This is a genomic window from Roseovarius atlanticus, assembly GCF_001441615.1.
GTDB lineage: Bacteria > Pseudomonadota > Alphaproteobacteria > Rhodobacterales > Rhodobacteraceae > Roseovarius > Roseovarius atlanticus.
This window is the reverse complement of record NZ_LAXJ01000026.1, coordinates 1-115343: the sequence shown is the minus strand read 5'-3', so window position 1 is coordinate 115343 and position 115343 is coordinate 1. Positions and strand designations below refer to the sequence as shown.

Below are 115343 nucleotides of genomic sequence, written 5' to 3'. Positions count from 1 at the left end.
CGGGAATGACCGCTCCGATGAAGAGCTCGCCCACCGATTGCTCGGCCACCACCGCGTAGATAATCGCAAGGATCGACGGCGGGATCAGGATGCCCAATGTGCCGCCGGCCATGATCGAGCCCATAGCGATCTTGGGGTCGTAGTGACGTTTCAACATGGCGGGCAGGGCGATGATGCCCATGGTGACGACCGCCGCGCCAATGACGCCGACCATGGCCGCCAGGATCGTGGAGGCGATGATGGTGGCCGCGGCCAGCCCGCCCTTGAGCCCGCCCATGACCTTGTAGATCACGTCGAACATGTCGTTGATGATGCCTGCCCTTTCCAGCATCGCCGCCATGAAGATGAAGAGCGGGATCGCCGAAAGCTGATAGTTGGTCATCAGCGGGAAGATGCGGCTTGGCACGATGTTGAGTGCGCGTTCATCGCCCAGAATGAACAGGAACACACAAGCCAGACCGCCGGTGACGAAGGCCAGTGGCAGGCCCGCCATCAAGAGCGCCAGAAGGCTGCCGAACATGATGAGCGTGAGCCACGCGATGTCGATTTCAATACCCATGAGCCTCAGTTCCCCCGTGCGATTTCACGGATGTCTTTCGACAGTTTCGAGATGCCTTGCAGGACGAGCAGCAGCCCGCCCATCACCATGACCCACTTCATCGGCCAGAGCGGCACTTCCCATTCGTTGAAGCTGATCTCGCCCCAGCGGATGTTGGGGTTGGTCCATTGGTCGAGGCCGAAGCCCGAGACCATCTCGCCAAAGGTGATCTGGCCGCGCGCCCAGTCCGAGACGACCGCGTTGCCCGACGGCACCGCGATGGCGTCCATGGCGAAGATCCACGAGGTGACCAGCAGGGTACCCGCGAAGATGAAGAAGAAGACCGAGGTCAGCAGGTCGACCCACGCCTTGTTCTTCTTGCGCATCGGGGCATAGAAGATGTCCACGCGGACATGGGTTTCCGTCAGCATCGCGTAGGCGCCCGAGATCAGGTACTGCATCCCGAACATCAGGTACATCGCCTCATGCGCCCAGTTGGTGGGCGAGCCGAAGACGTAGCGGGCCAGCACCTCATAGTAATAGACGAAAACGGCGATGACGGCCCAATAGGCCACGAATTCACCGCAGAAGAGCGACAGGCGGTCGATCCAGTTCTCGGCATAGTCGCTGTCGCGCTTGGGGCTTTCCTCTGCCTCGTGTGCGGCCAGGGCCTTTTCGGTCTCGGAGACCTCGTCGGGCGGGATCTGTTCATTCGCGCGGCGCACCAGCCTTGGCATCAGCACAAGGTCGATCGCCATAAGGGCCAGAAGCGCATAGAAAGCGTAACCCGCGGCGTTGTCCCACCAGGCGCGGGTGCGGAACGCCTCGACCTGTTGCGGGCGGATCTCTTCCAGCGTGGCCTGGGCCTCTTCAAGGCGGGCGGCACCGCTGTCGAGCGTTTCCTTCGCCCTGTTCAGGCGGCGCTCGGCGGCGCGCTGGGTAAAGCTGCCCTCCTCGGCCTCGTCATAGGCGGCCTGAAGGTCGGGCAGGTCGGCGCGGGCCTCTTCGACGCGGCCCTGTTCGCGGTCGATCACCCGCTGGGCCACGCGCAGGTCGTTGTCGAAGCCCGACAGGATGGTGCGGGCGTCCTGCGTCTGCGCGTTGGCGTAGAGGATGAACAGGAAGATCGGAATGAAGACCAGGCCCCACAGGCTTTTGAGGTAAAAGCGGTGCAGGCCGAGGATGCCGCCGGTGACGGCGATCATGTAGGCCAGCGGCAGGGTATAGCGTTTCTCTTCGGGCTGTGGTCGGCGCGACAGGATCATCGCGATGATGGGGAAGACGATCAGTCCCACCCAGTACAGCCAATGCGGCAGCGTGAAGCTGAGCCCCGGCATTGCGGTCCTCACTCGTTTAAGGCGTTGAAAATGCCGCCCGGGCGTATGCGACACCCGGGCGGCGGATCGGTCGAGAGATCAGAGCTTGAGCTCGAGTCCGTCGGTCAGGGCCGGGTCCACGTAACCAAGCGAGCCGGACTGCATGTAATCAAGCTGAATCTTGAAGACACGCGCGGCCTGCGGGTCGCGGTTGGCGTAGTCGAACCAGATCGGTACGGCGACCTCGGTCATCAGGGCCACGTCGTCTTGGCTGAGGCGGGTGACCTCGGTGCCGTCGGCCTCGAACTTTTCCCAGGCTTCCTGGTCGGCGGCCTGGATCGCGGCGTGGTGCATGTCGGAATAGACGTGGGTTTCCATCTCGACGAATTGCTTCATCTCGGGGGACAGGGCCTCCCACGCGTCCATGCCCACGGTGATGTCCATGGTGTCGACCGGCTGGTACAGCGACATGAAGCCCGGAGGGCCCATGACGATATAGTCGGTGACCTGGCTGAAGCCGAGCGCGTAGTTGACCGCCGGGCCCACATAGTCGGCCACGTCGATAGTACCTTTTTCCAGCGCCGGGAAGATTTCCGAGCCGGGCAGAACCGTGGTTTCTGCGCCGATCTCGTTGAAGATCTCGGCGACCATGCCGCCGGGCAGGCGCATCTTGCGGCCCGCGAAGTCGTCGATCGAGCGGATCGGAACCTTGGAGTGGATGATGTTCGGTCCATGGTGGACGGGGCCGACGAAATAGAGGCCCTGCGCCGCGTAAAGTTCGCGCGCGATGTCGAGGCCGCCCAGGCCGTAATAGAACACGTCGAATTCATGCGGGTTGCGCATCCCCAGCGGGATGGACGTCAGGAACGTGGCCGCCGGGATGATGCCCTGGGCGTAGATGGTGAAGGGGTTCACGGCTTCCAGAACGCCGTTCTTCACCGCGTCGTAAAGCTGGAAGTCGCCGACGACGTCGTTGGCGCCGAAGGGCTGGAACGTCAGTTCGCCGCCGGTCTTTTCGGCGATGGTGCCGCACCAGTCCTTGAAGATTTGCAGGCCGGCGCCGCCGGGCCAGCTTGTCTGGATTTTCCAGGTGGTGCCGTTGGCCTGCGCCCCGGCGATATGCGGTGCGGCCAGCGTGGCGGCCCCTGCACCGGCAATGGTGCGCAGCGCATTACGCCGCGTGGTCAGTTTGTTGGTCATGTGATTCCTCCCAGTTCGTGGGCCGGCCCCATTTTTGCCAAGGGTCCAGCCTGGCCGAGCGTACTGGAAAACCGTCAAATTGGTAAAGTGATTTTTCCAATATGTGGTAAAGTCGAGCTGGTCGCCTGGCGCGGACCTGCGGACCGCGCGTTTTGGCCCGGCCTTCTGGAGCCGCGCCTGACTCAGAATTCGCCCGGGCTGTCGCGTGATAAGCGGGAAAGTCGTGCTGTGTTATTCTGCCCGGTGGCACGCCACGCGGGTCTGGCCCAGCTGGCGCATCTGGGGGCGTTCCTTGCTGCACCTGTCGATGGCGATGGGACAGCGCGGGTGAAACGCACAGCCGGGCGGCGGGTTGATCGCGTCGGGGATCTCGCCCTTGGGGGGATCGACCTCGCGCCCGAAGGCATCCATGCGGGGCGCGGCGTCGAACAGCATCTGGGTATAGGGATGCTTGGGATCGGTGAAAAGCGCGTCGCGCGGCGCTTCCTCGACCAGCCGGCCGAGGTAGAGCACGCCGATGCGGTCGGCCATGTGGCGCACCACGGTCAGGTCGTGGCTGATGAAAAGATAGGTCAGCCCGAACTCCTCGCGCAGGTCGGACATGAGGTTCAGGACCTGGCTTTGCACCGAGACGTCGAGCGCGGATGTCGGCTCGTCGCAGACGATGATCTTGGGCTCGGACGCCAGCGCGCGGGCGATGCAGATCCGCTGGCGCTGACCGCCGGAGAACTCGTGCGGGTACTTGGAGGCGTCTGCGGCCGAAAGCCCCACCTGTTCCAGCAGGCGTTCGGCCAGCCCCGAAGTGTCGCCGCCCTTGGCCGCGACAGGTTCGGCGATGATGTCGCGCACCCGCCAGCGCGGGTTGAGCGAGGCGTAGGGATCCTGAAAGATCATCTGGATCTCGTCGCGCACCGCCTCGATCTTGGCCGCATCGGTTTCGGTCGCCAGATCGGTTCCGTTGATCTGGACGCTGCCCTCGGAGGGCGGGGTAAGGCCCACGACGATCTTGCCGATGGTGGACTTGCCAGAGCCGCTTTCGCCCACCAGCGCGTAGACGCTGTTTTCCTCGATATCGAAGGACACGTCTGAAACGGCGGTGAGATAGGCCTTCGACAGCCGCTCGATCACGCGGTTGAGCCACGGTTTCGAGACGTCGAAGCGGCGGGTGAGGTTGCGGATGGAGATCAGGGCGCTCATGCGACGGTGTCCTCCTTTTGCGTGGTGCCGAGCGGGAACCAGCAGGCGGCGCGGCCATCGCAGGCCTGCAGGCTGGGGCCGGGATCGCGGCGGCATTTGTCCTGCGCGTATTCACAGCGGGGATGAAAGGCGCAGCCGTCGGGCAGGGCGCCCAGGCGCGGCATGGCGCCGGGGATCTGTTTCAGGCGCTTTTGGCCCACGCTGGCCAGCGGGGTCGAGGCCATGAGGCCCGCGGTATAGGGATGGTGGGCGTTGGTGATGACTTCGCGCACCGGGCCAAGCTCGGCCAGGCGGCCGGCATACATGACGGCGACGCGGTCGGCGGCCTCGGCGATCACGCCCATGTCGTGGGTGACCAGCATGACGGCCACGCCGCGCTCGCGGCAAAGGCGTTTCAGAAGCGCCACGATCTGGGCCTGGACCGAGACGTCGAGCGCGGTGGTGGGCTCGTCCGCGATGACCAGCTCCGGCTCGGCGCAGAGGGCGAGGGCGATGACCACGCGCTGGCGCATCCCGCCGGAAAACTCGTGCGGGTAGCTGCCGATGCGCGCGGATGCAGCGGGGATGCCGACCTCGTCCAGCGCCGCGATGGCGCGTTTGCGGGCCTCGTCCTGGCCCACGTTCAGGTGCTCGGTGATGGTCTCGGTCAGCTGGTCGCCGATGGTCAGAAGCGGATTGAGCGACGTGAGCGGGTCCTGAAAGATCATGCCCATATGCTTGCCCCGCAGGCGGCGCAGCCTGGCGCGGGGGATGTCGTGAATGGGCTCGCCTTTCAGCAGGACCTCGCCGCCGGTGATCCGGGCGGGCGGGTCCAGAAGGCCGATCACGGCGTTGCCGGTCATGGATTTGCCCGCGCCGGATTCGCCCACCACGCCCAGGATCTCGCCCGCGCGGATGTCATAGCTGACCTGATCCACGGGGCGCAGGATGCCGTGGCGCGTGGGGATTTCCACGGTCAGGTCGCGAACGGAAAGGACGGGCGTTTCGGTCATGCAGTTGCGTCTTTCGTCTGTCTCACGGGCTTGTGTCCACCTTTTTCGGGACAGGGAGGGAGCGTGCTGTATCTTAAGAATTGGTCATGCGGCGCGCCGGCATGATGGTGAAGCGCCACGGAACGACGCCGGGATGGGCCGCGCGAGGCCCGTGCCGGAGCGGGCAAACACGCACACAAAGGAGAGCGTCCATGTGTCTGACCAGCGAAGCCTTCGCCCTGTTCCTGACGATGATCGGGCCCGAAGCGGTGACCTCGGAAGAGGCGAAAGTGACCATCCACGCGACCGATGGTGACGTCGAATGGCACATCGTCGAGGACCGCTGGTGCACCGACGCGCGCGACACGGGCCGCACCGAGGGCTGACGACGCATTGGTGCCGGGGATGAGTGTAAGCCCGGTCATCTTAGCCTCGGGTTCAATGCGTCGCGCAGCCAGTCGCCCAGAAGGTTGATCGAGAGCGCCAGCGCCAACAGCGTTCCGGCGGGGAAAAGCAGGATCCACCATTCGCCGGAGAACATGAACTCCTGCCCGATGCGGATGAGCGTGCCGAGCGAAGGTTTGGTGGGCGGGGCGCCGACGCCGAGGAAGCTGAGCGTCGCCTCCGCGATGATGGCCAGCGCCAGCGAAATCGTGGCGATGACCAGCACCGGGTTCAGCACGTTGGGCAGGATGTGCTTGAGCATGATGATGAAAGGCGAGCGCCCGATCAGGCGGGCCGCCTGCACGTATTCCTTGTTCTTTTCCACCAGCGTGGTGCCGCGCACCACGCGGGCGAACTGCACCCAGTCCGAAAGGCCGATGGCGAGGATCAGCACCCACAGCGCCATCTGGTCGCGATAGGCGGGGGGCGTGATGCCCTTGGCGATGCCGAAGATCAGCATGGCCACGAGGATCGCCGGGAAAGTGAGTTGCACATCGGCGATGCGCATGATGATGGTCTCGGTCCAGCCGCCCACATAGCCCGCGATGAGGCCGAGCGTGACGCCGATCAGCATGGCGAGGAACACCGCCGCGAATCCCACGAAGAGCGAGATGCGCATCCCGTAAAGGATGGTCGAGAACACGTCGCGCCCCTGGTCGTCGGTGCCCAGAATGAACGTGTCGCCGGTAAAGGCGTTGGCCTCGCCCGGCGGGGTGAAGCCGTTCATCAGGTTCAGCGAGGCCGGGTTGAACGGATCGAAGGGCGCGATAAGCGGCGCGAAGACGGCCGAGAGGATCAGGATCAGCACCACCGCGAAGGAGGCGATGGCCACCGGCGCGTGCCGGAAGGACCACATGAAATCGCTTTCCCAGATGCGGCGGAAGCGGCTGTCGCGGACTTTCGGCGCCGGGGGTGTGACGGGGGTATCGGTCATCAGTGGCCTCCTGCCGCGGACCGGTCGACGCGCAGGCGCGGGTCGATGGCGAAATAGAGCATGTCGACGATCAGGTTGATGCCCACGAACATGACCGAGATCATCATCAGGTAGGCGGCCATGACGGGGATATCGACGAACTGGATCGCGTTGATGAACAAGAGGCCCACGCCGGGCCACTGGAACACTGTTTCAGTGATGATGGCGAAGGCGATGATGCTGCCCAACTGAAGCCCGGTGATGGTTATAACAGGCACAAGCGTGTTCTTCAGCGCGTGGCGGAAGTTGATCGCGCGTTCACGGATGCCGCGGGCGCGGGCAAAGCGGATATAATCCATGCGCAGCACCTCAAGCATTTCGGTCCGCACCAGCCGCATGATCAGGGTCATCTGGTAAAGGCCCAGCGTGATGGCGGGCAGGATCAGCGCCTGCAGGCCGGATTTGGTCAGAAACCCGGTGGACCAGCCGTTGACCCAGGTGACCTCGCCGCGCCCGAAGCTGGGCAGCCAGCCAAGCTCGACCGAAAAGACATAGATCAGCAGGATGCCGATCAGGAAGGTCGGCAGCGAGACCCCGATCAGCGACAGCGTCATGATGACATTGGCCGAGATCCCGCGCCTTCGGATCGCGGTATAGATGCCAAGCCCGATCCCGCCGATCAGCGCCAGCAGGCCCGACACGAAGGCCAGTTCCAGCGTGGCGGGCAGGCGTTCGATCAGGATGTCGGCCACTGGCCGCCCCTGGCGGTAGCTGAGGCCGAAATTGCCCTGAACGGCATTGGTCAGGAATTTGTAGTACTGGACGACGAAATTCTGATCGAGGCCGAGCTCGGAGCGCAGGCGCTCGATATCGGCGACGGTGCGTTCCTGTCCCAGCATGTTGTCGACCGGATCGCCGACGAAGCGGAACATGGCGAAGGCCACGAGGCCCACCACGAGAAGCACAAGCGCGGACTGGGCCACGCGCCGGATGATGTAAGCTAGCATGTTTCGTCCCCGAAGCGGTCGTCACGCACTGTTATTCTTCTGGCTGTGACGGCAGGCGGGCGGCCCCGGAAGGCCGCCCGCGATTGGCTTAGTTCATCTCGAAGAACTTGAACTTGGGATCGTCCTCGGGGCTGACCTCGGTGCCGACCGCATCGGTCATGCCCCAGTTCAGCACCTGGTGGTGGATCGGAATGTACAGCTGTTCTTCCTGAACCACCTGCCAGATCTCGTTGATCGTGGCGTTGCGCGCCTCCAGATCGGTTTCCGAGGCAAGGCTGACGATCTTGGCGTCAAGATCGGGGTTGGAATAGCCCGTGCCGTTCCAGCTGCCGCGTTCGTCGCCGCGGGTGTGCACCAGGAAGTTGAAGATGTATTCCGAATCGTAGGTCGGAACGCCCCAGCCCAGCATGTAGAAATCCGTCTCGCCGTTCTCGATCAGCGGGAAGTGCTGCGCCTTGGGCTTGGCATCCAGGTTCACGGTGACGCCGATCTGCGCCAGCATCCCGACGGCGGCCTGGCAGATCGCCTCGTCGTTGACGTAGCGGTCGTTCGGGCAGTCGAGCTGGATGCTGAAGCCATCGCCATAGCCGGCCTCTTCCATCAGGGCCTTGGCGCCTTCGATGTCGGTGGTGGCGCTGCTGTCCATCTCTTCGTTCCAGCCGTTGACGAAGGGCGGGGCGATCATGCCCGCGGGCTGCGACTGGTCGCGCATGACGACCTGCTTGATGGCGTCGCGGTTGATGGCCATGGACATGGCCTTGCGCACCTTGGCGTCGGCCAGCGGGTTCGCGCCCTCGACGTCGTCATTGGCGATATCGTCGGCGCCCATGTTCATGCCAAAGAAGATCACCCGGTTCTGCGGCGCGGTCTTGACCACAAGGCCCTCGGTGTCGCCGACGCGGCCCAGATCCTGCACGGGCACATCCTGGATGAAGTCGACCTCTCCCGACAGAAGGGCGGCCACGCGGGTGGCGGCGTTCTGGATCGGGGTATAGACGATCTCGGTCACGTCGAGCGGGAAGTCATCCTTGCCCCAGTAATTCTCGTTGGCTTCCAGCACGGTCCGCACGTCGGGCTCGCGGCTGACGAGGGTGAAGGCGCCGGTGCCGTTGGTGTTGGACGAGGCAAAGGTGGTTTCCCCTCCGGCCACGTCCTGCACGGCGACGGCGTCGTTCGATTCTGCCCAGCCCTTGTCCATCATGAAGAGGTTGGTGAGGTTCGCGGGCAGGATCGGGTTGGGGCCGTCGGTGACGAATTCCACGGTGTGGTCGTCAACGGCGCGCACCTCGGTGATCGAGGTCAAGAGTTCCTTCATCGCCGACGTTTCCGACTTGGCGCGGTTGATCGAGAACACCACGTCCTCGGCGGTGAAGTCGGCGCCGTCGTGATAGGTGACGCCCTGGCGCAGGTTGAAGACCCAGACGTTCGGATCGCCTTCCTTGGGCGCCCAGTCGGTTGCCAGAGCGGCCTGGAACTCGCCCGAGTGGTCGCGGATGATCAGCGGTTCGTAGATCTGGTGCGACAGGGTATGCGTCGGACCTTCGTTCTGCGCATGGGGGTCAAGCGTAAGCGAGTCGCCCGCGCGGGCCCATCGCAGCGTTTCGGCCGAGGCGCCGGTCATCGCCGTGGTGGCGAGCAAAGCGGCGGCAAGGACTGTCTTGGTTTTCATGAATATCTCCCTGGATATCGCCCGGGTTGATCCTCGGGCTGATCGGCGAATGATAACCGAGTGTTCCGGCGCTGCAAGCAAACGAATGGGAAGATGCCTTCACGTCACGTGAAAAACGGAAGGTGAAAAGGCCATGACGGGCGCGTCGGGGCGTGATTGTGTCCGACGCCGCGCTATGTAGGTATGACGGACAGGATTGGGGAAGGGCGGGCGAACGCCATGAAAATGCGTCGAAAATCGGACTTTCCCACGAAGGTCTGCGCGGCCTGCGGGCGGCCTTTCACCTGGCGCAAGAAGTGGGAAAAGGTCTGGGACGAGGTGCGCTATTGCTCGGAACGCTGCAAGCGGGCGCGACCCAGGAATTAAGCGAACCGCGCCAGAATTGGGTCCAGATCGACCCTGGCGCTCAGACGTTCGGCCAGCAGGTAACAGCCCAGAACCTTGCGTTGCAGCAAAAGCGTGTCGGTGGGCGGCGCGTGGATGTCGACCTGTTCGTCGGCCAGAAGCAGGCCCTCGCGGCGCAGGCGGGCCAAGAGACCGCAGGTGGCAAAATCGAGCGTGCCGCCCTGGCGCAAAGGCTCGGCGGCGATCCCGAAAAGACGCAGGATGTGGGCGCGGTCCGTCGCATAGGTATCGGCGCCCACAAGGCCGATGGCGATCATCGCGTCCCAGGCCGCATCGTCGTCACCGCTGAGCGCGGCGTTGAACAGAGCGCGGTAGCTCTTCACGCGGTCGGGCGCGAATTCCAGCGTCGCGCCGAAATCCAGCAGCACGATCCGGCCCGTGTCGGGCTGATAGCGGTAGTTGGCGAAATTGGGGTCGGTCTGCATGTCGTGCAGTTCGAACAGTTCGCGCAGGGTTAGCGTGACAAGCGCGGTGGCGATGCGGTCGCGCGTGGGTTGGTCCATGTCGGCGGCGGTGTCGATGCCGTGGCCCTCGACAAAGCTCATGGCAAGGATGTCGCGCGTGCGGAGGTCGTCATGCACTTCGGGCAGGACGAAATCGGGGTCACCCGCCAGATGCGCGCGGAACCGATTGAGCGCGGCGGCCTCGCGCGTGTAATCGGTTTCCTCGTGCAGTTGCGCGGCGGCGTCGGTCAGCATCCGGTCCGTGTCGAAGCTGGCGGGCATCATGCCGGACCGGCGCAGGATCAAGCCAAGGTTGCGCATGTCGCTGTCGATGCTGTCACGGATGCCGGGATACTGCACCTTGATCGCAAGGTCGCGGCCATCGCGGGTCTGCGCCCGGTGCACCTGTCCGATGGAGGCGGCTGCGATGGGATGCACGTCGAACCGTTTGAAATGGCGCAGGAAATCGCGGCCCCAATTGGCGGCCAGCACCTTTTTCAGCTGCGCGGGCGGCATGAACTGGGCGTCGGCGCGCAGGCGGGCAAGGATCTCGGCCAGCTCGGGCGGCAGCATGTCGGCGGTTTCCATCGACAGAAGCTGCCCCGCCTTCATCGCCGCGCCACGCATGTTCGCCAGGTGATCGGCCACGCGGGTGACGTTTCCGGGGGTCATCAGCAGGTCTTGCAGGCGCGGTTTGCGGCCGCGCAGCAATTCCCATCCGCCGCGCGTGGCGACATTGCCGGCCAGCGCCGTCGCCATGCCGCCGGTGCGGGCCATGCGCGTAAACCGCCCCGTGGGCACGCGCGCGGCGCGTTTGCGGTCGGGTGGGTTCTGGTCGTTCACCGCGTGCTCTCGGCGCGGTTTTCCAGCCGTGGGCCAAGGTGACGGACCAGCGTCGGCCTCAGGTGTAGGAAGGCGCGATAGGCCAGTTCGGCCACCGGCAAGACGCCCGGGATGCGAGACAGCTTGGCAAGGTGCCGCCAGCCAGGCAGACGCTTCCAGACCTCGAAGAAACCGGCGGCGCCGGATACCAGCGTGCCGTCGGGGCGGCGGGTGTGGAACCGGCCCATCGCCGCCTCTCGGTCGAGGTCCGGTGCCGGGTCGCCACCGCTGCGCGAGATGTCGGTAAAGTCGATTCGGCCCGCATCGTCACGCTTTTGGTAAAAGCCGATCTCGGCCCGGCAGAGCGGGCAGGACCCGTCGTAGTAGACCGTCAGTTTGTCCGCCTTGTCGGGCATGTCAGCCCGGGTCCTTGCCCAGTTCGGGCTCGCGCTTGAGGATCCGCTGAAGCGTGCGGCGATGCATGTTCAGCAATTGCGCCGTCTTGGTGATGTTGCCGTCCGTGCGCTCCAGGAAGCGTTCGATATGAACGCGCTTGGCCTCCTCCGGCGAGATGGGATTTTCCGGGGCAGGCGGCTGCACCCCTTCGGCGGCCAGCAGGGCATCGACGATCTCGTCGCCATCGGCAGGCTTGGCCAGGTAGTCGACCGCGCCCAGCTTCACGGCGGCGACGGCAGTGGGCGTGTTGCCATAGCCGGTCAGCACCAGCGCGCGGGCCGATTTGCGCTGTTTCTTCAGCATGTCGATCACTTCCAGGCCCGAGCCCTCGCCGAGATGCAGGTCGATGATGGCAAAGGCCGGCGGGCGCGCCTCGATCGCGGCGGCGGCCTCGGCCACGGTGCCAGCCGGAATCGGGTCAAAGCCGCGGCTGGCCATGACCTTGGACAATTGCTCGCGGAACACGTCGTCATTCTCGACGATCAGGAGCGTGGTGTCTTTGGGTAGCTTTCTCATATCATCCTCTCTTACACGGGATACGTGCGGGACGCGGGGTTGGATGACCGCCGGGGCCGGGGTGCGACAGTTTGCGCAAGGCGTGGCCCCGAAATGCCGACGGCGCCCCGGAATGACCCGAGGCGCCGCCTGAATTTCTGCAAAATGCCAGTGATTTAGCCCGGCTGCACCCGGTCGGCATCCATCACCTTGGCCCATGCCTTGACGAAGTCCTTGACGAACTTGCCGCCATTGTCGGCCTGGGCATAGACCTCGGCTTGCGCCCGCAGTTGCGAGTTCGAGCCGAAGACCAGGTCGCAGCGGGTCGCATCCCACTTCTTGTCGCCGGTCTTGCGGTCCTTGCCGACAAAGGTCATGCCCTTGTCGTCGGTCGCTTCCCAGACCGTGCCCATGTCCATCAGGTTGACGAAGAAGTCGTTGCTGAGCGTGCCGACACGGTCGGTAAAGACACCATGCGTCGTGCCGCCATAGTTCGCGCCCAGCGACCGCAACCCGCCGATCAGAACCGTCATCTGCGGCGCCGACAGGCCCAGCAGGTGCGCGCGGTCGACCATCAGCTCCTCCGACGAGACTGTGAAGTCGCCCGACAGATAGTTACGGAACCCGTCGGCCTGCGGCTCCATGATCTCGAAGGACTCGGCATCGGTCATCTCGTCGGTGGCGTCGGTCCGGCCCGGGGTGAAGGGCACGGTCACCTCGTGACCGCCGGCATTGGCCGCGGCCTCGACCGCCGCGTTGCCGGCCAGCACGATCAGGTCGGCCATCGAGATCTTCTTGCCACCCGAGGCCGACGCGTCAAAGTCGGCCTTGATGCCTTCGAGCACCTTCAGGACCTTCGCCAGCTGCTCGGGCTGGTTGACCTCCCAGTCCTTTTGCGGGGCCAGACGGATGCGCGCGCCGTTGGCACCGCCGCGCATGTCCGAGCCGCGGAAGGTCGAGGCCGAGGACCACGCCGTGTAGGCCAGTTCCGACACCGACAGACCGGAATCGCGCACCTTGGCCTTGAGCGTCTTGACGTCCGCCTCGTCGACCAGCGGGTGATCGACCTCGGGGACAGGATCCTGCCAGATCAGCACCTCGTCCGGCACCTCGTTGCCCAGATACATGTTGCGCGGGCCCATGTCGCGGTGGGTCAGCTTGAACCACGCGCGGGCGAAGGCGTCCGCGAACTCGTCGGGATTGGCATGGAAGTGGCGCGAGATCTTCTCGTACTCGGGGTCCATGCGCATCGCCATGTCGGCCGTGGTCATCATGATGTGCTGGTTGCGGGTCGAGGGGTCCTCGGGATCGGGGGCCATATCCTCGGGCTTCTGGTCCTTGGGCTGCCATTGCCAGGCACCGGCGGGGCTTTTGACCAGTTCCCACTCGTAGCCGAACAGCACGTCGAAATAGCCCATGTCCCACTTGGTGGGGTTGGGCGTCCAGGCGCCCTCGATGCCCGAGGTAATGGCGTCGCGGCCCTTGCCCGAGCCGTAGGTGGACAGCCAACCGAAGCCCTGCGCCTCCATCGCGCCGCCTTCGGGCTCGTTGCCCACATGCGACGGGTCGCCCGCGCCATGCGCCTTGCCAAAGGTATGCCCGCCGGCGGTCAGCGCGACGGTTTCATAGTCGTTCATGGCCATACGCGCGAAGGTTTCGCGGATGTCGCGGGCCGAGGCCAGCGGATCGGGCTGGCCATCGGGGCCTTCGGGGTTGACGTAAATCAGGCCCATCTGCACGGCGGCCAGCGGGTCTTCCAGCTTGCGCTCGCCGGAATAGCGGCTGTTGGGCTTGTCCGAGGTTGCAAGCCACTCGGTTTCCGAGCCCCAATAGACGTCTTCCTCGGGCTCGAACACGTCCTTGCGCCCGCCGCCGAAGCCGAAGATCGGGCCGCCCATATCCTCGATCGCCACGTTGCCGGCCAGGATCATCAGGTCGGCCCAGGAAATGGCGTTGCCGTATTTCTGCTTGATCGGCCACAGCAGGCGGCGGGCCTTGTCGAGGTTGCCGTTGTCCGGCCAGCTGTTGAGCGGCGCAAACCGCTGGGTGCCCGAGCGCGAGCCGCCGCGCCCGTCGGAGGTGCGGTAGGTGCCCGCCGAGTGCCACGCCATGCGGATGAAGAAGCCGCCATAATGGCCATAGTCGGCGGGCCACCACTCCTGGCTGTCGGTCATCAGCGCCTTCAAGTCTTTTTTCAGCGCCTCCATGTCGAGGCCTTTGAAGGCTTCGGCATAGCTGAAATCCGGGCCCATCGGGTCGGATTCAGGGGTGTTCTGATGCAGGATCTTGAGGTTCAGCTGGTTCGGCCACCAATCGCGGTTGGACCGGACGCTGAACCGGGTCGCACCATGCATGACCGGGCATTTGCCGGAGTTTTCGAGATCGTTGCCGTCCATTGAGTTTCTCCCAGATTTAGCTGTCTGACTGTGCCCGGATGCGTGCGATCCGGGGCCGATTGCTTCGTTAGAAGACGTAAGCATTCCCGCGCGCGATGCAACGCGGGAATCGCCTTTGCTTCGCGACCATAGCAAGGCAGTTCGATGAGAATAAGTTGCATTTATTGATCGGATTGATAATTTTATCTTATGAAAAACCTGTCTCTGAAACAGTTGCGCTATTTCGAGGTGCTGGCCCGGGTGGGGCATTTCGGGCAGGCCGCCGAGATTTGCGCGGTGACCCAGCCCGCGCTGTCGGTGCAGATCAAGGCGCTGGAGGCGGCGGCGGGCGCGGCGCTCTTCGAGCGCACCACGCGCGAGGTGCGGCTGACCGGCTTCGGCGTGGAATTCGCCGAGCGGGTGCGCGAAATACTGCGGTCGATAGACGAGTTGTCGGATTTGGCGCGCAAGGCGCAGGAGGGGCTGAGCGGACGTCTGCGGTTGGGGGTCATCCCGACGATCGCGCCGTACCTGCTGCCGCGCTTCCTGACGCGGCTGGGCGCGGCGTTCCCCGACCTTGACGTGCAGGTGCGCGAAAGCATCACGCCGCGCCTGATCGCCGAGCTGGGCGAGGGCGGGCTGGACCTTGCGCTGGTCGCGCTGCCGGTGTCGGAGCGGTCGCTGGAAGAATACCCGATCTTCGAAGAGCCCATGATGCTGGTCCGCCCCGAGGCCGAGGCGGACGCGCCGGTGCCGGAGGTGACAGAGCTGCACACGCGGCGGCTGTTGCTGCTGGAGGAAGGGCATTGCTTTCGCGACCAGGCATTGGCGTTCTGCAATATTCCCGGCGGCGGGCCGCGCGACGGGCTGGAAGGCACATCGCTGTCGACATTGGTGCAGATGGTGGGCGCGGGCATGGGGATCACGCTGATCCCCGAAATGGCCGTCCCGGTGGAAACCCGGTCGGCGCCTGTGTCGGTGGCGCGGTTCCGCGCGCCCCAACCCAAGCGTCAGGTCGGCATGGTCTGGCGCAGGACCAGCCCGCTGGCCGACCGGTTCCGGGCCATCGCGGACCTTCTGACGCCGGACGCGGCTCAGTAGTCCTTTTCGAAAAAGATACCGACGCCGGTATTGCCGGTGGTGCTGGTCGAGCCCTTGACCGTCAGGTTCCGGCCGATGTCGAGGTTCAGGTTGATCTCCTGGTTGCCTTCGCTGTCGGCGGTCACCTCGGAATAAAGGTTTTCCGACAGATACGCCCCTGCAGTGACCTGCGTCGCGCCGTCCTCCGAGGTCGACACGTCCAGATCGCTGAGGCCGAGCGCGCCGCGAATGTCCAGCCCGCCCGAGCGTTGACCCGAGAGGGTGGCGGCGGCGGCGACAAGCTGCGCCGCCTGGAAGGCCGAGATATCTTCCAGCCCGCGTCCGAACAGCAGCCGCGCGACGGCCTCGTCCTGGGGCAGGTCTGGTACGGACTCGAAGGAAACCGACGGCGAGCTTGCCAGTCCCTCGATGATGGTGCGCACCAGGATGCCGTCGTTCTCCGTCTCGGCCACGAAGCGCAGGTAGGGGTCAAGCGCACCGCGCAGGTCGATCACCCCCTCGGTCAGCTCGATCCGGCGGCCAAGGATATCGAGCCGCCCCCGGATCAACTCGAAAAGACCGCTGGGCACGACATCGGCGGTGGTCCCCTGAAGCCGGACGCGCCCTCCCAGCTCGGCGTCAAGGCCGCGGCCCCGCACGAAGATCCGGTTCGGCGCGTTGATCGTCAGGTCCAGTGGGAAGGCGACGGGAGTGCCGCCGCTGTCCTGCCCGATGATGCCGGCGCGCGCACGGGTCCGGCGCACGTCGGCGGGTTCGCCGATATGGGTGATCTCGGGGATGTCGCCGGGGGTGCGGCTGCCGCTGCCCGATGGCACGCGCAGCTCGGTCCGGCCCAGGTTGACGGTGCCGCCGATGGTGGCGCCGCCGGTCAGCGGACCGTTGATGCCGACCTGGCCCGACAGGGTGGTCGTGTAAAGGTCGGGGTCGGTGACAACCAGATCGTTCAGCACGGCCTCCAGATTGGCGTTGAACGGCGCCGACAGCGTGATCGGCCCGCGCACCCGGAAATTGCCGCCGGTGCCCATCGAGGCGGTGATGTCGGTTTCGGCCCGGCCCGAGGCCAGGCGGACAGCACCGGTGATGCCCGTGATCGCGGTCGAAAGGGACGGCAGGGCGAAGCGCCCGTTCGAGACGTTGATCACGCCCGACAGCGAATTCAGCGCCGGCGGGCCGTTGACGCTGAGGTCGAAATTGGCAAGGCCGACGATGGAGCGCGGCGCGAGGAACGGGTTGGCCAGGGCCAGCGGCGCAGAGCCGTTCACGTCAAGATCGAGGCTGTTGCCGTAGCCGTTGATCGACCCGTTCACGCGGGCATTGATGCCGCCGGGGCCCGTGGCATCGAGCGACAGGCGGATCTGTTCGCCGGCCCGGTCGACGATGGTGACGGTGCCATTGGCCGAAACCGCGCCGGGAAAGGCCGGCACGAAGATGCCAAGGTCGGCCAGCCGCGCCGACAGGTTGACCGGCGCGCCGGGACCGCTGCCTTGGGCGTCGACGGTCACGCGGGGCGTTTGGATATCGATATAGCGAATGCCGGGCGCGTCCTCGCCCAGCGCAACAGAGGCGCGGGCGTCGATGCTGCCCGCGATCAGTTGATCGACCTGCGCGATCCCTGTGCGCAGGTTCGAGCCGTCGATATCCGTCGTGATGTCGAGCGTGCGGCCGCGCACTTGCCCCCGGCCTTCGAGCGTCATGTCGATCGTGCCGGTCAGCGGACGGTTCAGGAGCGGCGCGAGGCGCGACAGGTCGCTGGCATTCAGTGTCATCTGACCTTCGACCGGCAAGAGCGCATCCTCGGGGAAGGCGGCGCCGGTGGCCGACAGGGTCGTGCCCGCGCCCGAGGCTTCGAGCCGCGAGATGGTGACCGCGCCGCCCTTTTCCCAGGTGGCGGCAGTGTCGAGTGTGGCGGGGCCGGACATGCGCGGCTCGATCCGGGCAAGGTCGGCGATGGCGGCCTTCAGCGTCACTTCGCCATCGTTTGAATCGAGCCGGCCCGAGGCGTCGGCCTCAAGCGCCGGGGTGCGCACCGAGAAGCGTTCCAGCACGGTGCCGTCGGTGTCGCGCTGCGCGGCGATGGACACTGTGCCTGCGCCGTCCATCAGTGCGTCGACCCGCGGCTCGCCGATTTCCACGTCGTTCGTCTCGGCGTCGAGCACGATGTCGAACGCGCCGCCCCGGATGCGCCCGGAACCTTCGAGCACGACGGTGGCCGCGCCGGCCAGATCACGGCCCGCCAGCTGGGCAAAGCGCGACAGGTCTTGCGCGGCGAGGGTCACCTTGCCTTCGGCGGGCAGGTTGGGATCCTCGGGGAAAACCGCGCCGCTGCCGGTCAGCGTGGCCTCGGCCAGCGTGGCTTCGAGCGCCGAGATGTTCAGCGCGTCGCCCGTGCTCCAGTCGATCGACGTGGTCAGGGTGGCCGGGCCCGACAGGGTGGGTTCGACCTGGCTCACGTTCTGCAGCCGCGCCTCGATATCCAACTGACCGTCATCCGAATCCAGCCGACCCGAGGCGTTGGCGGCAAGCGCCTGCGTCTGGATCGTCAGCCGTTCCAGCACCGTGCCAGTGGTGTCGCGCCGGGCCGCCAGCGACAGGGTGCCCTGTCCGGTCATCAGCGGATCGAGACGCGGCTGGCCGATGGCCAGATCGTTGGTTTCCGCCTGCAACTCGATATCGAACGACCCGCCTAGCAGCGTGCCGGTGCCTTCCAGCGTGGCGTTGGCAGCGCCCGAGATGTCCTGGTTTGAAATGGCCGCGAAGCGCGAAAGGTCCGCGGCATTCAGCGTCGCGCTGCCGGTGAAAGGAAAGCCGTCTTCGAGGTTTTCAAGTTCACCGTTGGCCGTGAGGGTGACGTTGCCGCTTTCGACGTCGAGCGCCTCGATCACAAGGGGCTGATCCTGTTGCCATGCAATTGTGACACTGCCCGCAGCGTCGGTGCCGATGGCTTCGGCGAGGGCGGGGTCGGAATGCTCCAGGCCTTCGGCATCGAAGGTCAGGTCGCCGGAAAAGGATCTTCCGGGCGCGTCCGTGATCTGGCCTGTGCCAGAAAGCGTGGCGCGATCCAGCTGAAGTCCGTTCTCCTGAACGAGATCGACGATCTGAACATCGGCCTGCCAGGCGTCGTCCTGCGCGGCGTCGAAGCTGGCCGTCAGCCGCGCATTCTGAAGCGTTGTCGGCGCGCCCGAGATGGGCAGGCGTACAAGCTCGCCGTCATCGCTGCCGATGCGGCCCTGCAATTGCAGCGTTTCGGGCCAGCCCGAGGCGGACAGCGCCAGGTTGCCCTGAAGCTCCAGCGCCTCGGATTCGATGGCCAGTTCGTCGAGCACCAGCCGCCCGGTGGCCTCGGTCTGGCCCGAGACGGCAAGGCTGGTGGCCTCGCCGAAGAACGGCTGGAACTGTTCCTCGAAGAGCGGGCGCAGGTCGCCGTCAAGGTCGGCGGCAAAGGTGTAGCCCTGCGTGTCGTCGCCGTCGATGGCGCCGACATTCACCGTGCCGCCGAACCGCTCCTGACCGTCGGAACTCAGCACGATGCGCGCCTGGTAATCCGACAGCGGCGCCTCGCCCGTCACTTGCAGACGCAGGGCAGGCGTCTCTGGAATGCCGAGCAGGGTCGAGACGATGCCTTCGGGGCCTTCCTGGAAATCGAGATCGAGTGCGAGCACCCGGCTTTCGTTGGCGAAAGAGCCTTCGAACGTCAGGCTGTCTTCGCGGTCCAGCCGCTGGATGGAGAGGTTGGCGGCACCCTGACCGTCGGCCAGGTTGACGCTGCCTTCCAGCGACAGCCGCGCCGGTTCGCCAAGGACGGACTCCCCAAGCTCCACATTCTCGATCTGGACCAGTTCGACATTCACCGACACGGGCAATTCGGGCAAAGAGAACTGCGTCGCCTCGGCGTCGTCGGTGCTGAAGGTGTCGCCGCCCGCGGGCAGGCGTTCAAGGATGACTTCCGCGGCGGTCAGCTCATCAACCTCCAGCCGGCCGCGCAAAAGGGCGGACCGGGACCACACCAGCGACGCGTCGCGCAGGGTCAGCCACACGCCGTTTTCGTCGGCGATGGTCATCTGTTCGAGCGTGGCATTGGACGAAAGCGCACCGCGAAAGCCGGTGACGGTCACATCGCGGCCCGCACCGGAGAGGTTCTCCTGCAGCCAGTCCTCGATGAAAGACTTGTCCTCTTCCTCCTGATCCTGGGCCAGCAGGGGCGTCGAGACCGTGAAGGTGAGAACGAGAAGAAGAGAAAGCAGTAGGCGCATCAGAATGCCTGTCCGATACCGATGTAGAACTCGTAATCCTGGCCCGCGTCACCGTCGAGCGGGGTGGCCACGTCGAACCGGACCGGGCCGATGCCGGTGTCATAGCGGATGCCGAAGCCCGCGCCGGAATGCCAGTCGCCGGTCCCGCTGCCAAAGCTGTCGCGCCCGACATAGCCGGTGTCGGCGAAACCCACCACCTGCCAGGCGTCGGCCACACGGGCGCGCACCTCGCCCGAGAACGCAAGGAAAGAGCGCCCGCCGCTGGTGTTGCCGCCGCCAAGGTCGACACCGAGCGACTGGTAGGGCTGACCGCGCACGGTGTTGGAGCCGCCCGAGAAGAACAGCATGTCGGGCGGTACGTCCAGCAGGGACGCGCCGCTGACCGACCCGATCTGGGTGCGCCCGGCCAGCACGATGGTGTCCTCTTCGCCGAACCCCACATAGGTCCGCGCGTCGGCATAAAGGCGAAAGGCCGGGTCGCCCGCGTCGAGCGCCAGGAACGGCGTGGCCTCCAGCCCGACATAGAAGCCTTCGGTGGCGTCCAGAGGGTCGTCGCGATTGTCGAAGGTCAGCTTGGCGGGCAGCAGCAAGAGTTCGTTGGTGCGCGACCCGAGGTCGTCATCGATATCGGCGTATTGGTACGAGATCCCGATCTCGCCTTCCAGTTCGTCGGAAAAGATATGCGACACGCCGCCGCCGATTTCGAAGGTACGCTGGCGGTACTCTTCTTCGTCCAGTTCCTCGGCCCTGGCCTCGAGAAAAGCGGTCGTGTCGGGGGTAAAGGTGGCGGGGCGCTCGAACCGTGCCGACAGGCGATAGTCGATGCCGCCCGAGTCGCCGCCGATGCCGCCAACCTCTCCCTCGATCCGCAGCCGTTCGGCGCCGCCCAGAAGGTTGCGGTGCAGCCAGAAGCCGCTCAGCGTCAGCCCTTCGAGCGAGGCGATCTCGGCGCCGAACCCGATGCGGCGCGGCTTGGCGTCCAGCACTTCGGCCTGGATATCAAGCGTGCCGTCGGGGTTGGGCACCTCGGCCTCGTTCAGCACGACCGAGCGAAAGGCGCCGGTGCGGCGCAGCCGCTGGCTGGCATCTTCCAGTTCCTCGGGCGAGAACACCTTGCCCGACGGCAGCCCGGCGATGGCCTGGATGCGGCTGGCGCGCACGGCGCTGGGGCGGGTGATGATCAGATCGCCGAAGCGCAGGCGCGGTCCGGGCGACAGCCGGATCTCGGACGCGAGCGTGGAATTGCGGTGATCGGCGGTGATCGACTGCCCGTCAAGTTCGACCTTGGCGTGGCCGGCCTCGCGCCAGCCGGTCACCCCGGCCTCTGCCGCCCGGCGGATGACGCCGGCGCCGGCGCGCTGACCACGGGCATAGCCTTCGGGCAGCTCGGTTTCCGGGGCGACCGGGCCGATGGCGGCGCGCGAAAAGGTGAAGGGCGAGCCGGGCTGCACGATGACGACGACGCGGTTCACCCGGCTGGGCCCGGCGATGGGCGAGATATCGGCCGCCTCGCGCCCGTCGACACGGATGCTGACCACGCCGCCGTAATAGCCGGCGTCATAAAGCGCGCCAACCATCCGGGCGTAATCGGCGCGCGCGGCGGCCAGGATATCCTGGGCGGTCGCGTCTTCTGACTCGGCGGTTTCGACGCTGAGGGAGGACCTGCTGAGGAACTCGCCCAGATCCTCCGATGCGCCTTGGACCTGAACCGTGGCCTCGACCGCCATCACAGGGCGGACCGACAGCAGGGCAAAGATGACAAACCAGGGCGCGACTCGACGACACTTCAACAACAGGCAGCTCCGTTTCCGGGGCCCGCAGCGGGCCCAAGGCGTGACGATGGACAGAATGCGTCATGCGCCGGTTCCGCGCCGCGCGTCTCCCCACCCGCGAACAAACTAGAACGGGGACGGCGGCATTCCCAGCAGGAAAGTTCATTTTCAAGGCGATCGGGCGCAAACTCTTCCGTGATCGGCAAGATTTCTCCGAAGCGATGTTGACGCGCCTGCGTCCGAATGTCCCTGCTGTTTCCCGGGAAACGCAGGGCGGCAATTGCCGCAGTGCCCGGCATCGACACCGCATCTTTGCCACCGCCTGTTGGTCCCACCGGACCGGACGCGCAGGGCCAGGCGATTGCCCATCGCCGCGAGAGGGAATATGACGTCAGGGAAGATAAGAGAACTCGATCCGTTGAAAGGGCACTTGGGGGACTCGCAGAAATATTCTCAGGTCCGGACGGTGGCGTTGGTTATCATCGCCTTCGCCGTGGTGCTGTTCCTGCTGGTGCAGGCGCGGTTCATCCTGATTTCGCTGGCGGTGGCGGTGATCCTGTTCACGCTGACCTCGGACGTGATCCATCTGATCGCGCGGCAAAGCATCGGACGGTTCCGTATTCCCAACTGGCTGGCGTCCATCGTGGCGCTTCTGCTGATCTCGACAGCGCTGCTTATCCTGTCGTCGATCCTTCTGGCACAGCTGAACACGGTGCTGGGCACGACGCTGTCCTATGCCGAGCGCGCGCCCTCGGCGATGGCGTCGCTGTTCGCCTGGATGGGCGAGGACGTGGAACGCGCGGTGCTGAACTCGCTCAACAGTGTCGAGGTTTCGGGGTACGTGCGTGCCGTGGCGGGGCAGGCGGGCAGCCTGATGCAGGGCACCGTGCTGGTCATCCTGTTCTTTGGCTTCCTTTTTGCGGAGCGGATCTGGTTCGGCACCAAGATGTCGAACTTCTTCGACGATCCGGCGCAGGCCGAGCGGGCGAACCGGATCTTCAACTCGATCATCCACAGGGTGAATTATTACCTGCTGATCAAGACGCTGGTCAGCGTGATCACCGGGGCGATGGTCTATGTGGTGGCGATGCTTTTCGGCATCGAGCTGGCGCTGTCGCTGGGCATCCTGACCTTCATCCTGAACTACATTCCCAACATCGGCTCGATCGTGGCCACGGGCATGGTGGCGCTGGTGGGCTATGTCGAGACCGGCGAGGCGTCGGTGACGGCGGGACTGTTCGTGATCACCGGGATCATCCAGTTCGTCAACGGCAACGTGATCGATCCCTGGCTGATGGGGCGGGCGCTGCGGTTGTCGTCCTTCGGGATCATCATCAGCCTGGCGTTCTGGGGCGCGGTGTGGGGCATTCCGGGCATGTTCCTGTCGGTGCCGATCATGGTGATGCTGCTGGTGATCTGCAGCCACGTGCCCGACCTGCGGAAGGTGGCGGTGCTGCTGTCGCGCGAGGGCCTGCCAGAAGACGACCGTGAACTGGACCGGCTGAACGAGGAAATCGAGAGCCGGAGAGCGTCCTGAGGCCGGAAGTGGCCCGCGTCAGTAGACGAAGGTTTCGTGGGCGCCACCCTCGACCGACTGGCCGCGATACATGCCCTCGCAGTTGAAGGGCATGGTGACGGTCCCGTCCGCGCCGATCGCAATCAGGCCGCCAGAGCCACCTATCGCCACCAGGTCCTTCATCACCACCTGCGCCGCCGCGTCGGTGACGCTCTGGCCGGCCAGACGGATGCGGGCGTCGATTTCATGGGCGACCGACAGGCGGATGAACGCCTCGCCATCGCCGGTGGCAGAGACCGCGCAGCTTTCGTTGGCGGCAAAGGTGCCCGCGCCGATCAGGGGGCTGTCGCCGATGCGTCCGGCGCTTTTGGCCGTCATGCCGCCGGTGGATGTGGCGGCGGCCAGGTTTCCGGCCCGGTCGCGGGCCACGGCGCCGACGGTGCCGTGACGGCGCGACGGATCGTCGTCAAGCGTGCCGTCGGCCTCCATCCGCAGGGTCTCTTGCAGCGTGTCCCAGCGTTCCTGCGTGAAGAAGTGGCTCACCTCCTCGAAGGGCAGGCCGGCCTCGCGGGCAACATCGTGCGCGCCTTCGCCGGCCATCAGCACATGCGACGTGCGCTCCATCACCGCGCGGGCGGCATCGACCGGATGGCGCGGGCCGCAGATGCCCGCCACGGCCCCCGCCCGGCGGTCGCGCCCGTCCATGATGGCGGCGTCCATCTCGTGCGTGCCCGCACGGGTAAAGACGGCACCGCGCCCGGCATTGAACAACGGCTCGTCCTCCAGCGCGCGCACCGCGGCGGTGACGGCGTCGAGCGCGGTGCCGTCGGCGGCCAGCACCGACTCACCCGCCGCCAGCACGCGGGCCAGTGCTGCGTGACAGGCCGCTTCGCGGTCTTCGCTCATCTCCGAGCGGAGCAGAACTCCTGCGCCGCCGTGAATTGCCAGTGCGAATCCGTCGCTCATGTGACTCTCCTGCCTGTTTTTGCCGTTTTGCCGGGCGATGGTTGCCGAGAATCCCACATATCGCGGGATTCGTGACGTTGCGACCGCTTTTCCAGTTGCGAGCGGTGGGTTGCGTGACATTCTTGTGAACAGGATGGTAACATCCACAAGATATAGATATCAGTCCAGTGATGAATGGAGTTATTCTATGGACATGTCGGTGAAACCCAGGCCCCGAGGGAAACTCGTCGCAATAGGCGGCGCCGAGGATAAATCCGCAAAGGCGGCGATCCTGGGACGCGTGCTGAAACTCTCGAACAGCGAGACACCGGTGGTCGGTGTGATCACCACCGCCAGCAGCATCCCCGACGAGGTCTATCCGGCCTACGAAGAGGCGTTCGACGCGCTGGGCGCGGGCGAAGTGCTGGATGTGCGCATCCGCGAACGGCGCGATGCCGACGACCCCAAGATGGTGGAGATGATCCGCCGGTGCGATGTGCTGTTCATTTCGGGCGGCGACCAGATGCGCCTGACCAGCATCTTCGGCGCGTCCAAGTCGCTGGAGGCGATTCGGTCCATCTATCACGAAGGCGCGGTCATCGCGGGCACCAGCGCGGGCGCGGCCTGCCAGTCCACCACGATGGTGTATGGCGGCAGCGCGATCGACAGCCTGCGAAAAGGCGCGGTCAAGATGAGCGCGGGTTTCGGCCTGATCGAAGGGGTCATCATCGACACCCATTTCCTGGAGCGGGGGCGCTTCTCGCGCCTGATGGAAGTGGGCGCGACGAACCCCGAATACCTCGGGATAGGCCTTGGCGAAGATGCCGCCGTATTGTTCGAGGGCGGTATAATAAAGGCCTTCGGGCCCGGTCACGTAATCCTCGTTGACAGTTCAAGGATAACCAGTTGCAATGTATTCGATCTATCAGACGGTGAGGCGGTGAGCGTCCACAACGTCGTGATGCATGCGCTGGTCGAGGGTGATGGATACAACCTGGCGGACCGGCAGGTCCTGAGTGCCAAACAGCTTGGGGCCGAGAGCCTGGAGCTGAAGGATGCGTATACTTGAACACCGTGCGCTGCGCGGACCGAACTATTACAGCCGCTATCAATCGATCTACATGCGGCTGGACATCGAGGAGCTGGAAGACCGGCCAAGCGACAAGGTCGACGGCATTGCCGACAAGCTTCAATCCCTGATCCCCACGATATACGAGCATCGGTGCTCGGTGGGAGAGGCCGGTGGGTTCCTGTCCCGTGTGAAAGAAGGCACCTGGGCCGGCCACATGGTCGAGCATGTGGCGATCGAATTGCAGAACATGATCGGCTTCTCGGTGGGCTACGGCAAGACCGTCGACAGCTATGACAAGGGGGTCTATCACGTCGTCTATCGCTATCGCGACGAGGCCACGGGTCTGGCCTGCGGCGAAGAGGCGGTGGAGATCGTCCAGGCGCTCTACGACGGCAAGGATGTCGACCTCGAGCCGGTGATCGACCGCCTCAAGGAAGTGCGCGACGCCAACGCGCTTGGGCCGTCGACCGGCTCGATCGTGAACGCGGCCAAGGCGCGCAACATCCCGTGGTACAACCTGACCGAGGGCACGAGCTATACCCAGCTGGGGCACGGCGTGAAGCAGCGCAAGTTCCAGGCCACGGTGACAGATGCGTCGGGCATCATCGGCCACTCGATTGCCGACGACAAGGAGTGGACCAAGCAGGTGCTGGACGACGCCGGCGTGGCCGTTCCCAAGGGCTATATCGGATATAGCTGGGAAGAGGTCAAAGACGCCGCCGAGTGGATCGGCTGGCCGGTCGTCACCAAGCCTTTGTCGGGCAACCACGGGCGCGGCGTGACCACCGATATCACCAACGAGGAAGAGCTGAAATCGGGCTACGAGGCCGCGCTGGCGCGGTGCCGCGACGATTACGGCGCGGTCATCGTGGAAAGCTACATCAAGGGCGAGGATCACCGCATTCTCGTGGTGGGCGGCAAGATGATCGCCGCCGCGCGCCGCCGTCCGGCCCATGTGGAAGGCGACGGCACATCCACCATCCAGCAATTGATCGACGAGGAAAACAAGGACCCGCGCCGGGGCGTGGGCCACGAGAACCTGCTGACGCAGATCCATGTGGACGAACAGACCATGCGCCTGCTGGAGCAGGCCGAGCTGACGCTCGACTCGGTGCCGGAAAAGGGCGAGATCGTCTATCTGAAATCCACCGCCAACATCTCGACCGGCGGGACGGCGACGGACCTGACGGACGAGGTGCATCCCGAGATCAAGTTCGCGATGGAGCGGATCGGCCGGATTGTCGGTCTGGATATCATCGGGATCGACCTTCTGGCCGAAACCCTGACCAAGCCGCTGGATCAGCAATCGGCGGGCGTGGTCGAGGTCAATGCCGGGCCGGGCTTTCGGATGCACATGGCGCCGACCCATGGCAAGCCGCGCGCGGTGGGCGAGGCGGTCGTCAACATGCTGTTCCCCGATCCCACCGATGACGGGCGCATCCCGATCACCGCGATCACCGGCACCAACGGCAAGACCACCACGACACGCCTGATCACGCATATCCTGCGGCAGGCGGGCAACTCGGTGGGCATGGGCTGTACCGGCACCATCGAGATCGACAACCACGTGATATTGCGGGGCGACTATTCCGGCCCCGCCGCCGCCCATGCGGTGCTGCGCGAACCCACGGTGGAACACGCCGTGCTGGAGGTGGCGCGCGGCGGGATCATGCGCCGGGGTCTGGGCTTTGACGAATGCGATGTGGGCGTCCTGCTGAACATCGCGTCGGACCATCTGGGCGAGCGCGACATCCACACGCTCGAGGAACTGGCACGGTGCAAGACCGTGGTGGTCGACGCGGTCAAGAAGATCGGCGGGTTCTGCGTGCTGAATGCCGACGATCCGCTGGTGATGGACCAGGGCACCTACTGGGCGCGGGGCGAGATCATCTATTTCACGATGAACCCCGAAAATCCGGACCTCAAGCAGCACCTTGCCGACCACAAGATGGTCATCACTGTGCGGCAGGGCCGGATCGTGCTGCTGCGCGGCCAGGTCGAGGTCGAGGTGGCGGCGGTCAACGACGTGCCGATTTCGTTCGAGGGGCACGCCCCCTTCAACGTGCAGAACGCCATGGCGGCCACCGCCGCCGCGCTGGCGCATGGGATCGAGATCGACGACATCCGCGCGGGCCTGCTCAGCTTCCACCCGACACCGGCGCAGATGCCGGGGCGTACCAACTATTTCGAGGCCGACGGCGTCAAATGCCTGATCGACTATGGCCACAACGTTCCCGCGCTCGAGGCGCTGGAGCCGCTGGTCAACGGCCTTGGCCAACAGCGCAAGATCGCCGTGGCCACGGCACCCGGCAACCGCCGGGACGAAGACCTCGCGGCGCTGGGCGCGCAACTGGCGAAGATGTGCGATGCGGTCTATGTCTATGAGACCGATGCGCGCGGACGCAGCGAAGGCGAGACCGCGGGGCTGATCGAGAAGGGCGCAAGCGACGCCGGATCCGCCGGAACGGTCGAGATCATCATGGACGAGCAAGCCGCGATCGATCGCGCCATTGGCGAGGCGAAACCGGGTGATTTCCTGTTGCTTCTGGTCGACGACATCGAAGGTGCCACAGAGCGCCTGAAAGGCCGCAGCTACGGGGCGCAGTCGGACTTGGGTCAGACCTGAGCCAGCTTTGCGCAATTGACAGGGAACAACGCCGTCGCAACGGCGTTGAAAACCGAGGGAGTGACATGACAAAAAACGTTTTCGTCGTTGGAATGAACGAACTGAATGCGGCGCGGTTGAAGCGCCTTCGCGGCGTTGAGGACGTCACTTTCCATCCGCTTCTGACCTCTGCCGAAGTGTCGGACACCCAGATTTTCGACATCCCCGACATGCTGCGCCGGGCCGAGGAAACGCTGGACGCCTTCGACGGGTCGATCGACGCCATCGTGGGCTATATCGACTTTCCGGTATCCACCATGCTGCCGCTTTTGTGCAAGAAGTATGGGGTGCGGAACGCGTCGCTGGAATCGCTGCTGAAATGCGAGCACAAGTACTGGTCCCGCAAGGTAATGGCCGAGGTCATTCCCGATCACGTGCCGAACTTCACCGCCTTCGACCCGTTCGACGACGAGGCCTTGTCCAAGATCGGCGAGGCCGGCCTGCGGTTTCCGTTCTTCGTGAAGCCGATCAAGTCGTCCGGGTCGCGCCTGGGCTTTCGCATCGACAGCCCCGAGGATTTCGCTTATGCGACCGAAGCCTTCCGCGCCGAGATCAACGAGATCTCCGAGCCGTTTAACTATGTCCTGAACCAGGCCAACCTGCCCGATGACGTGAAAGCGGTCGAGGGGCATTACTGCATGGCCGAGCGAGTGATCGGCGGGCGCCAATGCACCGTCGAGGGCTATGTGCATGATGGCGAGGTCGTACCCTACGGCGTGGTCGACTCGATCCGTTATCCACAGGTTCTGAGCTTTTTCTACTACCTTTACCCGTCCACCCTGCCGCCGCGTATCCAGGAGCAGATGGCCGAGATCACCAAAAAGGTGATGAAGCATATCGGCTATGACAATGCCGGGTTCAACATCGAATATTACTGGGACGAGGTGCAGAACCAGATCTGGCTGCTGGAGATCAACACCCGCATCGCGCAATCGCATTGCGACCTGTTCGAGATGGTCGACGGGGTCAGTCACCAGCAGGTGACGGTCGATCTTGGCCTGGGCCGCAAGCCGGACATGCCGCAAGGCGAAGGGCCGGAAACCGTCGCAGCGGAATTCTTCTACCGGGTGTTCTTCAACGACGCGACGGTGGCCCGCGCGCCATCGCGGGCCGAGGTGGAGGTCGCCGCCGAGCAGGTCGAGGGCACGCGCATCACCTCATACGTCAGCAAGGGGTCGAAACTGTCGGAACTGCCCGAGCAGGACGCCTACAGCTATGCGGTGGCGTCGGTCTGGATGGGCGCGCAGAAACAGTCGAAGCTGCTTTGGAATTACGAGCAGGTGATGAAGAGGCTGAACTACGAGTTCACGGATATCGTGGAGTAGCGCGACCGACGCCGCCGATTTGCCGACAGCGAAGCGATGGTCATCCGCACGGTCCGTTAATTTGGCGGCCCTGTCGCGGACACTGGCGCGACACCGACTGAATACCGAAAGGGTACCGACGTTCGTTTCGCGTTTCGCGCTGCATTAACCTTTGAGTCGTGAAACTCGGACCGGCGGACACCATCGCCGGGCCGCGCGCGTCTGGACATCCCCCCGCCCGGACGATACCGCAGCCCCGAACCTGCCCTGCCGATCGTTAGAGAGTGCCATGAAAATCGACCATCCCTTGCCGCAGACCATCCACGAAATCGAGCATCTGGAAATTCCGATGCCGGATGGCACCAGGCTGGCCGCGCGGATCTGGATGCCCGAAGGATCCGAGACACGCCCCGTGCCCGCGATCCTGGAATTCATCCCCTATCGCAAGAACGACAAGACGCTGGAGCGCGACCATGCGCGCGCGCCATGGATGGCGGCGCAGGGCTACGCCTATGTGCGCGTCGACCTGCGCGGCACGGGCGAGTCCGAAGGGTTGATGACCGACGAATACACCGAAGAAGAGTTGCAGGACGGCTGCGACGTGATTGCCTGGATCGCGGCGCAGGACTGGTGCGACGGCGGGGTCGGGATCGTCGGCATTTCCTGGGGCGGATTCAACGGCTTGCAGCTTGCAGCCCTGCGGCCCCCGGCGCTGAAGGCGGTGGTCACGATCTGCTCGACCGACGACCGCTATGCCGATGACATCCACTATATGGGCGGCACCGTGCTGGGCGATCACCTGTCTTGGGCCTCGGTCATGTTCGGCATCAACTCCCTGCCGCCGGACCCCACGCATGTGGGTGATCGGTGGCGCGCGATGTGGGAAGAGCGGCTGGACGGCTCTGGCCTGTGGCTGGAAAACTGGATGCAGCACCAGACGCGCGACGACTTCTGGAAGCACGGATCGGTCTGCGAGAATTTCGCGGATATCGAGGTGCCCGTCTATGCCGTCAGCGGCTGGGCCGATGGGTATTGCCGGTCGGTGTTCCGGCTGGTGGAAAACCTGAAAGGTCCGGTCAAGGGGCTGGTGGGCCCTTGGGCGCACCGCTATCCCTACCTGGGCGAGCCCGGGCCGGCCATCGACTGGCTGACCGAAGAGGCGCGCTGGTGGGACCAGTGGATGAAGGGCCGCGACACCGGAATCGCGGATGAGCCGCCGTTGCGCGTGTTCCTTCAGGACCATGCCAAGCCGCAGACGCACTACGACAGCCGCGAGGGCAGGTGGATCGACGTGCCGTCCTGGCCGTCGCCCGGGATCACGCGCGAGGCTTTCGCTCTGGACGTAGAGGGCGGGCTTGGAATCGGGGGAGCGGACGGCGTGCTGGAAATATCCTCGCCGCTGTGGGTCGGCCGGCACGGAGGCAAGTGGTGTTCCTACGGGCATCCCGGCGACCAGCCCGGCGACCAGCGGCGCGACGATGCCGGAAGCCTGACCTTCGAGACCGCACCCTTGACCGAAGACCGCCACATGGTCGGGGATGCAAACCTGATTCTGACCTTCTCGGTTGACCGGTCCGTCGCGCAGGTCGCGGTCCGGCTGATGGACGTGGCGCCGTGCGGCGCGGCAACGCGGGTAAGCTATGGCCTGCTGAACCTGACGCATCGCGACAGCCATGAACATCCCGAAACGCTGGTGCCGGGAGAAACCTATACGGTCACCGTTCCGCTGAAGCACGTGGCACAGACCTTTCGCGCCGGGCACCGCATCCGGCTGGGGCTGTCCACCAGCTATTTCCCCATCGCCTGGCCTGCGCCCGAGCCGGTCACGCTGCGCGTGGTAACAGAGCAAAGCCGGCTTGAGCTGCCCATGTGCACCGCGGCGCCTGACGTGGTGGAGGTGGCATTCGGGCCGCCGCGCGCGGCCCAACCGCTGGAACTGGACGTGGCGCGGGCGCCGAATGCGACCTGGCATCTGGTCGAGGATGTCGACACCGGGCGGCTGGGCATCGAAGTGACCGACGACGAGGGTGCCGCGACGATTGTCCGGCAGGGGTTCTTTCACGCCGCCCGGGGGCGGGAGCGGTATTCGATCCTTCCGGACGATCCGACATCTGCGGAAGGCGAGACAAGCTGGACCCACGAAATGAAACGCGAGGACTGGAGCGTGAAGACGGTGACACGCACGCGCATGACCTCTACCGCCACCGAATACCATCTCACGGCGCGACTGGAGGCGTTTCTGAATGACGAATGCGTCCGCGATCTTGACTGGGATGTCCGGATTCCACGCGATCATAACTGACGGCGGAGCAGGCGCCCGCTTCTGATAAACTTCAAACTCAAGTGTAGGTAGTCAGCACTATGACTACTGTGGCACCTTGCTCGCGCAGGTATTCTTGCGAGGCAGGTGGATTCACGTTGGATTCTGTCGGAATCCCGTAATCCACCACCAGACCGGGAAAGTAGTATCGCAGCGGGCAACAAGGCGTCGGTTCAGTGAGTTTGGTCGCATCGCGCGGCTGGGGGGTGTCTTGGACCGTTTGCACCGCGGGTGGTGGTTGAGAGCACGGAGGGAGGGAAGTCATGTCTGGCGCGAAAACAGGCGAAACACGCCGTAAAAGCATACAAGAGTGCGTCATCGCACGGGATATGCTTCGATCGTTTGACGTGAAATCGGGCATTGTCTGATGCCGTCCGTGCTGCTGAACGCCGCGTGCGACATCACCGACAGCGAAGAATCCTATGCCGCCGACCTGCGCAAGGAGCTTTTCGACCTTTGGGGCAACGTCCTGAAGCGCCGTGCACCGCATGTGGCGGACTGGGCACACAGCGACGCGGAGCACGTCATTCCGGCGGGGCCCGGGGCCGTGCCCTATCTTCAGGCGCTGAATATCTGGTTCCAGCTTTTGCGCATCGTCGAGGAAAACGCCGCAATCCGCGATCGGCGCCAGGTTGAGACGCGAAGCGGGGCAGAGACGGTTCCGAGCAGTTTCGCGCAGGCGCTGGCGCGCGAGGATCTGACGCGGGACCGCTTTGCCGAGATATCGCAAAGCCTTTCGGTCGGTCCCACGCTGACGGCGCATCCGACCGAGGCCAAGCGGGTAACGGTTTTGGAGATCCACCGCCGGATCTATCGCAACCTGGTATCGCTGGAGGCGCAACGCTGGACCAGCCGAGAACGCGCAGCGATCCTGACGGATATCGAGGGCGAGATAGATCTGTTGTGGATGACGGGTGAGCTGCGGCTGGAACGGCCCGATCTGAGCGACGAGATCGAGTGGGGACTGCAATTTTTCCGTGACGGGATCTTCGATGCCGTGCCTCAGGTGTTTGAGCAGTTCGAACTGGCCGCCAAGAACAGGTTCGGCACGTGCGACGCGGTATCCCCCTGCATCCGCTTTCATTCCTGGATCGGCGGCGACCGGGACGGCAACCCGAACGTGACCGACGACAGCACGGCCCATGCACTGAAACGGGCGCGCGACGTGGTGATGGACATGTACAAGGAGCATCTGCGCATTGCGGCCGAACGCCTGAGCATCAGCAACAGGATCGTACCGCTCGATCCGGAGGTGCAGGGCGAGTTGGAACGGCTCGCCTCGGTGTCGCCGACGCGCGACCGCAACCCGAACGAGCTGTTCCGGCAGGCGATCTCGGCGATCCTCCACCGGCTGGAAACATATCGGCATATCAGCCACTTCACGGCTGATCTTGAGGTTATCGAAAAGGCGCTTGCGTCGGTCGACGCGGTGTCGCTGGCACGGCGCTACATCCGCCCGATCCGCTGGCGCGCGTCGGTGTTCGGGTTCAGCATCTACACGCTGGATATTCGCCAGAACTCGACTGTGACGACGGACACGATCGCCGAAATCTGGCGGAGCCGGGACGATGGCGAGGTGCCGGAATATGGCGATCCGGCATGGTCGAAGCGGCTGCGGGCGGAACTGGCCGAGCCACAGCTGCCCGAGCCCGACCAGAGCGCGTTGTCGGATCAGGCCGTTGAGCTTCTCAAGCTGCTGAACCTGATGTCGAAGCGGCGGTATGGCCCGGATCCTGCCGCGATCGGCCCGTTCATCCTGTCGATGACCCGTTCGTCAGACGACCTTTTGGGCGTGTTCCTGCTGGCGCGGTACGCGGGCTTTGGCGCCGAGACGCTGGAGCTCAAGGTCGTGCCGCTGTTCGAGACGATCGGCGACCTGCGCGCGGCGCCGGATATCCTTGTCGACCTGCTGAAGGTTCCGCTGGCGAAACGCAGCCTTACGCGGGACGGATCCGCGATCGAGGTCATGCTTGGGTACTCGGACAGCAACAAAGACGGCGGCTTTGTCTGCTCCACCTGTGAACTGGACCAGGCGCAGCGCAAGATCACGCGGGTTCTGGCATCGCAGGGCCTGACCCCGGTCTTCTTTCACGGGCGCGGCGGATCGGTCAGCCGGGGCGGCGCGCCGATGGACCGCGCCATCGCGGCGCAGCCGACGGATACCGTGAACGGACGAATGCGCCTGACGGAGCAGGGCGAGGTCGTGTCGGCCAATTATGCCAACCGCGGAACCGCGGCGGCGCATCTTGAGCTTCTGGCCTCGAGCGTCCTGAAGCACACGGCGGATGCGAACGATCCGCCCCGGGCGCCGGAATTCAACGATGCGCTGGACGCGCTGTCGGGCCTGTCGCAGACCGCCTATTCCACGCTGCTGCACATGCCCGGCTTCATCGATTATTTCCAGCAGGCCAGCCCGGTGGAGGAGCTGGCCATGCTGAAGATCGGCTCGCGCCCCGCGCGCCGGTTCGGCGCGGCGTCGCTGGATGACCTGCGGGCCATTCCGTGGGTGTTCGCCTGGTCGCAGAACCGGCACCTGATCACGGGCTGGTATGGCTTCGGCTCTGCCATCGAGTCCTTTCGGAAATTCCAGGGCACGCGCGGCGAGGAGACGCTGCGCGCGATGTTCGAGAAGACCAAGCTGTTCCGGCTGATCGTGGATGAGGTCGAAAAATCTCTTTTCCAGAGCGATCTCGACATCGCGGCGGAGTATGCGTCACTTGTGACAGACGACGATACCCGGCAGCGTGTTACCGAGGCCGTCCGCAAGGAATATGCGCTGGCCTGCGAGGGGATCACGTTCCTGACCAGCCAGACTACCATTGCCGAGCGTTTCCCGCGCATGAGGGCCAGGTTTGACCGTATTCGCCCGGGGCTGGACCGGATCAATGCGCTTCAGGTTGCCTTGCTGCGCGATGTGCGGTCGCGGGATGAACCGAAACGGGTGTCGATCCCGCTGTTGCAATCCATGAATTCGATTTCTTCGGGCCTGGGCTGGACCGGATAGGCGGGAAGGGGGCGACTGGTTCGCCGGCTGAGAGGGTTATTTCAAAAGCCACTCGCGAAACGCCTCGGCCTGCCATTTGTCACTGGAAACCGACAGGTGATAGCCTTCCTGGCTGGGGATTGAGGCGGAATGCGCGCGGGTGACAAGCGCGTTTTCCAGGGCATATTGCGCCAGCCATTTGTTCGCCAGGACCACGCCGTTGCCGTGCGCCGCGAGGTGGAGGGCCATGCCATAGGTGTCGGTATAGATGGACGGGTCCGGGACGGGTTCGATCTGTCTGGACCAAGCCTGCCAGCCGCTGGATGTGCCGACCGTTTCGATCAGCGGCAGGTCTGCCACATCGCCTTTCAGGGTCGGCGCCTTCAGCGCGATGAGGTCATTGGGCAGGATCGCCTCTGCCTCGGGGCCGGCCTGCTGCGCGGAGCCGAACCGTATCTCGACATCCGCGCGGGTCGAGTGAAAGTCATCCGGCCAGATCGCGCTGAGAATTCTGACTTCCAGCTGCGGGAAGCGTTCTCTGAACTCTGTCAGGCGAGGCGCAATTTTCCAATGCGCGACGCTGATCGAGGAGGCGATGGTAAGCAGGTTGCGGGACGGGCGCGTGTCCATCCCGACCATGGCACGCGACAGGGCCTGAAGCGGGGCGTCGACCTCGGGCAGCAGGCGACGGCCCGCATCCGTCAGCGCCAGTCCCCGCGCGTGCCGGATGAAAAGCTGCACGCCAAGCCGCGACTCGAGCGACTTGACCTGCTGGCTGACCGCCGATTGCGTCAGGCCGATTTCCTCGGCTGCGGTGGTGAAGCTGAGGTTGCGCGCCGCGGCCTCGAAAGACCGCAGCCAGCTAAGAGGAGGAAGGGATTTCGCCATGCACTTAGGTAGCCATTAGTGTTGTTAATGGCTATGGGCATAATCCCTTTGTTTGTCAAAATTTTCTCGGATTTCTAAGTTCGGGCAACGGCAAAAGGATGATGCGATGACCCCCGAAATCCGTAAGATCGTGACGTTCGACGAAGAGGTGCTGATCGAAGGATACCGTGCGGCCAGCACGCCGTGGCGCATGTTCGCGGTCGCGGTCGTGCTGCGCAATCCGTGGGCGGGCCGCTTTGTCGAGGACCTGAGCCCGGAAATTCGCGCCTATGGACCCGCTCTTGGCAAGATGATGACCGACCGGATGATCGGCCTTGCCGGCAGCGGCGCGGCGATCGAAGCCTACGGAAAGGCGGCTGTCGTTGGCCTTGACGGCGAGATCGAGCACGCGTCGGGCCTGATCCACACGCTGCGGTTCGGCAATTTCTACCGCGAGGCGGTCGAGGCCAAATCCTATCTTGCGTTCACCAACACACGCGGTCCTGCCAATGCGCCGATCATGGTGCCGCTGATGGACAAGAACGATGCCGGGCGGCGCTCGCATTACCTGACCATTCAATTCGCGATCCCCGATGCGCCGCGCGATGACGAGGTTGTCGTCGTGCTGGGGGCCGCCTTGTCCGGGCGGCCGCACCATCGGATCGGGGACCGGTATCAGGATCTGAAGGATCTGGGCCATGACGTCGACAACCCTGCATCGGTCTGAGGTTGCGGGCCTGTCCGTTCTTGATGCGGGCAAGGGCCGGCCCATCGTGCTGTTGCACGGTGTGGGCTTGAATGCCTTGGCTTGGGGCGCACAGGCCGATGGACTGAGCCGTGACCATCGCGTGATTGCGCCCGACATGCCCGGCCATGGGCAAAGCGCGCGCCTGAGCGCCCCGGTCACGTTATCGAATTATGTCGAGGCTGTTCTGCCGCTGATCGAGGGTTTGCCGGAGCCCGCAGTGGTCGCGGGCCATTCGATGGGGGCGCTGATCGCGCTGGAGATCGCGGGTCGTGCGCCGTCCAAGGTTTGCGCGGTTGCGGCGCTGAACGGGGTGTTTGAGCGCGCGCCGGAGGCGGCCGCGGCGGTGCAGGCACGCGCTGGCAGTCTGGACGGTGTGCGCAACCCGGACCCGACCCCGACGCTTGAACGGTGGTTCGGCACGCAAGGCTCGCCCGAGCGGACGGCCTGCGATGCGTGGCTGCGCGCGGTGGACCCCAAAGGCTACAAGATGGCCTATACCGCCTTTGCCTGCGCAGAGGGGCCGAGCCGCCGGGCAATCAGCACGCTGGCCTGTCCGGCGCTATTCGCCACGGGCGGGCGTGATCCGAACTCGACGCCGGCGATGTCGCGGGCGATGGCGAATCTTGCGCGGGATGGCCGTGTGCTGGTCATCGAAGATGCCGCGCACATGATGCCGATGACACATGCCGAAGACGTAACGGCGGTGCTGGCCGATCTTGCGCGGGAGGTGTGGTCATGAGCCGTCTGGACAGTCGTGCGCTGCGCCGCGCCTTCGGCAGTTTCATGACCGGTGTGACCGTGGTGACAACCCGAAACGCGGCGGGAGAGCCCGTGGGGTTCACGGCCAATTCCTTTGCGTCGGTGTCGCTCGATCCGCCGTTGTTGCTGGTGTGTCCGGGCAGGTTCCTGTCGTCCTATGACAGCTTCGCCGCCTGCCGGCATTTCGCCGTGAACGTGCTTGCCGAGGGTCAGGAAGAGGTGGCGAACACCTTTGCCAGCTTCAAGGGCGACCGGTTCGCGCGGGTGACTCATCGCGAGGACGCGATTGGCAATGTCCTGGTCGATGGTGCGGTGGCGCAGTTTTCGTGCCGGACGTATCAGGTTGTCGATGCCGGGGACCATGCGATCCTGATCGGCGAGGTACAGGCGTTCAGCCATGAAGCAGGACGCGGCCTTGGCTATGCGGCCGGACAGTTCTTCAGCCTGGGCCTGGAGCGCGCGGCGCTGGAGCCATCGGGCCGTTCGGCGCTTTACGGTGCGATCATCGGCGTGGGCGATGACGTGCTGCTGGAAGCGACAGATCGCGGGTTTCGACCGCCGCAGGTCGTTGCGGAAGATCGTGAGAACACGCGCCAGCGTCTGGCGCAGGACCTTGCAGGACGGGGACAGCCCGTGACGCTTGGGCCCGCCTATTCGGTGTTCGACGACGACAAGACGCAATGCTCGTACTTCCTGGCGACGGCAACGGGCGCGGGCAGCGCCGGTTTTACCCGGTGCCCGGTCGCTGACATTCCCAATCTGAAATTCGCGTCACCGGCGATCCGCGACATGATGATGCGATACGCGGTCGAGACGCGGACACGCAGCTTTGGCCTTTACATCGGGGATGCGCGACGTGGCGACGTGCACCTGTCACAGGAAAGGACATGAAAATGGACTTCTCGCTTTTCGTGCATATGGAACGGCTGACGGAAGATCAGTCGCACAAGCAGCTTCATGACGAGTTGATCGAGCTGTGCAAAATGGCGGATGACGCGGGGATGCGCGCAGTCTGGACGGGCGAGCATCATGGCATGGAATTCACGATTGCCCCCAACCCCCTGATGTCGCTGGTGCATATTGCCCATCACACCAAGAACGTGAAGCTGGGCACGGGGACCGTCATCGCGCCGTTCTGGCATCCGATCAAGCTGGCAGGCGAGGCCGCGGCGGCGGACCTGATGACCGATGGCCGCATCGAGCTGGGGATCGCGCGCGGGGCCTATTCCTATGAATACGAACGCCTCATGCCCGGCCTGGATGCATGGCAGGCCGGCCAGCGGATGCGCGAGTTGGCACCGCTGCTGCCGCAATTATGGGCTGGTGACTGCGCCCACGAAGGCGCATTCTTCCGCTTTCCTGCGACAACCGCCACACCCAAGCCCGTTCAGGCCGGCGGCCCGCCGATCTGGATCGCGGCGCGCGACCCCAACAGCCATGAATTCGGTGTGCATAACGGGTTCAACATACAGGTGACTCCGCTCTGGCAGGGGCTTGACGAGATCACCACGCTGAAGCAGCGGTTCGACGCGGCCTGCGACAGCCACGATGGCCCGCGCCCCAAAATCATGCTTCTGCATCATACCTATGTCGGGTCCGACGCGGAGGACGTGGCGCTGGCGGCGCGCGAGTTGTCGCGGTTCTACTGCTATTTCGGTGCCTGGTTCCAGAACAAGCGTCCGGTGGAAAAGGGCTTGCTTGCGCCTCTGACAGAGGAGGAGATGGCAGGCAACACGATGATGAGCGCCGAGAACATGGCGCGTGACCTGACGATCGGAACGTCGGATGATGTGATTGAGAAGATCAGGAAATACGAAGAGTTGGGGTATGACGAATACTCGTTCTGGATCGACAGCGGCATGAGTTTCGAGCGCAAGCGCGCTTCGCTTGAGCGGTTCATCGAACACGTCATGCCAGCATTCAGGTGAGGTGCAAAATGCCAAGCAAGCCACATTTCCAGCTGTTCATTGACGGGGCGTGGACCGAAGGGTCGGACGGCCAGACCATGGCATCGCAAAACCCCGCCACCGGGCAGGATTGGGCCACGTTTGCCTGTGCCTCTGCCGCGGATGTCAACCGCGCCGTCGTGGCCGCGCGCCGGGCGCTTGACGATCCGGCATGGCGCGACATGACCCAGACGCAGCGGGGCAAGCTGCTTTACCGGTTGGCGGACCTGATCGAAGAACACGCGCCAGAGCTGGGACGGATCGAGACCACCGATAGCGGCAAGCTGCTTGCAGAGACCGCCAGCCAGTCCGCCTATGTGGGCGACTATTATCGCTATTACGCCGGATTGGCGGACAAGATCGAAGGCGCGGTCCTGCCGATCGACAAGCCCGACATGCATGTTTTCACCCGTCGCGAGCCGATCGGTGTCGTCGCGGCGATCGTGCCGTGGAATGCGCAGATGTTCCTGACGGCGACAAAGCTTGGGCCTGCACTTGCGGCCGGGTGCAGCGTCGTTCTGAAGGCGTCCGAAATCGCGCCTGCCCCGATGCTTGAATTTGCCCGCCTGATCGAGAAGGCCGGGTTTCCCAAGGGGGTCGTCTCGGTCATTACCGGCGATGCGGAGAACTGCGCCATTCCGCTGACGCGCCATCCGGACGTGGACCGTATCGCGTTTACCGGTGGGCCGGAGACGGCGCGGCATGTGGTGCGCAACTCGGCCGAGAATTTCGCCGTCACCACGCTGGAACTTGGGGGGAAATCGCCCATCATCGTGTTCGAGGATGCCGACCTGGAAGGCGCGGCGAACGGGCTGATTGCGGGCAATTTCGGGGCTTCGGGCCAAAGCTGCGTGGCGGGAACACGTGGGCTGGTGCACCGGTCGATACTGGATGATCTGGCCGCAAGGATCGAGAAAAAGATGCAGGGCGTGATCGTCGGCGATCCGCTGGAGCCCGAGACGCAGATCGGCCCGCTTTGCACCGGCGAGCAGATACGCAAGATCGAGACAACGCTGGCCGCCGCGGTTGCGGGCGGCGCTAAGATCCGCTTTGGCGGTGCGCCGCTGGACCGTCCGGGGAATTACATGGCACCGACCCTGGTCGAGTGTGCTGACGCCGACGCGGAAACCCTGAAGGTCGAGATGTTCGGCCCTGTGATGTCTTTGTTGCCATTCGATACCGAGGAAGAGGCCATCGCGCTGGCCAATGGCACGCCCTACGGCCTTGGCTCTGGGATATTCACGGAGAACGTGGCGCGGGCGCATCGGGTGTCGTCGCGCCTGCGCGCCGGGATCTGCTGGGTGAACACGTACCGGGCGGTGTCGCCCATCGCTCCATTCGGGGGCTTCAACCAGTCGGGGTACGGCCGCGAAGCCGGGCTTGATGCGATCCGCGATTATACCTGCACGAAAACCGTCTGGATCAATACGTCGGACCGTCCGATGGCCAATCCGTTCGTGATGCGGTGACGTATTTGCCGTAGCTCATCCGGGCTGACAGTGTGTGCGCCTAGGCCCGGCCTTTGCAGTTTTGATCGCGCACGTTTGTGTCCGAGCCGTTTATTTCGATGTTTCCGGCCGGGCGGCGGAACAGAAGGTATTCTGGGCAGTTATGTGTTCTGATGACCTGTGGATGTGAATCCCGGGAAATGGAACCGACCAACACGCGCGAAAGCCTGCATGTCTTATGTAGTTATTCTCAATACCGAGTCCGGGAAAGGTGACGACAACCCCGGCGCAGACACGCTTGAACGCTTGTTCGAGGCGCGCGGCGTGCAGGTAAGCATCGTGCCTGTAAAAGGCGGTGACGATATAGCGGCGAAGGTGGCGACGGCGATCGACGAGCCTGGAGTCGAATGCGTTGTCGCGGCGGGCGGAGACGGAACCATCTGCGCCGTTGCCGGGGCGCTGTCGGAAAGCGGGGTCGACCTTGGTGTCCTTCCGTTCGGCACGTTCAACTATTTCGCGCGGCGCTTTGGCATCCCCGAGGACGTCGAAGAGGCGGTCGAGGCGATCTGTGGAGAGCGCAAGGAGCCGATCGACCTTGGCTGTGTGAATGGACACATCTTTATCAACAACGCCAGTATCGGACTTTATCCTGCCATTCTGAAGCAGCGAGAGAGCATCTATCAGCGCTGGGGACGATCACGGCTTGCGGCCTATTGGTCGGTGCTTGTGGCGATGGTGACCGTTTATCGCCCGCTGACCATGCGCATCGAGGTCGACGGCAGGTTGCAAAGCGCAAAGGCGCCGACGATGTTCGTCGCGATGAGTGCCTATCAAATGGATGAATTCGAGATCGAGGGCGCCGACGCGGTCAGGAACGGCAAGTTCGCGATATTGCTGGCGCCGGATGTCGGCCGCTTCATGCTGATCTGGAAGGCATTGCTGGTCGCGCTGCACGACGTGCGCAAAGGTCGGGACTTTACCTTGCTGACCGGCGAACGCGCAACTGTGGAGACCAGGAGGTCTGCCCGAGATGTCGCGCTGGACGGAGAGCGCAGGCGGATGAAAGGGCCGTTCGAGTTCAGTATTCTGAAGAACGCCATTTTCGTACGCCTGCCCGAGGCCACCAGCCAGGCGGACGCGGCGGAATGATCCGCCTGGTACAGATCAGCGACCTGCATTTCGGCAGGGAAGACCCGGACCTTCTGGATCCGCTCAGGACGGCGATAGAAACAGCGGCGCCCGATCTGGTTATCATGGCCGGTGATTTCGTTCAGCGCGCGCGTGCGTCGCAGTTTCGACCCGCCGCCGACTTCATGAATTCGCTGGGTCGGCCGTGGCTGGGTGTGCCGGGCAATCACGACATTCCGCTTTACAACCTGCTTTTGAGGGCTTTGGACCCGTTTCGGCGCTACAGGCGCTGGATTTGTCCAGAGCTTGAACCCTGCGTCGATTTGGGCGACGTCAAGGTCGTTGGCCTGAACACGACAGACCCGTGGGCACACCAGCGGGGGCGCGTGGGTGAAAACGATGTGCACAGAGTGGGAGAGGCAATCTCGTCGCATCAGGGCGGTCTGACCGTGATCGCCGCACATCATCCGTTTCACCATGCCCCGGATGTGGAAAAGGATCTGATGATTGGTGCCTCGGAGGCGCTGGAACACTGGGCCCGTTGCGGGCCTCACGTCATCATGTCGGGGCATCTTCACCAGTGGCTGGTTGAACCTTTCGTGCGTCGAAAGGGCGCGAACATGACCTTGCAGCTGCATTGTGGTACCGGTCTTTCCACCCGCCGGCGCGGCCATCCGAACGATTTTGCTGTGCTGGATTGCAGTGGCGAAGACGTGACCGTGACGCGGATGGTGGCCGAGAATGGCACCTTCCACGATTCCGGACGCACCCGGTACAAGATCGGCGGTCACGGCTGGGAAAGACAGGGCGCGCAAATAGAGCGATGAGGGGCGCGAGTGCATCCTTGCGCCCGTGCCAAAAGTGTTTCGCGGCAAACCTGAATCACAGCTTATCGCGAGACACTTTAGTTGCCGGATTTGGGTTTGAAGGACGCCGCGGATTGGTTGAACAGGATTGTGTTGTTGTCGACCCGGTGTCGCCCGCCATTCTGTTCGGACTTGTGCAGGTCGATGGCGCGTTGCACTGCCGGCCTTTCCTTGATCCGTGCGCGCCAGTCTGCCACGCGTGGGAAATCGTCAAGCGAAGCGCCGAGTGGCTTGGCGATGAAGGCCCAGGGGAATGCCAGCATGTCCGCGATGGAATAGTCGCCGAGGATGTAGTCTCGTGTTTCCAGCCGCGCTTCGAGCACGCCGAGGTTGCGGTCGTATTCGCCCAAGTACCGCTTGAAGCCGTAGTCGCGTTCGTCCTGCGGAGCGTAATTACGGAAATGGCTGAGCTGCCCGCCCATCGGGCCCTGATTGCCGACCTGCCAAAAGAGCCACTCCATCAGTTCCTTGCGGCCTCTGCGATCATTTTCCGGCGGGGCGAACCGGCGCGTCTTGTCGGCAAGATACAGCAAGATCGCGCCTGACTCGAAGATGGATACGGGTCCGTCGCCCCACTCCTCCGCTGGGGCGTGATCGACAATGGCCGGCATCTTCGCGTTGGGGCTGATCTTCATGAATTCGGGGGTGAACTGGTCCCCTTCGCTGAGGCGCATAAGGATCGGGCGATATTCTAGGCCTGTCTCCTCGAGCATGATGGCCGCCTTCCATCCATTGGGCGTGGGGGCGTAGTAAAGATCAATCATTCTTTGCTGTCCTGTGTATCCGTCGCGGCGCCGGACGCGATCAACTCGTCGATCTCGGCCGCTTCAAAGCCGGCCTCTGCCAGCACGGCGCGCGTGTCTTCGCCAAGCCGCCGGGCGGGCGAGGGGGTGTCGGTGGGGGTGCCGGAAAAGCGCGCGGGTGTCCTTGCCTGCCGCAGAGGGCCGGCCTGAGGATGGTTCTGTTCCACAACGATGCCGTTGGCGACGACCTGCGGGTGCGCGTAGACTTCGGCGCGGGTCAGGACCGGCGCGCAAGGCACGTCTTGGGCGCCGAGCCGCTGCATCCAGCTGTCTGTCGTGTCCTGCAACAAAGCTTCCTGCGTCAGTTCCAGACGGGCAGGTTTGTTTTCTTCACGCGCGGCAACGGTCGCGAAACGCGGGTCGTCCAGCCAGTCCGGCCTTTCAACGGCGGCGGCCAGGCCTGCCCAGGTGCTGTCCGTATGGGCCGAAACGGCCATCCAGCCATCGGCAGTCTGGTAGATCAACTCGACGAAGGTCTGCGCGGTGCCACTCTGGTCCGGCGTCACCTCGTCGCCGACAAATGTGTAGCCTGCCATGTCCGAACTCCACAGAAAGGCAAGAACCGTATCCAGCATGGAGATCTGGACGTGGCTGCCCTGGCCGGTGCGGGCGCGGGCGAGCAGGGCCGCGGTGATGCTTTGGGCCGCCTGGATTGCGGTCAGTTTGTCGGGCAGGATCGTGCGCACAAGCCGAGGTCGCGCGTCATCGGCGCCGCCTTGGACGCTGGCCAGCCCGGAGAGCGCCTGGATGAGCGGGTCATAGACAGGTTTGCCGGCCCAGTCGCCCTCGAACCCGAACCCCGATATGGAGGTGTATATGATATCGGGGCATACGGCCCGCACGGCTGCTTCGCCCAGGCCGATCCTCTCGGCGACGCCGGGTCTGAAGTTCTGAACGAAGACGTCCGCCGTTTCGCACAGCCTTAGGGCGGCGTCGACGCCGCGCTTGTCCTTGAGGTTCAGCGTCACCGACTTCTTGCCTCGGTTATTGTTCAGGAACGAGGCCGAAAACCCGCCGCGCCGACCGGTGACCTGGCGGCTGTGATCGCCACCTGCGGGATGCTCTATCTTGATCACATCAGCGCCCTGGTCCGCGAGGGTCATGGTGGCCAGCGGGCCGGAGATCATGGTTGTCAGGTCGATCACCCGAAACCCTTTGAGCGGTCCTGGCATGTGGTCGGCCTCCGTTACTTGATTGTTGACCTGTGGACATAGCGCGAAGTGATACCGCGCCTACATCGACATTTACAGCGACAAGGCAGACGCACCATGCCGCAATCGTGTCTCGGGTACGGGTGCGGCATGACTGCTGGTCGTGACCTGTCTCGCACGCTTTGCCATACGAACCTGCAAATACAGGTCGGTCGCGGATGCGCGTAAGGCGTGGCCGTGCGTGCTTCAGCAGGTGCGCAAGAGCCTGAGGGCATCGAAAACCGCCGCATGGATATTGCGCGAGGCCACGGCGTCGCCGATCCTGAAGAGCGAGAACCCGGCCTGCGCGTTGCGGATGATGGTCTGGGGGTGCCCGGCCAGCAGCGCGTCGCGGTCGACCTCGCCCAGATTGCGCGACAGGGGTTTCAGGTCGAAATAGACATCGTCGAGCGGAACCGTGCCATTGTTGACCACCACCTGGTCCACCTCGCGACTGGACTGCGCACCGCTGTAGTCGCTGCCGAGCCTTGCCACGAGTTGGTTGCCGGCACGCTCTATCGCATTCAGGCGCCAGGTGACGGTGAAGGTCACGTCGCGCCCCTGCATTTCGCGCAGGAAGGGCGTCAGGGTCATCGGCATCACTTCGGCGGACAGCGCGCGCTCGGGGCTGACGATCTCGACCCGGGCGCCGGTGGCCGCGATCATTTCGGCTGCCTGAAGACCTGCCGCGTCGCCCGCGTTGTCGAATACGAGCACGTTCCGGCCCGGCTGGGCGTCGCCTGAGAGAATGTCCCAGCTGGACACGGTCAGGTCCTGACCAGAGGTCAGCGGCGCATCGTGCGGCAGGCCGCCGGTGGCGACAATCACCAGATCCGCGCCTGCGTCGGTCACGGTGCCCGCCTCGGCATAGCTGTTGAAGTGGAACCGCACGCCCAAGCGTTCGCATTCGGTCATGCGCCAGCCGATCAGCGACAGGATCTCGCGCCGTCGCGGCGACTGGGCCAGAAGGCGCACCTGTCCGCCGGGATCGTTGGCGGCTTCGTGCAATTCGACCTGGTGGCCGCGCAGCGCGGCGACGCGCGCCGCCTCCAGTCCGGCGGGGCCGGCGCCGATCACAAGTACGCGGCGGGATGTTTCGGCCCGTTCGATCCGGTTGGGCTGTTCGCTTTCGCGCCCGGTCGAGGGGTTGTGGGCGCAGAGCGCGGCGGCCCCCTGAAACCGGCGGTCGAGACAGAAATTGGCCCCGACGCACGGACGAATGCGGTCCTCTTGGCCGGCCGCGATCAACCGACCGATATCCGGCTCCGCGAGATGTGCGCGGGTCATGCCGATCATGTCGACCATGCCGGAGGCGATGGCGTGCCGGGCGGTGGCCACATCGGCCACTTTGGCGGCGTGAAAGACGGGCATTCCGGTCGCCTTGCGCAGGCTGGCCGCGGCGTCGAGATGCGGCGCGCTGCGCATTCCGTGCACCGGGATCATGTCGGTCAGCCCGCCATCGGTGTCGATATGGCCGCGGGTCACGTTGAGAAAGTCCACGAGGCCGCTGTCGCGCAGCCGGCGAGATATCTCCATCCCTTCTTCGGCATCGACCCCGTCGGCGCGCATTTCGTCCCCGGCATAGCGCAGCCCCAGAAGGAAGTCCGGACCGACGCGGCGGCGGGTCTCTGTCAGGACCTCCATCGCGAGCCTCATGCGGTTTTCGAGCGAACCGCCGTAGGGCGCGTCGAGATGGTTGGAGCGCGGCGACCAGAACTGATCCAGCAGGTGGCCGGTGGCGAGAAATTCGAGCCCGTCGAGGCCGGCGTCGCGCATCCGTTCCGCGGCGGTGGCATAGTCGTCGATGATGCGGGCGATATCCCAATCCTCGGCCAGCTTGGCGGCGTGTCGATGCGCGACCTCGCGATCGTGCGTGGAAGATACGGTCGGCAGCCAGTCGCCACGATCCCAGCGGGTGCGCCGGCCGTGATGCGTTAGCTGGATCATGACAGCGCAGCCATGATCGTGGCATTCGTCGGCCAGTGCGCGCATATGCGGCACGATCTCGTCGCGATAGGCCTGCACGCCGCCGGAGCTAGGGGCGCTGTCGGGCGCGACCGCGGCAGAGCCGATCGTCATCGTCAGCGCCACCCCGCCGCGGGCGCGCGCGACGTGATAGGCGCGGTAGCGGTCCTTGGGCAGCCCGTCCTCGGAATAGCCGGGCTCGTGTCCGGTTATCAGTAGGCGATTCCTGAGCTTCAGGGGGCCAATCTGAAAGGGCTGCATCAGGGGATCGTCACGCATCGGTACTGGTTTCCTTCGATTGGCAGTCGCTTCGTACCGGCGCGGTCCGGGTCGCCGGGTCGGGGCTCGTGGGCAGCTTTGCAAATTACAAAGCGCATATGCTGTGGTATCCGAGGCGGAAACCGCAGAAAAAACCGTGACGATTGGTCGATACTATGTAGGAAGAGGTATCCGACCTGGTGCGGCAGAATCCGACGGCCCTTGCCGCGGCAGAAAAGGGATGTGCGAACGCATGGTGAAACAGCTAGGCAAGCCCGGAAATGGCGCGGTGTCCGCGGGGACCATGACTGTGGAGGACAGCTTTCGCGTGGACAAGTTCGTGGCGACCGCGCATCGGATCGGGCTGGCCGACCGTGCGCTTTTGCATGAGCTGACGGTGGGGGTCTTCTGGCCCCATCGCTGGCGGGACCTGGATGTCTTCATCTCGCTGGGCGAGGGATATCTGGCCGTGGACGAGATCGGCCGCGCGATGGGATCTGCCATGTGTTTTCGCGCGGAGCCAGATTTTGCCATGCTGGGCATGATGGTCACCGCGCCGCGGCTTCAGACGATGGGCACGGGGCGCTGGCTGTTGCGCCGGGTGATGAACGAATGCCCGAAGATGGATTTGCGACTGAGCGCCACGCGCCAGGGGTACAGGCTCTACAAGGAGGCGGGCTTTGTCCCGCTGACGACAATCTGGCAGCACCAGGGCATTACGCGTCGGGTGCAGGTGCCCGATGCTGTGCCGGGCGTCACGGCGCGTGCGCTGGAGTCGGAGGATACCGCAGCAATCACGGCATTGGATACGCATGCGTATGGTGCTGCGCGGGACAAAACCCTGCGGGAGATGCTGCGCCTTTCCGACGGCATGGTCGTCGAGCGCGACGGCACGATCTGTGGTTTCGCGCTGCGCCGCCGTTTCGGGCGTGGCTGGGTTGTCGGACCTGTGGTCGCCGAGACCGAGGACATCGCGATGATGCTGGCCGCCCCGCTTATCAAACGCAGTGAGGGCGAATTCGTGCGGCTGGACACGCCGGAGGACAGCGAGAAATTCAATGCCTTCCTGTCGGCCATCGGTATGGGCGTCTACGACACGGTCACCGAAATGTATCTGGGGCGCCAGCGCCGTCCGCTGGACGGACCGCGCATGTTCGGGCTGGCCGCCCATTCGTTGGGCTGAGCGCGGTCCGCGATCAGGTCAGGCGATCCTTGAGAGAAAACCACATGCCGACCAAAGGCAGGAACCACGGTCGGCCCGAATAGCCCGGTACGGTCGGCCAGTCGAGTCCCGCCAGCGGGTTCATACCCTCGCGCCCCATGGCAAGGTCTGCGAGCGATGCGCCCACAAGGGTGGACATCTGCGCGCCGTGGCCTGAATAGCCCATGCCGTAGATCATGCCGTCCATCTCGCCGGCGCGGGGCAGCCTGTCCTTGGTCATGCCCACGAGCCCGCCCCAGCAGTAGTCGATCGGCACATCGGCGATATGCGGAAAGATCTGCGCCATGCCGGCGCGCAGGATGGCGCCGGACCTGGCGTCGGACCGCTGGTCGGACGTGGCCGAGAACCGCGCCCGCCCGCCGAAGATCAGGCGGTTGTCGGGCGACAGGCGAAAGTAATTGCCGATGTTCATGGAGGTCACGCAAGTGCGGTTTCCCGGCATGGTTGCCGCGACTTCCGCGTCGTCGAGCGGGCGCGTGGCCACGATGAATGAGCCGACCGCGATAATACGTTTGCGGAAGGGTGCGAGCGGGGCGCCGCGGTGGACACCGGAATAGGCGTCGGTCGCGGCGATGACCCGCTCCGCCCGAAGGGCACCGCGCGGTGTATCAAGCCGCCAGCTTCCATTTACCTTGCGCCGGTCTGTCACCGGCGCGCCTTCCCAGATACGTGCGCCATGGCCGGAGGCGGCGCGGGCCAGGCCGGCGACATAGCGGCCCATATGCATCATCGCCGATTTCGGCTGAAGCGTGGCGCCGTGGAAGGCGCGTGAGCCGATCTCGCCCTTCAGGTCCGAAGGTTCGAGCCAGCGCGCCTCGGGGTCGACCTCGCGAGCGATGAGCTCGCAATTGGCGCGCAGGCCGGCGACGTGGCCGGGTTTCGAGGCAAGCTTGAGCTTGCCCGAGCGGCGGAAATCGCAGGCGATGCGTTCCTCGGCGATGATATCCTCGATCATGTCGATCGACTGGTCATAGGCCTTGTAAAGCGCGTGGGCGCGGGTTGCGCCCAGATGCGCCTTGGCAGCGGCATAGCCATGCGAGAGGCCGTTGTTAAGATGCCCGCCGTTGCGGCCCGAGCCGCCCGCGCCCACATGCACCGCCTCGAGCAGGGCCACCGACACGCCCGCGCGCGCCAAGCGCAGCGCGGCGCTGAGACCGGTGAAGCCGCCACCGATGATGGCGACGTCGAACTGGCCTTCGACCGGGCCTTCGCAACCACCATCGAAGGGCGGGGCGGTGTCGAGCCAGTAGGAGGTGTATTTCATATCGTTCACCGCGTGCGTCAAAGCCCGACCAGTGCGGGCAGTTTCGAGATGTCCGGAATCTCGGTGTAGCCATAATAGGGATTGGCCGGTTCGTGGCCACGATTGACCCAGGCTTTGTGCGTGATGCCAAGATCATGTGCCGTCATCAGGTCGTAGCGGAAACTTGAGGAGACGTGCAGAACATCCTCGGGGCCGCAGCCCAGCTGGTCGAACATGTACTCGAAGGCCTGCATCCGGGGTTTGTAGGCCTGCGCATCCTCGGCGGTGAACACATGCGTGATGGGCACGCCGAGATTGGCGATGTTGTGCGGGATCTGGCTGTTCATCGCGTTGGTCAGAGCAACGAGGGGGATCTTGCCGGCGATTTTGGAAAGCCCGGCGGTGACGTCGGGATGCGGGCCCCAGGTGGGCACGCGCTCGTAGATTTCGGCGGCGACAGCGGGATCGAACGCTACGTTGTTGCGTTTGCAGGTGCGTTCGAGCGAATTGTGCACGACCTCGGCATAGGGTTTCCAGGCGCCCAGCACCTCGTCGAGGCGGTAGGCGCTGAAATCGCGGATGAAGATCTCCATACCTTCGGGCGAGAGCACCTTTTCGTAGTGGTCGCGTGCGGCCTGGCCCATGTCGAAGAAGATCATGGTGCCGTGGCAGTCGAAAGTGATAAATTTGGGGGTGACGGGCATAGGGGTCTCCAAGGGTTCCGGTTTTCGTTATCCTCGCCGCATCCGGACGGAATGGATTGCCGGGTTTCCGGCGCGCGCCGCAGGATATCGCGTTGATCGGGCGGGAGGCGGCAAAAGGTGCCGTGGTGCCGCGGCGATGCGATGACAGGCACCGGTCTTTTCGTGGCAGGATGGGCTATGCAGGATTGAAGACAGGAACAAGGGGTTTGATACGCAATGCCATTTTCGGACGTACCCGAAGAGATGTTGGATGAACTCGTTGGTCACGAGACAGTCGTAGGGCGTCCGAATCTGTCGCTGATCCATGCCGTAGCGGATTGGTTGGACGGTCACGGTATATCCTGCCGCGTTCTGGTGGGGCCGGAGGGCGACAGGGCCAATCTTTTCGCCACGATAGGAGACTCGGAGCAACCGGGATACGTTCTGTCGGGACACGTGGATGTGGTGCCGGCGGGTGAGCCGGAATGGCAGGCCGATCCGTTCACCTTGCGCCGTCAGGATGACCGGCTGATTGGACGGGGTGCGTGCGACATGAAAGGGTTCGTGGCGGCGGTCTTGGCGGCCGCGCCGGATCTGGCCAAAATGACGCCTGCCGTTCCGATCCACATTGCACTGTCCTATGACGAGGAGGCCGGGTGCAAGGGCGTGCCGCACATGATCGCGACAATGCCCGAGCTTTGCGCGCCGCCGCTTGGCTGCATCGTGGGTGAGCCCACCGGGTTGGTGCCCGTGTTGGCGCACAAGGGCAAGGCCGCGCTACGCCTGCGGTCGAGAGGCGTCGCGGGTCACAGTTCGCGGCCAGATCTTGGAACGAACGCGATCCACGCGCTGCTGCCGGTGCTGGCCGCGGCTCAGGCGCAGGCGCAGGCGCTTGAAGCCGGCGGGCCGCGGGACGACCGCTTTGCACCGCCGTGGTCCAGCCTTCAGATCGGCACCGTGGCAGGCGGTCAGGCGCTCAATATCATTCCGGAGCGGGCGGAAGCCGAAATCGAGGCCCGTGCCATCGCCGGCACCGAACCCAGGACGCTGCTGGCCCCAGTGATAGAAGCGGCGGAAAGGGAGTGTGTCGCCACCGAATGGCTGTCGAGCTATCCGCCGCTTGCGCTGGATGAGGATGACCCGCTGGCAGCTCTGATGGCGGAGATGTCGGGCTTTGCGCCCATCGGGGCCGTCAGTTTCGGGACCGAGGCCGGCCTGTTTCAGCAGGCAGGCATTCCAGCAATTATATGTGGACCGGGCGACATCGCGCGCGCGCACCGGCCAGAGGAATATCTGACACTGCCCGAGCTGCACGCCTGCCACGAGATGATTCTGGCGCTGGGCCGCCGCTGCGCCGCTTAGCGGCGGCATTTCATGCGGCGAAGCCTGCGACAGGCGACAGAAAACAGCCGGTCGTATTTCGCATCAGGCGAAACATGCCGGTACGCGCGGCCTAGGGTGCAGGGAAATCAGCAAGAGTAAGCCCATGTCCCAGGCATCCGCGCCAACGCAACCCGCAGAAAAACTCGAAATCCGGTCGCTTGGCGCGGAGCATGTAGCCGGTGCGCTGGCCCTTTCGCGCCAGGTCGGCTGGCCGCACCGGAAGGAGGATTGGGACCTTGCCCTGACCGTCTCGGAAGGGGTTGTCGCGACCCGAGGGGACGTGGTCAGGGGAACCGCCTGTTGCAGCCGGTTCGGAACGGTCTCGCTGATCAACATGATCATCGTCGACGAGGCGATGCGCGGGCGTGGCCTTGGCCGGCGGCTCATGGACGCCGTCATGGCACTTGGGGCGGGCGGCGAAATGCGTCTGGTGGCAACGCGCGACGGTCTGCCGCTGTACGAAAAGCTTGGCTTTGTATCCACGCATGAAATCCGGCAGCACCAGGGCATAGCGCGCACGGCCGCGCCGGAACGTGAAGTTTGCGATGGCACAGTGGACGATATCGGCCGTCTTGCGGACATGGATCGTGAAGCCTGCGGGCTTGAGCGGCAGGGCCTGCTGGAGCGGATCGCGGCGCAGGGGCAGGTGCTTTTGGCCGAGGGCGGCTTTGCGTTTTTGCGCGAGTTCGGGCGCGGTCACGTCGTCGGACCCGTGGTGGCGAACGATCCGGCCGTAGCGCGCGCGCTGATCGCCGCGGCCGCGCACAGGTGTGCGGGCCAGTTTCTGCGCATCGACCTGCCCGAGAGCGCCGGACTGTCGGAATTCGTCGAGGCGCTGGGGCTTGCGCATGTTGGCGGAGGGACCGCGATGGTTCTCGACCCTGAGCCGGCCAAGTCCGGAAGCTATACGACATACGCGCTTGTATCCCAGGCGCTTGGATAATCGGAGAAGATCATGCTTACAAATTCCCTTGTCGAACTCGACCGCCGGCACCTTGTGCACCCCCTTTCCTCGTTTCACGGGCACGAGGCGCGCGGTGTGCGCGTCATGCGATCCGCGCAAGGGGCGCGGGTGACCGACAACGAAGGTCATGAACTGATCGACGGCTTTGCCGGTCTGTGGTGCGTCAATGCCGGCTATGGGCAGGAAAGCGTGGTCGAGGCCGCCATGGCGCAGATGCGGGAACTGCCCTATGCCACAGGGTATTTCGGTTTGGGCGCCGAGGCGCCGATCCGGCTGGCCGCAGAACTGGCCGAACGCGCGCCGGGAGATCTGGACCATGTCTATTTTACCCTTGGCGGATCCGACGCGGTGGACAGCGCCGTGCGGTTCATACGCTATTACTGGCACTCGAAAGGCCAGCCGGAGCGGGATCAGTTCATCTCGGTCGCGCAGGGGTTTCACGGTTCGACATCGGCGGGTGCGGGGCTGACGGCGCTGCCGGTCTTTCACGAGGGCTTCGGCGTGCCCTATGACTGGCAGCACAAGATTCCGTCGCATTATGCTTATCGCAATCCGGTTGGGTCGGACGAGGCCGGGATCATCGCGGCGTCGACGGCGGCCCTGCGTGCCAAGGCCGAGGAGCTTGGCCCCGAGCGCGTCGCCGCGTTTTTCGTCGAGCCGATCCAGGGGTCGGGCGGGGTCCTGGTGCCGCCCAAGGGCTGGATCAAGGCGATGCGCGAGGTCTGCACCGAGCTTGGCATCCTGTTCGTGGCGGACGAGGTGATTACCGGATTCGGCCGGACCGGACCACTTTTCGCCAGCGAAGAGGAAGGGATCGTGCCTGACCTGATGACGGTCGCCAAGGGGCTGACCTCGGGCTACGCGCCCATGGGGGCGGTGTTCATGCGCGATCACGTCTACCAAACGATCGGCGAAGGCGCGGGCCAGAAGCTGATCGGGCACGGGTTTACCTACTCGGGTCATCCTGTGTCGGCGGCGGTCGGGCTGGAGGTGCTGAAGCTTTACGAGGGCGGGTTGCTGGACAACGGTCGTCGCCAGGGCGCGCGCCTGCAGGCGGGGCTGGCAGGCCTATCGGACCATCCGCTTGTGGGCGATGTCCGCGGTCGCGGGATGCTCGCGGCGGTGGAACTTGTCACCGACGAGGACAAGAAGACACCGCTGCCCGCAGCGGCGCTGGAGGGTGGTACGCGGCTGTTCGACCGCGCCTACGAGAACGGTTTGATCGTGCGTGCGTTTGCGCAGGGCATCCTGGGTTTTGCCCCGCCACTGTGCTGTACCGACGCCGAGATCGACGAGATCATCGACCGTACGCGCCGGGTGCTGGACCTGACGTTGGAAGATCCCGAGATCCGCGAGGCGCTGCGCGTATGACCTTGTTGTTGATCGGGCCGACAGAGCGGGGACGGGTCTGGAGCCAAGTTTTCGAAGAGGCGGGGGAGCGCATGGTGTTCGGCGAAGACGCCGTGGCGGACCCCGACGCCATCGTGCATATCGCCTGCTGGAACCCGCCCGAAGACCTTGGGCGCTATCCCAACCTGAAAACCGTCATCAGCACCGGCGCAGGTGTCGACCAGATGCCGGCGCTGCCGCAGGGCGTGAGCCTTGTGCGCACTTTTGCGTCCAGCGTCGACGAGATGGTGCGCGACTGGGTCCTGATGGCGAGCCTGATGCTCTTCCGGGACATGCCGCGCTATCTTACGCAAGCGGCCGACGGAGACTGGTGCGCCCATCCGCCCAAGGCCGCCAGCAGCGGCCGTGTCGGTATCATGGGGCTGGGGCGGATCGGCCGCGCGGTTGCGGACGTCATGACGCCGCTTGGCTTTGACGTCGCGGGGTGGAGCAGGTCGGGCGCGCCCGTGCCTGGCATCGAGGTTTATGGCGAGGATGATCTGGAGCCGTTCCTGGCGCGGACCGACATGCTGATCTGTCTGCTGCCGCTGACCGATGAAACGCGGGGGCTTTTATCGGGGCGTGTATTCGGGATGCTGCCCCGAGGCGCGTCGCTTGTCCAGGCGGGGCGCGGTGCGCAACTGGATATGGAGGCGATGCGCGGCGCTTTGGATAGCGGGCAATTGCGGGGGGCGATGCTTGACGTGACTGAGCCCGAGCCGCTGCCGAATGACCATTGGGCGTGGCGCGATCCGAGGGTCATCGTCACACCGCACATCGCCGGGCAAACGGATGCCGAAGAAGGAGCGCACCACGCACTGGCGGTCATTCGCGCTTGTCGGGATGGCCAGCCTCTGCCCGGTCTGGTTCACCAAAAGAAGGGATACTGAGCGCATGAAAGGCACGGCATTTCGCACTGCGCACTCGGGCAGAACGAAAGATTCTGCTGCATCTTCGGCAAATTTCGATGTCACAGTCTTTGCCGGTCCGGCGAATATCGAATGATAGGGTGCGCCGTGCCTTCAAGTTGCGGCGCGGCAAGGAAAGAAAAGGTTCCCATGACCCAGACCACAGCGACAAAGCCCTTGAGCGCCTTCAGCTACGTCAGCTTCGACGTGGTCGGCACCTTGATCGACTTTGAATCGGCGATCATCGGAGCGATCGAGAGTATCGCGTCCGAGGCTGGCGTTCAGCTTGATCGCGAAGAGGTTCTGTCGCTGTACGGGGCGGCGCGGCGCGCCCCCGAGGCGGGACTGTTCCCGGATGACCTGGGCCGTTGCTATGCCGGTATTGCCGCCAAATTCGGTCTGCCCGACACGCCCGAATTGCGCAGCCGCGTGATCGAGGCGGTGGGCGAGGCAGAGCCATTCGCCGACAGTGTCGAGGCGCTTGAAAGTCTGGCCGCGCGCTTTCGGCTGATCGCCATGACAAACGCCCGGCGCTGGGCCTTCGAGAAATACGAGGCGAAGCTGGGGCATCCGTTTTGGGCCAGTTTCACCACCGACGACACCGGCACCGAAAAGCCCGATCCCGCCTTCTTTCACAAGGTCTTTGCCTTCGTGGAAGAAAAAGGCGGCACGACGGGCGGTATCCTGCATACGGCGCAAAGCCAATATCACGATATCGGCGTTTCGCGTCAGCTTGGCATGACGAATGCATGGATCGAGCGGCGGCACGGCCAGGCGGGATATGGCGGCACGATCGCGCCCGAGTCCTTTACCGAACCCGATTACCATTTCAAGTCGCTTGGCGAGCTGGCCGATGCGGTCGCCCGCGACGCCGGACCCTAGGCCCGGCTTCCTGCTCCGAACCGGTCGAGAGAGCCGGGCAGGGGCTTCACTGAACCAGAAACCGATAAAACAACAGGGAAGACAGAACATGACCCACTCCAAACCTACCAACTGGACCGCGCGCGACGACGCGATGGTCGAGAGTGCCATCCGCCGTGGTGCATCGCGCCGTGATTTGCTGAAGATGCTCATGGGCTCGGGTATCGCCGTTGGCGCCGGCGGCAGTCTGCTGATGAGTGCAAGCCGCGCCGTGGCCCAGACGCCCAAGACCGGTGGCCACCTCAAGGCCGCGGGCTGGTCGGCTTCGACCGCCGATACGCTTGATCCGGCGAAAGCGTCGTTGTCCACCGACTACACGCGCTGCTGCGCGATCTACAATCGCCTGACGTTCCTGAACGAGGCGGGCGAGGTCGAGATGGAACTGGCCGAGGCGGTCGACTCGGACGACGCCAAGACCTGGAACGTCAAGCTGCGGCCTGGCGTCACCTTCCACGACGGCAAGACGCTGAGCTCTGCCGATGTGGTCTTTACGCTGAAGCGCCATCTGGATCCCGATGTGGGCTCCAAGGTGAACTCGATCGCGTCGCAGATGGCCGAGATCGAGGCGGTGGACGATCTGAACGTGAAAATCGTTCTGTCGGAACCCAACGCCGACCTGCCCACAATCCTGTCGCTGCACCACTTCATGATCGTGGCAGACGGCACCACGGATTTCGCCAAGGGCAACGGCACCGGCGCGTTCAAGGTAGAGGAATTCGAGCCGGGTGTCCGGTCGATCCTGGTAAAGAACCCGGATTACTTCAAGGAAAGCGGGCCCTACCTGGACAGCTTTGAATACTTCGCCATTCCCGACAACAATGCCCGCGTCAACGCGCTTTTGTCCGGGGACATCCACCTGGCCGCGGCGGTCAACGCGCGGTCCTTGCGGATGATGGAAGGCCAGCCGAACGTCGAAACGATGATCAGCACCTCCGGTAACTATACCAACCTCAACATCCGTCTGGACCTGGACCCGGGTGCGAAGGCCGGGTTCATCGAAGGCATGAAGCACCTTGTGCGCCGCGAGCAGATCCAGAAATCGGTTCTGCGTGGCATGGCCGAGATCGGCAACGACCAGCCGGTTTCGCCCGCCAACCGCTATCACAACAGCGAGTTGCAGCCCAAAGCATACGATCCCGAAAAGGCCAAGGCGCTGTTCGAAAAAGCCGGACTGCTGGGGCAGACCATTCCGATTGTGGCATCCGACGCCGCCAACGCGTCGATCGACATGGCGACCGTGGTGCAACAGGCCGGGGCAGAAATCGGCATGACCTTTGACGTGCAGCGTGTGCCCTCAGACGGCTATTGGTCGAACTACTGGCTGAAGTCGCCGGTCCATTTCGGCAACATCAACCCGCGACCGACGCCGGACATCCTGTTCTCGCTGCTGTATCACTCCGAGGCGCCGTGGAACGAAAGCCAGTACAAGTCCGACAAGTTCGACAGCATGTTGGTCGAGGCGCGCGGGCTGCTGGACGAGACCAAGCGGACCGACATGTATTGGGAGATGCAGGAGATGGTGGCCAACGAGGCCGGTACGATCATCCCGACCTACATCTCGAACGTCGATGGCATGGCCAAGGAGCTGAAGGGAATGCGTCCGAACCCGCTGGGCGGGCAGATGGGCTATGCCTTTGCTGAATACGTCTGGCTGGACGCCTGAGGCCCCGGCTGAACCAAACGCCCGCGCGTGGTATCATGCGCGGGCCACTTTCATTTTTGATACGCGAGGCGTCTGATGCTCCGCTCGACCACAACATGGATCCTTGTCGGCAAACGGCTGGGTATTGCGTTTCTGACGCTGATCATCGTGTCTTTTGCGGTGTTCTTTGCCACGGAAATGCTGCCGGGTGACGTGGCGCAAATCCTGCTGGGCCAGGCGGCGACCCCGGAGGCGGTGGCAGGCCTGCGCGAGGCGATGGGGCTTGACGAGCCGGCGCTGCAGAGGTTCCTGGGCTGGTTGGCGGGGCTTGCCACCGGCGACATGGGACGTTCTTACGTCAATGGCATCGACGTGGCCGAGCTGTTGGGCGGGCGTTTGCAGAATTCGCTGCGGCTGGCCGGGATCGTGACGGCGATCTGCGTGCCGGTGGCGCTGACCCTGGGGATCGTCGCCGCGATGTATCGCGGCTCTTGGCTGGACCGGGCGGTTTCGGTCGCCACGATTTCGGTCATCTCGGTGCCCGAGTTCATGGTGGCGACGCTGGCCGTTCTGGTCTTTGCCGTCTGGCTCGACTGGCTGCCGGCGCTGAGCTATGGCGTAAATGTCGACAGCATCGGCGCGATGTTGCGGGCCTATGCGATGCCGGTGATCACCCTGAGTTTCGTCGTGTCGGCGCAAATGATCCGCATGACCCGGGCTGCCGTGATCGAGACGATCGAGACGCCGTATGTCGAGATGGCGCTGCTGAAAGGCGCCTCGCGCCAGCGCATGGTGCTTGTCCATGCCCTGCCGAACGCGCTGGGTCCCATTGCCAACGCGGTGGCGCTGTCGCTCTCGTATCTCGTGGGTGGGGTGATCATCGTCGAGACCGTCTTCAACTATCCCGGAGTTGCCAAGCTGATGGTAGATGCCGTCTCGACCCGGGACCTGCCACTGATCCAGTCCTGCGCGATGGTCTTTTGCGTCAGCTACCTGACGCTGATCACGCTGGCGGACATGGTCGCAATCCTCTCGAACCCAAGGCTACGCCAGTGATGACGACAACCAACGGCTCTTCCCGCAAATTCCGCCTGCCGACGCCCGCAAACATGGGCTACAGCTTTGGCTGGGTGGGCAGGATCGGCGCCGCGATCATCCTGTTCTGGGCGATCGTCGCGCTGGTCGGCAATTGGATCACCCCTTACCCGGTGGGTGAGATCGTCGACTGGGACTATTTCAGCGGCGTTAGCGCGGCGCATTGGATGGGCACGGATTATCTGGGACGGGACATCTTCTCGCGCGTTCTGATGGGCGCACGCTACACGGTGGGGATTGCATTGGCGGCGGTGACGCTGGCCTGTTCGATCGGTGTGATTTTGGGCATGATCGCGGCGGTCATCGGTGGCTGGTTCGACACGCTGCTGTCGCGGCTGCTGGATGCGTTCAACGGCATCCCCTCGCTGCTTTTCGGCCTTGTTGTCGTAGCTGCTGTGGGCTCCTCGATTCCGGTTCTGATCCTGACGCTGGCGGCGATCTACATGCCCGGTTCGTACCGGTTTGCGCGGGCGCTGGCGGTCAATATCAACACGATGGATTTCGTCACCGTGGCGCGGGCAAGGGGCGAAGGCACGCCCTACATGATCGCGCGCGAGATCTTTCCCAACATCCTGGGGCCGGTGCTGGCGGACCTGGGCCTTCGGTTCGTCTTTATCGTTCTGGTCCTGTCCGGTCTGTCGTTCCTTGGCCTGGGCGTTCAGCCGCCCTATGCCGACTGGGGCGCACTGGTGCGCGAGAATATCGAGGGGCTGAGCCTTGGGGCGCCGGCGGTGATCTTTCCCTGCATCGCCATCGCGTCGCTGACCATCTCGGTGAACATGTTCATCGACAACCTTCCCACCAAGATCAGAGACAGGGCAGACTGATGACAGATACTCCACTTGTTTCCGTCCGCGACCTGCATATCGGCGCGGTGACCGACTCGGGCCGGAATGTCGAGATCATCCGCGGCGTGGATTTCGACATTGCGCCGGGTGAGATGCTGGCGCTGATCGGCGAATCCGGGTCGGGCAAGACGACGATTGCGCTGTCGCTGATGGGCCATACGCGCCGCGGCTGCGACATCAAGGGCGGCACCATTCGCGTGGGCCAGCACGACATCACCGGCATGAGCGAACGCAAACGGGCGCGGCTGCGCGGATCGGACGTATCGTATGTTCCTCAATCCGCGGCGGCGGCGTTCAACCCGTCAAAGCGGATCATGGATCAGGTGGTGGAGGCGGCCCGCATCCACGACATGATGCCGCTCGAAAAGGCGCGGGAGCGCGCGCGGTCGCTCTTTCGTGCGCTGGCCCTGCCCGATCCCGACACGATTGGTGACCGGTATCCGCACCAGGTGTCGGGGGGGCAGCTTCAACGTCTGTCGGCGGCCATGGCCCTGATCGGCGATCCGGAACTGGTCATTTTCGACGAACCGACGACGGCGCTAGATGTCACCACGCAGATCGAGGTGCTTCGCGCGTTCAAACGGGTGATGAAAGACGGCGGGATGGCCGGTGTCTATGTAAGCCATGACCTTGCCGTTGTGGCGCAGATCGCGGACCGGATCGTGGTACTGAAAAACGGCGAGATCCAGGAGCAGGGCACGACCGAGCAGATTCTGAAAGCGCCGAAGCACCCCTATACCAAGGAATTGCTGGCGGCCTTCGACCCGGTACCGCACGAGCCCGTCGCCCAGGTCGAACCCGAGAAGGAGACCCCGATCCTGGAAGTTCGGAACCTGTGCGCAGGGTACGGCCCGATGAAGGATGGTGAGCCTCTGGCCAAGGTGATGCGCGACGTGAATTTCGAGTTGTATCGCGGCCGGAATCTGGGCGTGATCGGCGAGTCCGGCTCTGGCAAGTCAACGCTGGCTCGAGCCGTCGCCGGAATTCTGCCGGCCTATCGCGGCGAGGTGCTGTTGGACGGGAAGGTGCTGGACCCGTCGCTGGGCAAGCGCAGCAAGCAGGAATTGCGCCGTGCGCAGATCGTCTTTCAATTGGCCGATACGGCGCTCAATCCGGCGCATTCTGTCGGCGCGATCATCGCGCGGCCTCTGAAGTTCTACAAGGGCCTGCGCGGCGAGGCCTGCGAGAAGCGCGTGATCGAACTCTTGAACATGGTCCACTTGCCTCCGGCTCTGCGGCATCGCCTGCCGTCGGAACTGTCGGGCGGGCAGAAACAGCGTGTAAACCTGGCGCGCGCGCTGGCGGCCGAGCCTGAACTGATCCTGTGTGACGAGATCACCTCGGCGCTGGACACGGTCGTTGCCGCCGCGATTCTGGACCTGCTGAAGGAACTGCAACAGGAGTTGGGCCTTAGCTACATGTTCATCAGCCACGACCTGTCGACGGTCGAGGCGATCTGCGATGACGTTCTGGTGATGTACAAGGGCGAGGTCGTCGAGGCGCTGCCGGCGGCGCGCATGTCAGACGAGGCCACACATGCCTATTCGCGTCTGCTGGTCTCTTCGGTTCCGCAGCTGGATACCGGATGGCTGGCCGGGCTGGAGCAGGACCCGGAACTGCTGGCGGCATTTTCGGACCGATAGCGCGGGTTCGGGGTATCACTGGGTGTCGGCAAAGAGCCGGGTCAGGGGCAGTTGCCGCTTGACGAAGGGTGTCTTCATCACGACGAAGCTGAAATATTTGTCGATCACTTCGCTGCGGTCGATGAGGTCCTCGATGATCTCTTGATAGTCGCTGATTCCCGACGTGACGAACTTTGCCAGATAATCGTAGCCGCCCGAAATCAGGTGGCATTCGACACAATTGTCAATTTTCTCAAGCGCCTCCTGGAAGCGGGCGAAATCGATCTGCCGATGGTTCTTCAGGGTGAATTCGGTGAAGACGGTCAGTGTCTCACCTAGCTTGGCCACGTTAATCAGCGCAGAATACCCGGTGATGTATCCGGATTTCTGAAGCTTCTTGACGCGGGTCAGGCACGGCGAGGGCGACAGATGGACGAGATCGGCCAGTTCGACATTCGTGATCCGGCCGTTGCGCTGCAACTCGGCCAGGATTCTGACGTCGATGCGGTCCAGCTTTTGCGAATTGCTCATCCGTCCTGTCCTTGCATGAATTGGCCCTCCACGCCATGCCGTGGTTTGCCCGCCCACGAGCGCCAGCGAATACGCAACGATCTGCCGGTCATCTTCCCATATGCGGCACAAAGCACCGAAACTCTACAGCTATGTTTCGGGAAACACGTGGAATAATCATGCCTGCACCCTTGCTCGATATCGAAACACATACCGAAGTTCCGGAGCACGCCGATTGCGTGGTCATCGGCGGCGGAATCGTGGGCGTCAGCGCCGCCTACTGGCTGGCCCGCGCCGGGCAACGCGTCGTCCTGCTGGAAAAAGGCCGGATCGGCGCGGAACAATCGAGCCGCAACTGGGGGTGGTGCCGCCAGCAGAATCGCGATGCGCGCGAGTTGCCGCTGTCCACGCGGAGCCTTGGATTGTGGGAAGAGATGACTGCCGATATCGGCGCGGACCTGGGTTTTCGGCGCTGCGGGTTGTTGTACCTGTCGAACGATGCGGCGGAACTGGACGGCTGGGCGCGCTGGGGAAAGTTTGCCCGCGGCGAGGGTGTGGACACGCGGATGCTGAGCGCAGACGAAGCAACCGAGCGCGGATCGGCCACGGGCAAGGACTGGCAGGGCGGTGTCTGGTCGCCCAGTGACGGGGTTGCGGACCCGTCGCGGGCCGCACCGTTGATCGCGACGGGGATCATCCAGCACGGCGGTACGGTCGTTCAGGGCTGCGCGGCGCGCGGGCTGGAAACCGAAGGCGGGGCGGTCTCTGCCGTTATTACCGAGCGCGGGACGATCCGCACCCGTGTGGCCGTGATGGCCGGCGGGGCATGGGCCGGCAGCTTCATGCACCGGCACGGCATTAGGTTTCCGCAGGCTGCGGCGCGCAGTTCGATCCTGTCGGTGGCGCCGGGCGCGACGGGCATTCCGGATGCGCTGCACACCGCCAAGGTGTCCGCAACGCGGCGCCGCGACGGTGCTTATACCCTTGCGGTCTCGGGCCTGGCCAATATTGATCCCACACCCGGAGCCATCGCAGAAGCGCGCCATTTCCTGCCGATGTTCGCACGGCGCTGGCGCGTGCTGCGCCCGGGCGGATTGCAGGCCTGGCGCGCCGGGTTCGAGACGCGCAAGCTCTGGGCGTTTGACCGCGAGACTCCGATGGAGCGTGAGCGCATCCTTGACCCCGTGCCCAGCAAGGCGCTGGTCGACCTGACGCTGAAACGTGCCCGCACCCTGTTGCCTGCGCTGAGCGGACTGCCCGTGCAGGCGAAATGGGCCGGCTACATCGACAGCACGCCCGATGGCGTGCCGGTCATCGATGCCGATGTCGGAACGCCGGGTGTGGTACTGGCCGCGGGTCTGTCTGGACATGGGTTCGGCATAGGTCCCGGCGTCGGGCATCTGGTGGCCGACATGGTGTTGGGGCGCGCGCCGATCACCGAGACACGGCAATACCGGCTTGATCGGTTCGGCAAGGGACAATGGGGCAAGGTGGCGGACTTCTGATCTCATGCGGCGAACCGCGTGATGGCGAATTCTTTCAGCGGAGTCTCGCACTGCCCTGTTGCGATCAGTTCTGCCATGGCCGCGCCGACGCCGGGCCCCAGCTGAAACCCGTGCCCGCAGAACCCGAACGCGTGGAAGAGACCGGGTGTCGTGCCCGAAGGCCCCATGATGGGCAGCGCGTCGGCCACATAGCCTTCGCAACCGGACCATTGACGTATGATGGCCACGTCGGCCAGGGCAGGAACCAGCTTGAGCACCGCGGCGACCTGGGCGGGCAGGCGGGCGGGATCGGGACGCGCAAACCCCGGCTCGGACTCGATGCGCACGCGGTCGACCGCCCCGCCGAAGACGACATTGCCACGTTCGACCTGCCGCAGATAGGCACCGTGCGTCTGGGACCAGACCCCGACGACCGGCGCAATGCGATAGGGCAGGGGTTCGGTCACCGCCATTTGCGGCCCCCAGGTTTCCAGGGGCACATCTTCGTCGAATTGCGCAGCGACGGAACGGCCCCAGGCACCTGCGCAGTTGAGCAAATTCGCGGCGCGAAAGGTGCCTTTGGCCGTCTTGACCTCGAAGCCGGCGTCACTGGTTCGGATCTCCGAGACAAGAGCCTCGTCGACCACGCGTGCCCCTGCGCGCGCGGCGGCGTCTGCGAATGCCGGGCCAACCAATCGGGGGTTTGCGGATCCGTCGTTTGGCGAGAAGGAGGCGGCAATGGCTGTTGGACCGAGACCCGGAAACCGGGTGCGCAGCTGGGCGGGGTCGAGTTCATCGAGGATCAGGCCCTCGGCCTGAGCCGACTGGGCGAAGGCGCGCATGTCATCCAGGCTTTCGGAATCGAAAATCAGGCGCAAGTGCCCGGTCGGTCGAAATTCCACATCGCGGCCAAGGAGCGTCTCCGCCTCGTTCCAGATCGACAGTGAACGCGCTGCCAGCGGCAGTTGCGACAGGTGACGCCCGCTGCGCCGGATGTTGCCGAAAGAGGCCACGGTTGCCCCGGCACCGATCCGACCGCGCTCGATCAGGGTCACGCGGACGCCGCGTCGCGCCAGAAAGAAGGCCGATGCCGTTCCCATCAGGCCGCCACCGAGTACGATCACATCCATGCAGCATTGTCCCTTTGGCCCAGGAATTTGCGCAATGAGACGCGTTACAACGGCTTGAGTCAAAGACCGGATCCGTGGCACGCTATAAGCTGCACCTATGGGGTATGAACGATGCGCGCGCGTCAGCTTGAAGTCTTCACCGCCGTGATGCGGGCCGGAACCGTTACCGGGGCCGCGCGCCTGCTCAATATTTCCCAGCCCGCGCTGAGCCAGATTCTGATCCACACCGAGGCGCAGCTGGGCTTCGACCTTTTCGACCGCGAGAAAGGCCGTTTGCGGCCGACGCCCGAAGCGTTTGAAATTTATCCCGAGGCCGAACGCCTGTTTGCGGGGCTTGAAGGATTAAGGCGCAAGACATCCGATTTGCGGTTGGGCCGGGCGGGACTGGTGCGCATTGCCGCCTCGCCGCCGCCCGGAATGTCGCTGCTGCCGCGCGCCCTGAGTGCGTTCCGCGCGAATCACCCCGATGTGGTGCTGCGGACACATGTCGCGCCCTTGGCGGCTATGGTGGACCTGCTGCGCAAGGGCGATGCCGCGATGGCACTGGCGCTGGATGACAACCTTCCGCCCGACATCACGGTCGAGCAAATCGGAAAGACGCATTTCTGCTGTCTTCTGCCGGTGGATCATCCTTTGGCCATTCAGGACACGCTCGATTATGCAGATCTGAAGGACGAGACACTTATCTCCTATCGCAGTCAGACCCGGCCGCATGACGAATTGGACATGGCCATGCGCAGGCGCGGAATCAGTTTTTCGCCGCAGATCGAGATCGACAGTTCAATTTCGGCAGCGGGATTCGTGCGGGCCGGCTTGGGTGTCGCGCTGGTCGATGCGCTTTTGCCGTGGGAGCAGTTTCCGGGCATCCTCACGCGACCTCTGAGCGATACGCCAAGCCTTCCGGTTTCCCTGCTGGTGTCCCGGGACCGAAGCCTGTCGCGCGCCGAAGTGGCGATGCGCAAGCTGTTGCACGCCACGCCCGTGACCGAGGCATAAGCTCTTCTTATGCGCTGCCGCGCGATCAGTCTTGGACGGCGTGTAACTAATCTGGTCCCTTTGCGGCAAATGACCGAAAGGACCACGCAAGATGGATGGCACTCTCGCCCCGGCGAATTGGAAAGTCGGCGTCGATATTGGCGGAACCTTCATGGATTTCTGCGCGCTGGACACGACCAGCGGGCGCATCGCGTCACTCAAGGTACTGACCACGCCCGATGAGCCGGGCGCCGAATTGCTGACCGGGCTGGACCTTCTGGCCGAGCGTGTGGGGCTGGATCCGGCCTGCGTGTCGCGGTTCGTGCACGGCACCACGGTGGGCGTCAACACAATCTTGCAGCGCAAGGGCGCGCGGTTGGCGATGATCACCAATGCAGGGTTCGAGGATGTGATCGAACTGGCGCGGCTGGCCATGCCGGACATGTACTCGCTGTTTTGTCACCGCGCCAATCCTTTGGTGCCGCGCGACCGCATCTTCGGCGTTCCGGCGCGGCTGCGTGCGGATGGCAGCGAACCGCTGGCGCCGACGGCCGAGGCGGTGCGTGACGCTGTCGCGCAGGCGCGCGATGTCGGAGCGGACGGGATCATCGTCTCGTTCCTGCACAGCTGGCGTAACGGCGCCCAGGAAGCCAAGGTCAAGTCAATGATCGAGGCAGAGGCGCCTGATCTTTTCGTTTTCACCTCGTCAGAGGTCTGGCCGGTCATCCGGGAATACGAGCGCAGTTCGACCGCCATCCTCAACGGGTATGTGCACCCGCGCGTGGCTGGGTATCTTTCGGCGCTGGAAGACCGGCTTGCGTCGCGTGGCGTGCCGGCCAAGGCATTGCTGACCAAGTCAAACGGCGGGCTGATGAGTGCTTCCGAGGGGCGTCGGGGCTGTGTCTCGATGCTGCTTTCGGGCACTGCGTCGGGCGTGATGGGCGCCGCGTTCCTGGCACGGCAAGCTGGGGAGTCGCAGGTTCTGACGCTGGATATCGGTGGCACGTCTGCTGATTTCGCGCTGATTGTAGATGGAGAGGTCCAGTACGGTTCGGACGAGCGGATCGGCGACTTTCCTCTTCACATTCCTTCGGTATCGGTAAGCTCCATCGCCATCGGCGGTGGCTCCATCGCCAGCGTCGACAACCATGGCGTGCTGCGCGTCGGGCCGGACTCGGCCGGCTCTACGCCAGGGCCAGCCTGTTACGGGCGAGGTGGAACGGCGCCGACAGTGACCGATGCGATGGCCGTCTGCGGTTGGCTGGGGCAGGTCGAGATGGCCTATGGGCAGTTGAAAATCGATCGTGATCTGGCCCGCGCGGCTGTGGCCGGACTCGCCGAGCCGATTGGGCGAAGCGTCGAAGAGACCGCGCAGGCGATACTGGATATCGCGGTGTCCGAGATGTTCGTCGAGGTCGAGAAGCTGGGCTCGCGTGCGGGGGTCGACCTGCGAGACTTTACGCTGATGCCATTTGGCGGCGGCGGGCCGATGCTGGGTGCCTTTCTGGCAAGAGAACTGGGCATGGAGCGGGTGCTGGCGCCGCGACGGCCGGGCGTGGTGTCCGCGTTGGGAGGACTGGTGGCCGACATGCGGGGTGATTTCCTGCGGACGGTGTTCAGGGACCTTGACGCAGCCGCCGTGTCAACGTTGCGCGCCGCGTTCGAAGCGCTGCGGGACGAGGGACAGGCATGGCTGACGGCGCAAGGCCATGACGGTCCGGCTCAGATCCGGCTTTCGGCCGATATGCGCTACGCCGGACAGAGCTATGAGATTGAAACGCCGCTGGAGCCGGACTGGCTGTCAGACCCCGCTCGCATGGCGGCCGCTTTTCACGAAACGCACCGTCAGATCTATGATTTCAATGATGATGACGGGGCGATCGAGATCGTGAACCTGAGGCTGGCGGCAATCGGGCTGACGCCCAAGCTTGACATGGCAGCAGAGCCATCGGATGGCGCGTCCCAAGCCACGCCCGAGCGGTACGTGCAAGTGCATTTGAACGGCGCGCGGGACATCCCGCTGTTCCAACGGTCCGATCTGGTCTCGGGTACGGAATTCCACGGCCCCGCCGTGGTGTGTCAGGAGGACACGACGCTGGCCATCCCCGGTGGTGCGACGGCGCAAGTAGACCGGCATCTCAACATCCATCTGATATTCGCGGAGTGATCCCATGACCGAAAAGATGACCCTTCAGGTTTTGGCCAACCACGCCCGCGCAGCGGCCGAGAACATGGCGTATACCCTGCAACGCACGGCCCATTCCGCCTTCGTGAAAGAGACGCAGGATTTCACCGTCATGATCATGGACCGTGCCGGCGACACCTTTGCCGTGCCCATGAGCCTTGGTGCCACGTGGTACCCCGGCCTGACCTACGGACGCGCCATCGACATGATCGACGGCTACCGTCCCGGTGACGTGGCATTTACCAACGATCCTTATTCCGGGCATGTCGCAACCCACGCCCCCGATACGCATTTGTGGAAGCCGGTCTTTCACGAGGACGAGATCGTGGCCTGGACCGGGGGGCATATCCACAACACCGATATGGGCGGTGCGGTGCCGGCGTCACTGTCGCGTTCACTGACCGAGATCCATCAGGAAGGTGTGCGGTTCCCGCCGATGAAGCTGGTGAACGAAGGGGTCTTCGACGCGCAGATCCTTCGGATCATGGAGACGAACGTGCGCAAGCCGGGTCTAAATGTCGGCGATATCAAGGCGCTGGTGGGCGCACTCAACACCGGCGAGCGCAAGGTGCACGGGATGCTGGCGCGGTTCGGGCGGCACGGATTCGTGTCGGGTGTGGCCGCGCTCAAGGACCAGGCCGAGGCGCAGGCGCGAGAAATCCTGAGGGCGATCCCTGATGGTGACTATTCCTTCGCCGACTACGCGGACGAGGATAGCGATTTCGCCAATCCATGCCGCCTGAACCTTACGCTACGTATACGTGGCGACAGCGCGGAGCTGGATTTTACCGGATCGGATCCGCAGCTGGGCTCGTCGCTTAACGTGCCATCGGGGGGCGACCCACGTCACACGATCCTGATGGTGGGGGTCTACTATGTGCTATACACGCTCAATCCGCGGCTGTTGCTGAACACCGGACTGACACGGCCCTTTACCTGCATCGCGCCCGAGGGGAGCGTGTTGAATCCCGTGGCGCCAGCGGCTGTGGGAATGCGATCGCTAACCTGTGCGCGGCTGCGCTCGGTCATTTTCGGCGCGTTCAGCCAAGCCGTTCCGGACCGGATGCCCGCCGCGCCCGCCGGCAACAACTGCATCGTCAACGTTATGACACACGACGAGCGCACCGGGCAGAAAATCATCGCGGCGGTGAACCCGGTGGTCGGAGGCGGAGGCGGAATGCCCGACCGCGACGGCACCAACGGGTCTGGCGCGGATGCGGCCTATCTGCGCAATACGCCGATCGAGATCACCGAAACCGAGGTGCCGATCGAGTTCGTCAAATACGGTCTGGCCCGCGACACCGGCGGGGCGGGGCGCTGGCGCGGCGGGCTGGCCACGGAAATGGCGTTTCGCGTTTTCACACCCGATACGCGTATCACGGCCCGCAATCGCGACCGTTCGCGGTTCCGGCCTTGGGGCGTACTGGGCGGGCGCGCGGCGGGGCTGGCCGAGATGGCGGTCAATCCCGACACGCCCGAGGCACGCCGGATGGGCAGTGCCGACACAGCCATATTGCAACCGGGCGACGTTCTGTCGCTGAGGTCTGCAGGAGGAGGCGGGCGAGGTGATCCGATGGAACGCGAGGCCTGGCGCGTCGCCCTCGACGTGCGGCGCGGCCATGTCTCGGACGAGGCGGCGCGATCCGAGTATGGTGTGGTCCTGCTGGACGACGGAGAGGTGGACGAGGCGGCCACGGCCGCACTGAGGTCCGCCTCAGGCGCGCATGAGAATCATTTCCATTTCGGACCCGAACGCGAGGCATACGAGGCACAGTGGACGGCCCCGGCCTATGCGCGCCTGACCGACATCCTGGCGGCGCTGCCCGTCCATTGGCGATTTTTCGTCAAGACGGAGGTTTTCCGCCGTATGGACGGGCGCGCGGGCGCCGAAGGAGTCAGCGCCGCTTTCGACGAGACCTGCGTGCGGTTTCCCGACATCCCGCAAAGTCAGGCCACGGCAGAGGCCGCGGAATGAGCCGTTCGGGCGCGATGCACACGGGGCGTCTCCAACGTCTGGCCGAAGCGGATCGTCCTACAGTGACCTTTACCTTCGATGGGCGTGCGCTGTCAGGGCTGAAGGGCGATACGCTCCTGACCGCCATTCTGGCGTCGGAACCCTCGCTGCGGGACGCGGAGTTCGGGCCAGAGCGGCGCGCGGGCTTCTGCCTGATGGGCGCGTGCCAGGATTGCTGGCTGTGGCAGGAAGACGGCCCGCGTCTGCGCGCCTGTTCGACATTGCTGCAAGAGGGGATGCGGTTGCGCGCGGCCCCGCCCGACCGCTGGCCCGGGCCATGACGCGCGTGCTGATTGTTGGGGCGGGGCCGGCGGGCATCCGCGCGGCGGAAACGCTCGTCGCCGCCGGTCTGTGCCCGGTTGTCGTGGACGAGGGTGCACGCGCCGGAGGCCAGATCTATCGTCGTCCCCCCGAAGGCTTCCTGCGCCCGCCGCGTACCCTGTACGGATCCGAGGCCGGGAAGGCCATGAGTTTACACGAGACGTTCGATGGCCTCGTGCGTGAACGGCAGATCGATTATCACCCTCGGTGCAGTGTCCTGGGTCTGCAGGACGGGAGCGCTCAGGTGCTCTCTCCTGACGGTGTCCTGTCGCTGACATACGATTGCCTGCTGCTCGCGCCCGGTGCGACCGATCGGCTGGCGCCGGTGCCGGGATGGCAGATGGCGGGTGTCTATTCGCTGGGTGCCGCGCAGATAGCGCTGAAGTCCCAGGGCGTGGCACTCGGACGGCGGATCGTGCTGGCGGGATCTGGGCCACTTTTGACGCTGGTGGCCTCGCAGCTGATTGCCGCGGGGGCGACGGTGGCTGCGGTGCTGGACACCGCGCCATGGCGTGCTCAGATTCGTGGCGGAATCGGTATGGCGCTGGCCCGGCCGGGGGTCACGCTGCGCGGTCTGCGGTTGCGGGCCGGGCTGGGCCGGCGGTACTCGGCCGGTGTCAACCTGACGGAGATCGAGGGTGATGGGAGCGGCCCTGCCGCGATCACCTGGCGGGACGCGGGGGGCCGGCATCACCGCACGGCCTGCGATACCGTGGCGCTTGGGTGGCACCTGCGCGCCGAGACGGCGCTGGCCGATCTGGCGTGGGCAGAGTTCGCGTGGTCGGATACATGGGCGCAGTGGCTGCCCCGGACGGACATGGCAGGACGGGTCCGGGACGGGCTGTACCTGGCGGGGGACGGGCTGTGTCTTTTGGGAGCCGACGGAGCGGAGATCGCCGGGCGGCTGGCCGCGCGTGCCTGCCTTGCCGATCTGGGGCATCCCGTGGACACGGGGGAGCAGGATGGCGATATTCGAAGGATGCGGCGCATGGCCCGTTTCGCCAAGGCGGTCGCCGCCGCGTTTCCCTGGCCTGCGGAGATGGTCCGGGCCGTGCCGGACGAAGCGGTCCTTTGCCGGTGCGAAGGCATCACCGCGGGCGAGCTGCGCCGGAGCCTGAGCCTGTCCGGAAAGGATGCGAACCGGGCCAAGTCGCTCAGCCGTGTCGGTATGGGGCGCTGCCAGGGCCGGTACTGCCAGATTGCGGGGGCCGAGGTGATGGCGGGGCAGGCAGGGTGCGATCCCGCCTCCGTGGGCCGTCTGCGGTCACAGCCGCCCGTGCGTCCTGCGCCGCTTGGCCTGTTGGCCTCCCGCGCCGATGCGCCCGAATGAGCTACACAATCTTCTGCGTCCCATGATGGCGATGGCGGCGAAAAATGCCGCCATCCGAACGCTTTCGGCAAGTGTTGCCAATCCGATCACGTCAGACTGTGGACAACCAACGAGAGGTGACCATGACACTTGCCTTCGATCCTGCGGAGCTGACGCTGCCCCGCGGGCATTACATCGGTGGACGCTATGTGACCGCCCGCGACCAAATCACAGTGACGGCCCCGTCGAACGGTGCCACGCTGGGCGCAGTGCCCCAAGCCGACATGGCAGTGGTGGACCGCGCGGTCGAGGCCGCGCGCACCGCACTGCGCACATCCGGCTGGGGGCGTGCGTCCCCGCGCGAACGGTTGCGCGCGCTGCATCGGTGGGCCGACCTGATGGAAGAGGAGGCCCCCGTACTGGCCCGGCTGGAAGCGGTCTGTTCGAGCCGCCCCGTGGCCGACACGGTGGCCGGGGACATCCCCGTGACCGCCGAGCAGATCCGGTTCTTCGCCGAGTTCGCCGACAAGGAATGCGACGCGCTGGCGCCCACGGCAGAGGGAAGCCTGGGTATGGTCACCTCGGAGCCGCATGGTGTGGTGGGGGCCATCACTCCGTGGAATTTCCCGATCTCGATGGCGGGTTGGAAACTGGGCCCTGCGCTCGCCGCGGGGAATGCGGTGGTCCTGAAACCGTCAGAGATGACGCCCTGGTCGGCGCTTTACATGGCCGAGCTTTCGGTGCGCGCGGGCCTGCCCGAAGGGCTGTTCAACGTGGTTCTGGGCGATGGTCCGGAAACCGGCGCAGCGATCACGGGCCATCCGGGCATCGACAAGATCTCGTTCACCGGCTCGACCCGCGCCGGTGCCGCGATCATGGAGAATGTCGCCAGGTGCGGGATCAAGCCGATGACGCTGGAGCTTGGTGGAAAGAGCCCGATGGTCGTGTTCGAGGATGCCGACCTCGATCTTGCGGCGGAGTGCCTTGAACGTGGTATCCTGCCCAATGCCGGCCAATTCTGTGTCGCGGGTTCGCGGATGATCGTGGCCCGGGGGATTGCGGAGGAATTGGCACAGCGTCTGACCGAAAGGTTCGACCGGCACACGCCGGCCAGCACCTGGGACGCCCAATCGGGCTTTTGCCCGATCATATCCGAAGCGCAGCTTGGCCGGATCGACAGCCTCGTGCGCGCGGCGTGCGACCAGGGGGCTGAGGCGTTGTGTGGCGGGGCGCGGTTCGACCACGAGGGTAGTTATTACCGACCCACGCTGCTGGCGGGGCCGTCACCCGATAATCCTGCCGTGACCGAAGAGATCTTCGGTCCCGTCGCCACATTTCAAACATTCGAGACCGAGGACGAGGCCATTTCGATGGCGGCGCATCCGACGTACGGGTTGTGCGCGGGCGTCTTCACCCGTGATTTGGGCCGCGCGCTGCGCGTGTCGCGCCGGATCGAGGCGGGGACAGTCTGGATCAATCGCTATGGCCGCTCGCGCGACCACATCCTGCCCACCGGCGGATGGAAAGCCAGCGGGCTGGGCAAGGATCTCGGGCGCGAAGCCTATACCGCAAACCGCCGCACAAAAGCCGTGCTGGCCGCATTTTGAACAACGTATCCGAAGGACCATCCATGACCGAACACCAAATTGCGTTGATTCCCGGGGACGGGATCGGAGTTGATGTGACCCAGGCCGCCATGAAGGTATTGCAGGCCGTCGCCGGGATGGAGAGTTTCACTCTGCACACCGGAACGTTCCCGTGGTCCTGCGCCTATTACCACGAGACGGGTGCGATGATACCGCAGGACGGGATCGAAACGCTGCGTGGTTTCGACGCGATCTTTCTGGGGGCCGTCGGCTGGCCCGAGTCGGTGCCGGACGCGGTGTCGCTGCACGGTCTGCTGCTGCCGATCCGCAAGGCGTTCGACCAGTATGCAAATATCCGCCCGCACCGTCTCTTGCCGGGTGTCGAAGGCCCGTTGAAGTCGGGCGCGTTCGACATTCTGTGCATCCGCGAAAACACCGAAGGCGAATATGCCGGTGCGGGCGGACGCGTGCATCAAGGGCGTGATAACGAGGTCGCGGTGCAGACCTCGATCTTTACCCGGCAGGGGGTGGAGCGCATCCTGCGTTTCGGGTTCGAACAGGCGCAAGCGCGGCGGGGGCACCTGACCTCGGTCACCAAGTCGAATGCGCAGCAATACTCGATGGTCTTCTGGGACGAGATGACGCGCGCGCTGGCCGCGGAGTACCCCGATGTGACTGTCAGCCATGTCCATATCGACGCCATGGCCGCCAAGATGGTGATGAACCCCGAGAACCTCGACGTGATCGTGGCGTCTAACCTTTTCGGTGACATCCTGACGGATCTGGGCGCGGCCATTCAGGGCGGGCTTGGGTTTGCCGCGTCTGCCAATATTTGCCCCGACCGGTCCGCGCCATCGATGTTCGAGCCGGTGCATGGCTCGGCCCCGGATATCGCCGGCAAGGGGATTGCAAACCCCATAGCGGCGATCTGGTCGGGGGCGATGATGTTGCGCCACCTGGGCGAGGACAGAGCTGCAGACAGGGTGGAAAAGGCGATTGCCGAGACCACGGGTCAAGGGATCGGGATTCGCCCCGGCAGTCACGGCACGGACGAGATTACCGATGCGGTGATTGCCGCGATGAAAGGGTGAATGATGAAGCTTTGTGATTCTGATCTTTTCCGCCAGGCCGCGTTGATCGACGGTGACTGGATTGAGCGTGCAGACATGCAGGTGATAAACCCAGCGACCGGCCAGGTGATGGGCACCATGCCCGACATGACCGCCGAGGAGACAGAGCGCGCCATCCTGGCGGCGGAGACGGCGATGCGGGACTGGCGGACGCGGACCCATGCCGCACGGGCCGACCTTCTGATGCGATGGCATGACCTGGTGCTGGAGCATACCGAGGATCTGGCGCAAATCCTGACCGCCGAGCAGGGAAAGCCGCTAGCCGAGTCGCGTGGCGAGGTGGCCTATGGCGCATCCTTCATCCGCTGGTTTGCCGAAGAGGCACGCCGCATTGACGGGGCGATCATCCCGTCGCCGGTGCCGAGCAAGAAGATCCTTGCAATGAAGGAGCCGGTGGGCGTGTGCGCAATCATCACCCCGTGGAACTTTCCGATCGCGATGATCACCCGCAAGGTGGCGCCCGGTCTGGCGGCGGGATGTACCATGGTGATTAAGCCGTCAGACTTTACGCCTTACTCGGCGCTTGCGCTGGCCGTGCTGTCCGAGCGGGCCGGAATTCCAAAGGGCGTGCTGAACATCCTGACCGGGCGGCCGGAGGAGATTGGCAAGACGCTGACTGCCTCGCCGGTGGTGCGCAAGCTGTCCTTCACCGGCTCTACGCGCGTCGGCGCGCTGCTGGCCGAGCAATGCGCGCCCACGCTCAAGAAGCTGTCGCTGGAACTGGGCGGCAACGCACCGTTCATCGTGTTCGACGATGCCGACCTGGAGGCCGCGGTCGAAGGGGCGATGCTGTCAAAATTCCGCAATGGTGGGCAGACCTGCGTCTGCGCGAACCGCATTCTGGTGCAGGCGGGGATACATGACGCATTTGTGGCGGCGCTGTCAGAGCGCGTGGATGCCTTGAAGGTCGGACCGGGCGACGCGGAGGGAAGCGACATCGGCCCGATGATCAACGCGGCCGCAATCAAGAAGATCACTACCCATGTTGAGGATGCCCTGTCTAAGGGGGCGCGGCGCAGCACTGCCGCGCGCGAGCTGGCAGCGCACTATGCCGATCCGATGGTTTTGACCGACGCCACGTCCGATATGCAGTTGGCCAGTGAAGAGACTTTCGGCCCTGTTGCGCCAATCTTCCGTTTTGAAACCGAGGACGAGGCGATTGCCTTTGCCAATGGCACGCCCTATGGGCTCGCAGCCTATTTCTACACCCGCGACCTAGCGCGGGCGTTCCGCGTGGGCGAGGAGCTGGAGTTCGGGATCGTGGCCTTGAATACCGGGGTGGTCAGCCATGCCGAAAGCCCGTTCGGCGGCGTCAAGGCCTCGGGCCTTGGCCGGGAAGGGGCGCGGGAAGGCATCGAGGAATATCTCGAGACCAAGGCGTTTCACATGGGCGGGCTTTACGACTCCTGATCAGCACGCGCGACGCCGCGGGTGTCATAGGCCCGCGGCGTCGAGCATTTCGTAGCAGAATGTCGTGGCACGTACCGCGATGGCGCGCATAGGATAGAACGGGATCTTCGGGATACCTTCGCGGGCGATCAGGCCCAGGTCGTGTGGCTGGCCTGTCATGCGGCGCCCCATCTGATCGCCGACATAGCCCGACATGGCGACGCCAGCACCATTGAACCCAGCCGCATAGGCCACGCGGTCCGACAGAAAGCCCGCCTGCGGCAGGCCATCGAAGGTCAGCGCGACCTGGCCGGACCAGCGGTAGGCGATCGGTATGTCCGCCAGTTCGGGGAAAATCTTGACCATGGCGCGTTCTAGCCGGCGGAACGCAGCAGGGGATTCGACGGCGCCCAGCGCGCCACGACCGCCAAACACCACGCGACCGTCGACCTTGCGGAACCAGCGCATCATGCGTCGGGTCTCGTTATAGCTGCGGGATTTGTGCAGCAGGCGTGTGTTTAGCTCATCCGGCAGCGGTTCGGTCGCGATCATCGCGCTACGGAAAGGCACGAGACTGCGCGCGACGGGCTTTGCCGCCGACGTCAGCCAGGAATAGGCATTGGTCGCCAGTAGCACGCGGTCGGCAAGCACGGATGCGGACGGTGTCGCAAGGCGGACCTTTCGACCCTCCGCCGTGACCGATTGGACGGGCGTATTGGCATAGAGATCTATGCCCCGCGATTGCGCTGTGCGCCAAAGGGCGCGCAGATAGGCCAGCGGCTGGATGGTGCCCGCACCGTCTTGCAGGACGCCACCGACAAAACTGCGGGTTCCCGTTTCCTCGGCGACGGCGTCGGCCTCCAGGATATGTACGCCGGTGTCGCCCATCGTGTTGCGCAGCCAGTCGGCCTCGGCCCGGGCGTGATCGAACGCTTTGCGGGAATGCGCGCATTTCAACGTGCCCGATTTGCGAAAGCCCGCATCAGTCAGATCGTACCTGTCGACGGTTTCGCAGACGTGGTCGAAACTGCCCGTGGCGAGGGCGTGCATCCGCTTTGCCATGTCCAGCCCATGAGACCGTGCGATGTCGCCGAAGCCGCGGCGAAACTTGGCATTGACCACGCCGCCGTTCCGCCCGCTGCCGCCGATACCGGGCTCGCCGGCCTCGAGTACGGCGACGGACAGGCCCGCCTCGGCAAAGGTCAGGGCGGCGTGCAGGCCGGTATAGCCGCCGCCCACGATTGCTATGTCACAGGCGGTGTCCTGTGCCAGAGCCGGAAAATCGGCGAGGGGCGGGGCCTCGCTGCGCCACAGCGACGGCGCGGGAGCCGGGAGGCGCGTCATGCGGTCCCAAAAACCTTATCGGCCAACGCGCCGAGGCTGGGCAGGCGCAGATCCGGTTCGGTGAAGGTCTCCGGTTCCGGCGAGGCGCCGTAGCCGTCCTGATCATGCCGCCGTTCGATCCAGCAGGTGGCGTAACGCAGGGATTTCGCCACGCCGATGTCGTGGTGCTGGCTTTGTGCGACGTGCAGGATCTCGCTTTGTTTGTAACCGTGCGCAGAGAGCCGCCCGCGGGTGTAGGCAAAGAACCGGGGGTCCGGCTTGGGGAACTGCGCCTCGTCCACAGTCACCGAGTCGTGGAACGGAAGACCAAGCCGGTGCGCATAGGCGGAATAGGCCGTGCGGTCGGCAATTGTCATGGCGACGAGATGAAAGCGCGTGCGCAGCCGGGCCAGGGCCTGGGCCGAATCGGCGAAGGCGGGCCATTCCAGCACGGACAGCTGAAAGTCGCGGGCGGCGTCTTGGGTCGCGGGCAGGCCCAGTTCCTGCGCGAGGTGCATGTAGACACCGGCATAGGATTCGCTCGACCGGCCCTTGTTGCGGGCGCGGCCCGCCATGTAGGGCCCGAAGATGTCGTCGTCGGACAGGTTGGCGGCGGCGTCGCCACCGATTCGGCGCACGGCGTCCAGAACGCCTTTTTCAAAGTCGATGCAGGTGCCGACAATGTCGAATGTCAGGACCTTGAAGGGGGAAAAATCCATGAAAAGCCTCGTGGTGATGGCCCGTCCGGGCGTTTGTGTCCGATACGACCATGAGGCAGATGGGCCCAATTGGGCAATTGCCAAATCCTGAGGCTTTCCATAACGTCAAATCATGGAAGGACTGCGACGCAAACTGCCCTCTGCCAATGCGCTCTTCGTTTTCGAGGCGGCCGCGCGGCATGAGAATTTCACACGGGCGGCGGAAGAGTTGAATGTGACGCAGCCTGCCGTCAGCCGGACGCTCGCGGGGCTGGAGCAGCATCTGGGCGCGCGACTGTTTTTGCGCGGCAAACCCGGAGCACGATTAACCGAGGACGGTATATTATTGAAAAAAGTCGTTGAATCGGCGTTCTCGCAGATTGACGGCGTTCTGGACCAGTTACAGGAGCGGCGCACGGGCAAGGCGCAGGTCACATTATCGGTTTCGACGGCCTTTACGACGCATTGGCTGATGCCGCGGATCGCGACGTTTCAAAAGGCGTTCTCGGACGTCGATCTGCGGTTTCAGCTGATCCCGGGGCCGGTCACCGGGCCGACGGGCGGCGTCGATATTGCCATGCGATATGGTGGTCCTTCAGACAGCACGGGATGGTTTGTCATGCGTGAAGCGTATGTTCCGGTCTGCGCGCCGAGTTATCTTGATCCGCCGCCTGAGGGTGGACCGGCCCTGATCCGCCTTGACGGAACGGCGGCCGAGGGCGTGGCCTCGCGGATGCCTGGCACCCACCAGCGGCGAGAGTCGCAGCTGGCGTTTTCCGATTACGCCGTAGTGGTGCAGGCGGCGCTGGTGGGGCAGGGCATTGCCGCGGGTTGGATGAATATCGTGAGCTACTGGATGAACGAGGAGCGCCTTGTGCCGGCGGTCGAAGAGATGGTCCTGCCCGGGCGGGACTGCCGTCTGCTGACCCGGGCCGACGGGCCGCACAGGGAGGTCGTGCACGCCGTCCGAGACTGGCTGGTCGATCAGATGCAGGCGGACCTGAGACAGATCGCCCGCCGTTATCCGGCGCTGGGTGTCGAGACGCTTCTGACGCCGGGGGGACAGGCATGAGGCTGCATCCGTCGATCTATGAAGCCTTTCAGGTGGTGATGCGCACCGGCACCATGTCGGGCGCCGCTGACGATCTGGGCCGCAGCCAACCGGCGGTCAGCCGGATGATCGACAAGCTGGAAAGCAGCGTGGGCGTCAAGCTGTTCGAGCGGCGCAAGGGGCGGGTCGTGCCCACCCACGCGGCGCATCTGCTGCTGGACGAGGTCGAGCGGCTGTTCGTGTCGCTGGCGTCGCTGGACGATTTCAGCCGGCGGATGGAAGAGGGGCAGGATGGCGGCGTGCGGATCGCGGCGCTTCCGGCGTTGGGGCTGGATTTCATGCCCGAGGTCATTGCACGGTTTTCACGGGAGCGCCCGCAGGCGCATGTCAAGCTGAACGTGCGAATGTCGGTCAGCGTCGAGAAATGGGTCGCGACACAGCAGGTCGATTTCGGGCTGGCCGAGACGCCGTTTCAGCTGCACGGGTTTGGCACGCGGATCTTCGCGGACACCGCCTATGTCGCGGCCGTGCCCGCGGGCCATCCATTGGCAGACGAAGAGGCGGTGCGCCCCGAGCATCTGCACGACGAACGGCTGGTCGGATGGACCGTGTCGGTGTCGGCCCGCCGGATTATCGACGACATCATGCAGGGCGCGGGGATCATCCCGCGGCAGATCATCGAAAGCACGATGTCGGCACCGATGTGCAACATGGTCAAGCGGGGGCTGGGGCTGGCTTTCGTCGACCCGTTCACGGCCTGGGCCAACCCGCATCCCGGCATCGTATATCGCCCGTTCCGGCCGCAGATTCCATGCCGGTTCGCGCTGCTGCGGCCGGACACGCGGACCCCCACGGTGCTGGCCACGGAATTGATCGGTCATGCCGAAGAGCTGCGTGACGAGGTGCTTGCACTGATACCGTAGGCGGTGCGCTCTCGGTATGCGTATGGTGCATATTGAAAGCAGAACTTTGCATTTTGATTCTAATGGCGGCGGGGTCTTAATGCCGTCCATGAATCAGCAACCCGGCCCTGTTACCGCGCAAACGGACTTCGACGTGGTCGTCATCGGCGGCGGCATCAACGGCACCTCGGCGCTGCGTGAACTGGCGCGGGCGGGGTATTCCGTGCTGCTGGCGGAGGCCGAAGATCTGGGCGCGGGCGCGAGCGGGCGTTCGTCGCGGATGTTGCATTGCGGCTTGCGGTATCTGGAGTCGCCAAAGCCCGTGAAGAACGCGCTGCGCCATCCGGTCCGGTTTGTCCGAGCTCTGCGCATGGCGCGTGATGCGATGCGCGCGCGGGCGGAGCTGTCGCAGGACGAGACCGTCGAGACGCGCGCGATCGAGCTGTCGTTTCCGGTGTGGCGAGACGGGCCGTTTCAACGCTGGCAGCTGGATGCGGGTCTGCGCCTGCTGGGATTGCTTGGCCCAACGGAGCCGCCGCTGGACCGAATGGTGCTGGACGCCGACGCGGCGCGGGCGCATCCCATCGGGCGTCACCTGCGCGACCAGTCGCGATTGCGCGGGATGGTCAGCTTTCGCGAGTATCTTTTCGAGGCGCCCGAGCGGCTGTGTGTCGAGAACGTGCTGGAGGCCGAGGCGTGCGGCGCGGACATCCGCGTCATGACCCGGGCCCGGCTGCGCGCGCGAGACAGCGACGGCGCCTGGCGCGTGGCGTTGGACGGGCTGCGCAGCAGCGGCGAGGTGCGCGCCCGCGTGGTGCTGAACATGGCCGGCAGCTGGGCCGACGACGTCGGTACCTTTGGCAAGCGGCTGATCCGCGGGACCAAGGGGGCGCATATCATCCTGCGCCTGCCCGAGGGGTTTGCCGATCGCGGCATCGCCACGCTGCATCGTGGCGGGCACCCGTTTTATGGCCTGCCGCTGGGGCAGGGCCGATTCTATTTCGGACCGACCGAAACGCCGTTCGAGGGCGATGCGCGGCAGGCTCATGCCGACCAAGAGGATATTGCGTTCCTGCTGGCCGAGGCGAACCACCTGCTGCCTGGGCTGGGACTGACGATTAAGGATGTGGAACAGTGCTGGGCCGGTGTACGGCCTTTGACAGATGACCCCGCGCGTCCGATGGGCGCGCGCGAACGCCGGGTCCACGACCTGGCGCAACAGGGGTTTCAGAACGTGCTGGCGATGACGGCCGGTCCGGTGATGAGCCACCGCAGCGGCGGGCGCCAGATGCTGCGCGAGGTCAAGGGCCGTATCAGTCCCGCGACACAAGGCGATGCCACCGGGCGACCCAAGGTGTCGCGCGCCAACCACCCCCCGGCCAGGTTTGCCGTGACCCACGAACACGCACCCGACCTTTATGCCGTTCTGACCCGGCGCACCGGGGCGATCTGGCGCGGGCTGGTCAGCCGAGAGGAGGCGGCGCGCGTCGCCGAGGAGGTGGCGCCGCTGTTCGGCTGGACCGAAGCGGAAAGAGACGCCCAGGTCGATGCCTTTCTTGCCCGGCAGGAAACCGAGTTCTGCGTGCCGTCGGACCGCAGGACCGAACCGCGACTATCCGACAGTAAACAAGACCAAACCCCAACAAGGAGAGACTGATGACCAAGATGAACAAGATGCTGGGAACACTTGCACTGGCGACGGTGACCGCCACGGCGGGGCAGGCCCAGGAGGTATCGAACGACCGCTTCAAGGACGTGCTGGAGCGCGGCGTGCTGCGCGTGGGTGTGCAGGGTGCATTCAAGCCGTGGGCCTTTCGTGCGCCGGACGGTGCCGTGCAGGGCATCGAGGTGGACCTGGCGCAGACAGTCGCCGACCGCATGGGCGTAGAGCTGGAAACCGTGGTCATTTCCTCGGCCAACCGCATGGAGTTTCTGCAACAGGGCAAGATTGACCTGCTGATCGGCGCAATGTCGGACCGTCCCGACCGCCGCGAGATCGTCGGCATCGTCGAGCCGGCCTACTGGACCTCGGGCCCGACGCTGATGGCCAAGGAAGGCGTGATCTCGTCCTGGGACGATATCGAGGGCAAGCCGGTCTGCGGCAAGCAGGGCGTGTTCTACAACAAGATCGCCGAGGTCGAATTCGGCGCCGACGTGGTGGCCTTTGGTGGCAACACCGAGGCCAAGGAGGCGCTGCGTTCGGGCAAGTGCGTGGCCTGGGTCTATGACGACACGTCGATCGCGGCGGACCTCGCCAGCGGCGAGTGGGAAGGCTATGAAATGCCCGTCGACACGGTATTTTCAAATCCCTGGGGCGCCGCGGTGCCGCTGGAGGAAAAGGACGGCATCTGGGGCGCGTTCCTGGCCGGCATGGCCTATAACTGGCACAAGGAAGGTACGCTGATCGCGCTTGAGGAAAAGTGGGGCGTGAAGCCGTCGCCCTGGCTGGCCGAGATGAACGAGTCCCTTCAGTACGACGATTCCTACCTGGAGAATTGATCGAGGCGGGGGGCGCAAGCCCCCCTATCCGAACCACTGACGGGATATTATTCGTGCTGGACCTGATCGCACCGTTCTTCGAGCGTCTCAACGAGACGACGGGACTCAACTTTTCACCGTTCTACGATTCCTACGACTGGGGCCGTCTGGTCGAGGGCATGACCGTGTCGGTCAAGCTGATCGCGGCCATCATCGCGCTGTCGCTGGTGATCGGCGTGGTGGGGGCGGGCGCGCAGACCTCGCGGCTGAAGCTGGTGCGAGGGCTGGTTGCGGCCTATATCGAGGTCTTCCGCAACACGCCGCCCATCGTGCAATTGTTGTTCTTCTACTTCGGCCTTGGCGCGATCACGCCACAGGTGGACATGGGCGGCTGGTACGAGCCGATGATCGGCTCCTTCGGCTGGGCGGTCATCGCCATCGGGATCTTCGGCGGCAGCTACAATGTCGAGATCTTCCGCTCGGGTGTCGAGGCGGTGCCGGACTCGACGAAAGAGGCCGCGGAATCGCTGGGCTTCTCGGGGTTTCAGATCTTCGTCTACGTGACGCTGCCGCTGGCGTTCCGCATCTGCCTGCCGGCGCTGACGAACAACATCATCTCTTTGGCCAAGACATCGTCGCTGGCCTATGTGATCGCGGTGCCCGAGATCACATATTCGCTGAGCGGAATCTGGTCGGATAGCGTGAACGTACCGGAAATGATGGTGCTTCTTTTCGCCTATTACATCGTTCTGGTCGCGATCATCGCGCGGGTCATGACGATGATTGAGCGTCGGCTGGCGCTGCCGGGGTACGGACAATGACCGAAGGCTGGACCGTATCCCGACTGACATGGCGCGCGCCGGTGCTGGCCGCGTGCCTGTGCCTTGCCGCCAGCCTGGCCGCCGTGGCGCAGGACGAGGCTGCCGCGCGCCCCAGCGCGCTGGACTCGCTGGTGACGTGGATGCCCTTCATCCTCAAGGGTTTTGGCCTGAACCTGCTGATGAGCGTCCTGGCCATGGCGTTCGCCACGGTGACGGGCGTGATTCTGGGCTTCATGCAGATCAGCCCGCTGGCGCTGATCCGGGTGCCCGCCAAGCTGGTGACGCATCTGTTTCGCAACTCGCCCTGGCTGGTGATCCTGTTCGCCATCATGCTGCTGGTGCCGTTCCAGATCACCCTGCCGGGGGGCGAACGCATCCTGATCCCGGACTGGGTCAAGGCGACCTTCGGTTTCGCGCTGCCGGTCATGGCCAATATCTCGGAAATCCTGCGCGGTGCGGTGATGTCGATCCCCACCGGCCAATGGGAAAGCGCCGACAGCTTGGCCATGACGCGCGGGCAGACCCTGCGGCACATCATCCTGCCGCAATGTATCCGCCGGATGATGCCGCCGTGGATGAACTGGTACGCCCTTTTGACGCTGATGACGCCGATGGCCGCGATCCTTGGCGTCGATGAGGCGCTGGGCAACACCCAGGCGGCGATGGAGGCGGCCGGCTCGCGCCCCGAGTTCCTGATCCCGTTCTACCTTTTCCTGATGACGATCTTCTTCGTCTTCATCTACCCGATATCGCTTTACACCCGCCGGCTTGAGAAACGCTTCGCCGCGGCGTCCTGACAGGAGACCCGACCACCATGCCACGCAACGAGAATTGGACCGAGGCGCAGCCCATCGTGGCGCTGCATGACGTACACAAGAGTTTTGGCACGTTCGAGGTGCTCAAGGGCATCGACATCGAGGTGATGAAGGGTGAGGTGGTCTGCATCATCGGCCCGTCGGGGTCGGGCAAGTCCACGCTCATTCGCACGATCAACGGGCTGACCCCTGTCAGCAAAGGGTCGGTCAAGGTCGAGGGGATCGAGGTGCATGACGCCAAGCTGGACAAGCTGGCGCTGCGGCGCAAGGTCGGCATCGTGTTCCAGCAATACAACCTGTTTCCGCATCGCACTGTGCTAGAAAACGTGATGATGGCGCCGCTTCTGGTGCTGAAGGAGAACCGCAGCGAGGTCGAGGCGCGCGCCCGCACGCTGCTGGAAAAGGTCAAGCTGCGCGACAAGGAAGACGCTTATCCGGCGGAGCTGTCGGGCGGTCAGCAGCAGCGCGTCGCCATCGCGCGCAGCCTGTGTATGCGGCCCGACGTGATGTTGTTCGACGAGGTGACAGCCGCGCTTGACCCCGAGACGGTCAAGGAGGTGCTGATGACCATCAAGGACCTGGCGACGGACGGGATGACCTGCATGTTGGTCACCCACGAAATGGGGTTCGCGCGGGAAATCTCGGACCGGGTCTATTTCACCGATGCCGGGCGGATCGTCGAAAGCGGCCCGCCGGCGCAGATTTTCGATGCGCCCCAGGACCCGCGGACGCAGGAATTCCTGTCAAAGGTTCTTTGACACGCACACGACGCTGCCCGCTGCACAACACCGTGGCCGGACCGGCCCTGTTCAACCGGAGATCTCCATGACCGATCAAAGCCCCGTTCGCGCCAAGGACCCGCTGCTGCAACCGCTTGAGCTGAAGAAGCTGGTGCTGCGCAACCGGATCCTGAGCACGTCGCACGCCTGCGGGCTGGAAAAGGACGGCCTGCCGCAGGAGGCCTACCAAGCCTATCACGAGGAAAAGGCGCGGGGCGGCATTGGCCTGTCGATGTTCGGCGGGTCGTCGAACGTGGACGTGGACAGCCCCAATATCTTTCAGCAGCTCAATGTCGGGACCGATGCGATCATCCCGCATTTCCAGCGTTTCGCGGAACGGATGCACGCGCAGGGTGCCGCTCTTATGTGCCAGATCACCCACCTGGGCCGGCGGGGCGATCCCTATGCGCAGGACTGGATGCCCGCGATCGGCCCGTCGCCCATTCGCGAGACGCTGCACCGTGGCATCCCGCGCGAGATGGATGAGCACGACATCGACCGCGTCGTCAAAGCCTATGGGCAGGCCGCGCGGCGCTGCGAGGAGGGCGGGCTTGACGGGATCGAGACGCTGGCCTCGGGGCATATCATCGGGCAGTTCTTGTCGCCCAAGACCAACCATCGCACCGACCGTTTCGGCGGGTCGCTGGAAAACCGGGTGCGGTTCGCGCTGATGGTGCACGAGGAGATCCGCCGCAATGTCAGCGACGATTTCGTTGTCGGGATGCGCTATGTCGTGGACGAGGGTGTCGACGGGGAGTTGTCGGCCGAGGACTGCATCGCGGCGGCGCAGATACTCGAGCGCGAGGGCGCGGTGGATTTCTTCAACGCGCTTTTCGGGTCCATGGACACATCGCGCTCACTGTCCGAAGAGGTGTTCCCCGGCATGGGCGCGCCCGCGGCACCGTGGGTGGCTGCGGTGGGTCGGTTCAAGCGCGAGGTGACGCTGCCGGTCTTTCATGCCGCCAAGCTGTCGGACCTTGCGTCGGCGCGGTTTGCCGTTTCAGAGGGGCATATCGACATGGCGGGGCTGACGCGTCCGCAGATCGCCGATCCGCACATGGTGGCCAAGCTGATGCGCGGCGAAGAGCACCGCGTGCGCCCCTGCGTCGGAGCGGGTCATTGCCAATCGCAGCATCGCCCGAAATGTCTGCACAATGCGTCGACCGGGAGGGAGTTAACCATCGGCCATCGGATCGAGCGCGCAGCAACTTCGCGCAGGGCGGTTGTCGTGGGGGCGGGGCCGGCTGGGCTGGAAGCCGCCCGCGTGCTCGCCGAGCGCGGGCATGAGGTACAGGTCTTCGAGGCCGCCGCGCAGCCTGGCGGGCAGGTGCTGCTTGCGGCGTCGGACTGGCGGCGCGACCTCATCGGGATCATCGACTGGCGGCTTGCCGAGCTGGAGGCACTGGGCGTCTCGATTGACTGCAACCGCTTCATGGACAGTGACAGTATTGCGGCCCTCGAGCCCGATCTGGTCATCCTTGCGACGGGGGGTATCCCGCAAACCGACTTCGGTTCCGGCAGCGATCTCGTTTTATCCGCGTGGGATCTCGTGGGACGGCAGGTCAAACCCGCAAGCGATGTTCTGATCTGGGACAATACGGGCCGGCATCCGGCGCTTCTGGCCGCCCACGCGGCGCAGGCGGACGGTGCCAAAGTGCGCCTGACGACCATCGACGTGACTATAGGCCAGGATCTTGCTTATCCGGAGTCCACCCGATGGCACAAGGAATTCGCAAGAACAGGCCTGCGCCCCGAAGGCAATCTGCGGCTGACCGGCGTCGTTCGCAAGGGCAACAAACTGGAGGCGACGCTGATGAATGAGCTGACCCACGTCACCGAGGCTCAGCTTTTCGACCAAGTCATCGTCGAAATGGGCACGATCCCGATGAACGAGCTGTTCGAGGAGCTTCGTGACCAGTCTGCAAATGGCGGCGTCACGGATCTTCACGCTTTGAAGGAGCTTCGCGCGCAACCCAGAAAGGGCCAAGGGTTCGAACTGCATCGGATCGGCGATGCGCAGGCGTCGCGAAACATTCACGCGGCGGTTTACGACGCGTTGCGCCTTTGTTCAGTGGCTTAGGTGGGGGTGATCCGGCTTGTGGTTTCCAAGGGCTTGGATTGACCGCGTTGGTTATCCAGACAAAATAAGGCGACTCTATCCGGTTGAGCCCGCCCGGGCCGACGGCCTGAGCCGCAAAAGCCAGATGAACACCAATGTCAAAAGAAGGAACAGCAGGCTGAAGGGGCTGGTCACAAAGATCGTCGGATCGCCCTTGGAGACGATCAGCGAGCGGCGCAGGAACTCTTCGAGGTACGGGCCAAGGATCACACCCATCAGCATCGGAACCACGGGATAGTCGAAACGGCGTAGCGCGAAGGCGAAGATGCCGATTGCCAGCGCCATCCACATCTGGAACCCCGAAAAGGACGAGGCATAGACACCCGCCATCGAAACCAGCGCGATGAAGGCGTAAAGCATCCCACGGTTGATCCGCGCCAGCCGCAGGTAGAACGGCCCGAAGGCCACGACCGACACCATGACAAAGGCCGACGCGACGAAGAGCGCGGCGAACATCGGCGCGATGGTGGCCGTGTGGTCGACCAGCAGGCCGGGACCGGGCACAAGACCATGGATCAGTAGCACGCCGAAGATGATCGCGGTGACCGCGTCGCCCGGGATGCCCATCGTCAGCAGCGGGATGATCGCCCCGCCACACATGGCGTTATTGGCGGATTCCGACGCCGCCAGACCTTCGTGCGAACCGTCGCCGAACGCCTCGGGCCGCTTGGCCGTGCGCTTGGCCTCGGCATAGGCGATGAACGATGCCATGGCGGCCCCGCCGCCGGGCAGCATCCCGATCAGCACCCCGATGACCGAGCTTTTCAGGTAAAGAAACGCGCCGATCTCTCGGATGATACGGAAATCGGGGATGAAATCGCGGTGCCGCAGGCGCGGCAGTTCGGCCACCGCCACGCCCATGGCGTTGCGCGCGGGCGTGGCCGCCTGCACCAGAAGCTCGCAGATGGCAAAGAGGCCGATCACGGCGGGCAGCAGGCCGATCCCTTCGACAAGGTGGTAGCTGCCGAAATCGAACCGTCCCTTGGGGACCATCGGGTCGATCCCCACGGTCGAGATCATCAGGCCCAGCGTCATCGCGATGGTCGCGCGCCACAGCGATCCGCGCGACACGATGGTCACCGTAACGACCGCCAGCAGCACCAGCGAGAATTTCTCGGGCGTGCGGAACAGCAGCGCGAGCTGGCTGATCGGCTGGGCCAGCATCATCAGCACCAGCGCCCCGATCATGCCGCCCACGGACGATGCGAAGGCATCAAGGCTCAGCGCCTGTGCGCCATGCCCCTTTTTCATAAGCGCGTGCCCGTCGATGCTGGTGATCGCGCCCGAGGGCGCGCCGGGAATGTTCAGCGTGATGCCGGTGATCGACCCGGCATATATGCCGGCCATGTAGATACCCATGACCATGATCAGCGCGTTCGTTACCTCCATCCCGAAGGTGAACGGCAGCAGTAGCGCGATGGCCAGCGTCGCCGTCAGGCCGGGAATGGCGCCAAAGAGGAGGCCCAGCAGGAAGCCACCGACGAGATAGAGAAACGGCCAAGGTGCGAATAGGGCCGAGAAACCGCCTGCAAGCTCCAGCATGGTCTAGAGGTTCCAGCCGGGCAGGGTCAGCTCGAACAGCCAGACGAAGAACGCCCAGCCGAACAGCGTGACCGCCAGCGCCGTGATCGCCGACAGGACCAGCGCGTAAACCGGCCTGCCGCTGTCCTCGAAATTGAAGTAAAGCGCGACAACAAAGGTATAGGCCCCGGCGGCCACAAAATAGCCCACCCGTTCAAGCCCGTAGGCGAAAAGCGCGGTGGCCGCGATCACGACCAGTGGCCCCAGCACCGTCACGGCGGGCACGGTGTCAGACTGCGGACGCGCATCGGCAGTCTCGGCGCGGCCCCGCCGCAGCTCGACCAGCAGAATGCGCAGGGCGCCCACATACATGATCGCACTCAGCACGATCGGCAGGAACGACGCGCCGGGTTCGACACCGTTCTCGAAGGGCAGGCCCAGCTTGAAGATCTGGCTGGAATAGACCGAGGTCAGCACCAGCAGCACCAACGCAAAGATCGCTTGTCCGTTCGGGCGGGCAATTCCGGTCATTCTAGGGGCGTCCTTCGCGCGGGGCAGGCGGCGGGGCGCGTCCTTTGCCGGCGCCCCGCCCGTGGGCTTACTTCTCGAGGATACCCTGCTCGATCAGATTGTCGATAAGGGCAAAGGCCTTTTGTTGCGACGCTTCGACATAGGCGGTGGTTTCCTCGGCGTTCATGTAGACCGCCCCCATCGCCGTTTCCTCGGCCTTGGCCTGGAATTCGGGCATTTCGAACACCGCGGCAAAGCCTTTTTCAAGGACATCCTTCTGCGCTGCGTCGATCCCCTTGGGTGCCGCGATCAGGCGGAAGCTGCCCCAGACCACGTCATAGCCAAGTTCGGTCATGGTGGGCACGTCGGGCAGGAATTCGCTGCGCTCGGTGCCCATGACGCCCAGCACGCGGGCCTGTCCCGATTCCACCGCCGAGTAGACCGCCGATGCGCTGAGCGAGGCCGCGTCGGTTTCGCCCGACAATAGCGCCTCGCGCTGGGGGCCCGATCCGTCGGGGTAGGGCACGTGGTTCACCTCGATCCCCGTCGCATCGGCAAGGTCCAGCGCAGGCAGGTGCCACACCCCGCCGCTGCCCACGTTCGAGATCGACAGCGTGCCGGGCGCTTCCTTGGCGGCGGCAATGAAATCTTCCAGCGTCTCGTAGGGCGAGTCCGCGCTGACTGCCAGCACGGTGGGGTGCACCGTGACCGAGGCGAGGTATTCCAGCTCGTCGGTGTTATAGCCCGGCACGAGGTCGTAAAAGGGCACGGTAATCACACTGTCCCATGTCAGCGAGCCGATGGTATAGCCGTCCGGGCGCGCCTTCATCAGGCGCAGCGTGCCGATGCCGCTTTGGGCGCCGGTGATGTTCTGGGTGTTGATGCCCACGCCCAGCGTCTCTTCGGCGAAGTTCATGAAGGTCCGCATGACGGTGTCGGTGCCGCCGCCCGCGCTCCAGGGCATGATGTGGGTGATATCCTTGCTGGGATAGTCTTGCGCCATGGCGCCGCCCAGCGGCATGGCAATGGCCAGCGCCGCCAAGGCGGCCGTTCTGCGAGTGAATTTGAGCATTTGCTTTTCTCCCTGTTGGTTTTCGTTGTGACCCCCGGCACGATCCGGGGGCGTCGTAAGGTCAGCCCATCCAGCGGCGGACAGGCGCCTTGGCTTCTTCCAGCGGCTGGCAGACGATATCGACCAGCGTTGGTCCATCATGCGCGATGGCCTCGCGCAGGACGCCTTCCAGTTTGGCCGGGTCCTCGACCCGCCACGACTTGACGCCGTATGCGGCGGCCACGGCGGCTTGGTCGACCCGGTTGAAATCCACGTTATAGTACCGCGCCCCGCAATCGTCATGCTGGCTGGCCTTGATCCAGCCGAAATTGGCGTTGGAGAACACGATATAGGTGATCGGCGCCCGGCAGCGCGTCACGGTTTCCAGCTCGCCGCAGGTAAACCCGAACGACCCGTCGCCCATCAGACCAACGACCTTGGACGTGGGCCGACCGAACCATGCGCCCAGCGAGGCCGACAGGGCATAGCCCAGAGCGCCATGCGCCCGGTTGGTTATGAAATGCCGGCCGGGTTTGGGCAGCTGGTAATAGGACGAGAAATAGGGGCAGGATGTGCCAGGGTCCGACACCACGGTCGCATCCTCGGGCAGCACGGCTTGCAGGGTCGCGATAACGCGTTCGGGCTTGATCGGCGTCGCGTCGGACTGGGCCAGCGCGCGGAACTTGTCGAACTTGCGCTTGTGGATGTCGGCGATGGCCGCGGCCCCGCCGAAGGTGTCGGCGCCCTGGCCGCGGCGGTCCAGCTCGGCGTTCATCGCGGCAAGGGTCATGCGCAGGTCGCCCACCACGCCCACCTCGGTCGGAAGCACGGCCCCGATCACCATCGGATCGACATCGCAATGCACGACGCGCGTGCCGGGCTTGGGCGCTTCCCACCGCGACGTGGTGGTCGATCCGGCCCGGCAGCCCATGAAAACGACCAGATCGGCATTCGCCATCGCCTCCCAGGTCTCGTCCGTGCCGCCGTTGCTGCCCACCACGCCCAGGCAGTTGGGATGCGTCTCGGCCAGGCTGCCCTGACCGGAAATCGAGGTGGCCACGGTGATGTCGAGCCGCGTGGCAAGCCGGTCCAGCTCTTCCATGCCACCAGAGATCACCACGCCGCCGCCGCAGACGATCAGCGGCGATTTCGCCGACAGGATCGCATCCAGCGCCGCCTCGACCGCGCCTTGTTCCGGGCCGGTGCGATAGGCCGGATAGCTGGCCAGCTGCGGATCGGCCCAGACATCGTCGGCGGGGACGTCGTCATACTGAATGTCATAGGGCAGCCCTAGATGCGCCGCGCCGGACCGCCCCGTGGTCATCGCGCGGAACGCCTGCCGCACCATGCGAGGGATATGATCGGCGCGTTTGATCACGGTGTTCCACTTGGTCAGGGGACGCATCAGCGCCTCCTGGTCCACCTCGGTCAGCGGATAGCGGCCATAGCTGGCGACCGACACGTCGGTGGTTATCCCCAGCACGGCATAGGAACTTTCGCTCGCCTCGATCAGGCCCGGCAGGATATAGGTGGCGCCGCCGCCCGACGGACCCTCGCAGACGCCCACCCGGCCGGTGACGCGGGAATAGGCGTCGGCCATGTAGGTCGCGCTGCGTTCGTCGCGGGTCAGAACATGGCTGATCGGGTGATCCAGTTGCAGCATCGCGTCATAGAACGGCAGCGTCGTGTCACCGCACAGGCCAAAGATATGCCGCACGCCATGGGCCTCGAGGCTTCTCACCATGGCCTGCGCGCCTGTCATCGAGTTGCTCATCCTGTCTCCCACCTGCATTGTCACGCGATCACGCATACTACACATCTGTATACAGCACCATATTCAGAAATGTACGCAAAGCAATTGCTATTTTTCCGGTGCCGGGTAGGTTGGGACAGACGGCTTTTGAGGGATCATGTTTCAAGGTAACGAAATGGCGGAAGATACCGGCGCGGTCGAGCGGGCATATCGCACACTCAAGGAAATGGCGGCCAGCTTCGAGTTCAAGCCGGACGAGCGTCTGAACGAAAGCGCGATCTCGGTGCAGCTGTCGATCAGCCGGACGCCCCTGCGCGAGGCGCTCAATCGTCTGACGGCGGAAGGGTTCCTGACGTTCCGGCGCGGCCAGGGGTTTCATTGCCGGTCGCTCAACCCCGCCGAGATGCTGGACCTATACGAGGCCCGCTCGGCGATCGAGGCCGAGGCTGCCCGTCTTGCCGCGCGCCGGGCCGATGCCCAAGGCGTCGCGGACCTGCGCGCGTTTCTCCAGCAGTCCGAGTCGCGGTACACCGGCGGCGTCTCGCCCGTCGAACTGGTCCGGCTGGACGAGGAGTTTCACCGCCGCCTTGCGCTCTTGTCGCGCAATGCCGAACTGGTGCGCCTGCTCGACAATGCCGCGGCGCGCATCCACTACATCCGCGTGATCGACCTGCAACTGCTTGGCGAACGCGACGGCACGCAGGCCATCACGATCCAGCCCCACGCCCGGATTCTCGACGCCGTCGCCGCCGGGGACGAGGACGGCGCGGGCGCCGAAATGCGCGGCCACATCACCCGGCGGCTCGAGGAGGTGACGAACAACGTCCGCCTCGCCTTTTCCCGGCTCTACGCGCCCTGAGCGGCGTCAGAACCCGGCGGCGTAGCCGTCCTTGCGGTGGTCCGATCCAGCCACATAGCCCGCGCCGCTGCGCCGGATCAGCTGTGCGCCACCAAATCCGAACTCGGCCGCCGTGCCACCGCGCGCCACGTCGTGGCCCAGCTTTTCCAGCGCGGCCACCGTCGCATCTGGCATCGCATCCTCCACCGCGACGCGGCGGCCCGAGATGACCTGCCAGCGCGGCGCATCGCTGGCCGCCTGCGGGTCCTGGCCCCACAACATGGTGCGCAGCATCATCTGAAGATGCCCCTGCGCCTGCATCGGTCCGCCCATCACGCCAAAGCTCATTTCGGGCGCGCCGCCCGTGGTGACGAAGCCGGGAATGATCGTGTGGAACGGGCGTCGAGACGGGCCGACAGCGGCGGGATGGCCACGCTCGGCCACGAAGCCCGCGCCGCGGTTCTGCATGTGAATGCCGGTGCCTGGCACCACCACGCCCGCGCCGAACCCCATGTAGTTCGACTGAATGAACGACACCATGCGTCCCTCGGCATCCGCTGCGGTCAGATAAACGGTGCCGCCTGCGGTGGGCGCGCCCGCGCCGGGATCCCCCGCATGGGCGGGGTCGATCAGCCCGGCGCGACGGTCAAGGTAATCCGCCACCAACAGCGCCTCGGGCCCGAACGCCATCCGCGCCGGATCACCCACATGCGCGGCCGCATCGGCCAGGGCGAGTTTCATTGCCTCGATTTGAAGGTGAATCGCCATCGGATCGTCGGGGCCATGATCTGCGATGGCGGTCCGGTCTGTGAGGCCCAAGGCGATCAGCGCCGCGATGCCCTGTCCATTGGGGGGAATCTCGTGCAATTCCGTGCCGCGAAAGGGCATCTGGATTGTGCCGCACCAGTCGGCTTCGTGCGCGGCCATGTCCTCGGCGTTGAGGCTGGCGTCGTTGGCGCGGGCGGCGGCTTCGATCTTTTCGGCCAGCGCCCCGCGATAGAACGCCTCCCCATTCGTATCCGCGATAAGTTCCAGCGTGTCGGCCAGCGCCGGATTGCGAAAAAGCTCGCCCGCGCGCGGCGCGCGTCCGTCGGGCATGAAGCACTCGGCAAAGCCCGGCTGCGTGGACAGCAGTTTCGCCCCTTTCGCCCACAGACCCGCAATGGTGGGCGACACGGCAAAGCCATCCCGCGCATAGCCGATGGCAGGCGCGAACAGCCGCTCAAAGGGCAGCCGCCCATGGTCGCGCGACATCATCACCCAGGCCGAGACCGCACCCGGCACGGTGACAGCATCCCAACCGCGCTGCGGAACTCCGCCGTCGAACTGCGCTTCGGTCCAGGCGGCGGGCGCACGGCCCGACGCGTTCAGCCCGTGCAGGGTGTCGCCGTCCCAGAAGATCGCGAACGCGTCCGAGCCAACGCCGTTGCCGGTGGGCTCGACCACCGTCAGGCAGATCGCAGTGGCCAGCGCGGCGTCGATCGCATTGCCGCCCTCGGCCAGTATCCGTAGTCCGGCCTGCGCCGCCAGGGGCTGCGACGCCGCCACCATGTTGCGGGCAAAAACCGGCGTGCGGTGGGTGGGATAAAATCCGCCAGAGGTCATTTCGATTTCAGTCCTGTTCATGGGCGCGGCACAGCAAGCGTGTTTTCAAACCTGGAAGCGTCAGGACGCCCATGCCGTCCTCGTCCTGTCGCCAATCGGCGTGCGTGCATTTCACAGCGCGTCGCTCGATCTCATCCAGCGTTCGGAACATCAGTGTGGCGTCGGTAAAGGCGTCCGTCCCCTCGCGAAAGCTCAAAGTGAACTCGTTGCCGGAAACTGTCCAGCCTTCTGCGCCGTATTCCGCCTCTCCACCTGCAAGCGTGGCATAGCTGCGCGCTGCCGCTGCGGGATCTGGCGAGGCGACGGTCAGAGCCGAAAGACCGCAGAAACCATTGCAATGGTCTAGCCACTCATCGCGCCAGACAAATTCCGGCGTAAGGTGCTGACAGAAATAGACACGTCCGGCTGGAAACTCTGCCGACGTCATGCGGACGTTGTGAAAACGTGCCATTTCTTCGTTTCCGTCTATTGTGACAGGCCGTTCCAGCACAATCGGATCGAGGGGAGCAAACCCGGCTTGCGTCAGTTGCTGGAACGTCGCTTGCGCGTCATCGGTGCGGAATACCAGGCCGCTTAGTCCGATGGGGCTCTTCAGTACATCCTCGCGCTGTTTGCCTGTCACAGGAACACCAACAAGTTCCAGATACGCGTGATCCGTCATCATCAGGTGGTTGATCGACCCCAGCGAGTGGTAGCCGCGTGGTGTCTGCCGGAAACCGAGTTCGCCGAAAAGGTCCGACGCCGCATCCATGTCTAGCCCTGTATTGATAACGAGATGATCCAGTTTCATGCTCAATTTTCCAATGCTCTTGTCGGGTTTTGCGCACTAGTGGATCATGCCGGCGCGATTTTCCAGCCTGTTAAGCCTTTTGACGGGTCCGTCATACGGGCACGCGCACAATTGGGATCGCGCTCGGACAGGATTTTGATCTCGTCGCGAGCCCAGAGCCAAACCGACGGCGGTTATCAAGTACCTTGCACCCTGAGAACTTGATAGGTGACGGAGGATCGGAGCCGTTGTGGGGTCAGTCCGAACCGCGGTCCCCGGTACTGCACGCGGGAAATTATTATGGTCTTGTTCCTGACCTATTTTCGTCGCCGGACATACTTTCAGTAACTCGCCGATCGGGTTTGGCCACAAAGCCAGCGGCGACGGGCTCTGCATGGTCTTCGCTATTAACCCGAAGTATCAGCTCAAGGCGAAACGTGTGCAACGGTTGCGTGGCGCGCGGCGTTTCACGATTGATCTGCGTGTCAGGTTATCGCGAAACGCTTCTGGAAGACTGTGTTGTGTCACTTGTCCGCCCTGCCGGCTCGCTCACTGCCTAAAGCTCCGGATGTCTTCCGCCGAAAGGGCATAGCCGATCTCGGCCAGTTGGGTTGATCTCGAGGCCGTGCCGAACATGCCGGTGACCGTCACGGGCTCGAACATGCCGGAGCTTTCATAGGGCGTGCCGGTGGTCACGAAGACAAGCTGGTTCGCCGGCGGTGGGGGCACGTGGACGCAGGCACCGACATAGGGCACCAGAATGAACGCGGTGACGCCGGTGCCGTCGTGGTCGAGCGGCACGATAAAGCCCGAAAGTTGGACGATTTTGCCGGTCCAGTCGGTGCGGATGCCCGTCGATGGCGGCTGACGCGCGGCCATGCTGCTTTCGTCATGCGGCAGGATGCCTTGCAGGTTGCCGGGCAAAGACGTGTCGTCCTTGGGCAGAAGGTCGCGCCAATCCAGCACGATCACCGTGTCGGCCAGCGCCTGTCCGGCAATTCCAAACGCCGCGATGGACAGAAACAGGGCACGACGTGTCGGGCCTTTCACTGCCATTCGTAGACCTCGATCCGCTCGGCGGTCATCTGGTACCCGACATCGGCGATCTGCGTCTGCATGGATTTGGCTGACAGACGCCCCGATACCCAGACCGGGTCCCACAAAGAGTCGCTTGGCCAGGGGGTCTTGGCGGTGACGAAGACAAGCTGGTTTGGGGGTGGCGGGGGCGTGTGGATGCAGGCGCCCACGTAAGGCACTAGCATGAAGCTGGTCACACCTTGCGCAGTGACGTCGAACGGGATGATGTACCCGGGCAGCTTGACCGCCTTGCCGTTCAGCCGGGTGTTCATCCGCCACGCGTTGCGGTCGTATTCGGGCACCCAGGTGTCATTGGCCTCGTCGATCTTGCCGGGGCCGATGATCTCGCCATAGGGCACGCCCTTGGGGATCAGGTCCGGCCATTCAATCACGCGGAACGGGCTGGCCATGGCCTGGCCTGGAAGCAGGGTTGCCGAAAGCATGGCCAAAACGGCCCGGCGAGAGGGATGCGTGCGTGTCATATCCTCACCATCATGCCATCGGACAGCGACAGGCGGTAGGCCCTGAGGGCCGGAAACAGGCTGACAAGTGCCGCCGCGCCGATCACACCTGCCAGAGTGGCCAGTTCCCGCCCGGTCGGCGGCGCGATCGGCAGCCAGAGGCCGAAGGCGCTGTCCACCACCGGCTGCGCCAACGCCAGCCCGGTGTAGAGGAGTGCGAGGCCCAGTAGTGCGCCCAAGGCGGCCATCAGCGCCGCTTCCAGCACCAGCAGGCCAAGGATGGTAGACGGGCGCGCACCCATGGCCCGCCAGATCGCCATTTCCCGCCGGCGTTCGTTGAGCGAGGAAAAGATCATTGCCATCATGCCCAAAAGGGCCGTCACCACAACCATCGCCGAGACGCCGATCAGCGCGGTTTCGGCCACGCCGACGATCTGCCAAAGCTCCTGCAAGGCGACACCGGGCAGGACCGCCAACAGCGGCTCTTCCGGGTAGGTGTTGATCCAGCGTTGCAGGCCGAAGATCTGCAGCCGCGACTTGACCCCGACCAGCGCGGCTGTCACTGCCGACGGCGACAGATCCATCTGACGTATCTGCTCGACCGGCGTGCTTTGGCCGGGGATCTGCGCGCCGGATTGCCAATCGACATGGATCGCCTCGATGGCCTCCAGGCTGACGATAACGGTCCGGTCCACCGGGGTGCCGGTGCGGTCGACGATGCCGGCCACGCGAAAGGGCTGATCGTCGTGGTGGGTGAACGAGGCCAGGCCATGCGACACGACGATCGGGGCGCCCACCGCATAGTCCAGCGTGGCCGCGACCTCGGCGCCGATGACGGCATCGTAAAGGTCGTTCAGCCCGTGGCCATCCCCGATCTCCAGTGACCTTCCGCCGCGATATTTGTAATGTTCGAAAAACGCCTGCGTGGTGCCCATGACCCGGAACTGGCGGTGGCTGTCGCCCAGCGATATGGGGACGATCCAGTCCACCTCGGGCCGGTTGGCGATATCCTGATAACTTTGCCAGGTCACGTTGTTGGTGGCGTTGCCGATCCGGAACACTGAATAGAGCAACAGCTGAACCGAGCCCGAACGCGGCCCGACGATCAGGTCGGTGCCAGAGATCGTGTCGGCGAAACTGGCCTTGGCACCCGTGCGCACCTTCTCGACGCCAAGGAATAGCGCGACCGACAGGGCGATGGCCAGCACCGTCATGCTGACGGTCAGGGCGCGCGCCAGCAAAGAGCCGAAAGCGAGGCGGAGGATCATGCAGCCTGCCTTTCGACAGAGGCGATGTCAGCGAGCCGCACCACCCGGTCGAACCGCGCGCCCAGCCGTTCGTCATGGCTGACCATCAACAGCGACGATCCGGCTGCCGCGATCTGGTCGAACAACAGGCCCAAAAACGCATCCTGCGCCGCCGCATCCAGTGCCGAGGTCGGCTCATCCGCGACGATCAGGGGCGGCTGCCCGATCAGGGCGCGTGCCACGGCGACCCGCTGTTGCTGACCAACGGAAAGGCGCCCGGCCTTGGCCTCGACAATATCCGAAGACAGTCCAAGCGCCGCGCAAAGCTTTGCCGCATCGCCTGCCTCGGATCGCTTGCGCCGCTCCGGCGCGAACTTCAGAGGCAGCAGGATATTGTCCGACACGCTGGCATAGGGCAGCAGGTTGAACTGCTGGAAGATGACTCCGATCCGCTCGGCCCGGAACCTGTCGCGCGCGCCGGCCCGCAGGGTGGCAAGGTCGGTGCCGGCCAGATCCACGCGTCCGGCATCGGCGGTGACGATCCCGCAGACCAGCGACAAGAGCGTGGACTTGCCCGACCCGCTTTCGCCCAGCAGAAGAACGCTTTCCCCGCGGTCCAGCCGGAACTCCGGCACCGAAATCCCGAAAGATGCCCGCCCCGGCCAGCGGAATCGGACGTCTTGCAGGGTCAGGGCCGGATTCGCCATCGCTACTCGAACGAGACTTTGGCGGCGTCTGGCGTCAGTTCCGCCGTGCCAGCGCCGGTCTCGGTCACGTATTGCACCTCGATCTCCTCGGCATTGGGGAACTGTTCGAAAAACGGGAAGCCCACACCGGTCAGCGCGTCCTCGTCATCGCAGGCAAAGCCGTAAGTCACATGAAATTCGCTATGCCGCGCCTCGTCCGCGTGGTCTTCGTGATCGTGCTCTTCGCCTTCGGCGTGGTCGTCGTCGTGCGTGTGGTCATCACCCTCGTGCATGTGCTCGTCGTCATGATCGCCGGTGTGCAAATGAGCCAGAACCTCGGTCAGGCGGCACCCCGCGCCCTCGGGCAAGGATACGATCTCTTCCGGAGTCAGAAATTGCCGGATCGCCGCAGCTACTGCCTCCTTGTCCTCGGCAGAACTCGCCTCATGCTCAAAGCCGACGATGTCCATGCCCGGGGACAGGATGTTGATCTCGATCGCCCCGTGTTCGACCGCGATCTCGACGGTGGAGACGCCGTGCACATGCGCGTCCAGTTCACGCGTGTCCTGCGCCAGTGCGGGCGTGGCGAGGGTCGTGGTGGCCAGGGCCAGATAAATCGGTTTCATGACAGGTCCTTTCAGGTTTCATTGATGAAGTCAGACGAGGGTCATTGCAACGCCCCTGCGACGATCGGGGCGTTCAATTCCGTGTGCTTTTGCGGCGCGGCCAGCGACAGGACATGATCCACTGTTGCGCCGACCAATGCCGCGTCGTGGCTGACCAGCATGATCGCGCATCCCTCGCCCTCGGCGGTTTCGGTCAGCAGGCCGATCACCTGCTTCTGTGTAATCGGATCGAGGCGCGACGTGGGCTCGTCGGCGAAGATGAATTTAGGGCGGACAAGCAGCAGGCGCAGAAGCGCGAGACGCTGAAGCTCGCCGCCGGATACTGCGCCCGGCTTGCGGCTCAGCAATACCGGCGCGAGTCCGAGGCGCGGCATCAGCGCGTCGATCTGGCATTGCGTTTGCCCGTGATGGCGGGCGACATCGGCCAAAGTGCGCCCCAGCGTCCGGTGCCGCGGAAAGGCGGCGACCGGATCCTGGTAAAGCTTCTGGAACGCGGTCGGCGGCAGGCCCGGAGCCCGTTCCACCCGCCCGGCGGCGGGCCGCACAAGCCCCAGAACCACATCGCCCAGCGTGGACTTGCCACAGCCCGAGGGGCCGGTGACCCCAAGAATGCGCCCCTCGCTGAGATCGAAGGAGATGTCAGAGAAAAGCTGGTTACCACCCCTCTCTGCCGCGAGGCCGGTCGCGGTCAGCACGGCGGCAAAGGCGGGCGGCTTGCGCCGGACGGCCCAGGTCTCGGGATCGGCGGCTATCAGTTCGCGGCTGTACTCCTTGGCCGGGGCGGCCATGACGGACCGCGTCACGCCGGCCTCCACCACCTTCCCCTCGCGCAGGATGATGATCCGTCCGCCGATCCGTCGCGCCAGCGCAAGGTCGTGAGTGATGACCAACAGCCCCCCGCCGTGCGCCAGTTCCGCAAGCAGCAGGTCGGCCACCTCGTCACGGCGCGCGGCGTCCAGTCCCTTGGTCGGCTCGTCGGCGATGACGATGCGCGCACCGCCCGCCCGCGCCGCCGCGATGGCGACGCGCTGTGCCATGCCGCCCGACAGCTGATGCGGATACCGGTCTTCGGCACCGCTCAGGCCCAGCCGCGCAAGATCCTCTTGCGCCTGCGCGCGTGCCTCGGCGGCGCCCAGCCCGCGCACCAGCCGGTGCGCCTCGCTTACCTGCGCGCCCGCCCTCATCAGCGGGTCGAGCGACAGCCACGGTTCCTGCGGCAGGACCGCGATCTCGCGCCCCCAGAGCGGGCGAAAACCCGCAGGCCGCGCGGCATCGAGCAACCGGTCGCCCAGAACCACGCGCCCTTTCGGCGAAAGGTCCTTGGGCAAGGTGCCCATGATGGCCTGTGCAAGCAGGCTCTTGCCCGAACCCGTCTCGCCCAGCACGACCAGCGGCTCGCCGGGGTCGAGATGCAGGGACACCGGGTGCAGGATCGGGGTGTCGCCTTCGGAGACGGTGATGTTCTCGGCACGCAGCAGGGTCATGTCTCACGGCTCCCGGCCAATAGTGTCAGTCCAAGCAGCAGCACGAAGGTCGCCACCACCGGCGACAGCAGCGCCAGCGGCGCCTCGCGCCAATAGGGCAGAAGCTCGACCATCATCAGGCCCAGTTCTGCCGTCGGCGCGCGCATCCCCACATGCACGAAGCCCAGCGCCGCGATGGCCATGATCGCCGTGGCCGTGCCAAAGGCGGCGGCGGTCAGCATCATCGGCGCGATCTCGGGCCAGATATGCGTGCGGAAGACATAGACCGGGCCGAACCCCAGCAGGCGCGACGCCTCGACAGCGGGCGAGGCCAGCGTGTCGCGCGTGGCGGCCCGCGTCAGGCGGAAGAACTCGATCCACAAGACCAGCGACAGCCCGGCCCAGAACCCCAGCGCCGTACCCGGTACGATCGCCAGCACGATCAGCACCAGCAGAAGCCCCGGCAAGGCCAAAAGCGCGTCGGCCAGGATTGTCAGGATCCGGTCGACCCAGCCACCCCGCGCCGCCGCCAATGTGCCCAGAACCAGCCCGGCAGCACCTGCGGTCAGGACCGCAGCGACGGCGATGACGGGCGACAGGCGCAGGGCATGGGCCAGCCGGTGAAAGATCGACCGTCCAAGGTGGTCATAGCCCAAGGGCGCGGTGGCGTCGGCCGCGCCCAGCGCCTGCATCAGCGATTGCGCGAAAGGGTCACCCGGCACGATTAACGGGCCGATCAGGGCAAAAGCGAGCACCGCCGCCACCAGCGTCGCGCCGGCAAGGCGCACGGCACGCCCCGCGGGACGCGGGACAACTACAGCATCACTCATGCCGCCCTCCGTGGATCGATCCGTTGCGTGACAAGGTCGATGACCGCGTTGATCACGACGAAGCTGAGGCCCAGAACCAACGCCGTGCCCTGCACCATCGGCACGTCCCGCGAAAAGATCGCGTGCACCAGCGCATGGCCGATCCCGGGCCATCCGAACACCGCCTCGACCACCACGACACCCTCGACCAGGGTCACGAATTGCAGGCCGAGATAGGTCAGCAGCGGCACCGACACGTTGCGCAGCCCGTGGCGCATCAGGGTCTGTCGCCGGCTGAGGCCTTTCCACCGGGCGAAGGCGTAATAGGGCATGGCACCCACCCTTGCCATCGCGTCCCGTGCGATGCGCGCGTTCACGGCGGCAAGGCCCAGCGCCAGCGCCAGCGCGGGCAGGATGAAGTGGCGTGCCTCGCCGTGGCCCGCTGCGGGCAGCAGTTTCAGTTGGACCGACAGGACCAGGATCAGGATCAGCGCCATCAGGAATTGCGGCGCCGCCTTCAGCCCCGTCGAGACGATCAGCAGGGCACGGTCCAGCACTCCGCCCGGGCGCAGGCCCGCCAGTATGCCCAGCGGCGGACCGATCAGAAGTGACAGCAGAACCGCCACCGCCGCCAGCGCGAGGCTGGCCCCCAACTGGTGGCCGATTTCGGCGATGACGGGATTGCCGGTCACCAGCGAGGTGCCGAAATCCAGCCGCGCGAGGTCGCCCAGCCAGCTCAGGAAGGCGGGCAGCGCAGGGCCGCCCAGCGCCAGTTCTTCGCGCACCGCGTCGGCGGCGGCGGTGTTGACATTGTCGTATCCATAGCGCCCGGCGGCGATGCGATAGGCCGCATCTCCCGGCAGGCTGCGCATCATGGCGAATGTGGCAGACCCGATCAGGACCGCCACCATCACCGCCTGAATGCCGCGTGAAATCAGTGTCTTCATTGTGCCAGCTTCAGGTCCTGCAATCCGAATGTCCGCTCCCACGGGTCGATCACGGTGCCTTCGACACCGGCGGCGACGGCGAGCGTCTGGCGGTACCAGGCGATCGGAATGATGGGCAGCTCGGTTTGCAGGATCTCGGCGATCCGCGCGCGCGCATCCTCGCCACCGTCACCGCGCCCGACACTACGGGCAATTTCCACGATCTCGTCGTTTTGCCAGCCCATCGCACCCCAGTCGCCGGTTGGCGCATAATCCGACAGCACGGTGCCCACCGGGTTGGGGATCAGGCCGAAGTTCCGCGCGATCAAGCTAAGATCGAGCGAGCCGTCGGCGTGCCCCGAACTGATCTCGCTGGAATTGGTGGTGTTGATGCTCAATTCCACCCCGACGGCCCGGAATTGCTGTTCCAGCACCGAGGCGACCAGCGGCAATTCGGGCCGGTCGGGATAGGTGGTGAGCGTCAGGGCAAACCGTTCGCCGTCACGGGTCAGGATGCCGTCGCCGCCCGCTTCCCAGCCAAGATCGGCCAGCAGTGCCTTGGCCGCTTCGGGATCATAGGCCAGCGGATCCAGCATCTCATCATGCCATTCTCCCACCGCTGGCGGGAACAACTGCGTGGCGCCTTCGGGGTAGCGTAGCACGGCCTTGGCGATGCCCTCGCGGTCAATCGCCAGTGACAGGGCCTGCCGCGCCTCGGGGTCCGACAGGAAAGGATGCCCGGCATTGACCTTGATCAGCAGCGTGCGCGGGATCGCGACGGAATGGACGGTGGTTGCATCCGTCGCCTCCAGCCGTGCGACCGAGGCCGGGTCCAGACCGAAGACAAAATCCGCCTCGCCGGATTCGGCCATCAGCGCGCGGGTCTCGACACGGCTGACAGCGGCATAGCTGACGTTGGGCACGTTGGGCGCAGAGCCCCAATAGTCGCCAAATGCCTCGGCCTTCAGGCTTAGCGGCGGGGCAAGGCCCGTGACCTTGTAGGGGCCGGTGCCGATGATCTGCACACCTGCGCCATCCGGTCCGTAGGCATTTGGCGCCAGGATCTGCGCGCTGTAATGGGCAAGATAGGCCGGAAGCGCGGCGAACGGTTCCGACATTTTGAACATCACCGCACCGTCGCCCGCCTCGACTGACTCGACCGGCGTCGAGGATAGCGGGCCGGGCTTGCCCTGGGCAATGTTCAGCGCGTTGACCACGGACTCCGGCGTCATCCCGCTGCCGTCGTGGAACATCACGCCGTCCCGCAGTGTGAAAGTCCAAGTAAGGCCGTCGTCTGACGTGGACCAGTCGGTCGCCAGTCCGGGCGTCAACTGGCCCTCGGGGTCGGCATTGGTCAGCGTTTCCGTCACGCCCATACGGGTGAAGATATAGCCCGAGGTCGAGGGTTCCGGTGACTGGATCTCGAACTGGGCCACAACATCGAGCGTGTCATCCGCCAGCGCGGGCGCTGTCGCCGCAAGCAGTGCCGCGGCGATCAGGGACAGGGTGCGTTTCATGGTCTTCGGTCCTTTCGTCTTTTCATGTCTCTATCGTGCTGATCGGACAGGTCAGCCTGTCGCGGGCAAGCGTGATCCGTTCCGCTCGGTCGAGCCGGGCCAGGATGGCGTCGGGCGGCTCACCCTCGGCCCGCGCCTTTTGCCAGATGCGGCGGCACTAGGCGGGCGACCACGCCAGCGCCGCTTGTCTCATCCAGTTGCGCAGCGGCGGCGGCAGGGCGTCGAAATCACGCATCGGGTCGCTACGTCTGCGGCGGCGCAGGCTTGTGGCGATGTTGCGGCTCATGACTCTGCATCCGGATCTGTGACCGGGTCCAGCGCCAGCATCAGACGGGTTTCGCCCGTGCCCTCTATCGGCGGAGAGCGGTGCAGAAGGTGCGGATCGGGTTGCGCCGGCCAGAGCGTACCGCGCATGACGAAAGGCGATCCTGTCGGCACCGTATGCACTGTGTCCGGCGCATCATCTCGCGCCACGCCGTATTGCGTGCCGGTGCCGCGATAGGTGCAGACCAGACGGGCCGTGACCCTGTCGATGTGGAACCGGCGACAGGCATTTGTCATCACCACGTCAAGCCGCAGGCGCAGCCACTTGGCACGTGTCATCTCGCCAAAGGTGGCCGCCAGCCCCGCGATATCGTCAATGAGGATCCGGCGCTCGGGTGCGTCGCTCAGTCCCGTCTCGTCGCACGCCAGTGTGACGGCCGAGTAAATCTCGCCCGGTCGCACGATGACGCGGGCTGCGGGGAGCATTTCGGCAGGAAGGGTCTCCAGCCAATCCAGCATGTATTCGGGAAGCCTGCGCTGGCAGATCACGCCACCGACACCCGGCAGCCTGATCGCGCCCATGTCCTCGGGGCCATTGACGCTCAGTACGCCCGACCCGGCCCCTTTTGGAACAATCGGATGCAGGGTCATGACGCCCTCCGCCACGCCGGGAACGGATCTGGCAGGTGGGGCAGGCTGTCGGGTCCCAGCGCCGCGCTTTCGGGCACGAGCGCCGCGTCCAGCCGCGCCTTCAGCGCAGGCCAGTCAATGCCTGCCCCGATGAACACGATTTCCTGCCGGCGGTCGCCCCACGGCTCTTGCCAGTGCGCCCGCAGGTACTCCTGCGCGCCGGCATGTTCGGGATGCCGCTCCTTTGGCACCGTGGCCCACCATTGGCCCAGAGGGGTGACCGAAGACAGAGCCCCGGCCAGCGAATATTCCGCCACCCAGTCGGGCCGCGTGGCAATCCAGAAATGTCCCTTGGCCCGGATGACGCCCGGCAGGTTGCCGTTCAGCACCGCCATGATCTTTTCCGGCTCGAACGGCTGCCGCGCGCGATAGACGAAGGACGCAACGCCGTACTCCTCGGTTTCGGGCACGTGGTCGGCAAAGCCGTAAAGCTCCTTGGCCCACATCGGGTGCTCATGCGCCTTCTCGAAATCGAAAAGGCCAGTGTCGAGGATGGCGTCCGCGGCAACGTCCGAATGATCTGTCTCGATGATCCGGGCGTCGGCGTTCAGGCTGCGGATGATCTTGCGCGCCGCATCGGTGCGCTCAGGTCCCGCGTCGCTGATCTTGTTCAGGACGACCACGTCGGCGAACTCGATCTGGTCGGTCAGCAGGTGAACCAGCGTGCGCTCGTCGGCCTCGCCCAAGGTCTCGCCCCGGTCGCTGAGGAAATCGTGGCTGGAATAATCCTCGAGCAGGTTCACCGCGTCGACCACCGTGACCATGGTATCGAGACGCGAGACATCCGACAGGCTGTCGCCCGCCTCGTCGCGGAAATCGAAGGTGGCGGCCACGGGCAGCGGCTCGGAAATGCCGGTCGATTCGATCAGCAGATAGTCGAAACGTCCTTCGCCGGCGAGCCTGCGGACCTCGTCCAGAAGGTCGTCGCGTAGGGTGCAGCAGATACAGCCGTTGCTCATTTCCACGAGCGTCTCGTCCGTGTGGCTGAGGTTCGCGCCGCCTTCGCGCACGAGGTCAGCGTCGATGTTCACCTCGGACATGTCGTTGACGATCACGGCGACACGTCGCCCTTCGCGGTTGTTCAGGACGCGGTTCAGGAGCGTCGTCTTTCCGGCGCCAAGAAAGCCGGAAAGCACCGTGACGGGGAGACGTGAATCATTAGCTTTTTCCATGTGTGCTTCTGTTTGGATGTGGGCCTTGTGTTCGCTTGAGGATTGCCATGTCAGCATCCGGGCAGCCCTTAGCGACGAAGAACCTGCCCAAAATGCTTCGGTCGCGTGTGTCTCTTTGGCTGTCGTGCGACAGTTTCCATCTGAAGCTCTTTCAGGTCGTCTCATGTTTCTGCCCGTGCCGGTCTGCCGAGCTGGTTCTAGGTGATGCGCATAGTGATACTATATAACATAACAACGTTATCTTATATCAATTCGAGAAACACAAGCAGCAGAATGCCGGCACGGTCCAATTCCACCTTCAACTTAAGCTACGGTTCAAGTTAATTGCGGTCATCGCGTGTCTGCGACCTATGTCGAGTTTCCAAAGGTTCGGTCGGATACTCAAAGAGGTGATCCTCGAGTGTTGCAAGGTATGGGCATCCCGCCACAGTTCGATGATGAAAGCGAGGCTTGGTGTCCTGACGTGCCGGACCATCGCCTATCGGTCTAGCAGATGCGCTTGTTTTGTTTCCTGAAACACCAAGTCAAGGAACAGGGCGGCGACATCAATGTTGTTTTCCAAGTCCGCGTTCTTCCCGCCGACCACTTCCAACATCTGCTTGAAGGTACTATTCCCGCTGAACCCATCAGCCTTCGCCTGGTTAAGCAAAGTTCGCGAGTCCATTGACGCTTAGGTGACGTCGCGGTTCAGGCAGTCAACGATGAATTTGGTGTAATCCTCAATCGAGACCAAGCCTCGGTCTTTTGCGAGAAGTAGAACAGGCTGCAGCCAACTCGATCCGACCTCAAGCGCGGCTGCCGTCCACTGTCGCAACCCTTGATCCTTTGATAGCAGCAGCAAACCATTCCCCTCATCCTCTCCATCACCAATCCCCTTCTCGCGGCCAGTGTAATGGCCCGGTTGTACGGGGGAAGGACACAGGCGCCAGGACCAGAAATCGTAGTCAGCTCGTGCATCGGATGCCGATCTGTGGTCTAATGTGCCCACGAGACTTGATCGGCGCGCAGAAAGGCGGCAGTGTCAGATCGAAAGCTTACTGCTTGGGGAATGTCGGGTTACGTTTATGGCTAGACTTCCAATATTGTTTGATACGACGTTCTTTTATTCGACGACAAAGAGATTTTTGGTATGGCACAACCGAACGGTGTCTATATAACGCGTCCCGCTCTGCCGCCTTTGGACGAGGTCATTGTTCATCTCGAGCGCATCTGGGAAACGCATAAACTAACGAACAATGGTCCTATGGCGCAAGCCCTCGAAGCGCAGCTGTGTGATAGCCTCGGTTTGACACATCTCAGTCTGACCTCGAATTGCACACTTGGTCTGATCGCTACTCTGAGGGCGCTCGACATCCGCGGCGAGGTCATCACGACGCCGTTTTCCTTTGTCGCGACCTCGAATGCCATCGTCATGGCTGGTGCAACGCCGGTCTTCGCGGATATAGACCCGATCTCTCTCAACCTTTCGCCTCGCACCGTGGCAGAGAGCATCACCGAGTGTACCTCTGCAATCGTGGCTGTGCACAGCTACGGACATCCGTGCGACATTGAAGGCCTGCAAGCGATTGCGGACGAGCATGGAATCCCGCTAATCTTTGATGCAGCGCATTGCTTTGGAGCGCGCCTGCACGACCGCAGCTTGCTGGATTTCGGCACCTGCTCGGTGGTGAGTTTCCACGCAACGAAGGTTTTCAACACCTTCGAGGGCGGCGCGGTGATCACACGTGATCCTGAGATCAAGAATACGGTCGACCGGCTCATCAACCATGGCATCGACGATGAATTCAACACCCCCGACATCGGACTCAATGCGAAAATGAGTGAGTTTCACGCGGCAATCGGTCTCGCGCAGCTGCCCTATGTCGCGGACGACATCGCCCGGCGTGGTGCCCTGGTCGCGCGGTATCTCGAAGCGCTGAAGGAGATCCAAGGGCTTTGTCCGGTGCGACCGATGCCCGAGCATCTGGTGCCGAATAACTATATGTTTCCAATCGTGGTCGACGCCGCGTATCCGCTTTCGCGCGATGAGCTCTTCGAGCGATTGAAGCGCGAAGGCATTTTCGCACGCATGTATTTCTTTCCGCTTATCTCGGATTTGCCGTCGTTTCGGGACATGCCATCGGCCGCTCGGGACATGCTGCCGGTGGCAGTCCACACTGCGAACCGCATCCTTTGCCTGCCGCTGTTTCCGGATCTCGAGACCAAAGCGCAGGATCGGATCATCGATCTTCTCCGCGCGCCATGAGGCTCAATACTGATTTGCTCGTGTGGGGCATGCACCGAACGCGAACCGCACGCCGACTTTCTGTGGAAGAGGTCGCCAGCGACAGCTGGGAAATATCACCCGAGCACAAAGCCGCGTCTCCGCCCGCGATCTTTCTCGAAGGCGCGCTGGACAAAATCACCGCCTTTTCCCCCTGGACGTCGTGGGAGTACGAGAAACCCCGCGTGCATGGCGAGACGATCCTTCATTCAGCGACGGTCGCCTATCTGCTGCGTGACGCGCGGCTCAATGGTGCTTGGCTCTATTGCGGCGCACACAAGGGAGAGCGTGGGTTCGGCGAAGAACGGCTGCTCAACACGCACCGATCCAAGCGCATGCGGCTCAGCCGCGCGCATCTGGTCTCGAACAGTCCCGGCAGCAATTTCTTCGGTAATTTTGTGCTCGATGATTTCCCACTGGCCTTGCTCCCGGATCCCGAAGAAACGCCGATTGTCCTTGAAACGAAAGTCTACGAGCACGAAGCCGGCTATCGGCAGTTGCTCGACCTGCCGCGACCGCAGGTGGTGCACCTCGCGCGCGCGGACGAACTCGTCGTTTATACTGATTTCGCTCAGAATGCCTCCAAGCGCAGCCGCTATGACACGCTTCGCAAGCGTCTGCGCACCGCGCTGGACACCGCCGATGAAAAGCGGATTGGTCTCGTATATCTCAAGCGCGGGGCGACCGGAGAGTCTCGGCTTGTGGCAAACGAACCGGCGCTTGAGGCTCATCTGGAAAAGCGCGGTTTCGAAATCGTCGAGCCGGCCCGGCTGAGCGCGGAGGAGACCTCACGACGCCTGCTTGACGCGCGTCTGATCGTCAGTGTCGAGGGCAGCCACTTGTCGCATGCGATCTACAGCATGGCTGGCGACGGCGCTTTCCTTGTGCTTGAGCCTCCAGACCGTTTCGCCACACCATACAAGGAATTCGCAGACTGCATGGACATGCGCTTCGCTTTTCTCGTCGGAGATCCGGCCGAGGGCGGCTTCAGCGTCGATCTCGATGATCTCGACCGGCTTTTGGATAGGCTCGCATGACAACCGGATCAAGACCCACCGACCTCGTCCTAATGCCGATCCTCAAGGCACACCGGACAGAGCAGGGGCGTTTGGTGGTAACGCAGAAATACGTGGACGGGGCCAACGAGTATGCGAAATCCTGGCCGGGAACGGTGATCAGCCTTTTCAAGCTCTCGGACAAGCCTTCGTCGGACATGGACCATGTCGAGGTAGACGGGCAGGACGGGTCGCACCGGATCGAGCTTTTGCCGCGATCGCCAGCCGAGCTTGCGGAACGACTTAAATCCGCTGCTCTGGTTGTAGGTTCACTTTCGCCACAAGAAAAGTCGACTACGGATTTATGTAACCGGATCGGGGTGCCGGTTGTTCAGGTGTCGGAATATACGCTGAAGACCGAATGGCAGATCATCGACGCCCAAGTCGCCAACCCGATCGTGGCCATGAGGCGCAAGCAGTGGGCGTGGAAAACGGAACGCGTTAGGCGACGCCTCATCAAACTTTCCGCCGGTCTTCAGTGCAATGGTACGCCCACATTCGACGCCTACCGTCCAATCTGTCCGGAAGCATTCCTTTATTTCGATAACCGAGTACGCGAGATGGATGTGATTACGCCTCAGGAGCTACGGCGCAAAGCCGAACAACTGCGCCAGGGCGCGCCGTTGCGACTTGTTTTCGGGGGGCGGTTCGTGCCGATGAAGGGCGCGCTGTACCTGCCCGAGGTCGCCCGAGAGCTGCGCGATCACGGCGTGCCCTTCCAGCTTGCGATCTATGGAACGGGTCCCGACGAGCCTGCCCTCCGAAGTGCGATCGAGCGTTATGCGCTACAGGATCACGTGACCATCCATGCACCGATCGATTTTCGCAGCGGCTGGGTACCTTTCCTCAAGGAGGTCCCGGATCTTTTCGTGTGTTGCCATCCTCAGGGAGACCCGTCGAGCACGTATTCAGAGGTCAGTTCGTGCGGCGTGCCCATAGCCGGGTTTGACAACGAAGCGTTCTGCGGCTTCCAGCGATTGTCTGGGGCTGGGTTTCTCGCGCCGATGAAAGATGCCGGGAAGCTTGCGCAGGTCATCGCAGAGCTGCACGCCGACCGTGAGCGCCTAGCCATCGCCGCTCAGAAGGCACGCGCCTTCGCGATCCAGCATAGCTTTGAGGCGACGTTCAAGCGGCGCACCGAGAACTACATATGCAAGAGTCTATTGACCAAAACCTGATCCAGTCGGGAGAGGCACGATTAGCCTCTTCGATCTGTTGCGATTTGTCCTCGTGCCCTCGAATCTCTTTTTTCTGCTCGGGATCTTGGGGCCTGCGCTGTTGGTGCTTCGCAAGCTCGCATCCGGGCGTTTCTGCATCGCTCTTTCGATGGCTGGGTTCCTGATTTTCGGCTACACGTCGGCCGGCGAAGGTCTTGTTGCCCCTCTGGAACAGCGGTTCGTCGCGGCGGATCCGGACGCCGCCGCGCCGCCCGTCGGGATCGTGGTGATCGGCAGCGGCGTGTCCGAAGTCTATGCCGGAACGACCGGATCGCCGGTGGGGTTCCGCGACGGGGCGGAAACGGTGTTTGCAGCAACCTTTTTGGCACGCCAATTTCCCGAGGCACGTGTCATTGTTAGCGCGGGTCATGGCGGAAACTTTCCGTTTGAACCCTTGCGCGAGGCAGATGGCATGAAACGGCTGATGGTCCTCTTCGGCGTCTCCGAAGACCGCATCGAAGTGGACGGTCTCTCAGCCTCGACCCAAGATCGCATACAGAACTCGATCGCGCTCATGCAGCAGGACAAAGACAAAACTTGGTGGCTTGTAACCTCCGCCGCGCGCCTGTCGCGCACGATCGGCGTGTTTCGGGCCAACAAAGTCGAACCGGTACCTTACCCTGTAGACTACCGCTGGATTCCGCCCTTTGATCCGCTTTATTTCTATGAGTTTACCGAGGGGCTGGACATGACAGATAGAGCAGCCAAGGAATGGCTGGGCCTCGCGTAGTACAAGCTTTCGGGAAAGACAGAGGAGTTCTTCCCGGGACCCTGAGGCACATCGCGTGCGAGAGACCGGGAGCAAGCCCTGGGTCAGACCTCAAACCCAATCGCTGGTGAAATCCTTTGGAGTCATAAGGATATCTCGGTCGACCTTGGTGACGTCCTGATGACCGCAGAGCGCCATGGAGACGTCCAGTTCCTTGTGGATGATCTTGAGTGCCTCGGTCACGCCCTCTCGACCCATCGCGCCGAGCCCGTAGGTGAAAGCGCGTTGAATCAATACCTATATGACCAAGTCCCCGCTCATCGCGGATTGCTGTATGCGCGTTCTTTTTCCAATAGACCCTGCCGCCTCTAATCGGCCCCAGAAGTTAATCAACGCCTTGATCCGTGTTGGCATCACGCCAGAACTGCCCAAAAAGGCTGCTTCGTGCTTGTGCTAAAACCTTGATTTTGGAAATCAGATTTTCATCAACTGACAAACCGCCTTGACTCCCGACCGACCCGCCTATGAACCTCGGGTATGCCAGACGCCTACACAACGGAGGCAATCACAAACGCCGAACACTCCGCTAGACCGGTAACCGGCACGCGGTGTGTAACGGAAAATTCGCGTGCTATCAGCACAACCGGGCGGTCATTTGAAAGCCCGGTGAGGTGACCATCGCGAACAGCAACAGGGAGACTTAGATGAAAAAGACACTGACAGCCTCAATTCTGTACCTCGGGCTTGCGCTGCCGACAGTGGCACAAGACACTGGCGGCCGGCTTGACATCGTGGTGCAACCCGAACCGCCCAGCCTGATGCTGGGTCTCGTGCAAAACGGACCGACGCAGCTGGTTGCGGGCGACATTTACGAAAGCCTTCTGCGCTATGACACCGACCTGAACCCGATGCCGTCGCTGGCCAAGTCGTGGGAGATTTCCGACGATGCGCTAACCTACACTTTCACTCTTCAGGACGGGGTGACTTGGCATGATGGAGAGCCTTTCACTGCCGAGGATGTGGTGTTTTCGGTCGACACCTTCCTGCGTGAAACCCATGCGCGACTTCGGGTCAGCTTGGAACACGTTGAATCCGTGACCGCGCCGGACGATCACACCGTCGTCTTCAAGCTGAAGAACCCTTTTGGCCCATTCATCGGCGTCTTCGAGGCCGGAACCATGCCGATGATCCCCAAGCATATCTACGAGGGGACAGATTTCGCCAACAACGAAGCGAACAACACGCCGATTGGTACCGGCCCGTACAAGTTCAATGAGTGGGAGAAAGGTAGCTATATCCACCTCGTGAAGAACGAGGATTACTACCTGGACGGACAGCCCTATCTGGACGAGGTGTTCTACCGCGTCATTCCCGACGCCGCCTCGCGTGCGGTAGCGTTCGAGAATGGCGAGGTCGACGTGCTGCCCGGTGGCTCTGTCGAAAACTGGGACGTGAAACGCCTGACCGAGATGGAAGGCGTCTGTTCCACCGGCCAAGGGTGGGAGTATTTCGCGCCCCATGCGATGGCGTGGATGAACAATCGCGAAGGGGCCACGGCAAACAAGGATTTCCGCAAAGCTGTGATGTACGCCATGGACCGCGAGTTCGTGAAGGATGTGATCTGGAACGGGTTCGGTACGGTCGCCACCAGTCCGGTGTCGTCCAAGACGAATTTCTACACCGACGACACGATCATGTACGACCATAACCCCGACAAGGCACGCGAGCATCTGGAGGCCGCAGGCTATGACGGGGAAGCCGTGCGCATCCTGCCTTTGCCCTACGGCGAGACATGGCAACGCTGGGCCGAGGCGATGAAGCAGAACCTTGAAGAGGTGGGCGTCAACGTCGAAGTGGTGGCGACCGACGTCGCCGGCTGGAACCAGAAACAGGCCGAGTGGGATTTCGATATCGCCTTCACCTACCTCTATCAGTACGGCGATCCGGCCTTGGGTGTCGCGCGCAGCTATCTTTCGTCCAACATCGCCAAGGGCAGCCCTTGGAACAACGTCGCCGGCTATGAAAACCCAGAGGTGGACGAGATGTTCGCCGAGGCTGCCACGGCAGCCACCCCGGAAGAACGCCAGGAAATCTATTCCAAGGTGCAGAAGCAACTTGTTGATGACGTGCCGGTTGCCTGGCTGCTGGAGATCGAGTTTCCAACGATCTATCGCTGCGATGTGCAGGACCTCGTGACCACCGCCATCGGTGTGAATGACGGATTGCGCGACGCGTGGGTCGAGCAATAAATCCGGATAAGCATGCAGAGCTGGCCCGAAATCACCCGGGCCAGCCTCCATTCGGCCCCTGACGCCAATCGCGAACCGAGCAGGCCCAGACAATGAATCTTGCCGCCGCCATATTTGGCCGCACCGCCAAAGCCGTCATCACGCTTTTGCTGGTTGTCGTACTGAATTTCTTCCTGATCCATGCCGCCCCAGGCGACCCAGCCATGGTCATGGCGGGCGAGGCAGGCGCCGCGGACGAACAATTCATCCAACAACTGCGCCGTCAGTTCGGGCTGGATCAGCCGCTTTATGTACAGTTCTGGAACTACGTCTCAGGCGTCGTGCAACTGGACCTCGGCTACTCCTATCGTCAACAGATGCCCGTGCTGGACCTGATCCTGGACCGGTTGCCCGCGACGCTGTTACTTACGATGACCGCCTTTGGCATGTCCCTGCTTCTGGGGATCGTGTTCGGCCTTGCCGCCGCCGCACGGCAGGGCAAATGGAGCGATACTGCGATCACCACCATGGCATTGCTGTTTTATGCCACACCGCTTTTCTGGGTAGCGCTGATGGCCGTCGTGCTGTTCTCGGTGCATCTGGGCTGGTTCCCGGCCTTCGGATACGAAACCGTCGGCGCTGAATACACCGGCATGACCGCTGTGCTGGACCGGCTGAAACACCTCTTCCTGCCGGCGCTGACGCTGGGGCTGTTCTTCATGGCAGTTTACCTGCGGATGACCCGGTCCTCGGTTCTCGAAGTCAGCCAGATGGATTTCGTCAAGACGGCCCGCGCCAAGGGTCTGCGCGAGGGAACAATCCGGCGTCGTCACATACTGCGCAATGCCCTCTTGCCCGTCGTCACACTGGCCGGTCTTCAGGCGGGGCAACTGGTGGGCGGTGCCGTTCTGACCGAGACCGTGTTCGCATGGCCCGGCATCGGTCGCCTCATGTTCGAGAGCCTGACCGCACGGGACTACAACACACTCCTCGGTGTGTTCCTTGTCTCGGCGGCCATGGTGATCGCCTTCAACATAATCACCGATATCGTGTATCGGCTGATTGATCCGCGGATTTGAGGAAGCACGCATGATCGATTTCCTCAAAAGATTCTCCCGCAACCGGGGTGCGGTGATCGGCGCGATGATCCTGACCTGCGTCGTTCTCCTGGCCATCTTCGCGCCTCTGATTTACCCAGAAAGCCCGTGGAAGATGGTGCAACGCCCCTTTCTCGAACCGTTCAGCACCGAGGGCTTTCCCTTGGGCACCGATACGTTGGGCCGCGACGTGGCGGCGGGGTTGGTGCATGGCGCGCGCGTGTCGCTGATCGTGGGGCTGGTGTCGACCCTGGTGGCGCTGTTGATCGGCGTACCGCTGGGGGCGTTCGCGGGCTTCTACGGAGGGCTAGTGGATGACGGCGCCATGCGCTTTACCGAATTTTTCCAGACGATCCCGAACTTCGCCCTCGCCATCGTCCTGGTCGCGATCCTCGAACCGACGCTGCCGACGATCACGCTGGCCATCGCCATTGTCAGTTGGCCGCCCGTCGCCCGCCTCGTGCGGGCCGAGGTTCTGTCGTTGCGCAAGCGGGAATTCGTCGATGCCGCACGGCTGGCTGGACTATCAAACGCCCGTATTCTCTTTGGACATATTCTGCCCAATGCGATGTCACCGATTATCGTCATGGCCTCCTTGATGGTGGCAACGGCGATCCTGCTGGAAAGCTCGTTGTCCTTCCTGGGGTTGGGGGATCCAAATATCATGAGCTGGGGCTACATGATCGGAGCCGCACGAACGGTGATCCGCACGGCCTGGTGGCTAAGCTTCATTCCGGGCGTGGCGATCCTGCTGACGGTTCTGGCCCTGAACCTCATTGGCGAGGGGCTGAACGACGCCCTGAACCCCCGGCTGGCAAGAAAGGGGCGCTAAGATGGAGACCGTTCTGTCGATCCGCGATCTGGCTATATCCCTGCCGCCCGGAGCGGACCGGGACTATGCCGTTCAGAGCGTGAACTTTGACCTGAAGTCCGGTGAAATCCTCTGTGTCGTTGGCGAATCCGGGTCGGGCAAATCCATGACCGCCAACGCCCTAATGGGGCTGCTGCCCGATCAGGTTGAGGTCGCCCAAGGCTCTGCCGAATTCGAAGGGAGCGACCTTCTGGCGATCCCGGACAACGAAAGGCGCAAACTGCGCGGAGACCGGATCGGCATGATCTTCCAGGAGCCGATGACAGCGCTTAATCCGCTGATGCGCATCGGCGACCAGATTACCGAGGTTTTCGAGGCACATAACCGCCATAGCTTGGCCCAGCGTCGCGCCAAGGCGCTGGACCTTGTCCGCGAAGTTGGCCTGCCCGACCCCGAGAAGATCATCCGAGCTTACCCGTTCCAGTTGTCGGGCGGGCAACGGCAACGTGCGATGATCGCCATGGCCTTGGCCCTCGATCCCGCAATCCTGATCGCCGACGAGCCGACAACCGCTCTGGACGTCACCACACAGGCCAAGATCCTTGACCTTATCAAGACCATCCAGTCTCGGCACGGCATGGCTGTGATGTTCATCACCCATGATTTCGGCGTGGTCGCCGAAATCGCGGACCGCGTGATCGTGATGCGCTTTGGCGAGATCGTCGAACAAGGCGCTGCGCGCGAGGTTCTGGCCAATCCGCAACACGCCTATACCAAAGCTCTGCTGGAAGCGATCCCGTCCGATCACGTCCCGACGCCGGAGCCTGTGCGCGCGCAGCCGGTGCTGGAAGTCCGCAACTTGCGCAAGACCTTTGTCACCTCGGGCGGGCTGTTCAAAGCTTCCCGCAGCGTGACCGCAATCGACGATGTCTCTTTCACGATCGCACGCGGCGAGGTCTTGGGGATCGTCGGAGAGTCCGGCTCGGGCAAGTCCACCGTGGGTCGTGCAATCGTTCGGCTGGTGGAGGCTGACAGCGGCGAAGTCATCCTTGACGGCCAAGACATGAACAGCCTCACGTCCCAGGAGCTACGCCACGCCCGCTGCCGGGTTCAAATGATTTTTCAGGACCCTTATGCGTCACTTAATCCGCGCAAGAAGATCCTTCATGCGCTCTCCGAAGGCCCCATAGTGCAAGGCGTGTCCAAAGAGAAAGCCCACGCCCGCGCACGTGAACTGCTAGAAGTCGTCGAGTTGGATGCCGGCGCCGCCGACCGATTTCCACACGAGTTTTCCGGCGGACAGCGACAGCGCATCGGGATTGCCCGGGCCTTGGCGATGGATCCAGATCTTATCATTGCGGACGAGGCGGTTTCGGCGCTTGACGTCTCCATCCAGGCCCAAGTGCTGGACCTTTTGCGGGACCTGCAAAGCCGACTGAATCTTTCGCTCATGTTCATCACCCATGACATGCGCGTGGCGGCCCAGCTGTGCGATCGGGTGGCCGTGATGCAAAAGGGCAAGCTGGTGGAGATAGGCCCGGTGGCCGAGGTGTTTCTCGATCCCAAAGAGGACTATACGCGCAGCCTTCTGGCGGCCGTGCCCGGCACGAGATGGGATCGACAATTGGCATGAGCGATCCTTGGATAAGGATCAATCCAGATCGCAGCGTCGTCCAAAGCAGCAGGGTTTCAAGATACAAGGTTCGACACTTCGGCGCCACATTCAGAAACGCCTTGGCAATCGGAGAAGGCGGATACACGAAGTAATGATTTTTTGGGCATGTCTCGTTGACCAACTCCCTTGAGAGTCCGCTAATTTAGGTTAGCTTTGGTCACGTTTTGGTCTTCCTTTGACCGGTTAGCATATTCGTATGGCGTCAGG

Annotated in this window: 95 protein-coding genes and 1 pseudogene (1 of these 96 running past the window's edge); 52 read left to right on the top strand and 44 right to left on the bottom strand. The window is 64.1% G+C overall.

Features of this window, described 5'->3' with window-relative positions; all coding sequences use genetic code 11:
• The 5 genes from XM53_RS19315 to XM53_RS19295 all read right to left on the bottom strand — a co-directional run.
• A protein-coding gene (locus tag XM53_RS19315) for a TRAP transporter large permease (RefSeq protein ID WP_057796351.1) crosses the window boundary here: on the bottom strand, positions 1 to 559 show its beginning. 797 nt of this gene lie to the left of the window's left edge; only the first 559 of its 1356 coding nucleotides appear in the window; the start codon lies at positions 557 to 559; the stop codon falls past the left edge of the window.
• 5 nt (positions 560 to 564) lie between these two features.
• Positions 565 to 1875 carry a TRAP transporter small permease subunit gene (locus tag XM53_RS19310; RefSeq protein WP_057796349.1) on the bottom strand — a complete coding sequence of 437 codons (1311 nt, stop codon included), beginning with the start codon at positions 1873 to 1875 and terminating at the stop codon, positions 565 to 567.
• 78 nt (positions 1876 to 1953) lie between these two features.
• Positions 1954 to 3054, bottom strand: a complete 1101-nt coding sequence (gene dctP / locus XM53_RS19305) for a TRAP transporter substrate-binding protein DctP (protein ID WP_057796347.1) — start codon at positions 3052 to 3054, stop codon at positions 1954 to 1956.
• A 231-nt stretch (positions 3055 to 3285) separates the two neighbouring features.
• Positions 3286 to 4251, bottom strand: coding sequence for an ABC transporter ATP-binding protein (locus tag XM53_RS19300; protein WP_057796345.1), 966 nt, complete (start codon positions 4249 to 4251; stop codon positions 3286 to 3288).
• Positions 4248 to 5243 carry an ABC transporter ATP-binding protein gene (locus XM53_RS19295; protein WP_057796343.1) on the bottom strand — a complete coding sequence of 332 codons (996 nt, stop codon included), beginning with the start codon at positions 5241 to 5243 and terminating at the stop codon, positions 4248 to 4250. Before XM53_RS19295 ends, XM53_RS19300 begins: the two co-directional genes overlap by 4 nt.
• 191 nt (positions 5244 to 5434) lie before the next feature.
• Here XM53_RS19295 and XM53_RS23470 point away from each other — a divergent pair, with 191 nt between their 5' ends.
• Positions 5435 to 5608, top strand: coding sequence for a hypothetical protein (locus XM53_RS23470; RefSeq protein WP_160321418.1), 174 nt, complete (start codon positions 5435 to 5437; stop codon positions 5606 to 5608).
• 35 nt (positions 5609 to 5643) lie between these two features.
• Here XM53_RS23470 and XM53_RS19290 read toward each other — a convergent pair whose 3' ends face one another.
• The 3 genes from XM53_RS19290 to XM53_RS19280 all read right to left on the bottom strand — a co-directional run bounded on the left by XM53_RS19290 (position 5644) and on the right by XM53_RS19280 (position 9255).
• Complete coding sequence (locus XM53_RS19290) at positions 5644 to 6600, bottom strand: ABC transporter permease (RefSeq protein WP_057796341.1); 957 nt, start codon at positions 6598 to 6600, stop codon at positions 5644 to 5646.
• Positions 6600 to 7586 carry an ABC transporter permease gene (locus XM53_RS19285; RefSeq protein ID WP_057796339.1) on the bottom strand — a complete coding sequence of 329 codons (987 nt, stop codon included), beginning with the start codon at positions 7584 to 7586 and terminating at the stop codon, positions 6600 to 6602. The genes XM53_RS19290 and XM53_RS19285 overlap by 1 nt, the downstream gene beginning before the upstream one ends.
• An 88-nt stretch (positions 7587 to 7674) precedes the next feature.
• The gene (locus tag XM53_RS19280) at positions 7675 to 9255 is read right to left on the bottom strand and encodes an ABC transporter substrate-binding protein (RefSeq protein WP_057796337.1); all 1581 of its coding nucleotides are present in this window, start codon (positions 9253 to 9255) and stop codon (positions 7675 to 7677) included.
• Positions 9256 to 9474: 219 nt separating this feature from the next.
• Here XM53_RS19280 and XM53_RS22725 point away from each other — a divergent pair, with 219 nt between their 5' ends.
• A complete protein-coding gene (locus XM53_RS22725) occupies positions 9475 to 9621 on the top strand; it encodes a DUF2256 domain-containing protein (RefSeq protein ID WP_082631127.1) in 147 nt (48 codons plus the stop codon).
• On the opposite strand, the gene XM53_RS19275 is transcribed toward XM53_RS22725, so the two are convergent.
• From XM53_RS19275 to katG, 4 genes are all read right to left on the bottom strand, one after another.
• Positions 9618 to 10946 carry an ABC1 kinase family protein gene (locus tag XM53_RS19275; RefSeq protein ID WP_057796335.1) on the bottom strand — a complete coding sequence of 443 codons (1329 nt, stop codon included), beginning with the start codon at positions 10944 to 10946 and terminating at the stop codon, positions 9618 to 9620. The two genes, XM53_RS22725 and XM53_RS19275, sit on opposite strands and share 4 nt — an antisense overlap.
• The gene (locus XM53_RS19270) at positions 10943 to 11341 is read right to left on the bottom strand and encodes a thiol-disulfide oxidoreductase DCC family protein (RefSeq protein WP_057796333.1); all 399 of its coding nucleotides are present in this window, start codon (positions 11339 to 11341) and stop codon (positions 10943 to 10945) included. The genes XM53_RS19275 and XM53_RS19270 overlap by 4 nt, the downstream gene beginning before the upstream one ends.
• 1 nt (position 11342) lies before the next feature.
• On the bottom strand, positions 11343 to 11897 hold the full coding sequence (locus XM53_RS19265) for a response regulator transcription factor (RefSeq protein ID WP_057796331.1): 555 nt from the start codon (positions 11895 to 11897) through the stop codon (positions 11343 to 11345).
• A 155-nt stretch (positions 11898 to 12052) separates the two neighbouring features.
• Positions 12053 to 14272, bottom strand: a complete 2220-nt coding sequence (katG, locus tag XM53_RS19260) for a catalase/peroxidase HPI (protein WP_057796329.1) — start codon at positions 14270 to 14272, stop codon at positions 12053 to 12055.
• A 189-nt stretch (positions 14273 to 14461) separates the two neighbouring features.
• Here katG and XM53_RS19255 point away from each other — a divergent pair, with 189 nt between their 5' ends.
• Positions 14462 to 15352 carry a hydrogen peroxide-inducible genes activator gene (locus XM53_RS19255; RefSeq protein ID WP_057796327.1) on the top strand — a complete coding sequence of 297 codons (891 nt, stop codon included), beginning with the start codon at positions 14462 to 14464 and terminating at the stop codon, positions 15350 to 15352.
• Here XM53_RS19255 and XM53_RS19250 read toward each other — a convergent pair.
• Together XM53_RS19250 and XM53_RS19245 are read right to left on the bottom strand one after the other, a co-directional pair.
• Complete coding sequence (locus tag XM53_RS19250) at positions 15346 to 19602, bottom strand: translocation/assembly module TamB domain-containing protein (RefSeq protein WP_057796325.1); 4257 nt, start codon at positions 19600 to 19602, stop codon at positions 15346 to 15348. The genes XM53_RS19255 and XM53_RS19250 overlap by 7 nt on opposite strands.
• A complete protein-coding gene (locus tag XM53_RS19245) occupies positions 19602 to 21395 on the bottom strand; it encodes an autotransporter assembly complex protein TamA (RefSeq protein ID WP_057796323.1) in 1794 nt (597 codons plus the stop codon). The genes XM53_RS19250 and XM53_RS19245 overlap by 1 nt, the downstream gene beginning before the upstream one ends.
• Positions 21396 to 21840: 445 nt before the next feature.
• On the opposite strand from XM53_RS19245, the gene XM53_RS19240 reads away from it, so the two are divergent.
• On the top strand, positions 21841 to 22911 hold the full coding sequence (locus XM53_RS19240) for an AI-2E family transporter (protein WP_057796365.1): 1071 nt from the start codon (positions 21841 to 21843) through the stop codon (positions 22909 to 22911).
• Between the two features lie 18 nt (positions 22912 to 22929).
• Here the strand turns inward: XM53_RS19240 and XM53_RS19235 are convergent, their stop codons facing one another.
• Positions 22930 to 23856, bottom strand: a complete 927-nt coding sequence (locus XM53_RS19235; protein ID WP_057796320.1) for an isoaspartyl peptidase/L-asparaginase family protein — start codon at positions 23854 to 23856, stop codon at positions 22930 to 22932.
• Positions 23857 to 24043: 187 nt separating this feature from the next.
• Here XM53_RS19235 and XM53_RS19230 point away from each other — a divergent pair, with 187 nt between their 5' ends.
• The 5 genes from XM53_RS19230 (at position 24044) to XM53_RS19210 (ending at position 34200) form a co-directional block, all read left to right on the top strand.
• Positions 24044 to 24904, top strand: a complete 861-nt coding sequence (locus XM53_RS19230; RefSeq protein ID WP_057796318.1) for a cyanophycinase — start codon at positions 24044 to 24046, stop codon at positions 24902 to 24904.
• Positions 24891 to 27533 (top strand): cyanophycin synthetase, encoded by a 2643-nt coding sequence (cphA, locus tag XM53_RS19225; RefSeq protein WP_057796316.1) that lies wholly within the window; start codon positions 24891 to 24893, stop codon positions 27531 to 27533. The genes XM53_RS19230 and cphA overlap by 14 nt, the downstream gene beginning before the upstream one ends.
• Before the next feature lie 65 nt (positions 27534 to 27598).
• Positions 27599 to 28897 (top strand): ATP-grasp domain-containing protein, encoded by a 1299-nt coding sequence (locus XM53_RS19220; protein WP_057796314.1) that lies wholly within the window; start codon positions 27599 to 27601, stop codon positions 28895 to 28897.
• A 268-nt stretch (positions 28898 to 29165) separates the two neighbouring features.
• Entirely contained in the window at positions 29166 to 31178 is a 2013-nt protein-coding gene (locus XM53_RS19215) for a CocE/NonD family hydrolase (RefSeq protein WP_057796312.1), read from the top strand.
• Positions 31179 to 31563: 385 nt separating this feature from the next.
• Entirely contained in the window at positions 31564 to 34200 is a 2637-nt protein-coding gene (locus XM53_RS19210; protein ID WP_057796310.1) for a phosphoenolpyruvate carboxylase, read from the top strand.
• 36 nt (positions 34201 to 34236) lie between these two features.
• Here XM53_RS19210 and XM53_RS19205 read toward each other — a convergent pair whose 3' ends face one another.
• Positions 34237 to 35067 carry a LysR family transcriptional regulator gene (locus XM53_RS19205; RefSeq protein WP_057796308.1) on the bottom strand — a complete coding sequence of 277 codons (831 nt, stop codon included), beginning with the start codon at positions 35065 to 35067 and terminating at the stop codon, positions 34237 to 34239.
• Positions 35068 to 35173: 106 nt separating this feature from the next.
• Here XM53_RS19205 and XM53_RS19200 point away from each other — a divergent pair, with 106 nt between their 5' ends.
• The 7 genes from XM53_RS19200 (at position 35174) to XM53_RS19170 (ending at position 41902) form a co-directional block, all read left to right on the top strand.
• A complete protein-coding gene (locus tag XM53_RS19200) occupies positions 35174 to 35773 on the top strand; it encodes an amino acid synthesis family protein (RefSeq protein WP_057796306.1) in 600 nt (199 codons plus the stop codon).
• Positions 35745 to 36533: an alpha/beta fold hydrolase gene (locus XM53_RS19195; protein WP_057796304.1), complete on the top strand. Its 789-nt coding sequence runs from the start codon at positions 35745 to 35747 to the stop codon at positions 36531 to 36533. The genes XM53_RS19200 and XM53_RS19195 overlap by 29 nt, the downstream gene beginning before the upstream one ends.
• Positions 36530 to 37444: a flavin reductase family protein gene (locus XM53_RS19190; protein WP_057796303.1), complete on the top strand. Its 915-nt coding sequence runs from the start codon at positions 36530 to 36532 to the stop codon at positions 37442 to 37444. The genes XM53_RS19195 and XM53_RS19190 overlap by 4 nt, the downstream gene beginning before the upstream one ends.
• Before the next feature lie 2 nt (positions 37445 to 37446).
• Entirely contained in the window at positions 37447 to 38481 is a 1035-nt protein-coding gene (locus tag XM53_RS19185) for an LLM class flavin-dependent oxidoreductase (RefSeq protein WP_057796301.1), read from the top strand.
• An 8-nt stretch (positions 38482 to 38489) separates the two neighbouring features.
• Positions 38490 to 39968, top strand: coding sequence for an aldehyde dehydrogenase (locus XM53_RS19180; protein ID WP_057796299.1), 1479 nt, complete (start codon positions 38490 to 38492; stop codon positions 39966 to 39968).
• 210 nt (positions 39969 to 40178) lie between these two features.
• Positions 40179 to 41096: a diacylglycerol/lipid kinase family protein gene (locus XM53_RS19175; protein WP_057796297.1), complete on the top strand. Its 918-nt coding sequence runs from the start codon at positions 40179 to 40181 to the stop codon at positions 41094 to 41096.
• Positions 41093 to 41902 (top strand): metallophosphoesterase family protein, encoded by an 810-nt coding sequence (locus XM53_RS19170; RefSeq protein ID WP_057796295.1) that lies wholly within the window; start codon positions 41093 to 41095, stop codon positions 41900 to 41902. The genes XM53_RS19175 and XM53_RS19170 overlap by 4 nt, the downstream gene beginning before the upstream one ends.
• Positions 41903 to 41979: 77 nt before the next feature.
• Here the strand turns inward: XM53_RS19170 and XM53_RS19165 are convergent, their stop codons facing one another.
• The 3 genes from XM53_RS19165 to XM53_RS19155 form a co-directional block, all read right to left on the bottom strand.
• Positions 41980 to 42705, bottom strand: a complete 726-nt coding sequence (locus XM53_RS19165) for a glutathione binding-like protein (RefSeq protein WP_057796293.1) — start codon at positions 42703 to 42705, stop codon at positions 41980 to 41982.
• On the bottom strand, positions 42702 to 43916 hold the full coding sequence (locus XM53_RS19160) for a CaiB/BaiF CoA transferase family protein (RefSeq protein ID WP_057796291.1): 1215 nt from the start codon (positions 43914 to 43916) through the stop codon (positions 42702 to 42704). Before XM53_RS19160 ends, XM53_RS19165 begins: the two co-directional genes overlap by 4 nt.
• Positions 43917 to 44141: 225 nt before the next feature.
• Complete coding sequence (locus XM53_RS19155; protein ID WP_057796289.1) at positions 44142 to 46178, bottom strand: NADH:flavin oxidoreductase; 2037 nt, start codon at positions 46176 to 46178, stop codon at positions 44142 to 44144.
• Positions 46179 to 46410: 232 nt separating this feature from the next.
• On the opposite strand from XM53_RS19155, the gene XM53_RS19150 reads away from it, so the two are divergent.
• Positions 46411 to 47340, top strand: a complete 930-nt coding sequence (locus tag XM53_RS19150; protein ID WP_144435615.1) for a GNAT family N-acetyltransferase — start codon at positions 46411 to 46413, stop codon at positions 47338 to 47340.
• Between the two features lie 13 nt (positions 47341 to 47353).
• On the opposite strand, the gene XM53_RS19145 is transcribed toward XM53_RS19150, so the two are convergent.
• Complete coding sequence (locus XM53_RS19145) at positions 47354 to 48643, bottom strand: NAD(P)/FAD-dependent oxidoreductase (RefSeq protein ID WP_057796285.1); 1290 nt, start codon at positions 48641 to 48643, stop codon at positions 47354 to 47356.
• Positions 48644 to 48660: 17 nt separating this feature from the next.
• Positions 48661 to 49326 (bottom strand): haloacid dehalogenase type II, encoded by a 666-nt coding sequence (locus tag XM53_RS19140; protein ID WP_057796283.1) that lies wholly within the window; start codon positions 49324 to 49326, stop codon positions 48661 to 48663.
• 216 nt (positions 49327 to 49542) lie between these two features.
• Here XM53_RS19140 and argE point away from each other — a divergent pair, with 216 nt between their 5' ends.
• From argE to XM53_RS19095, 9 genes are all read left to right on the top strand, one after another.
• The gene (gene argE / locus XM53_RS19135; protein WP_057796281.1) at positions 49543 to 50667 is read left to right on the top strand and encodes an acetylornithine deacetylase; all 1125 of its coding nucleotides are present in this window, start codon (positions 49543 to 49545) and stop codon (positions 50665 to 50667) included.
• Positions 50668 to 50791: 124 nt separating this feature from the next.
• On the top strand, positions 50792 to 51631 hold the full coding sequence (locus XM53_RS19130; protein WP_057796278.1) for a GNAT family N-acetyltransferase: 840 nt from the start codon (positions 50792 to 50794) through the stop codon (positions 51629 to 51631).
• A 12-nt stretch (positions 51632 to 51643) separates the two neighbouring features.
• On the top strand, positions 51644 to 53023 hold the full coding sequence (locus tag XM53_RS19125) for an aspartate aminotransferase family protein (RefSeq protein ID WP_057796276.1): 1380 nt from the start codon (positions 51644 to 51646) through the stop codon (positions 53021 to 53023).
• Positions 53020 to 53931, top strand: a complete 912-nt coding sequence (locus XM53_RS19120) for a 2-hydroxyacid dehydrogenase (protein WP_057796274.1) — start codon at positions 53020 to 53022, stop codon at positions 53929 to 53931. The genes XM53_RS19125 and XM53_RS19120 overlap by 4 nt, the downstream gene beginning before the upstream one ends.
• 168 nt (positions 53932 to 54099) lie before the next feature.
• Positions 54100 to 54831 (top strand): HAD-IA family hydrolase, encoded by a 732-nt coding sequence (locus tag XM53_RS19115; RefSeq protein ID WP_057796272.1) that lies wholly within the window; start codon positions 54100 to 54102, stop codon positions 54829 to 54831.
• Between the two features lie 88 nt (positions 54832 to 54919).
• Positions 54920 to 56533: an ABC transporter substrate-binding protein gene (locus XM53_RS19110; protein ID WP_057796270.1), complete on the top strand. Its 1614-nt coding sequence runs from the start codon at positions 54920 to 54922 to the stop codon at positions 56531 to 56533.
• 75 nt (positions 56534 to 56608) lie between these two features.
• Positions 56609 to 57568, top strand: a complete 960-nt coding sequence (locus XM53_RS19105; RefSeq protein ID WP_057796268.1) for an ABC transporter permease — start codon at positions 56609 to 56611, stop codon at positions 57566 to 57568.
• Positions 57568 to 58434, top strand: a complete 867-nt coding sequence (locus tag XM53_RS19100; protein ID WP_057796266.1) for an ABC transporter permease — start codon at positions 57568 to 57570, stop codon at positions 58432 to 58434. Before XM53_RS19105 ends, XM53_RS19100 begins: the two co-directional genes overlap by 1 nt.
• Positions 58434 to 60098: an ABC transporter ATP-binding protein gene (locus tag XM53_RS19095; protein ID WP_057796264.1), complete on the top strand. Its 1665-nt coding sequence runs from the start codon at positions 58434 to 58436 to the stop codon at positions 60096 to 60098. The genes XM53_RS19100 and XM53_RS19095 overlap by 1 nt, the downstream gene beginning before the upstream one ends.
• 15 nt (positions 60099 to 60113) lie before the next feature.
• Here XM53_RS19095 and XM53_RS19090 read toward each other — a convergent pair whose 3' ends face one another.
• Entirely contained in the window at positions 60114 to 60608 is a 495-nt protein-coding gene (locus XM53_RS19090) for an Lrp/AsnC family transcriptional regulator (RefSeq protein WP_057796262.1), read from the bottom strand.
• Positions 60609 to 60766: 158 nt separating this feature from the next.
• On the opposite strand from XM53_RS19090, the gene XM53_RS19085 reads away from it, so the two are divergent.
• Positions 60767 to 62092 carry an NAD(P)/FAD-dependent oxidoreductase gene (locus XM53_RS19085; RefSeq protein WP_057796260.1) on the top strand — a complete coding sequence of 442 codons (1326 nt, stop codon included), beginning with the start codon at positions 60767 to 60769 and terminating at the stop codon, positions 62090 to 62092.
• A gap of 2 nt (positions 62093 to 62094) precedes the next feature.
• Here XM53_RS19085 and XM53_RS19080 read toward each other — a convergent pair whose 3' ends face one another.
• Entirely contained in the window at positions 62095 to 63201 is a 1107-nt protein-coding gene (locus XM53_RS19080) for an NAD(P)/FAD-dependent oxidoreductase (protein WP_057796258.1), read from the bottom strand.
• Positions 63202 to 63312: 111 nt separating this feature from the next.
• Here XM53_RS19080 and XM53_RS19075 point away from each other — a divergent pair, with 111 nt between their 5' ends.
• From XM53_RS19075 to XM53_RS19040, 8 genes are all read left to right on the top strand, one after another.
• On the top strand, positions 63313 to 64197 hold the full coding sequence (locus XM53_RS19075; protein WP_057796256.1) for a LysR family transcriptional regulator: 885 nt from the start codon (positions 63313 to 63315) through the stop codon (positions 64195 to 64197).
• 91 nt (positions 64198 to 64288) lie between these two features.
• The gene (locus XM53_RS19070; protein WP_057796255.1) at positions 64289 to 66343 is read left to right on the top strand and encodes a hydantoinase/oxoprolinase family protein; all 2055 of its coding nucleotides are present in this window, start codon (positions 64289 to 64291) and stop codon (positions 66341 to 66343) included.
• Between the two features lie 4 nt (positions 66344 to 66347).
• A complete protein-coding gene (locus XM53_RS19065; protein WP_057796253.1) occupies positions 66348 to 68336 on the top strand; it encodes a hydantoinase B/oxoprolinase family protein in 1989 nt (662 codons plus the stop codon).
• A complete protein-coding gene (locus XM53_RS19060; RefSeq protein ID WP_057796251.1) occupies positions 68333 to 68656 on the top strand; it encodes a (2Fe-2S)-binding protein in 324 nt (107 codons plus the stop codon). The genes XM53_RS19065 and XM53_RS19060 overlap by 4 nt, the downstream gene beginning before the upstream one ends.
• Entirely contained in the window at positions 68653 to 70026 is a 1374-nt protein-coding gene (locus XM53_RS19055; RefSeq protein WP_057796248.1) for an NAD(P)/FAD-dependent oxidoreductase, read from the top strand. The genes XM53_RS19060 and XM53_RS19055 overlap by 4 nt, the downstream gene beginning before the upstream one ends.
• Before the next feature lie 122 nt (positions 70027 to 70148).
• Entirely contained in the window at positions 70149 to 71612 is a 1464-nt protein-coding gene (locus XM53_RS19050; protein ID WP_057796246.1) for an aldehyde dehydrogenase family protein, read from the top strand.
• 23 nt (positions 71613 to 71635) lie between these two features.
• Positions 71636 to 72682 carry a tartrate dehydrogenase gene (locus tag XM53_RS19045; RefSeq protein ID WP_057796244.1) on the top strand — a complete coding sequence of 349 codons (1047 nt, stop codon included), beginning with the start codon at positions 71636 to 71638 and terminating at the stop codon, positions 72680 to 72682.
• A gap of 3 nt (positions 72683 to 72685) precedes the next feature.
• Positions 72686 to 74131 (top strand): NAD-dependent succinate-semialdehyde dehydrogenase, encoded by a 1446-nt coding sequence (locus XM53_RS19040; RefSeq protein WP_201455447.1) that lies wholly within the window; start codon positions 72686 to 72688, stop codon positions 74129 to 74131.
• Between the two features lie 24 nt (positions 74132 to 74155).
• Here the strand turns inward: XM53_RS19040 and XM53_RS19035 are convergent, their stop codons facing one another.
• Entirely contained in the window at positions 74156 to 75454 is a 1299-nt protein-coding gene (locus XM53_RS19035) for an NAD(P)/FAD-dependent oxidoreductase (RefSeq protein WP_057796241.1), read from the bottom strand.
• Positions 75451 to 76152, bottom strand: coding sequence for an HAD-IA family hydrolase (locus XM53_RS19030; protein ID WP_057796239.1), 702 nt, complete (start codon positions 76150 to 76152; stop codon positions 75451 to 75453). Before XM53_RS19030 ends, XM53_RS19035 begins: the two co-directional genes overlap by 4 nt.
• Before the next feature lie 112 nt (positions 76153 to 76264).
• Here XM53_RS19030 and XM53_RS19025 point away from each other — a divergent pair, with 112 nt between their 5' ends.
• The 8 genes from XM53_RS19025 to XM53_RS18990 all read left to right on the top strand — a co-directional run bounded on the left by XM53_RS19025 (position 76265) and on the right by XM53_RS18990 (position 85057).
• Entirely contained in the window at positions 76265 to 77203 is a 939-nt protein-coding gene (locus XM53_RS19025) for a LysR family transcriptional regulator (protein WP_057796237.1), read from the top strand.
• A complete protein-coding gene (locus tag XM53_RS19020; protein ID WP_057796236.1) occupies positions 77200 to 78105 on the top strand; it encodes a LysR substrate-binding domain-containing protein in 906 nt (301 codons plus the stop codon). The genes XM53_RS19025 and XM53_RS19020 overlap by 4 nt, the downstream gene beginning before the upstream one ends.
• An 88-nt stretch (positions 78106 to 78193) precedes the next feature.
• The gene (locus XM53_RS19015; RefSeq protein WP_057796234.1) at positions 78194 to 79741 is read left to right on the top strand and encodes an FAD-dependent oxidoreductase; all 1548 of its coding nucleotides are present in this window, start codon (positions 78194 to 78196) and stop codon (positions 79739 to 79741) included.
• The gene (locus XM53_RS19010; RefSeq protein WP_057796233.1) at positions 79741 to 80583 is read left to right on the top strand and encodes a transporter substrate-binding domain-containing protein; all 843 of its coding nucleotides are present in this window, start codon (positions 79741 to 79743) and stop codon (positions 80581 to 80583) included. Before XM53_RS19015 ends, XM53_RS19010 begins: the two co-directional genes overlap by 1 nt.
• 53 nt (positions 80584 to 80636) lie before the next feature.
• Positions 80637 to 81383: an amino acid ABC transporter permease gene (locus tag XM53_RS19005; protein WP_082631125.1), complete on the top strand. Its 747-nt coding sequence runs from the start codon at positions 80637 to 80639 to the stop codon at positions 81381 to 81383.
• Positions 81380 to 82180: an amino acid ABC transporter permease gene (locus tag XM53_RS19000; protein WP_057796231.1), complete on the top strand. Its 801-nt coding sequence runs from the start codon at positions 81380 to 81382 to the stop codon at positions 82178 to 82180. The genes XM53_RS19005 and XM53_RS19000 overlap by 4 nt, the downstream gene beginning before the upstream one ends.
• A 17-nt stretch (positions 82181 to 82197) precedes the next feature.
• Positions 82198 to 82956, top strand: a complete 759-nt coding sequence (locus tag XM53_RS18995; RefSeq protein ID WP_057796229.1) for an amino acid ABC transporter ATP-binding protein — start codon at positions 82198 to 82200, stop codon at positions 82954 to 82956.
• A gap of 67 nt (positions 82957 to 83023) precedes the next feature.
• Complete coding sequence (locus XM53_RS18990) at positions 83024 to 85057, top strand: NADH:flavin oxidoreductase (RefSeq protein ID WP_057796227.1); 2034 nt, start codon at positions 83024 to 83026, stop codon at positions 85055 to 85057.
• Between the two features lie 75 nt (positions 85058 to 85132).
• Here the strand turns inward: XM53_RS18990 and XM53_RS18985 are convergent, their stop codons facing one another.
• The 4 genes from XM53_RS18985 to XM53_RS18970 form a co-directional block, all read right to left on the bottom strand.
• Entirely contained in the window at positions 85133 to 86638 is a 1506-nt protein-coding gene (locus tag XM53_RS18985) for a tripartite tricarboxylate transporter permease (protein ID WP_057796225.1), read from the bottom strand.
• Between the two features lie 3 nt (positions 86639 to 86641).
• A complete protein-coding gene (locus XM53_RS18980; protein ID WP_057796223.1) occupies positions 86642 to 87148 on the bottom strand; it encodes a tripartite tricarboxylate transporter TctB family protein in 507 nt (168 codons plus the stop codon).
• Positions 87149 to 87215: 67 nt separating this feature from the next.
• A complete protein-coding gene (locus XM53_RS18975; RefSeq protein ID WP_057796221.1) occupies positions 87216 to 88199 on the bottom strand; it encodes a tripartite tricarboxylate transporter substrate binding protein in 984 nt (327 codons plus the stop codon).
• Positions 88200 to 88260: 61 nt separating this feature from the next.
• Positions 88261 to 89952 carry a thiamine pyrophosphate-binding protein gene (locus XM53_RS18970; RefSeq protein WP_057796360.1) on the bottom strand — a complete coding sequence of 564 codons (1692 nt, stop codon included), beginning with the start codon at positions 89950 to 89952 and terminating at the stop codon, positions 88261 to 88263.
• 154 nt (positions 89953 to 90106) lie between these two features.
• On the opposite strand from XM53_RS18970, the gene XM53_RS18965 reads away from it, so the two are divergent.
• Complete coding sequence (locus XM53_RS18965; protein WP_057796358.1) at positions 90107 to 90790, top strand: GntR family transcriptional regulator; 684 nt, start codon at positions 90107 to 90109, stop codon at positions 90788 to 90790.
• Positions 90791 to 90796: 6 nt separating this feature from the next.
• On the opposite strand, the gene XM53_RS18960 is transcribed toward XM53_RS18965, so the two are convergent.
• The 14 genes and pseudogenes from XM53_RS18960 to XM53_RS18895 form a co-directional block, all read right to left on the bottom strand.
• The gene (locus tag XM53_RS18960; RefSeq protein ID WP_082631124.1) at positions 90797 to 92395 is read right to left on the bottom strand and encodes a gamma-glutamyltransferase family protein; all 1599 of its coding nucleotides are present in this window, start codon (positions 92393 to 92395) and stop codon (positions 90797 to 90799) included.
• Positions 92382 to 93164: a VOC family protein gene (locus XM53_RS18955; protein ID WP_057796217.1), complete on the bottom strand. Its 783-nt coding sequence runs from the start codon at positions 93162 to 93164 to the stop codon at positions 92382 to 92384. The genes XM53_RS18960 and XM53_RS18955 overlap by 14 nt, the downstream gene beginning before the upstream one ends.
• Before the next feature lie 528 nt (positions 93165 to 93692).
• On the bottom strand, positions 93693 to 94199 hold the full coding sequence (locus XM53_RS18950; RefSeq protein WP_057796215.1) for a DUF3299 domain-containing protein: 507 nt from the start codon (positions 94197 to 94199) through the stop codon (positions 93693 to 93695).
• Positions 94190 to 94663, bottom strand: a complete 474-nt coding sequence (locus XM53_RS18945) for a DUF3299 domain-containing protein (RefSeq protein ID WP_236544565.1) — start codon at positions 94661 to 94663, stop codon at positions 94190 to 94192. The genes XM53_RS18950 and XM53_RS18945 overlap by 10 nt, the downstream gene beginning before the upstream one ends.
• Positions 94664 to 94698: 35 nt before the next feature.
• Positions 94699 to 95949 carry an ABC transporter permease gene (locus tag XM53_RS18940; RefSeq protein WP_057796210.1) on the bottom strand — a complete coding sequence of 417 codons (1251 nt, stop codon included), beginning with the start codon at positions 95947 to 95949 and terminating at the stop codon, positions 94699 to 94701.
• Positions 95946 to 96635, bottom strand: a complete 690-nt coding sequence (locus XM53_RS18935) for an ABC transporter ATP-binding protein (RefSeq protein WP_057796208.1) — start codon at positions 96633 to 96635, stop codon at positions 95946 to 95948. Before XM53_RS18935 ends, XM53_RS18940 begins: the two co-directional genes overlap by 4 nt.
• A 2-nt stretch (positions 96636 to 96637) precedes the next feature.
• A complete protein-coding gene (zrgA, locus tag XM53_RS18930; protein WP_057796206.1) occupies positions 96638 to 97240 on the bottom strand; it encodes a zinc uptake protein ZrgA in 603 nt (200 codons plus the stop codon).
• Between the two features lie 41 nt (positions 97241 to 97281).
• Positions 97282 to 98724: an ABC transporter ATP-binding protein gene (locus tag XM53_RS18925; RefSeq protein ID WP_057796204.1), complete on the bottom strand. Its 1443-nt coding sequence runs from the start codon at positions 98722 to 98724 to the stop codon at positions 97282 to 97284.
• Entirely contained in the window at positions 98721 to 99533 is an 813-nt protein-coding gene (locus tag XM53_RS18920) for an ABC transporter permease (protein WP_057796202.1), read from the bottom strand. The genes XM53_RS18925 and XM53_RS18920 overlap by 4 nt, the downstream gene beginning before the upstream one ends.
• Positions 99530 to 100459, bottom strand: a complete 930-nt coding sequence (locus tag XM53_RS18915; protein ID WP_057796200.1) for an ABC transporter permease — start codon at positions 100457 to 100459, stop codon at positions 99530 to 99532. Before XM53_RS18915 ends, XM53_RS18920 begins: the two co-directional genes overlap by 4 nt.
• The gene (locus XM53_RS18910) at positions 100456 to 101955 is read right to left on the bottom strand and encodes an ABC transporter substrate-binding protein (RefSeq protein ID WP_057796198.1); all 1500 of its coding nucleotides are present in this window, start codon (positions 101953 to 101955) and stop codon (positions 100456 to 100458) included. The genes XM53_RS18915 and XM53_RS18910 overlap by 4 nt, the downstream gene beginning before the upstream one ends.
• A 22-nt stretch (positions 101956 to 101977) precedes the next feature.
• Positions 101978 to 102190: pseudogene (locus XM53_RS18905) on the bottom strand (DUF6525 family protein).
• A gap of 47 nt (positions 102191 to 102237) precedes the next feature.
• Positions 102238 to 102870, bottom strand: coding sequence for a DUF1826 domain-containing protein (locus XM53_RS18900; RefSeq protein ID WP_057796356.1), 633 nt, complete (start codon positions 102868 to 102870; stop codon positions 102238 to 102240).
• Complete coding sequence (locus tag XM53_RS18895) at positions 102867 to 104081, bottom strand: GTP-binding protein (RefSeq protein WP_057796196.1); 1215 nt, start codon at positions 104079 to 104081, stop codon at positions 102867 to 102869. Before XM53_RS18895 ends, XM53_RS18900 begins: the two co-directional genes overlap by 4 nt.
• Positions 104082 to 105210: 1129 nt before the next feature.
• Between XM53_RS18895 and XM53_RS18890 the strand changes: the two genes are divergently transcribed.
• The 4 genes from XM53_RS18890 to XM53_RS18875 all read left to right on the top strand — a co-directional run bounded on the left by XM53_RS18890 (position 105211) and on the right by XM53_RS18875 (position 109346).
• Positions 105211 to 106326 (top strand): DegT/DnrJ/EryC1/StrS family aminotransferase, encoded by a 1116-nt coding sequence (locus XM53_RS18890; RefSeq protein WP_057796194.1) that lies wholly within the window; start codon positions 105211 to 105213, stop codon positions 106324 to 106326.
• A 62-nt stretch (positions 106327 to 106388) separates the two neighbouring features.
• Complete coding sequence (locus XM53_RS18885; RefSeq protein ID WP_057796192.1) at positions 106389 to 107381, top strand: glycosyltransferase 61 family protein; 993 nt, start codon at positions 106389 to 106391, stop codon at positions 107379 to 107381.
• Complete coding sequence (locus tag XM53_RS18880; RefSeq protein ID WP_082631122.1) at positions 107378 to 108577, top strand: glycosyltransferase; 1200 nt, start codon at positions 107378 to 107380, stop codon at positions 108575 to 108577. Before XM53_RS18885 ends, XM53_RS18880 begins: the two co-directional genes overlap by 4 nt.
• Positions 108578 to 108629: 52 nt before the next feature.
• Positions 108630 to 109346: a YdcF family protein gene (locus XM53_RS18875; protein ID WP_144435614.1), complete on the top strand. Its 717-nt coding sequence runs from the start codon at positions 108630 to 108632 to the stop codon at positions 109344 to 109346.
• A gap of 90 nt (positions 109347 to 109436) precedes the next feature.
• On the opposite strand, the gene XM53_RS18870 is transcribed toward XM53_RS18875, so the two are convergent.
• Entirely contained in the window at positions 109437 to 109619 is a 183-nt protein-coding gene (locus XM53_RS18870) for an alpha-hydroxy-acid oxidizing protein (RefSeq protein ID WP_057796186.1), read from the bottom strand.
• Positions 109620 to 110029: 410 nt separating this feature from the next.
• Between XM53_RS18870 and XM53_RS18865 the strand changes: the two genes are divergently transcribed.
• The 4 genes from XM53_RS18865 (at position 110030) to XM53_RS18850 (ending at position 115094) form a co-directional block, all read left to right on the top strand.
• Positions 110030 to 111574, top strand: a complete 1545-nt coding sequence (locus XM53_RS18865; protein WP_057796184.1) for an ABC transporter substrate-binding protein — start codon at positions 110030 to 110032, stop codon at positions 111572 to 111574.
• A gap of 92 nt (positions 111575 to 111666) precedes the next feature.
• On the top strand, positions 111667 to 112632 hold the full coding sequence (locus XM53_RS18860) for an ABC transporter permease (RefSeq protein ID WP_057796182.1): 966 nt from the start codon (positions 111667 to 111669) through the stop codon (positions 112630 to 112632).
• Positions 112633 to 112642: 10 nt separating this feature from the next.
• Positions 112643 to 113482 (top strand): ABC transporter permease, encoded by an 840-nt coding sequence (locus XM53_RS18855; protein ID WP_201455446.1) that lies wholly within the window; start codon positions 112643 to 112645, stop codon positions 113480 to 113482.
• A gap of 1 nt (position 113483) precedes the next feature.
• Positions 113484 to 115094 (top strand): ABC transporter ATP-binding protein, encoded by a 1611-nt coding sequence (locus XM53_RS18850; protein ID WP_057796180.1) that lies wholly within the window; start codon positions 113484 to 113486, stop codon positions 115092 to 115094.
• The last annotated feature ends 249 nt before the right edge of the window (positions 115095 to 115343 follow it).

Coding starts and splice junctions, on each gene's coding strand:
- XM53_RS19075 (WP_057796256.1), top strand. CDS start 63,313: ATGCGCGCGCGTCAGCTTGAAGTCTTCACCGCCGTGATGCGGGCCGGA.
- XM53_RS19140 (WP_057796283.1), bottom strand. CDS start 49,326: ATGCCCGTCACCCCCAAATTTATCACTTTCGACTGCCACGGCACCATG.
- XM53_RS19235 (WP_057796320.1), bottom strand. CDS start 23,856: ATGAGCGACGGATTCGCACTGGCAATTCACGGCGGCGCAGGAGTTCTG.
- XM53_RS19285 (WP_057796339.1), bottom strand. CDS start 7,586: ATGCTAGCTTACATCATCCGGCGCGTGGCCCAGTCCGCGCTTGTGCTT.
- XM53_RS18970 (WP_057796360.1), bottom strand. CDS start 89,952: ATGAGCAACTCGATGACAGGCGCGCAGGCCATGGTGAGAAGCCTCGAG.
- XM53_RS19050 (WP_057796246.1), top strand. CDS start 70,149: ATGACACTTGCCTTCGATCCTGCGGAGCTGACGCTGCCCCGCGGGCAT.
- XM53_RS18850 (WP_057796180.1), top strand. CDS start 113,484: ATGGAGACCGTTCTGTCGATCCGCGATCTGGCTATATCCCTGCCGCCC.
- XM53_RS18935 (WP_057796208.1), bottom strand. CDS start 96,635: ATGGCGAATCCGGCCCTGACCCTGCAAGACGTCCGATTCCGCTGGCCG.
- XM53_RS19195 (WP_057796304.1), top strand. CDS start 35,745: ATGACGTCGACAACCCTGCATCGGTCTGAGGTTGCGGGCCTGTCCGTT.
- XM53_RS19310 (WP_057796349.1), bottom strand. CDS start 1,875: ATGCCGGGGCTCAGCTTCACGCTGCCGCATTGGCTGTACTGGGTGGGA.
- XM53_RS19130 (WP_057796278.1), top strand. CDS start 50,792: ATGTCCCAGGCATCCGCGCCAACGCAACCCGCAGAAAAACTCGAAATC.
- XM53_RS19000 (WP_057796231.1), top strand. CDS start 81,380: ATGACCGAAGGCTGGACCGTATCCCGACTGACATGGCGCGCGCCGGTG.
- XM53_RS19230 (WP_057796318.1), top strand. CDS start 24,044: ATGGACATGTCGGTGAAACCCAGGCCCCGAGGGAAACTCGTCGCAATA.
- XM53_RS19185 (WP_057796301.1), top strand. CDS start 37,447: ATGGACTTCTCGCTTTTCGTGCATATGGAACGGCTGACGGAAGATCAG.
- XM53_RS18890 (WP_057796194.1), top strand. CDS start 105,211: ATGGCACAACCGAACGGTGTCTATATAACGCGTCCCGCTCTGCCGCCT.
- XM53_RS19190 (WP_057796303.1), top strand. CDS start 36,530: ATGAGCCGTCTGGACAGTCGTGCGCTGCGCCGCGCCTTCGGCAGTTTC.
- XM53_RS18925 (WP_057796204.1), bottom strand. CDS start 98,724: ATGACCCTGCTGCGTGCCGAGAACATCACCGTCTCCGAAGGCGACACC.
- XM53_RS19055 (WP_057796248.1), top strand. CDS start 68,653: ATGACGCGCGTGCTGATTGTTGGGGCGGGGCCGGCGGGCATCCGCGCG.
- dctP (WP_057796347.1), bottom strand. CDS start 3,054: ATGACCAACAAACTGACCACGCGGCGTAATGCGCTGCGCACCATTGCC.
- XM53_RS19095 (WP_057796264.1), top strand. CDS start 58,434: ATGACAGATACTCCACTTGTTTCCGTCCGCGACCTGCATATCGGCGCG.
- XM53_RS18900 (WP_057796356.1), bottom strand. CDS start 102,870: ATGACCCTGCATCCGATTGTTCCAAAAGGGGCCGGGTCGGGCGTACTG.
- argE (WP_057796281.1), top strand. CDS start 49,543: ATGCCATTTTCGGACGTACCCGAAGAGATGTTGGATGAACTCGTTGGT.
- XM53_RS19060 (WP_057796251.1), top strand. CDS start 68,333: ATGAGCCGTTCGGGCGCGATGCACACGGGGCGTCTCCAACGTCTGGCC.
- XM53_RS19280 (WP_057796337.1), bottom strand. CDS start 9,255: ATGAAAACCAAGACAGTCCTTGCCGCCGCTTTGCTCGCCACCACGGCG.
- XM53_RS18980 (WP_057796223.1), bottom strand. CDS start 87,148: ATGACCGGAATTGCCCGCCCGAACGGACAAGCGATCTTTGCGTTGGTG.
- XM53_RS23470 (WP_160321418.1), top strand. CDS start 5,435: ATGTGTCTGACCAGCGAAGCCTTCGCCCTGTTCCTGACGATGATCGGG.
- XM53_RS18985 (WP_057796225.1), bottom strand. CDS start 86,638: ATGCTGGAGCTTGCAGGCGGTTTCTCGGCCCTATTCGCACCTTGGCCG.
- XM53_RS19290 (WP_057796341.1), bottom strand. CDS start 6,600: ATGACCGATACCCCCGTCACACCCCCGGCGCCGAAAGTCCGCGACAGC.
- XM53_RS19300 (WP_057796345.1), bottom strand. CDS start 4,251: ATGAGCGCCCTGATCTCCATCCGCAACCTCACCCGCCGCTTCGACGTC.
- XM53_RS18960 (WP_082631124.1), bottom strand. CDS start 92,395: ATGAACAGGACTGAAATCGAAATGACCTCTGGCGGATTTTATCCCACC.
- XM53_RS19080 (WP_057796258.1), bottom strand. CDS start 63,201: ATGGATGTGATCGTACTCGGTGGCGGCCTGATGGGAACGGCATCGGCC.
- XM53_RS18995 (WP_057796229.1), top strand. CDS start 82,198: ATGCCACGCAACGAGAATTGGACCGAGGCGCAGCCCATCGTGGCGCTG.
- XM53_RS19025 (WP_057796237.1), top strand. CDS start 76,265: ATGGAAGGACTGCGACGCAAACTGCCCTCTGCCAATGCGCTCTTCGTT.
- katG (WP_057796329.1), bottom strand. CDS start 14,272: ATGGACGGCAACGATCTCGAAAACTCCGGCAAATGCCCGGTCATGCAT.
- XM53_RS19100 (WP_057796266.1), top strand. CDS start 57,568: ATGACGACAACCAACGGCTCTTCCCGCAAATTCCGCCTGCCGACGCCC.
- XM53_RS19170 (WP_057796295.1), top strand. CDS start 41,093: ATGATCCGCCTGGTACAGATCAGCGACCTGCATTTCGGCAGGGAAGAC.
- XM53_RS19150 (WP_144435615.1), top strand. CDS start 46,411: ATGGTGAAACAGCTAGGCAAGCCCGGAAATGGCGCGGTGTCCGCGGGG.
- XM53_RS19295 (WP_057796343.1), bottom strand. CDS start 5,243: ATGACCGAAACGCCCGTCCTTTCCGTTCGCGACCTGACCGTGGAAATC.
- XM53_RS19215 (WP_057796312.1), top strand. CDS start 29,166: ATGAAAATCGACCATCCCTTGCCGCAGACCATCCACGAAATCGAGCAT.
- XM53_RS19160 (WP_057796291.1), bottom strand. CDS start 43,916: ATGCCAGGACCGCTCAAAGGGTTTCGGGTGATCGACCTGACAACCATG.
- XM53_RS18880 (WP_082631122.1), top strand. CDS start 107,378: ATGACAACCGGATCAAGACCCACCGACCTCGTCCTAATGCCGATCCTC.
- cphA (WP_057796316.1), top strand. CDS start 24,891: ATGCGTATACTTGAACACCGTGCGCTGCGCGGACCGAACTATTACAGC.
- XM53_RS19145 (WP_057796285.1), bottom strand. CDS start 48,643: ATGAAATACACCTCCTACTGGCTCGACACCGCCCCGCCCTTCGATGGT.
- XM53_RS18955 (WP_057796217.1), bottom strand. CDS start 93,164: ATGAAACTGGATCATCTCGTTATCAATACAGGGCTAGACATGGATGCG.
- XM53_RS22725 (WP_082631127.1), top strand. CDS start 9,475: ATGAAAATGCGTCGAAAATCGGACTTTCCCACGAAGGTCTGCGCGGCC.
- XM53_RS19155 (WP_057796289.1), bottom strand. CDS start 46,178: ATGCGTGACGATCCCCTGATGCAGCCCTTTCAGATTGGCCCCCTGAAG.
- XM53_RS19040 (WP_201455447.1), top strand. CDS start 72,686: ATGAAGCTTTGTGATTCTGATCTTTTCCGCCAGGCCGCGTTGATCGAC.
- XM53_RS19220 (WP_057796314.1), top strand. CDS start 27,599: ATGACAAAAAACGTTTTCGTCGTTGGAATGAACGAACTGAATGCGGCG.
- XM53_RS19045 (WP_057796244.1), top strand. CDS start 71,636: ATGACCGAACACCAAATTGCGTTGATTCCCGGGGACGGGATCGGAGTT.
- XM53_RS18990 (WP_057796227.1), top strand. CDS start 83,024: ATGACCGATCAAAGCCCCGTTCGCGCCAAGGACCCGCTGCTGCAACCG.
- XM53_RS18940 (WP_057796210.1), bottom strand. CDS start 95,949: ATGATCCTCCGCCTCGCTTTCGGCTCTTTGCTGGCGCGCGCCCTGACC.
- XM53_RS18860 (WP_057796182.1), top strand. CDS start 111,667: ATGAATCTTGCCGCCGCCATATTTGGCCGCACCGCCAAAGCCGTCATC.
- XM53_RS18920 (WP_057796202.1), bottom strand. CDS start 99,533: ATGAGTGATGCTGTAGTTGTCCCGCGTCCCGCGGGGCGTGCCGTGCGC.
- XM53_RS19175 (WP_057796297.1), top strand. CDS start 40,179: ATGTCTTATGTAGTTATTCTCAATACCGAGTCCGGGAAAGGTGACGAC.
- XM53_RS18855 (WP_201455446.1), top strand. CDS start 112,643: ATGATCGATTTCCTCAAAAGATTCTCCCGCAACCGGGGTGCGGTGATC.
- XM53_RS18865 (WP_057796184.1), top strand. CDS start 110,030: ATGAAAAAGACACTGACAGCCTCAATTCTGTACCTCGGGCTTGCGCTG.
- XM53_RS19105 (WP_057796268.1), top strand. CDS start 56,609: ATGCTCCGCTCGACCACAACATGGATCCTTGTCGGCAAACGGCTGGGT.
- XM53_RS19070 (WP_057796255.1), top strand. CDS start 64,289: ATGGATGGCACTCTCGCCCCGGCGAATTGGAAAGTCGGCGTCGATATT.
- XM53_RS19125 (WP_057796276.1), top strand. CDS start 51,644: ATGCTTACAAATTCCCTTGTCGAACTCGACCGCCGGCACCTTGTGCAC.
- XM53_RS18965 (WP_057796358.1), top strand. CDS start 90,107: ATGGCGGAAGATACCGGCGCGGTCGAGCGGGCATATCGCACACTCAAG.
- XM53_RS19120 (WP_057796274.1), top strand. CDS start 53,020: ATGACCTTGTTGTTGATCGGGCCGACAGAGCGGGGACGGGTCTGGAGC.
- XM53_RS19110 (WP_057796270.1), top strand. CDS start 54,920: ATGACCCACTCCAAACCTACCAACTGGACCGCGCGCGACGACGCGATG.
- XM53_RS18950 (WP_057796215.1), bottom strand. CDS start 94,199: ATGGCAGTGAAAGGCCCGACACGTCGTGCCCTGTTTCTGTCCATCGCG.
- XM53_RS19090 (WP_057796262.1), bottom strand. CDS start 60,608: ATGAGCAATTCGCAAAAGCTGGACCGCATCGACGTCAGAATCCTGGCC.
- XM53_RS18945 (WP_236544565.1), bottom strand. CDS start 94,663: ATGCTTTCGGCAACCCTGCTTCCAGGCCAGGCCATGGCCAGCCCGTTC.
- XM53_RS19085 (WP_057796260.1), top strand. CDS start 60,767: ATGCCTGCACCCTTGCTCGATATCGAAACACATACCGAAGTTCCGGAG.
- XM53_RS19115 (WP_057796272.1), top strand. CDS start 54,100: ATGACCCAGACCACAGCGACAAAGCCCTTGAGCGCCTTCAGCTACGTC.
- XM53_RS19205 (WP_057796308.1), bottom strand. CDS start 35,067: ATGGCGAAATCCCTTCCTCCTCTTAGCTGGCTGCGGTCTTTCGAGGCC.
- XM53_RS19210 (WP_057796310.1), top strand. CDS start 31,564: ATGCCGTCCGTGCTGCTGAACGCCGCGTGCGACATCACCGACAGCGAA.
- XM53_RS19200 (WP_057796306.1), top strand. CDS start 35,174: ATGACCCCCGAAATCCGTAAGATCGTGACGTTCGACGAAGAGGTGCTG.
- XM53_RS19020 (WP_057796236.1), top strand. CDS start 77,200: ATGAGGCTGCATCCGTCGATCTATGAAGCCTTTCAGGTGGTGATGCGC.
- XM53_RS19270 (WP_057796333.1), bottom strand. CDS start 11,341: ATGCCCGACAAGGCGGACAAACTGACGGTCTACTACGACGGGTCCTGC.
- XM53_RS19265 (WP_057796331.1), bottom strand. CDS start 11,897: ATGAGAAAGCTACCCAAAGACACCACGCTCCTGATCGTCGAGAATGAC.
- XM53_RS19065 (WP_057796253.1), top strand. CDS start 66,348: ATGACCGAAAAGATGACCCTTCAGGTTTTGGCCAACCACGCCCGCGCA.
- XM53_RS19255 (WP_057796327.1), top strand. CDS start 14,462: ATGAAAAACCTGTCTCTGAAACAGTTGCGCTATTTCGAGGTGCTGGCC.
- XM53_RS19035 (WP_057796241.1), bottom strand. CDS start 75,454: ATGACGCGCCTCCCGGCTCCCGCGCCGTCGCTGTGGCGCAGCGAGGCC.
- XM53_RS19180 (WP_057796299.1), top strand. CDS start 38,490: ATGCCAAGCAAGCCACATTTCCAGCTGTTCATTGACGGGGCGTGGACC.
- XM53_RS18975 (WP_057796221.1), bottom strand. CDS start 88,199: ATGCTCAAATTCACTCGCAGAACGGCCGCCTTGGCGGCGCTGGCCATT.
- XM53_RS18910 (WP_057796198.1), bottom strand. CDS start 101,955: ATGAAACGCACCCTGTCCCTGATCGCCGCGGCACTGCTTGCGGCGACA.
- XM53_RS19010 (WP_057796233.1), top strand. CDS start 79,741: ATGACCAAGATGAACAAGATGCTGGGAACACTTGCACTGGCGACGGTG.
- XM53_RS19165 (WP_057796293.1), bottom strand. CDS start 42,705: ATGATTGATCTTTACTACGCCCCCACGCCCAATGGATGGAAGGCGGCC.
- zrgA (WP_057796206.1), bottom strand. CDS start 97,240: ATGAAACCGATTTATCTGGCCCTGGCCACCACGACCCTCGCCACGCCC.
- XM53_RS19250 (WP_057796325.1), bottom strand. CDS start 19,602: ATGCGCCTACTGCTTTCTCTTCTTCTCGTTCTCACCTTCACGGTCTCG.
- XM53_RS18895 (WP_057796196.1), bottom strand. CDS start 104,081: ATGGAAAAAGCTAATGATTCACGTCTCCCCGTCACGGTGCTTTCCGGC.
- XM53_RS19030 (WP_057796239.1), bottom strand. CDS start 76,152: ATGGATTTTTCCCCCTTCAAGGTCCTGACATTCGACATTGTCGGCACC.
- XM53_RS18915 (WP_057796200.1), bottom strand. CDS start 100,459: ATGAAGACACTGATTTCACGCGGCATTCAGGCGGTGATGGTGGCGGTC.
- XM53_RS19015 (WP_057796234.1), top strand. CDS start 78,194: ATGAATCAGCAACCCGGCCCTGTTACCGCGCAAACGGACTTCGACGTG.